A 115343-nucleotide genomic window follows, 5' to 3' on the forward strand; every position below is an offset into this window, starting at 1 on the left:
TTTCTTCGAGCAAGTTAGCATGGATTTCTTTGGTTTCGAGCATGTTGGTGCAGTAGCGCGCGGTCTCTCCGGTTTCTTCGGTGAGTTCGCGCACTTCATCGATGACATCACTGAGTTCGGCCCACTCATCTTGTGCGTTCTTACGAGCGACTATTTTTTTTGCAAAGTCACCGAGTAAACCAATCGCGTGGAGGTTTGCGCCGAGTTCATCGTGGAGATTGGCGGCAATGCGCTCACGTGTGCGGGAGATTGCCCGTTGACGAGCAAATTGCTCCAGCATGACGACGATGACGACGATGAATAAGAGTATGGCAGCGAGCCAACTGATCCGTCGCATGTTGGCTTTTTGCTGTGCATAGCGACGGAACAATTCTTGCGTGATGAAGGGACGCTCGCTTTCCAGATCGTGACGGCGGGCGAGTTGCTGCATCCATGTCCGGATGGGGAGGATCTCTCCGTAGAGATTACGCCCGTCGGTCAATGCTTCCAGGTCGCGAACAGGATTAATCTTTTTATTTAAACTGGTGGGTTTCCCCAGAGCGACATTTCGCCCGTCTGAAAACAGTTCGATTTCGGCAAAACCTATTCTAAAGTTATCAGGCGGATCGACTTCGGTCAGTCGGACGTAGCGGCAGAATGCTTCCGGAATATTCCACATCATAATGGGACCCATTTCGCTGAGGCTTTCCGCGTTGGTTTGTAGGATGGTCACCGCATCTGAAAAGTCGGCTTGATTGGCGCCCTCGACTTTGAGGTGTCGGGGGATGCCCAAATCACCGGGATGGGCTTGTGGCACGGTGTCACTTTGATCGACCGCATGGAGGTGAATACTCGTGATGCGGAGGCTCTCAAGTAAATCGACGGTGATTGTGGATGGGGCATTGAATTGATTAATATAGGCGATGCTTTTTTCGCCAGACGCCGCATCCATTAAGTAGGGCATGTGACCATCCACAAGGAAACGTGGGTGCCAAGGGATTTCCGTGCGTGGCTCCCTTGGGGCTAATGAAAGGTTGAGGGGGCGTCTGAGTGCGACGTTTGTAGTGCCACTAAAGACGAGAAGCTCTGCGAATTGGAGTCCGTATTTTTGATCGAATGATTTTATAGAGAGCTCCGATACCTCGATCACTATATGCGTGGCTGGAATGCCTGCGACGGGGATGACGAGTGGTGCAATCCGAGGCAGTATGCCAGAGTCCGGACCGAAGTTAGCAAGCACGGTGCCCTCTGGATGCTGTGTGCTTTTTGCGATGATGCGGAACGCGGCGGGGAATCCATCTGCCTGAAAGCCTTTCTCTGAGTCACGCCAAAGAGTTGGCACGAGCACGACTTCGTCGACGGGGACCTCGTGCTCCAATTCGACTTCCACCGATATTGGAGTGTGTGGACTGTCGTAGCCTCTGGAGCGATAGCCGATCGACCCGACGCCACTACGGAGGCTCATTTCCGCAAGTTGCGCGAGCTCCGCATCGATTTCTGTCAGTCGCTGCTCGAGTTGCGAGAGTTTCAGTTCGTTCAGCGCACCGGAGGGATTCGCGCCTCTGGCAGTAGGTGTGCCTGCCAGCAGGGCCACTGTGAGGGCGAATAAACGAAGATACATGAATCAGTGTTGTAGCAGTATTTTTTGAAGAATCCAGCTTTCTGGTGAATAAACACGCATGAGTGCGGTATTGGTCATATGGCCGATAGACGGACATATGTCTTTGGGGTAGAATTTATTCGATAACTTTAATTCACATCCAAATGAATCAATCCTTCTTTATGACTCTCACCCTCGGTTCGAGCTTACTTCTGAGCAGCGCGCAAGCAGCGGTCATAACCTGGGACACTGCCACGAATGTCTCCATTGTCTCGGAAGTCTCGAATATCGGAACAACGGTTGAGGCGATCAACGGATCCTCAACTTCCGTGACTAATGCTTTTTCGTTGAATGGAGTGACCTTCGTGAGCAATGTTGATCTTCTGAGCAACGATACTACAAATGATACCATCTCTGGGAAAGTTTGATCCTATGTGACTTGAAACGGTAGCGCAGGTCCGTCTCAGACCGTACCGAGCGTTCGCAACTGATCGCCAACACGCCGCAAATGCGCACCGGAACGGTGCTGCTCTACCGGATCAAACTTTTTTCGAAATGGTAATGACAAGCTCGAACGTCCCCCAAGGCTGAGATAGACTCAGCTTCCATTTTTACCAATAGCAAAGGACCCCAATGAAAAGTCTTACGAAATTACTGCTGCTATCATGTGTGATGGTGGTCATGTATCAATCTGCGAGTGCCGAAATGAAGGATGATTTCGCACACGAACCGAGCAGTGCCAAGGAGGTCCAGGCAAAGCGTGTTGCTGAGCCAGACTGGAATCAAGAAGTTGGATATCTGGCTGGGTGACGGCGACTGGGATTTGATCACGTTTAATTTTGGGATCCATGATCGTCGTGCTTCAGACGCGGCCTACGAGAAGCGGCTTGTGCAAATCGTTAAGCGGCTCAAGGCGACGGATGCCAAGTTGGTGTGGGTCAATACCACTCCGGTGCCAGAGGGAGCCAATGAGTATGTGGCAGGGGCTGTCGATCGCTTGAACAAAGTTGCGGCTGCAATCATGAAGGAACAAAACATTCCGGTTCTGGATATGAACCGGGCGATCACTCCCTTGCTTGCCCAATACCAATTGCCCGAGAATTGTCATTTTAAGGAAGAGGGCTATCAATTTATGGGCAAATTGTTGGCCGATAAGGTTTTGGCTGAACTACCATCGTCGACAGAGAATTCACAATGAATACGCAGATCACTGGGAGGATGGCCAAGATGAAACCTAGACCATTTGCCAGCATGTTGATTGGTGTTTTGCTGCTGGGGCCCATTGCATTGCGGGCTGAGAAACCTGAAACTGTGGATATCATTTTTGCAGGTGGGCAGTCGAATGCCACCCAGGAATGGGCGAGCGGGATTCATCAAGTGCTGCTGGACAGCGGGGCCTTTTCCAATCTGCGGATGGATGTCTGGCATCTACCCCGTGTCGAAAAGGAGAAGCTTGGGCAGAAAATGGCTAAGGCTTTCGTGCAGAAGTTATACTAGAGCGTTCCGAATAATGAAATCAATGAAACACGCTTTAACATCTCTTGCTTTTCTCTTATTCACATTCGCTGTCGACGCGGGTATTACTCCAGGCTCGAAAGATCTGGGTGCCATTTGGTTTATCGGGGATTCGATCACCCAAAGTAACGGCGATGGTGATAGTCAGGGTTCACCCCGCAAGTCACTTTATGATTTGCTGTTGGAAAACGGTTATTCGTTTAGCTACACGGGGCATCATGACAGGAACTGGGATGGGCTCCCCGAGACAGGTGCTAATGTAGCGGATAATCTGTATCATTACCATTCGGGAATATCCGGAATCCGGATCGGCGAGGTTGGCGGCGATACTGGCGTTGCGCCTCGATTAGGGAATTTCTGGAAACGTGGCCGCTTGGCTGTTGTTAAGCCGAACGTCATCTTAATCATGCTAGGGACGAATGACGTTAGTAACATGGCAGATGCGCCCAGTCGATTGAAGAAGTTAGTCGCTGGTATCTATCAATTACCTGAGGTGGGGGATCCGACCATTTTCCTTGCAACGATTCCACCAAATCGTCGAACCGCACCGGAGCGTGCCAATGATACAAAAAATGTTGCCCTCTTCAACGCGGCCGTTCCCGGAATTGTATCAGCATTTCAAGCACAAGGAAAAGACCTGTCAGCTGGCGACGATTTATGGTTACAAGCGGATACTTCAGGATTTGCTGCCCACCGAAGACTGGAAGAAGGCGGTCTGGAAGGATGGTGCGGCCAATATTGACGAGCATTCTAATGGGGTCGGATATGGCTTTGATAAGAGTGCGCTGGATTTTGTTCGTCATGGTGAAGTCATGAATGAAGTGCAGCGTTGGTTTCTCGAAGAGACCCGCCTGGGGATTCCCGTCGATTTTACCAACGAAGGGATTCGCGGCTTGGCGCATCCCTATGCGACTAATTTTCCCAGCCAGTTAGGCCTCGGAGCAGCCTTTGACCGTGATCTGGTGCGTCGGGTCGGTGAGATTACGGGCCAAGAGGGGCGTGCTTTGGGCTATACCAATATCTATTCTCCCATTTTGGACGTGGTGCGCGACCCACGCTGGGGCCGCACGGAAGAATGTTACGGGGAGGAGCCTTATTTGGTCGGAGAGCTCGGGGTGCAACAAGTGCTCGGCTTGCAGTCGCAGGGAGTCGCTGCGACGGTGAAACACTACGCCGCTTACAGCACACCGCATGGGGGGCGCGATGGGAATGCCCGAACGGATCCGCAGATCCCGTTTCGTGATATGCATGAGATTTTGATGGAGCCTTTTCGCAAGGCATTCATGGAAGCGCATGCCATGGGCACGATGAGCTCGTATAATTCTTATAACGGCGAACCGGTCACGGGCAGCTCGTATTTCCTGAACGATCTACTGCGAGGGGAGTATGGTTTTAAAGGTTATGTTGTCTCGGACAGTGGTGCGGTCACGCGTTTGCATAGACAGCATGATGTCGCCAAAGATTTTAATGCGGCCACTGCCATGGCGGTTAATGCGGGGCTCAATGTTCGCACCTCATTCAAGCCGATGAGCCAATACGTCAACGCGCTGCGTGTGGGGCTGCGCAGAGGCATGATTGAGGAAGCAGTTGTCGATGCGCGGGTGCGCGATGTCTTACGTGTGAAGTTTGCCCTTGGCCTGTTTGATGCGCCCTATGTCGATCCGCAAGCGGCGCCAGCGATTGTTCGGACGCAGGCGAGTCAAGCGGTCGCTCTGGAAGCCGCTCGCAAATCGATTGTCCTGCTCAAAAATGACAACCATACATTGCCGCTGGATTCCAAGCGCTTGAAGACAGTGTTGGTGACGGGGCCTGTGGCGGATGATTACCGCGCACTGGTGAATCGATATGGCCCGATGAAGAGTGATCTGGTGACTCCTTTGACAGGCCTGAAGGCTTATCTCAAAGACGATGCTGAAGTGCTCTACGCGAAGGGGGCCGACTTCACTGATGCGCGCTTTCCGGAATCGGATGTTTTCAAATTGAATCCCAATGCTGCCGAGAAAAAGATGTTGGATGAGGCCATTGCGCTTGCGCAGAAATCGGACGTTATTATCGCAGTCGTCGGCGATGATCATTCGACCGTGGGTGAAGCTAGATCCAGGACGACGCTAGACTTGCCGGGGCATCAGGAGCTCTTGGTGCGGGAAATGGTAAAGACAGGTAAGCCCGTGATCGTGGTCTTGATGGGCGGACGAGCCGCCTCGATTAACTGGATCGATCGTTATGTGCCCGGCATTCTTGCGGCTTGGCACGGTGGCGAAGCGTCTGGCACCGCGCTCGCGGAAGTGCTTTTCGGCGACTACAATCCCGGAGGCAAATTGCCGATAACCTTTCCACGTTCGGTCGGCCAGATTCCGATGGCAGTGCCGTATCGTAGTGGTGCATGGTCGGGGCAATCGAAGAAGGTGGATCCCAATGGTTTTGGCTCCACCCGTGCCGTGGACCCGCTGTATTCGTTTGGCTATGGCTTGAGCTATACACAATTCGAATATGGCGGTGTCAAAGTCGAGCCGGCCAAGCCACGTATCGAACAGAGCATTACAGTGAGCTGTCGTGTGAAGAATGTCGGTCAGCGCGCTGGAGATGAAGTGGTGCAACTCTATGTCAAAGATGTGCTGGCATCGATCGTTCCATTTGAGCAGGTATTGCGTGGTTTCGAACGCGTCAGTCTCAAGCCAGGCGAAAGCAAGACCGTGCAGTTCACCATCAATCCTATGCGCGATCTTAAAATGATGGATATCAACAATAAATGGGGCGTCGAGCCGGGCGACTTCGATGTGCGGATCGGAGCATCCTCAACGGATATCAAGCAACGCGCGCAGTTCACTTTAGTTAATTAATCGAATGAATACCTCTAAGAAAATGATGACAAAAAAAATACGCACCCTGGGTCTGTTACTCGCTCTATCAAGCCTGGCTCCTTTGGCCGAAGCCAATAAGCCGGACAGCATCGGCCCGCTTTTAAACGATCCCGCACGCGAGGCCGAATTTATGGATTGGGGGCTGGGCATGTTTGTGCACTGGTCGCACGACGCACAACTCGGCTCAGTGATCAGCCACTCCATGGTTGGGGCGTCGGACAAGTATCTGGATCGCATGATCGATGAGTTACCCAAGTCGTTTAACCCCCAAAAGTATCATCCCGAGGAATGGATGGAGGTCGCGAAGATCGCCGGTGCCAAATATATGGTTTTCACGACCAAGCACCATAATGGCTTCTGCATGTGGGACACCCAGACGACGGACTTTAACGTAATGAACACTCCCTATGGCAAAGACATCGTTAAGGACTATGTCGATGCCTGTCGGGCCGCAGGCCTCAAGGTCGGCTTGTATTTCTCGCCTGAAGATTTTCTCTATCTGCGTGGAGTGGGGGAGACCATTCGTCGCGTTGGCACGAGTGGCAAAGAGAAAGAGGGCTTGACCGCGTATAATATTCGTCAGCTCGACGAGCTATTCGAGAACTACGGCGAGATCGATATGATCTTCTTTGATGGGCGCGATCAGTCCCCGTTAGTGCAATACATCCACCAAAAATATCCTAAGACTATTGTGACACGCGGTGAGATGACGACCCCCGAGCAGCATCTGCCTAAAACACCTTTGCCCGGACCCTGGGAGTCCTGCTTCACGCTGGGCAGCCAATGGCAGTTCAAACCGACCAATGAACGCTACAAGTCCGGCACGCAGTTGATCAATATGCTGATCGAAACCCGCGCAAAAGGTGGCAATCTCTTGATCAATATGGGACCAGAACCGTCGGGCGCGATCCCCTTTGAACAGGAGCGCACCTTCCGCGAGCTGGGCTTGTGGATGTTTATCAACGATGAGGCGATCCACGACATCCGTCCCGGCACAGTAATCGGTGAAGAGGGCGTCTGGTATACACAGTCCAAAGACGGTAAATCAGTGTATGTGTTCTTAACCCAATTCACGGGCAAGAATGCATGGAAGTTTGGTCAGCGCAAAAACATCGTGCTCAAAGAGCTGAAAGCGACAGCCGACACGCAAATCTCGGTGATGGGGCAAAACGATAAGGTGGTGGAATACCAACCCAAGGCCGTGCCGACCTCGAGATTCAAGCAGTTGCCCGAAGGCCTGGAAATTTCCGTCGTGCGCGCACAGCGTATTTATAACGACAAGAAATGGCCCAACACGGTCGTGGTGAAACTCGAGAATGTTGAGTTTGTGAAATGATTCATTAACCGCCTGCCACTGGAGGTTCCGCCTTGTCGCTGAGTGCTGCTAGTTTTGTCCAAGATGGGTAGTGATCAAACGATCACTGGTAATATGGCCCATAGGCATCGGTGGCGACCTATGGCATAATGTTAATGCTATTAACTAATCCTACTCATCAATACGTAAGTAACCATTATTTTCCATATTTCGAAAACACTAATAAAATACACCTATGAAAAAAACAGCCCTACTCACTACCACAGCCGCACTTGCTTGTGCGAATTTCGCCTACTCAGTTTCCTTTGACAACGACGGCGGAGACAACTTATGGAGCACTGCGACCAACTGGAATCCTGATGGCGTGCCAGTATTAGCCACCGATATCACAAATTATACGACAAATGATGTCACTGTGAACATTTCCGGTGCAGTCGCTGACACATATTGGCTTCGCAATAACACCTTGACGGTCACCACTGGTGGTAATTTGGCGATTACCAATTCAGTCAGACTGGCGCATGGCGGTGGCGGCTCTAGTGCACAGACTTTGATTGTCGAGGGTAATGGCGTCTTCAGTGCGGGGACTATAGCTTTTGACACTGCTGGCAGCAACGACACGGTCTCAAGAATTACGGTTTCTGACACTGCCAGTTTCACTGTCAACGGGAACATTAACCAAACCGATGCTGAAGGTACTCTAAACTATAATCAAACGGGCGGCACGGTTGATATTGGTGCTAACTTTAATGTCGGCACCAAGGGCTCGAGCACTAACAAGAATTATGAAGTCAATGTATCCGGAACGAGTATCCTTGGATATGATACGGCTAATTTCGGAACGCTCGCGTCGGCGAACGCCGATACGCTGATCAATTTGAGTGGCAGCAATTATGCCATTACAGCCGACACGGCAACGAATCTGGGAGCCGATGGCCAGACCACATTTGAGTTCGATATTTCGGGTATCGGCACATGGGATGCCCAGGCATTAACGATCGCTGGCGGGCATCAATTCACGATTGATTTGACCAATGCGGATCAAAGCGACCTTGGCGCAACATTTGAGCTTATCGGATTTACAACAATTGTTGGTTTTGATGCCGACAACTTTACCTTTGTCGGCAACCTTGATGCGGGCGCATATGCGTTTGTTGATGGTGACAGTATAAATATCGCATTAGTCCCCGAGCCCGGCACTTACGCGCTGCTGGCAGGCCTCACTGGCCTAGTCTTCGTGATGCTTCGTCGCCGCTAGGTTTTGCCGCACAAGTAATTTTTATATTAGGGGAACGGTCACCTTATAGATAGGGGAGTGATCGTTTGAGTCCGGCATGCTGATCCAGTGTGCCGGACTTTTTTTTGTGCCAATACTCTGAATTTGGTTAAATGACCGATAGCGGAATGTTGGATATTGTGTGATAGTGTATCAGACTTCCCAAATAAATACCCTGTATGATAATTGTCCTTAAGAGTTTTAGGTCTGTGTTCGCTTGCTTCGCTATCGTCTGGAGCATGCTCGTTTTTAGCGATTCGCTGCTTACGAGGGCACATGCAGATAGTTCAGAGTTGCGACCGAATATTCTGTGGCTAACGAGCGAAGATAATAACATCGATTGGGTCGGATGCTATGGCAACCCGCAGGCCGATACGCCGCATATCGATGCCTTGGCTCGGGAGGGCTTTCGATACCAGCACGCCTATGCCAGCGCCCCGGTTTGTGCGCCATCGCGTGCCACTTGGATTACTGGTATTCATGCCCTCTCCATGGGCACACACCCGATGCGCAGTCGATATGATATTCCGCATGATCAAATCAGCTATTATCCCGACCTGCTCAAGGCGAACGGCTACACTGTCGGCAATTTTCAAAAGACCGACTATAACATAGGCGGGCGCAAGGATTCTGAGTGCTGGGATCGGCATGGCAGGGTTCAATGGAATCAGCTCAAAGCGAAACAGCCCTTTTTTCAGGTCATCAATTTCATGTCCTCACACGAAAGCCGTGCGCAAGGCTCGGTGGAGGGCACAAAACATGATCCGTCCGATGTTCACTTACGCGCCTATCATCCTGACTTGCCGGAAATTCGTAAAAACTACGCGAAGTATTACGATGCGGTCAAAAAAATGGATCGGGAAGTCGGCGCCGTCTTGAAGCAGCTCCAGGCGGCGGGACTCGCAGAGAATACGATCGTCATCTACAATTCCGATCACGGCGGCGTGCTTCCGCGCAGCAAGCGCTTCCTCTTTGATAGTGGCCTGCATTGTCCACTTGTGATCCGCATTCCGGAAAAGTTTAAATCACTCTGGCCGGCCGCACAACCAGGCATGCAAATCGACCGCCTCGTCAGCTTTGTCGATATGCCCAAAACATGGCTCAGCATCACTGGCTCCAAAGTCCCGGAAGTGATGCAAGGGTCTGTGTTTTTGGGTGCGGACACGGAGCCGGAGCCGGAATGCGTCTTTGCCTATCGTGGTCGCATGGGGGAGCGCTTTGATAATGCCCGTGCCGTTTGCGATAAACGCTATCTCTATATTCGAAACTACATGCCTTATGTGCCTTGGATGCAGTGCGCTGAGTATCCTTGGAAGATGAAAGCGTCGCAGGTATGGGAAGCACATGTTCAGGCGGGGGAGGCCAGTGAAGTGCAGTCGCGCTGGTTCGCGCCCAAGGGCTGTAAAGAAGAGTTGTATGATCTGCAAAACGATCCGGATAACGTCGAGAATCTCATCGCAGATCCAGCTCTGGGTGAGGTGGTCGATCGCATGCGAACCCGACTGCGCAGCTGGCAGGAAAGTATTCACGATGCCGCTCTACTGCCAGAAGCCGACATGGTGCAACGAGCCGCAAAACACGGCGTGACTATTTATGAGATGGTGCGCGATCCGCAGCTGTATGACCTGTCGGCTTTGCTCGACGCCGCGGACCTGGCATTGGAACAAAATGCTGACAATCTTCCACGTCTTCGGGCACTGCTCGATAGTGAGGATTCTGGGCTGCGCTATTGGGGTATTGTGGGTTGCTTCCTGCTCAATGATCAACAGGCCGGTCTCAAGTGCCTGAGGGATGAGTCGCGCGAAGTTCGTGCCATGGCGGCATGGATTTTGGTGAATACCGGCATGCCGGAACCGGGGCTCGAGTGTCTGCAAGGCATGCTCGTCGAGCAGAGCTATGCGACCCTCAAAATACTCAACGTCATCGATTGGATCGGAGAGGACGCGGCAGTGCTGCAATCGACCGTTCAGTCACTGAATGTGGAAGATTACGAAGCCCGCATCCGTAGCACCATTCCCGATAAACTTATTATAGAACATGAACATACCGATTAAAACCCTGGTCAGCATCAGTGCTGCCATTTTATTTAGCTCCCTTTCTACCTCGGCTGAAACGCCGACACTGCCTTACGATGGCAGTTGGGAGTCGTTACAACAAATGCCCGTGCCTGACTGGTTCGACGATGGTAAGATTGGCATCTTCATCCATTGGGGGCCGTATAGTGCGATCGGATATCGCAAAGGGGGGCGGGGCTATGCGGAGCATGTGCCGAAACTGATCTACGAAGATCCAAAGCATTATTACCCCTACTTGAAAGAACGTTGGGGCGCGACTCCGCCAGAGTTTGGCTACAAGGACATCATCCCCGAGTTTAAGGCGGAAAACTGGCAGCCGGAGCAATGGGCCGCCTTGTTTGAAGAAGTGGGCGCGAAATATGTCGTGTTGACCGCGGAGCACCATGATGGCTGGGCCAATTGGGACTCTGACCTGACACCGTGGAACGCGGTGGATAAGGGGCCCAAGCGTGACCTGGTGGGCGACCTGGGCAAAGCCCTTCGGGCGCGGGGATTGAAATATGCGCCTTCGTATCATCGCGAGCGTCATACGGGCTTCTTTGCGAAGGAGAAGTATGCCGTGCACAGTGAGCCGCGAGCGGATATCGTAGCGGAGATTCAGCGCGATCAGGAGGCCGCGATGCTCTACGGGCCTGAGTTTAGTTACAGCAAAGCCTATGTGGATGACTATGTGGCGCGTTGGAAAGAGATACAGACGAAGTATCAACCCGACATGCTCTGGGTGGATGATTTTCCGATTTACACCCGCGACGGTAATCGGGTTCGTCAGGGCAAGGCGAAGCCGGAGATCCAATATTTTGACGATCAGGTGCGTGGTATGATCACTGACTTTATGAATGATGGCGCGGTCCGTGGGCAGCCGGTCTATGTGAACAATAAGGGCGCGAATCGCAACTGGCCCGACGGCGTGGGTTGCCTGGAGAAGGATAACCTGAAGTTAGAGGTGATTGGTCCCAAGTGGCAGAGCTGCACGACCTTTGGCACTTCCTTCGGCTATCTGGAGGGGGATCGCTATAAAACCGTCGAAAGCGTCATTCACGAGATGATCGAAGTCATCAGCCGCAACGGAAATTTCTTGATTAACATCGGGCCCAAAGCGGACGGCACCATACCGGCCCCGCAAGTGGAGCGTCTGCAAGCGATGGGGGATTGGCTGCGGATCAATGCTGCGGCCATCTACGGTAGCCGTTACTGGAAAGTAAGTGATCAGGAGAACGAACACCTTGCGTTCACAACTAATGGCATGGCACTCTACGCCATCAAAATGGCTAAGCCCGAGCGCCCGTTTACTATCACTGCGACCGCGGGTTGGGACAAGGGCCAGGTGCAATCTGTTCGTCTGTTGGGCTCTCCGGCGGAGGTTAAATGGCAACTAACTCCGAAGGGGCTGGTGATCACGCCGCCAGCAAATCTTGGTCAGAGTCAACACGCATGGACCTTTGAGATTATGACGGATCGCGAGCAGCATGTGCCCAATGTGATCCAGCATGACGCCGACAAGGCATTCCAAGGCACAAAAGAGGTGGATCTGGACGGGCATGATTCAGTCCGTTCTCCGCGAGCCACAACACCCATGATCCAGGCACAGTCCGACGGCTCCTTCCACTTGGCGGCTTCTAAGAAACCCAACATCCTCTTCATCTTTTCGGATGATCAAATGTGGAACAGTCTTGGCTTTCTTGAAGATTGCCCGATCCAAACGCCGAATCTGGATCGCTTGAGGAATCAAGGCGCCTTGTTTTCGCATGCATATAACATGGGCTCCTTTACTCCGGCGGTTTGCGTTGCGAGTCGAACGATGCTCAACACCGGCAGTTTCGTCTGGCGAGCCGCTGCCTTTTCGCCTAAGGGCAACAATCATAAGGATCCCAATGCGCCGAAGAATGTGGCGAAGTATGTGGTTACTAAACGTAAACCCGAAGCACTTTGGTCCCAGTTCATGCAGCAGGCAGGTTACGAAACTTATTTTAGCGGGAAGTGGCATGTGGATGGATATCAGCCGCCATTTGACCATACCGCACATGTTCGCGGGGGCATGCCAAATCAATCCAAAGTGCGCTATGCGCGCACCTTTGCCGAGGGTGAGCCGGACACCTGGTCGCCCTATGATAAATCATTCGGCGGCTTCTGGAAGGGGGGCAAACACTGGAGTGAAGTGCTGGGCGATGACGGCGTGGCATTCCTGAGTCAGGCGAAGAAGAGTGATCAGCCGTTCTTCATGTATTTGGCCTTTAACGCGCCGCACGATCCACGTCAGGCGCCGAAGGAATTTGTTGATTTATATCCACTGGATTCGATTGAAGTGCCGGAAAACTTTATTCCAGAGTATCCATACAATGAATACGCAGGAGCCGGTCGTCGTTTGCGCGATGAGAGGCTGGCACCTTTCCCACGCACCGAGCGTTCGGTGAAAGTGAATCGTCAGGAATATTATGCGATCATCTCACACATGGATGCACAAATCGGGCGCATTCTTGATGCACTTGAAGCCAGTGGCAAAGCCGTCAATACCTACATCTTCTTTACCTCTGATCATGGTCTCGCGGTTGGTGATCACGGTTTCATCGGTAAGCAGAATATGTATGACAGCAGTATGCGCGTGCCGCTGCTGATGGCGGGGCCCGGAATCGAAGCGGGCAAGACGGTCGATGCGCCGGTCTATTTACAGGACGTTATGGCGACCTCACTCGAACTGGCTGGAGTTGCGAAGCCCGCGCAAGTCGATTTCAACAGCATGTTGCCCCTCGCTACCGGGAAAACCGATCAGAGCGCCTACGATGCGATCTACGGCGCATATTTCGGAACACAACGTATGTATCGCACGGATCGCTATAAAATGATCATTTATTCGACCGCGAATAGGGTGCGCTTATACGACATGCAAGCTGACTCTCTGGAGCAGCACGATCTGGCGCAAGGCAAGTCGCGTCCGGTCGAGTTGCTCAACGTGCTCTTCAGTCAATTTAAAGAGCTGCAAGCAGAGATGGACGATCCGATCGATGTCACTGAAGCCTTCAATAATTTTATGAACAATGTGCCACCTTCATCAGGTATATAATGGATACAGAGTTTTCGAATTCGTGCTAAGCTTCCTTTTTGATCTGAATGCACCTGTTTTGTCGTTAAAGTTCGTGCTCTGAAACCGGAGGATTATATTATGAAAATCTCGATTGCAATGACTGTAAAGGCCTGCGCGCTGCTTGCGCTGACGTCTTTAGTCTCCATAGCCGCCACTCAACCCAACATCGTGTTCATCTTTGCCGATGATATGGGCTACGGCGACGTGCAAGTGCTCAATCCTGAGCGCGGTAAGATCCCGACGCCGCATATAGATGCCTTGGCGCGCGATGGGATGATCTTTACCGACGCCCACACGAGCTCGTCGGTTTGCACGCCGAGTCGTTACAGTTTGATGACTGGGCGCTATAATTGGCGCACGACGCGTCAAGCCGGTGTCCTCGGAGGCTTCGGTAATCCGCTGATTCCGACCGGCCGTATGACCGTCGCCAGTTTGTTGAAAGCACAGGGCTATCGCACGGCGATGATCGGCAAATGGCACCTTGGTATGAACCTGCCTAAGGGGCAGGGTATGAACAATATCGATTGGTCTGGCACCATTACGGGCGGTCCCTTCGATCTCGGATTTGACTACTACTTTGGTATCTCGGCGTCGCTGGATATGCCTCCCTACATCTATATCGAGAACGACAAGTTTGTGGGTGAATGCACGACGACGAAAGCGTTCTTTCGCAAAGGGCCTGCGCATGAAGATTTCGAGGCGGTCAATGTGCTGGATGATCTAGCTGAGAAAGCGGTGGAGTTCATCGAAAAGCAGGAGGCATCAACGCCATTTTTTACTTACATTGCATTGCCGTCGCCGCATACACCGATTGTCCCGACGCCAGAATGGAAGGGCAAAAGTGAGCTTGGTGCCTATGGTGACTTCCAGATGCAAACGGATGCCTTTGTGGGGCAAATCGTGGCTGCCGTAGATGCGGGCGGATTCAGTCAGAATACGATCATCATCGTCTCCAGCGATAATGGTTGTTCCAAGGCTGCGGGGATCCCGGCACTTGAAGCGAAGGGGCATTTTCCCAGCGCGCAATTTCGAGGGTCGAAGTCTGACCTCTGGGATGGGGGGCACCGCGTGCCTTTTATCGTTCGCTGGCCTGCCATAGTCGAAGCGGGATCGCAGAGTGATGAGTTGATTTGCCTGACAGACTTTATGGCGACTTGCGCCGAACTAAGTGGCGGAGAACTGCCTGCCGATGCTGGCGAAGATAGCGTCAGTTTCTTGCCCGCACTCAAAGGAGACAGCATCGAATCAACACGTGCTGGCATTGTGCATCATTCCATCTCTGGTCATTTCGCGTATCGCATGGGGAAGTGGAAGCTCTTGCTGTCAAAAGGATCTGCGGGTTGGACGAGTCCGACTGAAAAGCAAATGCCCAAAGAGAGTCCCAACGCGCAGCTCTACGATCTAGGAGCTGATCCGGGTGAAACCACAAATCTGTATGAATCGCATCCCGAAGTCGCGGCAAGGCTACTCGCTCAGTTGGAGTCTGATGTGGCGCGCGGTCGTAGCACCGAGGGGCCTGCCGCTAAGAATGATACGAATCGGATTAATCTTTGGAAAATCACGAAATAGATACGATGAAAACACGAGTAAACCTTAACAGCTTTACTCGTGTTTTCTAAATAACTGATACAGATGAGACTACAGCTACTACGTTTTTTACTTATAAGCCTCTTGTGTGGCTCGATGCTGGATGCCGCGCCCACGCAGGTGGTGGATGAATCGCCGGTCGAGCTGCGTGAGCTGGAGGAGGGGGTGACTCTCGTTGATTTCGGGCGGGTTGCTTTTGGCAATTTACGCCTAGAGGCGAGGGCTAATGCCACAGTCACGGTTCATTTTGGCGAGGCAATCAAAGATGGTCGGGTGGATCGTCATCCACCGGGCACGGTGCGCTATCGAGCGGTCACGGTGGCTCTCGATGGTGGCAGCGCAAGTGTTGTGGCGCCGCCACGGGATCGGCGCAATACGCAGACCAATCATCCCAAAAATCCACCGGCGATTCTGACGCCTGCGGAATGGGGCGTGGTCTTGCCTTTTCGCTGGGTCGAGATCGACGGTTGGCCAGGTGAATTGCTGCCGCAGCAAATTGTGCGTCAAGCTGCGTTTGCGTCCACTTGGGATGATGCGGCCGCAGCATTCGAATCGTCCAATCCACTGCTGAATCAGGTCTGGGAATTATGCCGTTATTCCATCAAAGCGACGACCTTTGCGGGCGTGTATGTCGATGGCGACCGCGAGCGGATCCCCTACGAGGCGGATGCGTATCTAAATCAGCTCAGTCATTATTACACCGATAACGATATCCAGATGGCTCGCGACACCATTGACCATCTGTTGGAGCATGGAACCTGGCCCAGTGAGTGGGCGCCGCACATGGTCTTCATGGTCTACGCCGATTGGATGCACACGGGGGATACCCCATGGATGGCTGGGCGTTATGAAGCGTTGAAGTCGAAAACCTTGTCCGACCGGCGCGGGGAGGATGCATTGATCGCCAGTAATCGCGCGCAGATGACACGGACAGACATCGTAGACTGGCCGAAGGGGGAGCGTGATGGCTATGTCTTCACGGCTCGCAATACGGTGGTTAATGCCTTTCATTTGCAGGCGATCAAACGAATGGCCGAGCTGGCTCATGCGCTGAACAAGACGGCCGAGGCTCAAGCCTTTGAGGCCGACTTTGCCCGGGGCCGTGCCGCTTTTCAGCAGGTGTTTTTCGATGCGGACAAAGGCTTGTATCGTGACGGTATCCAGACGGATCATACGTCATTACACGCAAACTTATTTCCATTGGCCTTTGAGCTGGTTCCAGATGAAGCGCGCGAATCGCTGTCAGCGTGGTTGGCTGATCGCGGCATGCGATGCTCCGTATATGCGGCGCAGTATCTGATGGAGGGGCTGTTTGAAAATGGGGCGGGAGAGGCCGCGCTGGCTTTGATCTTGGCGGACAACGACCGCAGTTGGCGGCACATGCTTGAGAGTGGCACCACGATCACCTGGGAAGCCTGGGATCAAAAATACAAGCCCAATCAGGACTGGAACCATGCCTGGGGCGCGGCGCCCGCGAATCTATTGCCACGCTACATCCTCGGAGCCGAGCCCTTAACTCCTGGTTGGACGACGACTCGCATTCGTCCTCAGCTGGCAGGACTGACCGCGGCTAAAGGGAAGGTGCCGACTCCGCTGGGGCCGATCCTGATCGATTGGACCTATTCGGACAGCTTTACACTTTCGCTGACCATACCCGAAGGCATGCAGGCTCAGGTGGAACTGCCCCGACTCGGCAAGGCTTCGCGGGTCTTTCGCGATGGAGTGCGCATCAGAGCTGTGCCAAGCGAGGGGCCTTATCAATTCCATGTTCAGGGCCCGGCGCTGAGCACATTTAAAATCGAAACTACAAAATAACGATGAAACGGATTATTCAGTTCACATTTATTCAAGCAATCGCTCTCGGATTGAGCTCCTTTGGCGGGGACAGTGCCCTGTGCGCGGCACCGACAGGCGAGACTCAGTTAGAACTGTTCTACGAGCAACCAGCGGAGCAGTGGGTGGAGGCCTTACCGTTGGGCAATGGTCGGCTTGGTGCGATGGTGTTTGGTGGCACCGAGGAGGAGCGCATTCAGTTCAACGAAGCGACGCTCTATGCGGGCGGTCCTTACGATTATTCGCGGCCGGGGGCTTCGGATTATTTAGAGGAGATTCGCAGCTTACTTTTTGCCGGTGAGCAAAAGCAGGCCGAGCGCTTGGCGATGAAGGAGTTCATGAGCGATCCGATCAGCCAAGTGCCGTATCAGGCGTTTGCCGACCTGATCCTTCAGTTCCCGGGGCATGAGGCGGTGGAGGCCTATCGACGTGCGCTCGACATCCATGAAGCGGTGGCTACCACGCACTACACGGTGGATGGGGTGCGCTACACGCGCGAAGTTCTTGCGAGTTTCCCGGATCAAGTGATCGCCATTCGGATCACGGCCGACCACGCGGGCAAGGTCTCCTTTAACGCTGGATTCAAATCCGCACACCGTAACAGCACGGTCAATGGAGCGGGGGACCACGAGTTACGCTTGAGCGGTGTGTTGCCTGATACCTACGAAGATAAACGTAAGAAATTTATCATGGAGGTGGCGAATCCGTTGCGTTTTGAAGCACGTCTTCGAGTGCAAGCAGAGGGTGGCTCGGTTGCGGTGAAGGATGGCAGCTTATCGGTCAAAGCGGCCGATGCCGTGACGCTTCTGTTAACCGCGGCAACCAGTTTTAAGAACTTTGAGGACGTCAGCGGTGACCCTGCGGAAATTTGCGCTAACATCCTGTCGGCTGTCAGCGATCAGAATTGGGAGGCCTTGAAAGCCGCGCATGTTCAAGATTATCAGTCGCTCTTTGACCGCGTCTCGATCGACCTCGGGACGGGGGAGAACGAAGCGCTGCCTACAGAAGTTCGCTTGAAACGGGCACCTGAATCAGATGATCCGGGCTTAGTCGCCTTAGTCTTTCAATATGGGCGTTATCTGCTCATCGCCAGCAGTCGTCCGGGTGGCCAACCAGCGAACCTGCAAGGCATCTGGAATGATTCGAACAATCCGCCTTGGGGGAGTCGCTATACCGTGAATATCAATACCGAGATGAACTACTGGCCCGCCGAGATGGCGAACCTCGCGGAGTGTCACGAGCCGCTCTTGGACGCGATGCAGGAACTCGCGATTTCGGGCCAGCGAACCGCGAAGAATCTCTACAATGCGCGTGGTTGGGTGTTGCACCATAATTTCGATATTTGGCGCGGAACCGCTCCGATCAATGGCGCGAACCATGGGCTCTGGCCGACAGGGGGCGCGTGGCTGTGCCAACACCTGTGGTGGCATTATACCTTTAGCGAAGACCGTGCGTTTCTTGAGCGTGCCTATCCGGTGATGCGCGATGCGGCTTTGTTTTTTGTCGATTTTCTGGTCGAAGATCCACGCAATGACAAAGGCTGGCTGATCAGCACTCCGAGCCATTCGCCCGAAAACGGCGGGCTGGTTGCGGGGCCGACGATGGATCATCAAATCATTCGTAATCTGTTCAGCAACGTCATCGAGGCATCCGAGATCTTAGGTGAAGACACCGCCTTGCGCGCGCAACTCATCGAGATGCGCGCGCGCATTGTGCCGAACCAAATCGGTCGGCATGGGCAACTGCAGGAATGGCTGGAGGATAAGGATAATCCGAAGAGCAAACACCGTCACGTTTCCCATTTGTGGGGCCTGCATCCGGGCAACGAAATCAACTGGCGCGACACGCCGGAATTGTTCAATGCCGCCAAGCAGTCGCTCATTTTTCGTGGCGACGAGGCCACTGGTTGGAGCATGGGCTGGAAGGTTAATTTCTGGGCGCGCTTCCTTGATGGCGATCATGCCGTGCTGATCCTGCGTAATCTGATACGCCCCGCGCAGGGCAAAGGTATCAGTATGTCCAAAGGCGGCGGACTGTATCCCAACCTGTTTGACGCGCATCCTCCGTTCCAGATCGATGGCAATTTCGGCGCGACTGCGGGCATCATCGAAATGCTGCTGCAGAGTCATGTTAGAAACGAGGATGGCAGTTATCTGCTGCACTTACTACCGGCGTTGCCATCTGCATGGCCAGATGGATCGGTCACCGGTTTGCGGGCACGTGGTGGCTTCGAGGTCTCGTTGGAGTGGAAGGACGGACAGCTGGTTAAAGCCGAGATTCTTTCTCTGCTCGGTAATCCTGTCGTGGTCCAGAACGCAGACGGGAAGCAGACCGTTTTTGAACACACCACTGCCGGGCAAAACTATACTATTCAATCATTATAATCAGCATATGAAACGATCCTACCTTAAGTCGATTTGTCTATCTTGTTTCACGTTCGTGCTAGGCGTGTCGTCCGTATTTTCGACGACTATAAAACCGAACATTCTATTCATCATTATCGATGATATGGGCTGGAAAGATCTCAGTGTCGCCGGCAGCAGGTATTATGAGACGCCCCACATCGACGCTTTGGCGCGCGAGGGCCTGCGCTTCACCAATGCTCATTCCGCTGCGCCGACTTGCACGCCCTCCCGGGGCGCGATCTATTCGGGAAAATTTCCTGCCCGCACGAAGTTGACTGCTGTATTCAATGAGCACGAGGGGCCGGATGATCGTCTGTATGCGAAAAGTAAATACAGCGGCGAGCGCGATCAGACACTGGAAGCCTTGCATCGCCACGCGCTGCCTTCGGGGGAGTTTATCTTGCCGCAGGCACTTGCGGCCGGCGGCTACCGGACCGGCTTCTTTGGCAAATGGCATATCGGCGAATGCGCAAACTATCAGCCGGACGACCGTGGCTTCGATGTCGCGAAAGGCTACCGCACCTCTTACGTGCCCACCAGCAAGTCGGGGCATTGGATGAAGACTTTTCAGAAATATGGCGCGCAGCTTGAGGGGGTGGATCGCGATGCCTATGTGGCCGATGTGTTGACGGATGAGTGTATCGACTTCATTGCCTCCAATCAGGATCAGCCGTGGATGGCGGTGCTATCGCATTATCTCGTGCATACCCCCATTCAACCAAAGCCGGAGAAGTTGGCACATTATCATAACAAGGCCAAAACCGACCATGATAATCCCGGTTACGCTTCGATGGTTGAGTCGGTGGACGAGAGTGTCGGCCGCGTTCTGGATACACTGAAGCAGCTGAAGCTCGATGAGAATACGCTGGTGATTTTCACTTCGGACAATGGCGGCCTGACTTTGAAGAGCACTTCCAACTATCCCTTGATGGGCGGGAAGTCCTTTCCCTTTGAAGGCGCGACGAAGGTGCCCTTCATCGTGAAGTGGCCGGGGCACATTCAGCCCGGCATTTCGGACCAACGCATCGTGGGCACCGATATTTATCCGACGATGCTGAGCGCCGCGGGGCTGCCCTTGCGTCCGGAGCAACATGTGGACGGCGTTGATCTGATTCCCGTAATGACGGCGCATGCGAGCTTGGAGCCGCGGCCGATCATTGTGCACTATCCACATTATACGCACGCGACCGGACCGTTTTCTTCAATCACTTTGGGAGGCTGGAAGTTGATTCGCTTTTACAACGACGAGTTTGGCGCTTACTTGCTTTACGATCTGAACAACGATCCTTATGAGCGCGAGGACTTGGCGTCGACGCATCCTGAAAAGCTGGCGCAGCTGGCGGGGCAATTGGATCGTGCCTTGGTAGCGATGGAGGCCGAAATGCCGACGCCGAATCCGAACTATAAGCCGTCCAAGCGTGCCTTGAATCTAAAGACCACCCAAGCATTGGCCGATCGGGAATGGAAACGGTTTCAATCACGTGCCGATATGACGTCTGCCAGTGAATAAGCAGTCAGCTTTCAGTCTTATACTGGGGTGGGGTGCAATCAAATATGCGAGGTAAGCAAGCTGTTGGGAGTCCCGCCTTTAGGCGGTCGCGTATGGATAGCGTCTCTGATGCAGCCGCCTAAAGGCGGGACTCCGAACGTTAGAATAGTAAAAATTTTACCCTGTAGAAAAAATCCACCCAGTGGGGCGACTTGGCTAAATAACCGATAGCCAAAAACGCATCTTCCAGCACAATGCAGCTTTGCCCCGCGGAAAGTATGTGTTTTCTTCACAAGCTTAGTATTCACAACAGCTGCCTTGTCCTTGCAGGGGGCGGGGAGCAATTAAATATGCGAGTTAAGCAAGCGTTCGGAGTCCCGCCTTTAGGCGGTCGCGTATGGATAGCGTCTCTGACGCAGCCACCTAAAGGCGGGACTCCGAACATTAGAATAGTAAAAATTTTACCCTGTAGAAAAAATCCACCCAGTGGGGCGACTAGGTTAAATAACCGATAGCCAAAAACGCATCTTCCAATACAATGCACCTTTGCCCCGCGGAATGTATGTGTTTTCGCACAATTTAAAAGATCTGCCCAGAAATCATTTAATGAGAAAAATTCTCCTCTCAAGCTTAGTTTTCACAACAGCTGTCCTGTCCTTGCAGGGGACGGTGCGTTCAGATTCGCCCAACGCGCAGGTCCCTAAAGGGAGTTCGAAGACCGGCTTGGACTCGGCGCTGTTTAATTTTAACTTGATCGTGCCTCAACCGGAATCGGTCAATGAGATGTATTCCGCGGCTTGGGAGGTGATGTCCTCAAAACAGGATGCCACCTTCGTCGATTTGATGCAGGACGAGGTCTTCCAGCAGCATGTTGAAGCCAACGGTCTGGAGGTCTTGGGAGGGCCGATGCTGGGCAGCGTGACGGCGGATGGTGCGAAGGTCTGGCTTCGCACCCTGAAACCATCCCGAGTGGAGGTGCAGGTGGATGTCGGAGATCAGACAAAAGTTTACGGGCCCGTGCAGAGCACGGTGGAGTCAGACCTGACGGCCATTGTTCCGGTCGACGGCTTGCAGGCAGGCACGCGATATCCGTATCGGGTGCTGGTCGATGGTCAGGTGATTTCGATTCCGAAGCATGCGGCGATTGTCACGGCCCCGGAGGATAAGTCTACGGGGGAGGTCCGCATCGCCTTTGGGAGTTGTTTGCACCGATGGGGATTTGGAAACCAGATACATCTGGATTTAATTCGCAGTCGCAATCCGTCGGCGATGTTGCTTCTGGGTGATATCGCCGTTCAGGACCGTGAAAATCATCTCGGCTTACACCGTGCAGACTACTTTATGCGCGACCTATATCCAGCGTGGCAGGATTTTTCCGCAACGGTGCCCACCTACGCGACTTGGGATGATCATGACTATTTTGATAATGACAAAGCCGGGGTGTATGGTGCGTTCACGGTTGCCGACAAAGCGGCGGTCTGCGATGTCTTTCAGCAGGCTTGGAACAATCCATCCTATGGTTTCAATGACCAGCGACGCGGCGTTTTCCTACGCACACGCATCGGTCCTGCGGATGTGATCATGGTCGATAATCGTTACTTCAGGGAAAAGAAGAAGGGCGATGGGGCCTTTCTCGGTGATGAACAAATGGACTGGCTGGAAGCCCAACTGCTCGACTGTAAAGGACCATTCATCATTTTGTCCTGCGGTTCGATGTGGAGTGATTATGTCTCTGGTGGTAAAGATTCCTGGGGGAAGTTCGACCCCAAGGGGCGTGAGCGTATTTTTCAGCTGATCGAGAAGCACCAGATCCCTGGCGTGATTCTCATCTCGGGCGATCGCCATGGGGCGCGCGGGTTCACGATTCCACGTCCGTCCGGTTATGAATTCTACGAGTTTGAAGCGGCCAGTTTGGGTGGTCGTTGTGGTCCTCCGACCCAGCACTCCAGTTGGAAAACGCAGCTCTACGGGATTTGCGATCAGTATGCCTTTGGCGAGCTTTCGATCGATGCCAACCTCGCCGACCCTGAAATTACTTTTCGACTGGTTGAGGAAAGCGGCGACATCATTTATCAAACCACACTGACACGCAGTCAATTGACTCCGTAACGACTAAGAGAACAGGGAAATATTATGTTAAAAAGAGGAATTATATCGACGATTTCAGGCGGCTTGCTGGCAGCGCTGCTTTCTGGGGTTGCCGTTGCCGAAGTTAAGTCGCCGGCGATGAGTCGACCTAACATTGTCTTTGTTTTGTGCGATGATTTGGGTTATGGGGATGTGCAGTGCTTGAATCCCGAGCAGGGAAAAATCAAAACTCCGTGGGTCGATAAGCTGGCGAGTGAGGGCATGATCTTTACCGACGTGCATTCGGGCTCTTCGGTTTGCACACCGACGCGCTACGGCTTGATGACGGGGCGCTACAGCTGGCGCACGAAATTGCAGCGTGGTGTCGTGCAGGGCTTTAAGCCAAATCTGATCGCCGAAGACCGCCCGACGGTGGCGAGTTTTTTGAAAGCGCAGGGCTACCACACCGGGATTGTCGGCAAGTGGCATCTAAACTTTGATTACCTCGACCCTGAGACGGGCGTGGCGCTCAAGAAAAAGAATAAGAGCTCACTTGCACCAGTTGGTTCAACGATTCCAGATGGACCAGTGAATCGCGGCTTTGATTATTACCACGGCTTCCATCATGCCGGTGATATGCGGGGCGTGATCGAAAATAATAAGGTGATCGCGCACGATGATGTGATCAATATGTTGCCGCGCCTGACACGTAAGGCGGTAGAATATATTGACGCACGTGCGGCCGAAAAGGATGTGCCGTTCTTTCTCTATGTTCCGCTCGGTTCGCCACACACTCCGATTGTGCCGACAGAAGAGTGGCAGGGCAAAAGCGGCTTGGGTGACTACGGAGATTTTGTCATGCAGACCGATGCCAGCGTGGGGGCTATTCTGGAGGCACTGGACCGCAATGGTCTGAGTGATAACACGCTGGTTATTTTCAGCAGCGACAACGGCTGCTCGAAAGCGGCCAACATTCCTGCCCTTGCCAAGCAGGGGCATATTGTGAGCGCGGGGATGCGTGGCTCCAAAGCGGACCTTTGGGACGGCGGGCATCGTGTTCCGTTTATTGTCCGCTGGCCTGGGAAAGTCGCCGCGGGATCGAGCAGTGATCAGTTGATTTGCTTGACCGACTTCTTTGCCACTTTGTCCGAATTGACTGGAAAGCCACTGCCATCTGGGAGTGCTGAAGACAGCGTCAGCTTTTTGCCCGCGCTTTCAGGCAAGCCGATTGTTTCGACACGCAATGGGGTGATCCATCATTCTTATACTGGGCATTTTGCCTACCGTATGGGTAAGTGGAAGCTCCTGCTCGCCAAGGGCTCGGGCGGTTGGACCAGTCCTACGGAAAAGCAAATGCCGAAAGGGAGCCTGCCGGCGCAGTTGTATGATATGGAAGCGGATCCGGCTGAGACCACCAATCTATATACGACGCATCCTGAAGTGGCGGCCCAATTACTCGCTCAACTCGAGGCCGATGTCGCGCGCGGGCGTAGCACGGAGGGACCCGCCTCTCAGAACGATGTGAAACAGATCAATCTTTGGAAAAGCGGACAATAACACGCTTAAATTAAATGAACACACACACACTCATATTACCCCTGTTGGCATTCACCGCCTCACTCGTTAGCGCGAATGAGTCTTGGACTATTGATTCCCAATCCGAATGGGAGCAAGCGATCGGCTCACATAGTCAACTGGAACTGAAAGACGGCATGGCGGCCCCCACCGGAAAAGTGGCGAGCTTCCAAACTAAGCTGAAACGCTTCAGTGAAAAGCGATCGGCCGACTCGATCACGCTGGCGCAATCGTCGGTTTGGTTGAACTGGGAGCCAGTTAAAAATATAGGCACTAACAGCATGCAGGACGCGCCCGTGTTTCTGAGCTTAGGGCCGGACAATTATTGGATGTTTGCCCGCTACAGTCAGGGGCAGCCCGCCAAGAAAGGGAAGCAAGCTGCAGCATTGCCAGCGTTTACTCCGGCGGCCGTCACGCTGGAAGGCTTCGACATCCCGCTGCTCAGCACGCGCTATCCCAATGAATTTACGGCTCCGGGTGGTTTGAAGGAAAACCTCGGCGGCTATCATGCATGGCAGAGCCGCGACATGGAAAACTGGGTGCATCACGGGCCGATCACCGAGAAATTCTCGAAGTGGATGACCACGGCGGAGTTCGTCGACGGCAAAGCCTATTTCTATTACGATTTCCCCAATGATCAGGACCCGCATCTTTATATCGACGAAGATCTGACCGATGGCGTGCCTGGTCAAAACATGGGCATGGCTTTTAAAGATCCCTCGCATGGATCCGACTGCGCCTTCATCCGCGATTTGGACGGCAACTTTCATATCATTTATGAAGACTGGACGCCGATTAATGCGCGCACCCACGCCTGGGATTCCCCGCTGGCCGGACATGCCGTGAGCGCGGATGGGCTGAAGGACTTCCAGATTCTGGCGCCTGCTGTGGATCACCGCACAACAGCCACTGGAGAGATCGGCACTTACAATCATCCGCACTGGAAGGCAGAAGATCCTAAGAATTATCCCACCAGTATTGCGGAATATGAGATCCACGCGCCGGAGCAAAACGCCTATGGCGATTGGGCTTCGATTTGCATAGGTGGACAGTATTACCTCTTCAGCGACTTCGATCCTGCAGGGCATAGTGGGAGTGCTTCGATGAGTGTCGCGATGTTTACCTCCTCGAGCTTGGACCAGCCCTTCACTTTTTTCGGCAACATCGGTAAGGGCCACCCGGACCCCGATGTGTGCTTTGCGGAAGGCCGCTTTTATTTGGCGACCCAGCAGAACTCGGATTTCAGCAGCCCCGGTCCATGGGTGGAAAGTGTCGAGCTGCGCGTCGGCGTCGACACCGACAACGATGCCGAAGTGGACCAGTGGACCGATTGGCAAGTCGTGAAAGAAAGCTACGACTACACACCGGGTTTCGCGAAGCAGATCCAGAAAACAGCAGCGGCCATGGACCTCTCTGCTTTGCCCGCGGGCTACGGTTTTCAGTTTGAAGTCAAAATGACGGATACGACTGCCAACGATTCCAAGCCTATCTTAGATAAGGCCGTGTTGTCCTTTTCCAAGTAATTGCAACGAGTATGAATATTTTAAGACACAGTAAATGGATTGCACTTGGGCTGAGCTTCTTGGGCGCCGTAAGCGCTTCCGGTGAAGAGCGTCTCATTCTCGACATGGTGCATCATAACCCCGGCGATACTCCGTATGAGAGTGCTTACAACGATCCGTCGGTGATCAAAGAGATGGGCTACAATGGTAAGGTATATTTCCTCTTTGAGTCGCCCGCGCTGGCGATCAATTGGGAATCCGTGGACGCCGATATTCTGCCGAAAGGCTCAAAGGAGCGAGAATGGGTCGATGCCAAAGCTGCGGATATCCGTGCGATGCAAGCCGCCAGTAAAGCGCAGGATATCGATGTCTATGCCATGTCGGACTTGATCCTTTTCCCGAAACGTTTGATCGAGAAATTCGGGATCGAAAAAACATTCGGCGACCCGAAGCATCCCTTGACCGAAAAATTGCTACGCGCGCAAATCAATGAAATGTTCGAGCAGTTTCCGGACTTTGATGGTTTGGTGGTGCGTATCGGTGAGACCTATTTGAATGATGCGCCTTATCACAAGGGGCATATTAATGATAAATCAAATCCGGAAAAGACCATCATTCCGCTGATGCAAATACTGCGTGAGGAGATCTGCGTGAAGCGTGACAAGCAGCTGATCTTTCGCACCTGGCGTGCCTTTGATGACAATGCACAACGCTATCAAACGGTGAGCGATGCCGTGGAGCCGCATCCGAATCTCGTGATCAGTATCAAGCACAATGAAGGCGATTTCTTCCGCACCAAGCCATTTAGCCGCTGCATCGGTATGGGGCGTCATTCGCAGATCATTGAAGTGCAGTGCGCGCGTGAATACGAAGGCAAGGGCGCGTATCCGAACTACGTGGCTCACGGTGTGATCGAAGGCTTCCCTGAACATGCAGACATGCCGGAGGGAGCGATCCACAGCTTGCGCAGCTTTTATGAGAAGACCCCCGAATTGTTTGCCGGCGTGTGGACCTGGACACGTGGTGGTGGCTGGGATGGTCCGTATATCAAGAACGAGATGTGGCCCGATTTGAATGCCTGGGTGATGGCGCAGTGGGCGGCCGATCCTGCGCAGAGCGAGGCGTCGATTTTCAATCGCTACGCTAGCGAACGTTTACAGCTCAGTGGTGAGGATGTCGCCAGGTTCCGTAAGCTGTGCCTGCGCTCAGCGGATGCAGTGAAGCTCGGTCGCTATGCCGATCGCGGTGAATTGTCCTATGTCTGGACACGGGATCAGGGCATCGGTTGGCCGAAGACGGTTAAGAATCCTGCGAAGCAGAAGCTCAGTTTGCAAGGTAAGGACCAGTCGATCGCCATGTGGCAAGCGATCGTCGAGCTCGCTGAAAGCATTCAATGGGCCGACGCCGCGACACGGGAGCACGCGATCGGATCTGCCTATTACGGGCTGCGATTGTATGAAATCTACCGCAGCGTTCTTTACTTGGCCGACGCAGAAGCGAATCACGATACGACCGGTATTCAAAAATGGATTCAAGCGTATGACCAAGCATGGAAAACCTATTCACAGCTGCCCCAACAGTATCCTTCCATCGCAAGCTTGTATACCAAGGAATATGGGAAAACGGTGCGCGATCAGGCAGACAAGCACGTGAATCGCTTGCGCAAGTAGTGCGGCGTCTTGTCACTCCGTATCCTCGGTTCTTTGAACCGGGGGTTGCCGAGCAGACCGAGCGTCTCGCCCAATCTCGACGCGTCCCAAAACCGAGTTTTGAGTTTACAAGTCACCCTGTAGCCTCGGTTCTCTGAACCGGGGTTGCCGAGCAGCCGAGCGTCTCGCCCAATTCCGATGCGGCCCAAAACCGAATTTTGAGCTTACGAGTCACCCTGTAGCCTCGGTTCTCTGAACCGGGGTTGTCGAGTGGGGCGAACGGAGCACCCGCGCATCGCCGTCCCCATGTATACGCGTGATGGGCATTTTGGCATTGGTAGCTATAATCGCTCTCTTATAATACCGCATAAATATCATGAAATTCCTCTACAGAATCGTGCTGCTCGCCGGCCTTCTCCTGAATGGTTCTCTCCAAGCGTCGCTTGAACTGGGCTCCTTATTTACCGATCACATGGTGCTTCAGCGCGAGATGCCAATCCCCGTCTGGGGGTTGGCGGATCCGCAGGCGACGATCGAAGTCAGCTTTGGCGAGCAGATTCAGACCATCACCGCTGATGCAGAGGGCCAATGGATGCTCCATCTTGAGCCAGAGGCGGCGAGCTACGATCCGCGAACGATGACGGTGCGGGCACTGGCCTCCCAGAATGCGCCGATCGAACTGTCGGACGTCTTGGTGGGCGAAGTCTGGATTTGTTCGGGCCAGTCGAATATGCAGTTCGGTGTCAACGCCGTGCCGGAACTGAAGGCATTGACCGCGCAGTCGAAGCACATTCGCAGTTTTGAGGTGAAGCGCACTGTGGCTTTCACCGAGCAGGCGACTTGCGAGGGCGAATGGCTTGACAGCTACCCCAGCAGTGCGGTGGCCTTTGGCTTTGCATACTTTCTACAGGCACAGGCCGATGTACCGGTGGGGATCATTTTGACCGCTTGGGGGAGTTCCTCTCTGGAGGCGTGGATGCCGCGCGATATGGTCGAGACGGTGCCTCATTTTAAAACGCTCATGGAGGAGTTCGACGCAGATACCGCCACGCGTCGGAAAATCCAGTCGATTCTCGACGGTCCTCAGCCCTGGTCGAAGTCGGACGACGTTTTCCTACGGAGGCAGACGAATGTATTGTATAATGCCATGATGGCACCACTGGCGCCCTACGCTGCGCGGGGCTTGGTTTGGTATCAGGGCGAACGCAATACCCAGTCGATGTATGGTATGGTCGAGGCACCTTGGTTTGCGCGGAACTCTGGCATGCTCAAGTATGGCGATACGCTCAAAAAGTGGATGCTGCGCTACCGTCAGGAGTGGGGGCGGGATGATTTTCAATTTCTAGTGGTGATGCTGCCCGGCTATTATAATCCGCCCGAGACGAGCCCCCAAGGAGATGCTGAGAGTCCAATCACGCACTCTTGGGCATGGATACGTGAGTCCCAACTGAAAGCGCTTGAATTGCCGCATGTGGCCGTCGCCAATACCATCGACCTCGGATCTGAGAAGAACGTTCACCCGCGGGACAAGTTACCAGTGGCAGAGCGTCTGGCCCTGCTGGCCGCACGCGATATCCATGGTTTGGAGGTCGAGGCGGAAGGCCCTGTCATGCAACGCGTGGAGGCGGCCGGGGATTCGCTGGTCGTGCGTTTTGAACATGCCGCAGGACTGAAGACGACAGATGGCAAAGCGCCCAGTGCGTTTTGGATCGCCGACGAATCGGCTCACTGGGTGTCCGCCACCGCAGAGCTTCGGGGCGAGACCGTGGTGCTTCGTTCCACAGAGCTGAAGCGCCCGCTCTACGTGCGATATGCCTTTGCCGGGAAACCGGGCGTCAACCTCGTCAATGCCGCTGGCTTGCCCGCGTATCCCTTCCGGACGGACCGTTTCCAACCCTGATACTTATAGTCCCGTAAAATGAACCAGAACAAATCCTATCTTTCCCTGGGTGTATTCATTGGAGTGATACTCGCTTCATTGGCTTTTGCCTTTTTTAGCCCTAGTGGTGGAGGCACGACTATCGGGCGCGAGCTGAAGGTGTCGCACAATTCGCCCACGACACACCCGGTGCATGCCGGGTTGGAGCACATGGCGAAGCGGCTGGCAGAGCTGTCGGGTGGGCAGTTGCGGCTGCAGGTATTTCCCAATGGTCAGTTGGGCAGTGAGACGCAGACGATGGAGCAGTTGCAAGCAGGCACGCTCGACATTGCCAAGGGTAGTTCAGCGCCGATTAGTAACTTCGTCTCTGTCTGCAAGATCTTCAGTTTGCCCTATCTGTTTCGTGACCTCGCGTCACTTTGAGGTCTGTAAGGAATTTGCTTTCGACCATCATGCCCGCGTGCCGGACATAGTGCTGATCAGTTTGAAGACCTGGGCGAGCCTGAGCGAGCAAGAGCAGGCATGGCTGCTGCAAGCAGCCGGTGAGGCCAGCGAATTCCAGCGCGCAGCCTGGGCCGTGGGGGACAAAGAGGCGCTGGCCTTGATGGAAGCGCAGGGCGTGAATGTGACCTATCCGGACATTGAACCATTTATGGCAGCCACACAGTCCGTGCGTGATAAATATGCAACCGGGCAATTGAGTGAGCTCGTGCGCCGAATTAGTGAGGAGTGAGCCATGCTGAAACGGATCAATCAACAGGCCTCGCGCCTTCTTAATTTTTTACTGATCATCATCTTCATCGTGCTGGTGGTCGATGTGCTCTGGGGAGTCGCTTCGCGCTACCTGCTGGGGCATCAGGCCCGCTGGTCGGAGGAGTTGGCTCGGCTGTTGATGGTCTGGCTGGCCTTGTTAGGCGCTGCCTTAGCCAGCCGTGAGGGACAGCATCTCGGGCTGGATGTGGTGGTGCGCCAATGGACGGCCGACGTGCAACGCTGGGCTGGGGTAGTCGTGCAACTTTTCGTTTTGGTCTTCGCAGTGATCATCATGGCATGGGGCGGGGGACAGTTGGTGGCTGCACGCTTCGAGTCGGGACAGCTCTTGCCCGCGCTCGATATTTCCCGCGCTTGGTTTTACCTGGCCCTACCTGTCAGTGGGCTGTTGGTGTCCTGTTTCAGTTTGGAGCGTTTATTGGATGCCTTGCGATCAGCTCCGGAAGCACAGGAGGACGCATCATGACACAGGAACTCGCTATTTTGATGGCACTCTTCATGGCCTTGCTTTGCTTGCGAGTGCCGATCGCCTTTGTGCTGGGCATGGTCACTGTGGTGACTGCAGTGGCCTTGGATTACGACAACATCCCTTTATCCGTGGCCAGTGATTTAAGTAATGGAATCGACAGTTTTGCGCTCCTAGCGATTCCCTTTTTCATCCTCGCCGGCGAGTTGATGGGCAGTGGGGGACTGGCTCGTCGTTTGATCGACCTGGCCACCGCAGTGGTGGGGCGTTTGCCCGGCGGCTTGGCGGCAGTCAATACCATGACCTGCATGCTCTTTGGGGCCATCAGTGGCTCCTCCGTGGCGGCTGTGTCCAGTATCGGGGGCACCTTGATCCCTGAGATGAACCGCAAGGGCTACGACCGTGATTTCAATATTGCGATCACCGCCAGTGCGGCAACGACCGGACTCTTGATTCCTCCGAGTAACATCATGATCGTGTATGCATTGGTCGCGGGGAATGTATCTGTGGCCGCGCTTTTCATGGCGGGGATCGTTCCCGGAATTGTGGTGGGGCTGGGGATTATGGCCGTGGCACTGGTGCTCTGCCTCAAGCGGGGCTATGGCAAAGCAGTGGCTGGAGTCGCAGTGAGCTATCCACCGCTGATGGCTTCCTTATTGGGTGCAGTGCCCAGCTTACTCTTGGTCATCATCGTGTTGGGCGGCATCCTCGAGGGCATCTTCACTGCGACTGAAGCCTCGGCCATCGCCGTATTGTGGGCCTTGATACTCGGCGTTGTCTGCTACCGGGAAATCGCCTGGAGCGACCTGCCTGAGATTATTTTGAAAGCCGCACGCACGACCGCAGTGGTGCTCTTTCTGGTGGCCTGTAGTTATGCCATGAGTCGCTTACTGACTCAAGAGCAGGTGCCGCAGCAGGTCAGCGCGGGCTTACTTAGCCTGTCGGAAAACCCGATCGTTATTTTGCTGATGATGAATCTGATCCTGCTGATGGTGGGTGTGTTTATGGACATGACGCCCGCCGTGCTGATCTTTACGCCGATCTTTCTACCAATCGCGACTGCGTTGGGTTTGGATCCGGTGCACTTTGGAATCATCCTGATCGCGAACCTTTGCATCGGCCTTTTGACGCCACCTGTCGGCACCTGTCTCTTCGTCGGCGCCGGCGTTGGCAAGAGCGATATCATGAGTGTTTCAAGGGCCATGTTGCCCTTCTATGCGGTGATGGTGATCGCGCTGCTGGTGATTACCTACTGGGCGCCGCTCTCGATGTTTCTGCCACGCCTGATTGGTGTCTAGCTCAGCCTTCGAGGGCAGGCGAAGTTTGAGCGTGTGGGAGTGATCGGATCTTTGATCTTTATATTTTGGCGTGTATTCATGCCGCCAAGGTAGGGCTTCTAGTCCGCTCTGTCGCCTGCGAGCAGGGGGAGGGGCCCCCATTCCATCTGTCTGTCCCCCCTTAATGAGGGACAGACGAATCGTCGTATTATTAGTAATGTCACGACGTCTACTCGGCCTACTGAATGAGCAACAATGAACCCCGCCATACCACAGCCAAAGCTATCACGCGAATGACGGATGGCGACCTTAGCATTTTAGAGTAGAATATCACTCCACAGACGATCGTTCATCTCATCACCCCAACTCGGCCAGCACTGGACAACGAATCACAACCATTATGACACCACGCAAATCCATCCCCCGACGTTCATTCTTAAGACAATCCGCAGTCGCTGCGGGCGCAATCCTAGGCGCCCCGATGGTGCTCCGATCCGAGACTCTCGGAAACTCGCAGAAAGCCGCCGCCAATTCTCGCATGGGTATCGGCTTCATCGGAACAGGCCTGATCGCACAAGGGCACCTTGCGACCTTCGCTGGTATGCGTGAGCTGCAAGCCATTGCGGTCTGCGACCTCTGGCAACAGAAAATGAAAGATGCCAAAAAGCTTCTGGCCGGTAAAGGTGCCACATCCGTGACCAGCACCCCCGACTATGAGGAACTCTTGCAAAACCCCGATGTCGATCTCGTCTGTATTGCCACGCCCGACCACTGGCATGCCGCAGTGGCAATCGCAGCAATGAAAGCAGGTAAAGATGTCTATGTGGAGAAACCGATGACACTGACGATTGAGGAGGGCAAAGCCGTGCTTGCTGCCGAGCAGAAATATGGCCGCATTTTACAAGTCGGTTCACAACAACGCTCATCCGCTCATTTCCGTATCGCTGCGAATCTGGTTCGCAACGGATTCATCGGCGAGGTTAAAGAGGTCTATTGTAGACTAGGAGAGATGCCACTGCCTCCAGAGCAGGAGCCAGTGATCCCTGTTCCAGAAGGCTTTGACTATGATCGCTGGCTTGGACCGACTCCCTACTATGGGTATTCTGAAAATCGCTCAAAATCGAAATACGGCGGAGGCTGGCGCTGCTATTGGGACTACGGGAACCGCAAGTTCGGCGACTGGGGCGCACACCACTACGACATCGTGCAATGGGCACTCGGCCGTGACGACACAGGGCCTGTCGAATTCATCCCACTAGGTTACGAAGGTGCCACACATCACCATTACCGCTACGCGGACGGCATCACTGTCTGGCGCGACAAGGAGCCCGACCATGGCCACATGATTCGCTTTATTGGCAGCGAAGGTGAAGTCCATGTCAGCCGAGGTAAACTCGATACCATTCCAGTCGACTTGAAGCGTCATCGTTTCACCGACGACGATATTCAAGTCTACGAGTCAAAGAATCACCGCCAGAATTTTATCGACTCGGTCAAGTCCCGGGAACCAACGATTTGCCCCGCATCCGTCGGTCACCGAACCGGCACCATTTGCCAACTCGGAGCGATCGCAGAGCGCCTAGCCCGTCCCTTGCTATGGGATCCTGCCGCCCAACAAATCATCGGCGACACCAAAGCAGCCTCGATGCAAGATCGCCCGCGCCGCGCGGGCTACGAACTACCAACAGTTTAAAGCCAAGCATAATATGAGAAATACAAAATACTGGATGAGTTTACTGGTGGCATGCCTATTGACTGGCAGCGTATCATTCGCAGGCGAATGGATTGACCTTTTTAATGGTAAAGACCTCACACATTGGGAGAATCCATATGACTGGGGAAAGGCTGAAATCGTGGACGGAGAAATTCACCTCACCACGGAGAAATCAAAGTGGTTCCTCGCCACGAAAAAGGAATATTCTGATTTCATTTTCGAAGCGGAAGTGAAAATGCCAGAGGGCCCATCCAATTCAGGTTTCCTGTTCCGCAGTCACAAATCAAAGAACAAAATGTTCGGCTATCAGGCGGAAGTAGACCCCTCCAGTAGAAACTGGTCAGGCGGCCTGTACGATGAAGGACGCCGCAAATGGTTCATCTCACCGAACCGGGATCATGCCGCATCCAAGGAGGAACAGTTACAGTCTATCGCTGAATTTACCAAACGCGTGGGCACCAGTTTCAAACGTGATGATTGGAATAAATACCGTATTGAATGCCGCGGTGATCATATTAAGATCTCCGTCAATGGCGTCACCACAACAGATATCCATGATCAAGTAGATTCAAAGGGATACATCGCCCTTCAGCACCATGGCGAAGACGGGCAAATCTACCGATTCCGCAATATCAGAATTATGGATCTGGCCGACGAGTAACGGTAGACACCGCATGACAGTTCTTGGGCAGTTACCACTGGTGGTTCATTGGCAATTTCTAATGCACCGCAAAAACTCCAAGTGCCTATCGGTCATGTGTCCGATAGGCAGAGTCTGCTATTTATGGTATGATGTTTTCTTTTTAACAGTCAGCTCACCATTCGAAAACTGAATCCAGTGAGCCAGCATCAATTCATATGAAGAAATTACTTATACCCTGTCTGCTACTGTGTAGCTCATCTCTACTCTCAGCCATTGAGTTGAAAAGCCCCAATGGGGAACTCGTGATCAATGTAGAAGTCGAGGATAGCCAGTTGCTATACTCAGTGACTCACAGCAAAGGGGAGCTGTTACTCAACTCCCGAATGGGCGTCATCGTTGCTGATCGGGATTTGGGAAGTGGAGTTAGACTGGGCAAAGAAAGCACCTATACGGTAAACGAGTCCTACCCGTGGCGCGGTAACAAGTCTCTGGTCGAGAACCACTGTAACGGGAAGCTCGTAGAGGCAAAAAGCCAGGAGCGGGACTGGGTTCTAGAGCTACGTGCTTACAATGAAGGGATTGCATTTCGCTACCTTTTGAATCTGGATAAGCCCACTCGAATCAAAGGCGATTCACCCACTTGGCAGTTACCCAATAATACGACTGCATGGTATCAAACCAACACAAGAAACTACGAAGGCATCTATACCAATCATCGTATCGATCAGATTCCGCTTACGATGAAAGCCAGGGGTGATAAAATAGTGGATGCGACTCTTGGCGGGCCAATTACATTGGTTTACCCCAACGGCATGTATGGCGCTTTGACCGAGGCCAATGTCATGGGCTATAGCGGGATGACATTTAAGCCGACGCAAACGTATACGCTCGAGAGTGTCTTTGAAGACAACCGTGGTGGCTGGATGATGAATGGAGCGGTGAAAACGCCATGGCGCTTGCTGATGGTGGCGGAGGACCTGAATGAACTGGTCAATAATGATCTCGTTCACAATGTCTGCCCAGCTCCGGATCCTGAGTTATTTCCCAAAGGGATTGAGACAGACTGGATAAAGCCGGGGCGTTCGCTTTGGCAATGGTGGGCTTATGATGATCCCGGGACACACTGGAGCACTCAGAAGAAATTTGTGGATCAGGCGGTAGCGTTGAATTGCCAGTATTATCTCGTGGATGAAGGCTGGGAACACTCCCGTCAGGAGTGGTTCGAGCCCGGTGAAAGCCCTTGGGTGAAAATGAAAGAACTGTGTGATTACGCCGCCGAACGTAACATAGGCATTTGGGCATGGCGTTCATACTATGCCTCGGAGGATCGGCAGTTTAATGGTTTGGATACGGAAGCGAAGCGAGAGGAATTTTTCAAAAAGTGCGCTGAAGTGGGGATTAAGGGTGTGAAACTGGACTTTATTAACCGTGAAAGCCAAGACCTTCTGAATTTTTATGAAGACTGCCTGCGTATCGGAGCAAAATACAAAATCATGGTTAACTTCCATGGTGCCAATAAACCGGCAGGCGAAGCGCGCACCTGGCCCAATGAAATGACACGTGAGGCAATTTACGGGCTAGAACAAGCTAAGTGGAGAGCTATTCCGTTTAGCCACTATACGACACTTCCGTTCACTCGTATGTTGGCAGGACATGGCGACTTTACGCCGACTACCTTTCAGGAAAAGTATCAGAGAGGCACCTCCTCGGCCTTGCAGTTAGCGAGCGCCGTGCTTTATACCTCACCCATCCTGTGTTGGGCCGATAAGCCGGAGGAATATCTTCAAAGCTCAGCACTGGATTACATCAAAAGCGTGCCTGCCGTTTGGGATGAAACCCGCGTGCTCAAGGGAAGTACGATTGGCGGAATCGCCGCATTTGCCCGTCGCGCAGGTGACACATGGTATGTGGTTGTTCTCAATGGAACGGACGCGGAGAGTGATTATGTTTTAGATCTTTCGTTTTTGTCGGAAGGTCGCTGGGTTGGCAGCTTGGTCGAGGACGATATGTCCGACAAAGTTAAAATGAAGCACTCAAAGAAGATGCTCCAATCTAGTGACACAATTAATGTTACGATGCATTCAGGCGGCGGTTGCTTGCTTCGCTTGCAAGCAAAGTAATGCCGTTGTTATTCCAACTCGACTGTAACTTTGTAAAAGCCCGAGGGCTCTTCTGTGTGTTCCGTGTCAATAAACACGCCATCAGTAATATTGCTCCCGATCAGCGTGAATCCATCAAGCAAGTTGCTCGACCAATAAACCTTGTAAACGCGCCCGTGGACCGCATTCCATTCAATCGTAGTGCTGCCTCCTGCCGTGAAGTGAGATACGCCAAAGGTGTCGAAGACCTTGGGATTGGTGCCAGCGATATATTCTTCGAAGTTGTTTAAGTGATCACTATCCGGATTAGCGGTCTCTGTCGCGATGGTACCCGAGAGCCCATATCCTACAATCCAGCTTGCAAAACCCTCGTCGGCCGTTTCAGCGAACCGGAAAGCAGACAGTTTTGGATTTTCTACAGAGGCAGCAGTTTCGATAGAGAGAGTCCCGTCAGAAACCATCACATTTGGAACCACCACATCATAGGCAACATCATGACCTGCCTCAGCATAAATATCTAAATCAACCAAAACGGGCGTCCCCTCAATGAGAATATTAAACTGTCGTTTTCCAGGCTGCGTGTAATAAATTTCAGCAAACTGCAAGACCACATTATAGTTCCCATTGGCTACCGGAACTTGGTATGCGAAATCCCCATATCGCTCAGTTTGGTACAGAGGATCATCCAGTGTGTCGGCAATTGCATCCGTGGTCGTGTAGGCACTCCCACCAATAAAGCTGCGGTCGAGCGCATATTCTACGCCATTGGCATCTGTGTACGCATCGCCGCCACAATTTATTGCCGATATTTTATGCCATTCAACTTTAGCTTCTCCAGTTCCAGAGTTAAGCCAGACAGAAGCATGTTCGAACTGGCGGGTCCATTCATTTCCATTTTGGCCCGCAGCACCAAGCGGCGCACCTAAAGGATATTGAAATTCGGGAAAGGGCGGAACGATTTTAAATAGATCAGTTCCTCCATAATCACCAATAGGCGTCTCTTGATAACAAAAATAAGAATAATCATTTGCCGATAAAAGAAATATCGCGAGCTTGAACTCGAAATACGCATACAACTCCGCTAACTCGTCCTGTTCGGTTATGTCCAAAGAAGCGTAAAACTCGGGCATTGCATTGGATGCTTTTGTACGCATTGCTTCTATCGTCAACGTTGGGGCAGGAGTTGGTTTCCCGGTGCCGAGATTAAAAAAGATCATTTTCCCGTCTTCACTCACCCGCTGAACTTGATCAATTCCTATGTTTAAAATATCTGTATAGCTATCATCAAAGCGCTCTGAATTTTCAATATAGCAGCAGTGTAAATAGTCCCTCACGTACTCATAGTTTCCATCCGGGAGAAACCAAGGATTTAAGTAGTTACCCGTGACAATCATCTCATCGGCAAATTCATCCCGAATTTTAGCTAACAAGGGCTTTAAATAATTCTCTGTATAATCGTTATCATAATACGTTCCGTCCCCAATTGCATTCCCCCAATAGTCATAGTTTCCGCTCTGTCCCGCTCGCATCGCTCCGTTGAGTGAATCGATGAAAATAGTATTACCCGGAAGATTTGGATTAATGGTGTCCCTCATATCGGCGACCCACCACTCATGTAAATTCATGCCGGCATAGAGCGTGTTTGTATTGGTTAAATTAAGAGTCGGATAGTCGTCGGTCACGATATTAGGGGATCCACCTGCTTCATGCATAAACCACTGCGGAACATTTAAAAATATTGAATCCTGGCCGTCATAATGTTTCGTCAAATTCTTATAAGCAAACCGGTATATCCGCTTCGGGTAAGGAATTGTAAATTGCTCTCTTGAACTTTGTGTAACCTTATTTTGACCATGAATATACGTACAGCTCTCAGCAATAATCTGCACAGCTTCTTCAGGGTAGGCACCATCGCCTATATAACGAATAAAGCATCCTCGTTGAACTTTATCCCATCGATATGGTTCGAGGTGAGCCACGTGCTGAGGTAAATAGTCCATAAAATCATATGCATATAGCGCGATGTTATCCAAGCCATAGGCAGGACCTCCAACTCCGCTTCCCATCGTAATGGTTACGGTTAGCACCGAGCCCGAGCCTGTGATTTTCGGAGTGTAGGTTTGAAACCGATCGGTGAGCGGATTGGCTACCTCTCCGTTTGCCGTTACTGTTGCGCTGCGTCCATTAAGCACTTCCCGTCCATCTTCCATGGTTTCCGTCCAGTCCTCAGCGGAAGAGCCAACAGAAAAAATAGTAGTCGGATCCGCCCCGTCGATGGAATACGTAACACTGATCAACGGTTCGTGAATATAACCCGAGCAAGCCCAGTCCATGGATAAGCTCAGATAGGTGCTCCCGCTAATGTCAAAGGTATAGGTGAGTGTGCGAGCAGCACTGACTCCGCCGCGATACATTGCAAAAAAATGATCCGTCTTGGTCGACTCCAGAAAGCCGTCCACATCTCCCGTGTTGAGCCCAATAAGACCACCCGCTGAAACACTGGTATCAATCACCGCTTGCTCTGCCACGGTCGCTCGACTCACCGAGTCCCAAACTAAAGCCCCACGATTTGTGGGATTAGAATTAACTTTACTCAAAAACGTTTCCGTTCCGTCAAAATCATCCCGGCCAATCAACGCCGCCTGTAAGCCTGCTGATAGCAACAACCACACACCCAATATGAATCCACTTACTTGTATGTATCTCATTAATATCCTTTATTTCTTGGATTCATCTGCATCTATGATGGGGGATGGCTTGTTGGCAAATTTGTCATCCGTCGCGAAAAGTTTCGATAACAGGAATATTTATTGCCGGGGTAGCCTGCACTATACCATAGTGAAAAATTTTGGTATATCGGACGTTTGTCCGAAGGATAGAACGCTCAAATTTCGCTGAATTATTGATCTTTAAAAGAGTCATTTTGAGTTTTCGTGTATATAAAGCTAGCCAATGGACCCACGTATCAGTGTATCCCAGCCTCATCGCACCTTATAGTTGTGGGACAGCATCACAGCTTCTGGCAGTCGCGTCGGAAAGAAATGCTGACAGAACCGTTCCAAGAGCAAAAGCATCCGCTCAATGGCAACCGTGTGGTTCACTTATAACTAAGTTCAATCGAGGCGATTCCTCTGCCACCCATCAAACATTGAAAAGCGAATAATTATATAAGATAGATCCCCTAAGATGAAAATTACCCCCCCCCGTCCTTTTTCTGCTGTGTTTGTCTACTAAGTCTCATCGGTTTATGCACTACCGCGACTGCACTAGACAACCCGACTCTTCCCATCATCCCTCAACCTGCGATGGTCGTGGTGAACGAGGGCGAGTGGATTCCGACCGTCGAGAGCATGGAGCTAAAAATCTACCCTCGCCTTGCTGCCTATGCCGAAGTCGGTTGGACGCTAAAGGGGAATATGGAATTTGGCTCATTTCAGGAGCGTATGCGGACGCAGTTAAAGCGTTGGGGTATTCAAAAGATCGGCTACGCTAAAGACCTAGTTAAGAAGTTGTCCGCTCAGGATTTTTTCAACCATGTGGAAATCGATCATTGGGATCCTCGCACTACGCCGTTCGATTGGGAAGAGGTCACATATTCCACCAACGGAAGGATCACTACTGGTGGCGAGTATGAGGTGGTGTTTCTCTATCAAGGAGGTGCTCATGCATTGGACATCAGCGAAGTCGCCTTGTTTGAGGATGATCGGCAAGTCGCTATCGACAGACACACTGGGTTTAGCGGCAAAACGCTTAAGGGCATCGAGTATAAACTCATCTTGCCCGAGATAAACCCGAATGCGATCTATACCCTACGTGCCCGTATCAAAGGAAGTGAGGGCACCAATTCTCATGGTGTCGTGAAAATTCGCGCTGGTGGGTGAAAGTAAGCCAGAGCTGAACTGTTATGACTGTGAACCGGGCATTGCGTGAGCAAAGCGTATGTGACAGATGTATACAATCCGTTAAACTCGAAGCTCGGAGCGAAGGAGACTATTTGTATCAAAAAATAAAACTTCATATTGCGGTGTTTACGAAACGCACTTGCCGAAACTACATACGCTCATGCAACAACCGGGCACCATGCGCGTGAGCTGATTCTTGAAAGCGGCTGACTGGTCTGAAATTTTTTCTTTGGATCAGTCAGCGGAAAAAGTTCAAAAAAAACGATTAAAAGATAAATATAATGAGTAAGATGACCCCTCAGTGTAAAATGACCTCCCATACCTTTTTAAGCGATGTGCCGTGTGCCTTTTTCTGTCTTTGGCTGTTCTGTCTGATCGGCTTATTCGCTCCAGCGACTGCTCAGCAGACTGTCATCAAGCCCGGACAAATGTGGCTGGATACGAAGGGGGAGCATATCAATGCGCATGGAGGCGGCATTCTGTTCCATGAACGCACTTACTACTGGTATGGAGAGCATAAGGTCGGAGGAGCTCCCGGGAACAAAGCTCAAGTCGGGGTGCACGTTTACTCATCAAAAGATCTTTATAACTGGACGGATGAAGGAATTGCACTGGAGGTTTCCAGTAATCCGGACAGCGATATCGCAAAAGGTTGTGTCCTTGAACGGCCGAAAGTGATCTTTAATGCGAAGACAAAGAAGTTTGTCATGTGGTTCCACCTAGAACTGAAAGGTCGTGGTTATTCGTCGGCACGAAGCGGAATCGCCGTGGCCGATAACGTGACTGGCCCGTTTACTTTTGTGCGCAGTATTCGGCCCAACGCCGGTCACTGGCCCCAAAACGTCACGCCGGAGGAGAAAGACCCCAAGTCTATTGCGAGAACTAAGGCGGAAAAGGAGAAATTCAGTGGTGGTCCGTCTGATAAGCACAAACAGTTTAACATCCTGGGTTCTCACATGGAGGGCGGACAAATGGCACGCGATATGACCTTATTTGTGGATGATGACGGCAAGGCTTACCACCTCTATTCCTCTGAACATAACTCAACTCTTCACATATCCCTGCTGACGGACGATTACCTCGACCATGCGGGCTCCTATGTTCGCGTCTTTCCGTTCCGTTGGATGGAAGCGCCTGCCATTTGTAAACATGAAGGGAGGTATTACCTGATAGCATCCGGCTGCACCGGCTGGAGTCCGAATGCAGCAAGGTCAGCCGTTGCCGACAACATCTTCGGCCCATGGGAAGAGCTGGAGAATCCGTGCATGGGGGTAAATCCACAGAACCAACTCGGCCCCGAAAAAACCTTTGGCGGGCAGAGCACCTTTATCCTGCCAGTCGAAGGTAAGCCCGGTGCCTTTATTGCCATGTTCGACATCTGGCGCCCCAAAGATCCCATCACTGGCACCTACGTCTGGTTGCCTATCCAGTTCGAGGGGGATCGTTTCAAGATCGAGTGGATGGATGAGTGGGATCTATCGGTATTTCTGCACAGGTAGGTCTCAAAGCGCGGCATCGGACATCTGGCCGATAGACAGAGTCTGCTACTAATGGCATAATGCTCTGTTTCAAGCATTCGACGATAACTATAATATGAAAAATTACCCCTTATATTTGTTAGTTCACAGGCCACGGGAAGAAGGGTTTGCTCTAGTGCTTGCGCTGAGCTTGATGGCTTTTGTGCTGCTATTGATTTTGAGCATCAGCACGCTCGTTCAAGTTGAAATCGCGAGTGCAAATACAGGCGTCGCGAAACTGCAGGCGGAACAGGCCGCACTGCTGAGTCTCAATCTTGCCATTGGTAAGTTACAAGAGACCGCAGGGCCGGATCAACGTGTGACGGCAACCGCAGAGGTTTTAAACGATTCCAAAAATCTGTATACTGGTGGAACCAATCCATTGGAGGGGCAAGGCGCTTGGACCGGGATCTGGAAGTCCGATACCGTGTCCGCTGGAACACCGAGTTACAGCCCGAAAAATCCCAATACGCGCGAATTTGTGGCTTGGTTGGTTTCAAATCCGAGTGCCAGCGATGACACCGAGTTAGAACTGCCGAGTTCGCTGGATGCGGTGGAGACTGCTCCGGTTGACAGCATAGATCTGGCGACTGATTCGACTGGAACGTCATACGCCAAAGTCGGTAAAGTAAGAATTGAATCGAGTGCTTCCGGGAACACTTATTACGCCTTCATGGTGGAGGACGAAAGCGTGAAGGCTGACCTGTCCTGGAGTGAGCATTCATCGTCCAGCCTGAGCGCGGATCGCTATCAGGCAACTCGCCTAGCTGCGGCGCCTGGCCCGGATTATGGTGTTCTAAATGGCTCAGGTTCCACTGGCCCCTTTGATTCGGTGAGCTATCCTTTGAGCAGTGATGGCACTACTTTGATCTCGGATGGGATTTTGAAACTCAGTGGTGTTGCGGATATTACGAGTGTGATGAGCAGCGAAACGGATGCGGTGGATTGGTTAAAAGAAACACGTGGCGATGTCACTTGGGGTAGTCGAGGCATTATGGCAGATGTTAAGTTTGGCGGTTTACGTCGCGATCTTAGTCTGGCTTTTGAGATGGACGGGGATGCTGACATGGTGAATTCCTCGGTCGGGCAACCCACTAAATTCAATCAGCAGTTCGATGAATTTGTCTCCGATGCTCCGGATAAGGACCGATTAAGTGCCTCGGGCAAGCCCAACGGGATACCGGTCTATGAGCGATTTTTGTATCGTGACTACCAGAATGCTAGTCCAGCGACTCCATTTTCCAGCGACATTGTTAGTAATGACAGTGAGGTTAGAAAGCGCGGGCCGAATTGGTGGGCCCTCCGCGACTACGCCAATCTTTACAAGCGGCTTTCCGGAACGAACGGAGACTATACACTCCAAGCACGTCCACACTATCCAAATCTGAGAACAGAGGGCCGTAACTACAGTGAAATGTTTGATACCGCTGGTTCGTGGGGGGATCATTGGGATCACGAGCAACGCACCCAGCTTCAGGGGGACTTTTCTGGCTATATTTATCGTCCGGCGCAGCCCTCATATGCACCTGTGACTTTAGGAACCACCGCTTTACTGAGTCTAAAGGGCATACCGACGTCGACGCCGGATCAGGTTCAACTGGCCGTAGCGGTTGATCCGATTTTCTACATCTGGAACCCCTACAATCGAAAGCTGCAATTCGAAGGCTTGAAAATTGATCTTAAAAACTCATTCCCCGGGCAATACAACATTCAAGTTACTGGAGATGACGCGGTGGTCGTTTCGCAATACCTTCGCTCCCTTTTTCAGTATAACGTAAACGCAGGAACCGACCGGGAATATACTTTCGAGGTCCAGGATGCTAATGGCTCTACAACCATTACTATGGAGCCAGGCGAAGTGATGGCAGTCACTCCAAGCACTGCTAATTCCGGGATCGCAAGTCCAGGCTACTTTGAGAATGGCGATATCAATAACAGCGGTATCGTGATGACCGAGATTGATGGGAATGGTTCGAATATTGTAATCGATGCAAGCCTTGGTGCCAATGAAGTGAGCTTTGGCTATTCATCCTTAGGCGGAGCTGGCACAGAGCGTTTCTACATCAACACCAGTATTTCAAATCCCACGGATCCAAGCATATCTGAGGAGATACAACAGAGCCACTATCAAATTGGAACAGATGCCAGTGGCACTTATCGAACTCCCGATTCAAGTGCCGATGGTTTTATAATTCCCGGTTCTGAATTCGATGCCAATGTGTTGCTCAATGGGGAGAAGAAGTTTTTCGGTATGCTGATCCACCTGATGAAGCCGGCACTTTTCGGAGGCGCAACTGGAGGGCCTGTCGATGCATCTGCGAACCCCGTTGAAGTATTTTCACGTTTCAACCCGGCACCGATGCTCATGAACAAAGACTTCGGATTTACCGCCTGTGGCATCAATCAGTTCTACGCTCATATTGCGGACGATAATGCTAATAACTTGTTGAACAACTATGGTTTTAATCTTACTGGGTCCGGCAGAAATGCGTTCTGGGGATCTAGCTACCAGTTCGGCGGATCCACCTCGGTCCCGATGTCGAATATTCCCTCCGGCCCGCTGATCTCGCTTGCTGAATTTTCTCAGGCAAACCTAGTACTTTGGCATCCGAGCCTTTTCATGCGGTGGGTAATTCTTGGTCGAGTCCATTCGTCACTCCGACTTCTCCTTATCAAGCTGTGGTCACTAGTTCGAATGGCTCCGCCTCTAATTATACTGCGGGGGATCATTCCTGGTTGTTGAATAACGCACTTTTTGACCGTTATTATCTCTCTGGGATTGCCCCTGATTTTACCTTGACTGGGAGTGGCTATTCTAACGGTGGCAATACTCTTAAAGATACTCTGGATAAATTTTTCGATAATGACTCTGATCCGAGCACAGACTATCGCGATGCACAGGCGAATCCAGTTTTGAGGCCATACCTCCCTCCTGGCAAATCGGCCAACGATGTTGTCTCGGAACTCGATGCGGCCGATGGCTACAAGAAGTTGGGAGCCTACAGCTTGATCGATGGTGCGTTTAACGTGAATTCTACTTCCATTCCTGCGTGGGAGGCATTCCTTCGCTCCAATCGAAATCTAGCCGTAAGGTATGCGCAGGGATCCGCTACGGATTCCCCTTCAAATGATACCCCATTCCCCAGCAGTGCGTCACCGAGTGATCCGTCAGCACCTGCGTCGCTGACCACTCAGGCGCATTGGGCAGGTCTCGCCCGGCTGAATGATGCGCAGGTCAACGATTTGGCAACGCGTATCGTCGAGCAGGTCAAGCTGCGAGGACCCTTTATGAGCCTCTCCGATTTCGTCAATCATCGCATGGGCACACTCAACAATGAGACTTCGTATGCCGGTGCACTTCAGGCGGCTATCGATCTAACTTCGATCAACAATTCTGTGCACAGCAATGCAGGTGGCGCGAATCCAGATTATTCTAGCCCTTATATGCCTGGCAGACCACCCGCAAGCACTCTATCTGCGAGCACTACCAACATCCCTGGAGATCTCACCCAAGCAGATGTCCTGTTGCCCTTGGCTCCGCGGTTGACTGCTCGAAGCGACACCTTTCGCATTCGTTCTTATGGAGAGGTTCGCTCGCTCGATGGTAATAATATTGTGTCCACCGCGATCTGTGAGGCGATCGTGCAGAGAGTTCCAGAGTATGTAGACTCAGTTACTAATGCGAGCGATAATGAGCCGTGGGATGAAGCGATCAATCCCACTACGCTTGTCGAGTCCAGTAGCTTTAATGATATTAACAAGACCTTTGGGCGCCGATTTAAGATCGTTAAATTACGTTGGTTGTCTCCAGATGAGATTTAGGGCATAGCAGCAGCGCGTATTTATGAAAATTCGATTCCCCAATACATTCTTATCGACCGTTTGTTTTCTTTTGCTGGCGGCATCCTCGCTTATGCAGGCTCAAAGCCCAAATGAGCAAGGAACGGTGAGAGAATTCTCTCTCTATGCGTGGGATACGCTTCCTCACTCTCAGCTCTATTATCAATCTGGTAACACGATGTCTGAGTTGAAGGTCAATCCTGGTCGACGCTCTAAGTCATATCCTTTGTCTATGGGGAAGTTGCAGCTCTTTGTTTTGACAAAGGATCCGGAAGGTAAAGATGATTACAAGCTGGTCGGTGAGGCTTCGATGATGGAGGGGGCTAAGAAAATGCTTTTCGTTGTCGTTGCCAATAAGAGAGCCTCGGGCTTGCCGCTAACCATGTTCGGCATCAATGATTCGCTTGATGTGTTTCCTGCTGGCAGCTTCCGGTTTATGAATTTCACGTCAGTGCCCATGGAGGGGCATTTTAACGGAGAGACATTTCGTTTGAAACCTGGGAAAACGACGGTAGTCGAATCGAAAAAGGAATCGAGTGGAGGGTTTCTTCCATTCTACATTAGGACCATGGATGGAGTGATGCTCTATGAATCACGTCTCCTTGGTCAACCTGCTGGTCGGGAAATCGTGTTCATTACGCCTCCGACAAACGACTCGGGACGTGTGAACATTAGGTTCCTTCCTCAGTCTTTACCACGAGCACCATCAACGCCAACGATGTAGAATCTCGGATGACCTGTTAGAATCGCATCATTTCGCCGGTAGGTTGTTTGCAAACCATAGTTAAAAGGTATAGCTCATTATGACATTTAATAAAATCCTAGCCATCTCTAGTTTTGTTAATTATACATCGGATTCGCTTCAGGTTACTTTTGGTGAAGAAACAGTTGAGTTGCCTGCTGGATTATTCGTTGTCGTGAACTCGCAGGTTCCTGTGAATGGAGGCTTGGTGTCTTTCGACCTTAAAGATGACGAAGGTTTGTTAATCCATCAGAATAGGATGTTGGGACAGCCGACGGCGCGCCAAACTGTCTTTATCTATCCCGCAGTTTAGCAAATTATCGGCGACACCGAAGCAGTCTCGATGCAGGATCGTCCACGCTGGGTAGGCTATGAATTGCCGACTGTGCAACGTCATTATCGCTAGTAGAATAGGACTTCTCGTTCTCTTGTAAAACAATGCGAGATCGGAAGTGCTCCATCCAATCTTCGGAAAAACTCCAGCCTGACAGTTGGGCCAATGTTTCGAATCCAGAATTTATCGACATTCATATTGATCAATAAGACGACTGTAAGCGGTAATTTGAATACCTTACTGCGGGTCTTGCTTTTTCCAGAAGTTCGGGATTTTATTTCTGTATGTCAATGAGACCTAGCTGATAGGCTTTGCTAATTGCGGCGGGAGCGTTTTGCACCTGCAGTTTTTTATAGATGTGTTCCATGTGCGTGGCGACGGTTCGTTGGCTGACCCCGAGTTGATGGGCGACCTGTTTTTTGAGTAGCCCGTCTGCGACTAGTGCTAGCACTTCACTTTCTCGTTGAGAGAGTGTGATCGTGGTCGTGTTGGTGGGGAGCTTCTTTTGTAGTGTGTTGAGTATGACACGAGCGAGACCTGGGTCGATCGAAGCGCCACCGTTCATGACTTCGTGGATGCCAGTGATGAGGTCTTCGACTGAGGTGGATTTCAGTAGATAGCCATCGGCTCCGCGCTGAATCGCACATAGAAGATCCGCCTCCATATTCGACTGGGTGAGTATCAGTATTTTTGTGTTTGGTGAATACTGCTTGATCCATGTAATCGAATCGAGGCCCGACATGCTTGGCAGATTCAGGTCGAGCAGGATCAGGTCGGGCATATCGTTACCGGATGCATTTTGAAGAGTGCGTAGGGCAATTTCCGCCGTGCCGAACTGGTTCATCAGGCTGATGTCTGATTCATTATCCAACGCACAGGCGATTCCCTTGCGATACGCGGCGTTGTCCTCAATTAGCATGATGTGAATGTTATTTTGCATGGATATTGTAATTTGGGATGTATGAACTGTAGCAGATAGATTGCTTCGATTGAGATGTGTGGCGCATCCTCATTTGCGTAGCTGTAAAGTGATTCGAGTGCCGCCGATCTCAGGTTTTTCGATGGATAGTTTTGCTCTGAGTAGGCGTGCGCGTCGTTTGAGTGCCTTGGGTGTTTCGGTGAGTCCGCAACCGTTGTCGATGACGGTGAGTGTGATTCGATGGTTTTCAACTGTGATACGAGTATCGACTGTTGTGGCCCCGGAGTGGCGAATGATGTTGGTTAGGCACTCCTTGAAGAAAAGGAACAGATCGGTGCGTATTCGAGGCTTGAGTTGCTGTAGCACTGGTTCGCAGTTAATGATGAGGGTATACTCTAGGTCGATTAACAGATGCTCAGTCATATGCCTGAGCTCTCTAACGAAATCCTTATGGATTTCTTTGGCTTCGAGCATGTTGGTGCAATAGCGTGCGGTTTCACCAGTTTTTTTAGTGAGCGTGCGCACCTCGTCGACGTATGTATTGAGTTTGCTCCATTGAGCGCCTGCGCCGTGTTTCTTGGCTTCCTGTTTGGCCAGATCACCAAACAGGCCGATGGCATGTAGGTTCGCACCCAGCTCATCGTGTAAATTGGCGGCAATACGTTCGCGTGTGTGGAACACGGCTCGTTGGCGGATGATTTTGTGGATCAATAGAGTGATCATGGTGCTGGCGGCTAGTAGGGCGGCTAGCCAGCTCATGCGCCTGAGATTAGCTGTCTGACGAACGTAGCGCTGACCTAGCTCTGCGACAACCTGCGGGCGTTCGTTTTCGAGCGTCTGTCGGCGCGCCAATTGATTGAGCCATTCTCGGATCGGTAGAATATTTCCTGTGAGGTTTAGGCCATCGGTTAATGCAGACAAATTTCGAGTCTGCCCCTTTCCAGGATCTGGCGGGGGGCGTTTGTTCGGAGGGTCGACTTGAACCATTATACCTCGTGCGACGTTGTGATTGTTGGAGAATATTTCGATTTCGGCGAAGCCGATTCGGAATTGTGACAGGTCAGAGATATCTACGATGCGAACGTAGCGACAGGTCGTTTCGGGGAAGGGCCACATCAAGATGGGGCCTTGGTCGATGATACGTTCGGTATTCGTCTCTAGCAGCGTGACCGCGTCGGAGAAATCGGGTAGATTCGCACCCTCGATTCGCATCCTCGGGGGAGTGCCTAAATGGCTGGTGTCGGTCTGGGGAACGGTATCGGTGTTCTCTATCTGATGCAGATGAATGCGGGAGATCGGGTACTGCTGGCCCAGGTCGAGAATCATCGAGGTCGGTTGACCGAACAGGACTAGATAGGCGATACTGCTTTGTTCGCTGGGGGCATCCATCATGTAGGGCATATGTCCGTCTACCAGAAAGGTCTCGTTCCAGCTCGAATTGTTTCCGTTTATGTGTGCGCTCGAAACAGTGACTGGGCGTCGTAGGGCGACGTTCTCCGAATCGCTAAAAATCATGATTTCGGAAAGCTGGAGCAGATAGCGCTGATCAAAGGCGCGCGGAGCGAGCTGAGGGGCTTCGATCCGCACCCAGGAGGCGACGACCTTGTTTACGGAAATGATCCGTGGGGCGATGCCTTTGTTCTGTGGCGAGAAGTGGAAATCTCCCATTAGGGTGCCCGGGCGGTCATCGTTAGTGCCGTATGTGATGCGGAGCGTTTCGGGAAAAGCGTCTGATTGAAAACCGATTTTGGAATCACGCCAAAGGATCGGCACCAGGGCGATTTCATCAATGGGAACCTTACGCCCAAGATCGATCTCGATCCACTCGGGGTACTCGGCAGTCAGATGCCAGTTCGAGCGGAAGCCGATGGAACCGCTGCCGCTACGGAGCGTAAAGCGGGCAAGGGCTACCAACTCAGAATCGATGGATGCGAGTTCTTGCTCCAGTTCGGGTAACGATTGCTCGACCAACGGGGTTCCGGACATCGTTTGAACCACAAGTGTGGTGGCGGCGATAAGGGCTTTAAGTATACGGAGCATATCTGGTTGCGTGCCTAGCTGGTCAGGAATGAATCGAAATGAGCAGGAGGCGACTCAATATTCACGCTATGGATTGTCGTGCAATCCAAGCGTTATGTCCATCGGACAAACGTCCGATATACAAATTTTTTTACTATGGCATAATGAAAGTCCACTCAGCAAAGAATACCCCTGTTCTCGAAGATTTTCGCGACGTGTGTGAATTTGCTAACAAATCATGTTAATACTAAATACCTATGAAACTAAAAAACCCAAAAATACTTCTACTCGCTGCCGCTGCCTCGCTTACACTGGCTCAAACCTCGAATGCAAACACCGTGTCAGTCGCGGGTTGGGAGGCAGTTGATCTCGGGCAGAGCGGTGAGACTGGTCAATTCACGGTGTCAGTGGTTGCTGACGGCAACGATTGGCTTTACACATGGACTAAGACTGGCGATTTGGATGGGCTCGGCAATGCGAATGACACGTTGAGCTTTCAGCTCCGTTCCTCGGCTTTCGAGGGCTCGTCTTTTTCTGAGGGGGATGTGACCCTCGGCACGGCTTTTGATTATTCTGAAGGTGGCACATACACCACTCCAGAATACCAGCATTTTGGCCCTGTGGATGATATTGATGCGAACCAGTCGTTTCAGTTGAGTATCGAAAACATCAATTACACCTCGGGGGATGCCGGTGATGAAACCGCTGTTTTCAGTGGCTTTTCATCGATCAATGTATTTGCCAATCCAGACGGCCTTCAAACTTTTTACTTTGGCACAGTTGGCGCTCAAGTTTTGACGCCTGCCAGTTCAGCTGTAACATTTACGACTGTAGATGTGCTCACAGTAACATCGACAGCAGCCGCCAAACGCTTTCGTGATGTTGGTTTTTCTTTCGAGGTTGCCGTCATCCCCGAGCCTGGCACCTATGCCTTGCTGGCTGGTTGCTTCGGTTTGAGCGCCGTTGTGATGCGTCGTCGTCGGTCTTAGTGGTTCAATCATAGTTCGACCGATTTTCAAGAAGCCCTCGGTGCGCGTACCGAGGGCTTTTTTAAATTTTGCAGAGGGTGCGTTATCGAAGGAATCGTCTGGGTTTCGCATAACCTTAAAATAACTGAACCACTAGAGAGAATACTTACTTTATGAAACACCACGATCAGACAACTCGTCGTTTCTTCCTCAAACAGTCTGCAATTGCTGCGGGTGCGATACTCGGAGCTCCGATGATACTCAGAGCCGAAACGCTGGGCAATGGCTCATCAGCCGCCGCCAATTCCCGAATGGGTATCGGTTTCATTGGCACAGGCCTCATTGCGCAAGGGCATTTACGTTCCTTTGCTGGCATGAAAGAGCTACAGGCGGTCGCTGCATGTGATATTCGCCAATCCAAACTGCAGGATGCGCTCAAAACCTTATCGTCTAAAGGTGCGACGTCTGTCATGGGCACCAACGACTATCAGGAGCTCTTACAGAATCCAGATGTTGACATCGTATGTATTGCGACGCCCGATCACTGGCACGCCGCAATCGCGATTGCGGCGATGAAGGCGGGCAAGGATGTCTACTTGGAGAAGCCAATGACTCTGACGGTCGAAGAAGGTAAGGCAGTGGTCGCTGCGGAGCAGAAGTATGGTCGCATTTTGCAAGTCGGCTCTCAGCAACGCTCTTCGGCACACTTCCGTATCGCAGCGAACTTGGTGCGCAATGGACTGATCGGTGAGGTCAAAGAGGTTTATGTAAAACTCGGATCATTCCCTCCGCCACCGGAAAATGTGCAGATAAAACCCGTTCCGGATGGGTTCGATTATGACCGATGGCTCGGCCCCACGCCCTTCTACGAATATACCGATGAACGCGTTAAATCGATCTACGGTGGTGGTTGGCGCTGTTACTGGGATTATGGTAGCCGCAAGTTTGGCGACTGGGGAGCACACCACTTTGACATCATTCAATGGGCACTTGGTCGTGATAACACTGGCCCTGTCGAGTTTATACCTAAGGGATACAACGGTTCTGAATTCCATCACTATCGTTACGCCGATGGCATTACGGTTTGGCGCGATAAGGATCCGAAGCAAGAGCACATGATCCGCTTCATTGGAACTGTGGGGGAAGTTCATGTCAGTCGCGGCAAGATTGCCACGATGCCAAAGGAACTCGTCCGCCACCGCTTTACCGATAGCGACATCCAAGTTTACGAATCTAATAATCACCGTCAGAACTTTATCGATTGCGTCAAGTCCCGTGAGGCACCGATTTGTTCAGCATCTGTGGGACACCGTTCCGGCAGTATTTGTCAACTCGCCGCGATCGCCGAACGTCTTGGTCGTTCGATCGAATGGGATCCCGCGGCACAGCAAGTTCTAGGCGATAAGGAAGCCAGATCCATGCAGGATCGTCCACGTCGCAAGGGCTATGAACTGCCGAGCTAAGGTCCCTGTCGGGGCGATCCCAAGCGTGGATGAATCTATTTCAAACGATCGATTGAACTCACGTGTGTTTGTTAAAGAGAAGCTATTAATCAGAGAAAAATGAAATTTTTAATTGTAGTCATGTTGTTGCTCACGGGAGTGCTTTCCGTGGAAGCTAAATCGCAGTTTTCAGAGTCGTTGCGCTCCGAGGTTTGCCTCAACGGAACGTGGAAACTGCAGGTGGATGGCATTGAGCAGCCAGCCGATGTTCGGGTGCCGAGTTCGTATGCCGGACAGGATCAACTGTGGGGCCATGGTCATTGGGATGTCTGGGGTTATCCGACGGCGTGGTATGATCGAGCCGCGGTGTATCGCAAAACATTCCTGATTCCGGAGAATCTGGGCAATCAGCGGGTGCTGATTCATTTTGGCGGGGTGCGGCATGTCGTAACGGTCGAGGTGAACGGAAAAGAAGCCGGACGCTGGAGCGACTCCTATATTCCGTTTGCATTCGACATTACGGATCTGGTTCACGCTGGTGAAAACAGCATGCAGGTTCATATTGCAAAAGACAAAACCTGCGGATTGTTTGAGGACTACAACCAAAACCGTCGCGGCATCTATCAAGATGTCCACCTCCAGTTTGTGCCGGAAGTCCGTGTGACGCCCGACATATATATTCAAACATCGGTCATCAATCAGGAGATGACGTGTGAAGTTCCGGTGCGTAATGACAGCGAGGTTCCGCAAACCTTCGGCCTGCGATTCAAGGTGATTGATGCCAACGGAACGGTAGTAAAAAACTGGTCGGCTAAAGAAAGTATGACGGTGGCCCCTGGCGCAGTCGAAACGATGACAGTTTCCGAACCGTGGGAAAATCCGCACTTATGGTCGCTGGATGATCCGAATCTCTATCACCTCGAGACCGAAGTGGTAAACGCAGACAAGCACGTATTAGACCGATATAGTCTGCGCTTTGGCTTCCGTGAAATCACTTGGGAGGGGCCCCATCTGTTCTTGAACGGTAACGAGATTTTTCTGCGCGGGCACGGTGGACATGAGCTCGGTGATTTGCAGCACAGTAAGGAATATGCCGAATTGTGGATCAAGCAGTTGAAGGATCAGGGCATGGAGCTGATGCGCTTGCATGATTATCCACGCGATGACGCGTTGTATGATGCGGCGGATGAAATGGGCTTTTTGTTTCTCTCCGAAACGGCGCACCATTTCCGCCTGCCGCCGATGGAGTTGCAGATGGCGCACACGGAACGGATGGTTAAGCGCTTGCGCAACCGCCCGTCGGTCCTGATGTGGTCGGTGGCCAACGAGCTGCACTGGCGAAATTTTGAGGAGCCGGTTCATTTGATTGAGCTCTGCCGTAAACTGGATCCGACGCGTCCGGCGTTTAACAGCGACTTCAGCGCTTACAGCCTGCATGGCGATGTGATTGCCCATCATTATAAAGCCGAAGAAATTTGGAATGACTGGGAAAAATACGGCCCGGACAAAGTGATGGTCTGGGACGAGATCGGCAATGTCTGGCAGCACGACCGCCCGTTGAAAACCGGTCCAGCCGGATTCGAGATCAGTTCTCAGGATGTCGCGACTGGGATCTGGCGCGACGGTTGGGAGCAAATGCGTAGCGATATTGAAGTGTTTGCCAACGGCAAAGAAATGAACGGTGAATTGTATCGGGTGAACGCCTACATTCCTTGGGAATTCAGCTATGTGTTTTACCGGTTCCAGCCGTTGAACAACTTTCAGCGCTTCTATCCTGAATATGATGATATTGAAGGTGAAAAGGGCATGAAACCGCTCTTCATCAATCCGTGTTCAACCACTCATAATCTGTGGGACCCAACCCTGCCCGAGTTTCAGCCGAACGCCGCACTTTATTGCTTTAACGAATATCTGGCTCGTGTTCGTTTTCCTGATGATTCGAAGGAACGCACCTTCTTCTCCGGTCAGACACTGAAGCAGAATGGACGTCTGTTTTATGAAGATTATCGCCCAGCGGATCAGGTTGAATTCCGAGTCGAAACCCCTGAAGGCAAGGTGCTGAACGCTGTGACGCGAAATGTCTCGCTCGCGGCGGGGGAATACGTTCCGGAATTTGCATCGGCGTGGAAACTGCCCGTCGTGGATACGATGACTCCGCTTCGGTTAGTTCGTCAGTTCTCATACCAAGGGGAAGTCGGATATCGCAAAGTGAGCGAGGCAAAAGTTTTCCCGACATTTCAGTCGGTGGATCTGACCCTTCGTAAAATTGCCGTCGTTGGAACCGGCCTGCAGCGGATGTTCGGCGGTGCGGGCGTTCCGGTGGCGGACGCTGAAGTAATCATTGCCGAGTCGATGAATTCGGCTTGGGAGACGCTCGTTGCCAAGGGTGTGCGGGTGTTGGTACTGTCGGCGGGTGACATCGCCGCGGGGAAGCAACTCAGCCACCACAGCATGGTTCCGAAAGCGAAACAGCAAGGATTCACTGGTCCGGTTGAAAACGTCGCGCTCGCGGATGGATCGACCTTAGCGTTCGGAACGCCTGGAAAAGAGCGTTCCACCATAACCGGCCGAAGCTTTAACGTCGACCAGCCCGTTTCGGGGGCGTGGGCGACGTTCAATCTGGATGCTAGCTTCGATTTTTCTGAAACCGGATTAATTCAGTTGGACTATACCATATGGTTGCGTCCCGGAGAGGACGGATTAGCCAAATCGTTTGCCAGAGCCGGCGGTGCACCGTTCTTTCGTAAAACCATTCGGCCCATGCTGTCTGATTCCTCCGGCCGCTGGTTTGTCAGCGGGGAAAACGATGCGGGCGAACTGACGCGGGATTTTCCTGCGGCCTTTAGAGGCTCGGTGGCGTTTGACGCCTTGCGCCTTTCGTGGGAACCGGTTCGCTTGGAGTCCGGGGCCGTGGTGACGACCGGCGAAAAGATCGCTCCCGACTTTAGGACGGTTTCGGCCATCGGCTTTGTATTCGAAGAAACGAATCCGGGTGCTCCCGTGCAGTTTACTTCCATCAGCCTGCGGGGCGGAGCCAAAGCGGATGCAAGCATTCAACCGGGGTCGGTCACTCATCGTCTGGTCGCCGGACTTGGGCAGGAAGATTTTGCATTCTGGCGCGGAGGAAGCGCGACACGTAACATGACGGTTCCACCTGGCCGGAATGTCCGCCGGATTCTCTTTGGTAACAAAGATGGATCGGGATCCGCTCTGCAGGAGATCTTTATTGGTCGAGGCGTTGTGCTCGAGAGCGCGCTGAATACCGCCAACCTAGAGGAGCCAGTGGCCGGCTTTCTGCTCAATCGCATGGTTGATTATCTCGTCGATTATCAACCCGCCGGAACCGCCGCGAACTTAGTGGTGGTCGGTGAAGGTCCGTTTGAGACATGGGCTAAAACATTGGGTGCGAGTGTGCAGTCCGAGCTTTCTGCATCGACGATTGCCGCCGTGGATGCGCAAAACGCAACCGCACTTGCGGAGTCCAAGAGCGATCTGATCGCCCATCTCGAACAGGGCGGAACGGTTTGGTTCTCAGACGTTACCCCCGATACGATCGAGCTCGTTCGTGAAATTAGCGGCAAGCCATTGCGTTTAACTGATCCTTATTTCGGGCAACGCTTTTACTGCATTAAAGCGCCCGTTTCATGGGCGCGGGTTGGTTCACCGCACGAGTGGGTCGACTATTATGACGGTATTCTGGCCCCGTATCCGTTCGAACCGAACTTCAGCCCGCTGCTGGCGGGTATCGCTAACCTCGACCTCGACTGGAAAGGGACAGCTATGTTCCGTCAAGGCATTGAAATCGAAGGCATGAATCCGGTTTCGGCTTCCGCAGATCATCAGGTTTTGATCAGCAACTGGCATATCGGCTCCGAGCCAACGGACCACCTGTATGGTGAAAACCTTAATGGAGTCCGTGACCTGCGCCAGAGCAGCTGGTTTGTTAATCGTGACCCGGTTGTGATGGAATTGTCTTCCCGAGGCGGCCGCATCCTGATTTCTCAGCTCGACTTGCAAGCGGGTGGTAAAAAGGCGGCACGTCTCATGCAAACCTTGCTGACCAACCTGGGTGTCTCGTTTGCCGGGGCGGTTCCAGCTCCGGCGGATGCGGTATATGATTCCAACCCTCGGAGCGATCAGCTGGCTCGGTTTGCGGTTTACGACCAGCAGATCGATCCGGTTCAGCGTCAGTTTTATGGGGTGCCAAATCCTATGCCGGATTATTTGAAAGATACCCAGATTGGCGCAGTGTCGACCGAAAAGGTCGAACTGCCACTGATGGGCTTCTTCGGCGATTCGCTGACGTTGGGCCTTGCCAAGCCATTGGCGGAAAAGCTGGATGATGTTGTGCAGATGGATCAACCAGTTGTGCTGCATCGCAGTCGCTCCGCCGGCGGGATACTGAAAAAGAACATAGGCGATAAAAAGTATGCGCGTGTCGTGTTCTCGATCGGCGAAATCGATGCGGGGGTGGAAACCACGGATGCTGAATTTACCGCCCATCTAGAAGCGATTTTGAAGGTGCTCTCAGAACATTCGCAGAAGGTGTCCTGGGTGCCCGCTCCGTCTGCGTATGGAAAGGGTGAAAACGCTCCCCGCGCCCGCGAGCTCAATCAGATCGCCACCGAGTTTTTCGACGGGAAAGATGTTTACATGCTGCCCTTCGTGTATGCGGATCAAACGGATCTGCCTTCCGGTTACTTCTCCGGCTTCAGCACGAAGTTCCAGCCGGAAGAGGCAAAGGTTTTGGCGGATCGATTGGGCGAAGGCGTCATTTCCTTCGGAGCTCAGTAGTTGAATCGTATGGCTCAAGCAATCGAAAGTGGTGAAGACTTATTTGAAATTATGTTCAGGCAGACTGTCCCAATGGTGTTTTTTGCGAATAGACCGACATGCATCAATTTACCAAAAAAATAAAAAGAAAAGTATCCAAGTTGATATTAACTAAACGATTATACCCCAGAATGAAAAAACACAGCAGATTGCTCGCAACGGCTACCGCCTTGCTCGCGTTGACGCAAACTTCGCATGCTGCCACCAAGCACTGGGCTCACGGTGACGCTGCGCCTAATGAATGGAGCCAGCCGACTCGATGGACTGATAGTGAGCTTCCCGGCGCGACGACTGCCGACACCGCAATTTTTAGTGGCTCTGATGCCGCGGTCGTTACTGGGGCAGTCACTTTTAATGAAGCAGTCAATCTCATCGTGCGGAGTGTCTCAGGTGTGACTCCTGTAAGTGTTGCGATCTCGGCTGACATGGGGGCATTTGGAACGATCAGTATTTTTGATAATGGGAATGTAGATCAAGATGCAACGGTTACTCACGACGCAGGCACAGTCACGACTACTGGGAATGTAAGTATCGGTGGAATTGCTGCGCCTGCCGGCATTAATGGGCAGTATTTTCTTTCGGGCACTGGCGTGTTGAATGCAGGCGGCGCTTTGAATCTTGGTCAAAGTGGAATCCTTTCTATCGATGGTGAGAATGCTTCGGTTTCAGCTTCCAGTTTGACGATGACAACCACTGCGGAATTGGCGTTTGCTTTTGACGCGAATGGTGTGGGGGAGATTAGCACCACGGGCGCCTTTACGATCGATAGTGATGACTCCTTGTTGACCTTGGACATCTCCGCTTTCAATGGCACTGGAACCTTTGATCTGGTGACTTTCTCTTCTAAGTCAGGCGCTTTCAATCCGGATAATATCACAGGTCTTGGCGCGCTCTCGGGTAATCGCACCGCAACGCTCGGCTATGACGCTAACAGTATGTTTGTGACTATTTCCTCGTCTGAACCAAGTCCAATACAGTCGGCCTATTACGTGGACCCTGACTTCGGTTCGGATATCAATTCAGGCAGCCTCAGTGCTCCTTTTCAGTCGATTGAAAAGGCACGCGATATTGTCCGCACGGTTAACAATAGTATGTCGGGCAACATCGTGGTTTATCTGCGCGGCGGCGTGTATGCGTTAACGGATACACTTACGCTGGATGACCGGGATTCGGGGTCGAACGGGTATCGGGTGATCTATAGAAATTACCCGCATGAAGAACCGATCATCGATGGCGGCAAACAGATCACGGGCTGGACAGCCGTAGGTGGCGGCATCTATTCGGCCAACGCCGGTGGGATGATCTTTAATCAGAGGTTCGTCAATAACAGCACGGCCCAACGGGCGCGGCATCCAGAGTATGGTTCCGAGTATAATATTATCTCAAATGTGGGTTCGACTAAGACGATCCGGATCAATGCCACCGAGCTCGAGGAATGGACTAATCTCAATCGTGTGCAGATGGTGATTGGCACTTCCTTTACCTCATGTCGCCTGCGCATTGGTAGCTATGTAAGCGCTGGCACTGAAGCCACCGTGACTCCCATGGATCCGGAAAGGGAAGCTTATTGGGGCTGGCTGGCCGGGCCGCTTTCCGGATCCGCATCGTATTTCTTCGAGAACCATCTCAGCTTTCTGGATACCCCGGGCGAATGGTTTCTGGATATCGATACAGATACCGTCTATTATATGCCGAGAGAGGGTGAAGACTTGTCCTCGGCCACGGTCGTGGTCCCTCAGCTGGAACAGTTGCTGTTGGTCGAAGATGCAGAAGATCTGACTCTATTTGGAATCACCTTTCAGAATGCCAGTTGGCTAGAGCCCATGTCGAGAGGCATGGTCCAACGTCAGGCCAGCATGCGGGTTCTCGCGACCCAAGAGAACAATGGCACCTGGGACACGGATCAGTTTGAGGTCGTGCCGGTCGCTACCTATTTCAAAGGGATCCAAAACGTCCGCATCGAACGATGCATCTTTCGACAGATGGGCGCGGGTGGCATGGGCTTTGATACCGGAACGATGAACAACTCGGTAGTCGGCAACGTCTTTGCAGACATTGCCGAAACGGGGATTATCTACGACATGGATAACGACCGCACGGATTCCGGCTCGCAGCTCAGCTCTCTGGACACTTTTGATTCGAACTATTTCTTTCGGATGGGCACCTTGTATTATGGTGGAGCGGGCATGTTTGCCTTCTGGCCCGACCAGATCACGATCACTCATAATGAGTTTTCTCAGATCAATGGATTCGGCATGAACGTCGGTTGGGGCGCCACCTACGACGTGACCGCCCTGAATGCGCCAGTTGTTACGCACAACCGCATTCACGACTGCGCTATTCTCGTGAAGGATAGCGGCGGCATCCACACGAAAAGTAATCAACAGCAAGGCGCGCAGTATAGCTATAACTGGATTTATAACTGTAGTAAGCGAAGCTGGTGGTCTATCGGGCCGGACTCGATTCGCCATACCTATGGACTCTACCTCGATGATAATTCCCAGAATATCACGGCCCAATGGAACGTGTTCATGAATATTTTGGATGATGATATCAAAGTTAAAGGCAACGGTCATACCTTTGCGAATAACGATACGCAGGATCCCACGGTGAAAGCCGAGTCCGGTCTGCGTCCAGGCTATGCCGACATCAAGCAATTTTGGCGCGGCGGAGCCATCGGCCGGGACCTTGAGCCAAATGACTTTTACACGAGCGCAGTCTCAGATCTAGGGGTCTTGTTGGATGACGACTTTGACTCCCTGAGCGTGGGCGCGCAACCCGCAGGCTACACTTACAGCCTCAGTGGCAGCTCCTCGATCGAGGTTGTCGACGTTCCCGGAACTGGAAACCACAGCGTCCGCTTCACTGACGACGATGCCAGTCATAGTTTAGGTGCTTCAATGAGCCGCTCGATCGGCGAGCAGTCGGACGTGGTCGCTTGCAGCTTTCGCATGAAGGCCGGGCAAACGATCAACAGCATGTATGTCACACTCACGGACTCTGCCGGGAATAAGGCCTGCCAAGTTGGATTCTCCGGAAATGGCAACCTGCGGTATTATTACCAATCAGGAAGTTTCACAGACATCACCAGCTACACCAGCGACACCTGGTATACATTCCGCATCGAAGCCGATGTCAGTAAGCAGGCTTACAGTGTCTGGATTGATGATGCATTGGTTCTGGGGGAAAGCCTGTTTTTTGAGCCGACCAGTTCTCTCACCACGTTGGAACTCGCGAACACCTACGCTACCGGATTCTTCGACCTTGATTATCTAACCGTCGAAAGTGAGGCTGTTGCCTCGGGTTTGGTCACCGCGAAGGGCACGCCCTATAGCTGGATGGATCAACACTATGACACGACCGGTTGGTCTTCTGTCGATTACGAGTTGCAGGATGTCAGCGACGACGATCACGATGGGGTGATGGCATGGGAGGAATTCACTGCCGGCACGAATCCCAACGACAGCAGCAGTGTGCTGAAGGTCCTGTCATTGTCGTCAGAATCAAATAGCTTCTCGTTTGCTTGGAAAACCCAGCGGGATCGAAATTATTCCGTTCAATCTTCGACAACCCTTCTGCCTGAGAGTTGGTCGAACGTTTCGAATCCTGGATTTATCGACATGCCTGGCAGCGGAGAACTCAAGCAGTTTTCTGCAGAGATGGAGGACGGATCACTGTTTTACCGTATTTCGGTCGAGCAATAGCAGGATGAATAAAAAAACTATGTTAAATATAAAATTCACAGTACTTTGCAGCGTCGCTGCGCTTTTATTACATGGAATGTCAGCTGAAGTGCATGCTTCCCCTGAAAGCAAGCTGCCCAATATAGTCGTCATTCTAGCAGACGATCTCGGCTATGGAGATGTGTCATTCTTGAACCCTGATTCAAAAATCAAAACACCGGATATGGATGCGCTGGCGCAAGCAGGCGTGTGGGCGACGGATGCACATGCACCGAGTGCGATATGTAGTCCTAGTCGGTATGCGATGCTGACGGGGCGCTACCCGTGGCGTAAAATGAAATCGGGCCGTTTAAGTCCATGGGCCCCGTTGTCCATAGATATTAATCGGGTCACCATACCGTCTATGTTGCAAACAAAAGGCTACCACACGGCGTGTATTGGCAAGTGGCATCTGGGGTATAACTGGCCGTGGAAAGGTGGGCAACGGCCTTCCAAGGAAGTCATTGGTTCAAATACCAGCACCGCCAAAAATGATATGTTCGACTGGACCCAGCCCATCGAGGGACCCACATCGATCGGTTTCGATTACTACTTTGGCGTCGACTGTCCAAACTTCCCGCCCTTTGCATTTATTGAAAACACCAAGCTTACCTGTGATCCTATTGATTTTGAGGGGAAATCCTTAAAGTCCAAAGGCCCTAGAGGATACATCCATGGTGATGGCCCGGGAGAAGACGGGTGGGACTTGGAGGCCATTTTGCCAAAAATCACTGAGCAAGCGGTTCGTTATATCAACGAGAAAAGCCGCGAGTCAGAACCTTATTTTCTCTACTTCAGCCTGACGGCGCCCCACACCCCAGCTGCCGTCACAAAAGAGTTTAGTGGTACCAGCGAAGCGGGGAGCTACGGAGACTGGGTTGTGCAGACGGATGATGCGATCGGGCAGGTGATCGAAGCGATCAAGTCCTCCGGTGAGTTTGAAAATACCCTGATTATTGTTTCCAGCGACAACGGACCTGAAGCGTTTACACGTTTACTGATTCAGACTCACGGTCATCGCTCAAGCGCTCATTTGCGCGGATTAAAAGGTGATGCGTGGGAAGGCGGGCATCGAGTGCCTTTCATTGCTTCGTGGCCCAAAGGAGGCATTTCAGGTGGGCGTGAAATAGATGCTACCATCAGTTTAATGGATCTATTTGCGACCACTGCTAGCATTGTCGAATTTCAGCTGGAAGCAGGAGTCGCGGATGACAGTCTTAATATGCTGCCTTCATTGCTTCAGGATGCAGTCGTTCGGGATGAGATGATTTATCATTCCGGCAGAGCGGCCTATGGCCTACGCCAGGGAGACTGGGTTTACCTTCGGAAGGGGGGGAGCAAAGAGGAACCTGAGTGGTATTTACAAGCACAGCAAATAAAATCAGCAGCGGCCTCAGATGAGCTCTTTAATTTGGCAGATGATGAAGCACAGCAATACAATGTATCGTCTAACCATCCCGAGAGAGTTGCGATGATGAAAGCTAGGATTTTGGAAATCGAGCAATCTGCATCGACGCGATGAAAGCAACTGAACTGCTTCGGTGAAGTCGTTCCTCAGGCAAAATACTCCACGCATTATAAATCGTTATTTACCCTCAGCGCTAATAAAATGAATACCTCAGAAAATACACATAAGACTGGTTTTATTATTCTCATTTCCGTGGTGGCCACCATCGGCGGATTTCTTTTTGGATTCGATTCGGGGGTCATTAACGGCACCGTGGATGGACTCAAGACGGCGTTCGAATCCGATAGTGTGGCGACGGGGTTCAATGTCGCCTCGATGCTTCTGGGCTGTGCGGCCGGCGCCTTCCTCGCCGGCTCGCTGGCAGATAAGTTTGGGCGTCGTAGTATTTTAATTGTGGCCTCGGTTTTCTTCGCAGTTAGCGCGTGGGGGTCGGGCATCTCGATGTCGTCCGGCGAGTTTATTATCTATCGCGTCCTAGGCGGACTGGCCGTGGGGGCCGCTTCGGTGTTGGCGCCTGCATATATTAGTGAAGTGGCTCCCGCGAAATGGCGCGGTGCCTTGTCCTCCATTCAGCAAGTTGCGATCATTTCTGGGCTGTTCTTCGCCTTTCTGAGCAACTATCTCATCGCCAAGTCGGCGGGTAGTTCGTTGGAGGTATTTGCGATGGGCTATGAAGCATGGCGCTGGATGTTTTGGGTCGAGCTTGTGCCTGCGATTACGTTCTTAGTCGCCTTGTTGTTGATCCCCGAGAGTCCGCGTTATTTAGTGGCTAAGGGGGATCGCGAGAAGGCGGTGAAGGTGCTGCGCAAGCTGATGGGGGAACGTGCCGAGGCGAAGTATGATGAGATTCGCGATTCGCTGTCGGGGGATCACCATCGTCCCAGCCTCAAGGATTTAATCGGCCCGCAAGGGATTCGTCCGATCGTTTTGGTTGGCATCGGTTTGGCGGTATTTCAGCAATTGGTGGGGATTAACGTGGTGTTTTATTACGGTTCGGTGCTGTGGCAGTCGGCTGGCTTTAACGAGGGTGATGCGCTCTTAATCAACGTAATCAGCGGTGCCGTCAGTATCGGTGCCTGTGTGGCCGCGATGGTCGCGATCGATCGAGTCGGGAGGAAACCGATGCTGGTGATCGGTTCGGTCGGGATGTTTGTGACTTTGGCTATCATGGCCGCGATCTTCGGCATGGCAGGGGTCGACGAAGCGGGCAATCTCCAACTGGAGGGCAGCGCGGGCCCGTGCGCGCTTGGAGCAGCGCTGCTCTATGTGATCTTTTTTAACTTCTCATGGGGCCCCGTGATGTGGGTGATGCTTGGGGAAATGTTTCCCAACCAGATCCGCGGTGCTGGCTTGGCCGTCAGTGGATTTGCTCAATGGACTGCGAACTTCGGTATCACGATGACTTTCCCCATGATGCTGGCAGGTGTTGGCCTCGGTGGCGCTTATGCCGTCTATGCCGTTTGCGCATTCATCTCGATCTTCTTCATCCTGAAGTTCGTGCATGAAACCAAGGGTAAGGAGTTGGAACAAATGGAAGGCTAAATTGCGCGTTGCCGATGAAACGTCAGATTGATCACGTATGCAACGTGACACCGTCATCGCTGAGACTCCAGCTAGCTTGGCGACTTCTATAAGAGTAGTGTGACTTTGCATGGTAGAATGAAGATCAACTTTGAGTGGGTTGATTCATTGGCATTCTGACTCGCTGAGGCTTGACATCAAATTTTAATAATCAGATGAAGTGCTTTTTTATTAAGTTGAAACTCGGTCTTAATGAATTCGCCCACCAGCGAGTGCTATCGTCTTTATAGGCGAGCAATCCGTATAGCGCTAATGGGTTCCAGTTCGTTCCCAAGACGGCATCCAAAAGTTGAACAAGCCACCTCCGAGTGAGGAGTCAATTGAATTGACGAATATACTTGTTATTATAACAGTCAATTTTCATCATCATTTACTGTTATATGGCTAAACAACCACGCGCTCGAACCTTACAAGATATCGGTGACATCACCGGTGTCAGTGCCATGACGGTTTCACGTGTTTTACGTGGCTCTGGTCGTGTCAAGGCGGATACTCGCGATCGTATTTTGAAGATTGCCGCGGAGTTTGGCAAAGAACCGATAGGCCCTTTGAGTAATGGATCCAGTGGCATTGCGGAGACTAGCGATTTGCGTCTGCTGGTACTTGTTACAGCGGTTGAAAAAGCATCGATGGAAACGGGAGAGTCTTTTGGGGGCGAAGTTGCTGGTGCTTTAACAGGACGACTCGAGCAAAATGGAGGGCAATTGGATTACCTTTGTCCAAAGGATTTGAATGAGGTGGAAGAGTTTGTCGCGCGCCGTCGTGTGCATGGAGTCGTGCTGCGTACTTTAATCCCGAATCATTGGTTAGAATCGCTGGAAACTCGTTGTGCGGTGATTTATGCAGCCAGTCATGATTTTCAGTCAAAAGTCGATGCAGTTTACTCGAATGAGAACCGTTCCGCGGCTCAAATCTATCAAAAGCTGCAAAGTTTAGATCATCGGCACATCATGTGGTGCGGTTTGATTGATCGTCACCAACCGGGGGATCTTAGGTTGTTTGAATCATTAGATAGTGAGTATGCTACGGAGCGATTTGCCTCTTCAGTCCATGGGGTGCGGCATGCCGCTTGGGCAAATTTAGTTTACTGTCAGACTAAAGAGCAGGGGATGTGCCATAAATTTATTGTCCTGGAGCGTGACTGGAACAAGTGCTCCTTGGATGATATGGCCAATCAGTTTCTCGATAAGTTTTTTAAGTTGAAGCAAAGACCGACTGCGCTTGTTGTCGATTGCGATCCTCTGGCTGAGGCCATGGAGCGGCTGCTTAATGACAGGGGTGTATCAGTGCCTCAGGATGTTTCAATTGTTTCCTATGGGGGAAGCAAGGGGGCGTTGAGCGGGAAATTTGCTTCGATTGATTTACCGATGGCAGAGATTGCTGGATGTATTCCTGAGTTAATTCGTCGCCGTTTGAGCGCGCCGCACGCCCCCGCCGTGAGTATGCAGTTTGAAGCGGTTTTATTGGATGGGGCGTCTTTGGGCCCAGCGCCAAACTGATTGATAGGATGTCTCGTTATGGTGGCTTAAAGATCGAGTAATTCCACTTGATCGATATAGAGCACTGTGTCGGGTTTGACGATCGCTCCGTATCCTTTATTGGCAAAGCTAAACGAGTCGATTTGGTGCCAGCCGATAGGGGATCTCGCGGCGCTGAATTCGGGGTAAGACAGAGGAACTATGAAGTGCTTCCAGCCTGTCCAGTCGATGTCTATTCGTGTGTTGTAGTAGTCGCTACCAGTTGATGCGGTATTCTCAGAAGGAACAATTATCACTACTCTGGCGTTATTTGCGACTTCGGAATACATCCAGAAGCTCAAAGTGTTAAAGCTACTCCAGTCGTTTGTTGGTAATGTGCTTAGCTTAAAGAAATTGTAAGCATCTAAATGCGCGTTCTGCCACTTCGCGGCTACGTTTCCAATGACTGAGTAGGCGAGCACTGCTTCGGAGTTTGACCAGTTTGTGATGGTGTCGTTTTCATTCAGTAACTCAAGTTGTGTGGATTGAGTCAATCGAAGCTGATCTATGTAGAGCACTGTGTTACTCTTAATGACCGCTCCATAACCTTTGTTGGCAAAAAGAACGGAGTCGATTTTATACCATCCTAAGGGGGAGCGTGCTTTGCTGAATTCGGGATAGTTTAGCGGGAACTCAAACTTCTTCCATCCTGTCCAGTCGACTGTCACAAGTTTGTGGTAGTAGTCACCGCCCGTGGTTGCGGGATTTTCCGATGGAATGACGATTGCGAACTTCGCATCATTGGCTACGTCAGAATACATCCAGAAGCTGAGTGTGTCGTATCCAGACCAATCCGAAGGTGGCTCTGTTAGCTTGAAGTTATTATAGGCGTCCAGATTGGCACCCGCCCACTGTGCCGCAAAAGTGCCAGCTTGAGTGGGAGAGCTCACCTCGGTGGCATTGCTCCACTCGGCAATGGTAAAGCTTTCATCTAGCAATTCTATGTAACCCTGATCAGCGACTGTTAATTTATAGCTTGGTGTACTGGGTGCCCAGCTTGAAATCGATGCAGGGTCTCCGAATTCGGGGATGGATGCATAGGTGTCTAGCAGTGTTTGGTAGACCGCATCTCGTGATAGAAATTGCTCGTTTGTGCTGGTTGCGTAAAGGGCTTCATCACCAATTCGATCTCGAGCCTGAGCCATATAGAGTGAGCGTGGGTAAACCGGAACGTCCGTTGATTCAACAAAGCCAGGGGAACCATAGCCGTAATAGTTTTTGATGGCTGGGTCAGAATGGACTCCATTGATGATAGTGCCAACTACCCAGTTCGTGCCAAGGTCGGATGGAGGGCTGTTGAGCCAAATTTCAGGTTCCCACCAGCGTTTGTTTTCGGAAACACAATTCCAAAGTGCGTTGTTGGCAGAGGATTGTCCATGACTACCTAGCAAACCGTGTAGTTTAAACATGGAGTCGCTATAGACATTATCGAAAAGAATGCCACTGCTCCATCTTTGATGGGGTTCGGATGACAGATGACCGTTTTTAGAGTAGCTGTGTAGGAAGGTGTTATTGCTTTTCGGGCCGTTGGTTGAGTAAGCGTGACGAGCTCCGCGTGTGAAGCAACGTTGGACTAGCATATTACTGCCATCCATACAGAAGTAGTACTCTCGGCCACCAGAATGATGTGTCGGGGTGTCCCGTGATACGCCATCGAGCATCGCACAGTCTTGCACTGTGATTCGGTTGCAATTTGTCCAAGTATAAACGAATGAAAAACGATAAAAGAAGCCAATGCACCGTTGCACCCAGCAGTCTTTCGCTTGTGAGAAGCGAATGGCAATGTTGGCGTGATCTTCATGATTATAGTAGTCGTCATCATCTTGTTTGACATCCCTATTATAGTCTGAAACGAACATGATATTCTCGATGCCAATATTGCTAAGGCGTGCATCGGATCCGATAACTCTTACCTTTGCGGTTGCGAATCCGTTGCCATTATCCACAATTGAAGTCAGCGGCGAATCGAGCCCAATACTATTAGTAATTGTGTCGATCGACAGAACGATGCGCTCCCATTTTAATGTGAAATCTTCGGGATTCCAGTAGCTGTCGAGGCCTAGCTCATCGATCCAGTCTTGTGTGTGCTCCGCATAGATAAAGATTGTTTGCCCTACGCTTAATGCAGAGCTGTCTGCTACTGTGACGAAGTTTTCTCCGACTGGTACATAGCTGTCAGTTATGTCAGTTAAGTAGCTGCTCCCAATGCCGCCAGCAAGTGGCCCAATAGAGATCGTTGTGGATTGGGTTGTGCCTTGATGGAAGAAGATGGTTCCATCTTTGCCAGCTCCGGATCCACGTATGACGACTCCACTCTGATTGATACTGAGTTTGCTCGTGATGTCATAGGTGCCAGGTTCGAGCAATACGACACCGCGGAAGCCGTCACTGTCGAGTGGCATTGCCTCCACTGTATCAATTGCGTTTTGGATGTTTGCAGTATCGTCGCCCGCGATTGGCGAAACAGTAGCTTTAATCGGAATTACGTTGGGTATGGGGACCGTCCCTAGTTTGTAGCCAGCGTAGGAGTAATCGGGGAGACTATTTCCGTAGCTGTCGGCCGAGTAAGCTAGGTAACCGTCGGTATGGCGAGTGGTTAGACTGCTTGTCGCAGCCGTTGCCGCTTGAATGAAGATTGCTAGACTGAGTAGGCAAGAATGGAATTTCATTGGGGTATTTGTTAGGGGAGGAGGGCGGGCGAAATGGGGTGCGCTATTGCGCTTTGAGTCAGTGATTTTGAGCCATTTCATTGAAAGTGACTGGCTCAAACTCGAACCATGTCCATGCACCATCGGTGCTTATGGGGACTGTCAGCCGCTGAGTGGCTTTTTTGACGGAAGGGCTTACTTTGCCAGCATGAGTGCTTTGCCAATCGATTTTGACGCGACCTGTATCTGTAGTGAAAACTGCGGTGCTGGGGGCCATGAGCTTGATAGTGGCATCGGCTAGACGTGTGCTAAATGGCAGGTTTACGTAGCACTCTTCGATCGTTTGATCCGTTTTGAAGCTGACACCAATTCTGAGTGGGGATTGCGAATAGTCATACTTCCAGGTGATGGTGCCGCGCGGCGATTCCAATTCAGAGGTAATTGTGTGCACCTTGTTGGAATCATTACTCTCTCGCTTGGCTCGCTCTCTGCCGGAATGGAAGAAGTCGCCGCTCGCAGTCGTTCCATAGATGGATGCAAAGGTGAGCTCTTCGGGCTTTGCAAAGTTCCGTGCTGTAGGGTTTTCTGTCGAAATCACAGAGTTTAAGAACGTGCCCGTGCCAGCTGTCCACAGGGCTGATGGGGCTCCGCCAGTAATGCTTTTGTGTCGCTTTAATTTGGTTCCGGCTACATCGCTAAATACCATTCCGTAAATGCCGTTTTGATTCCATGTCAGCATCCCAGGGAGTGTCCAAGTTTTGCCATCAGCCTCATAGGGAAGTTCGGCAGGTTCTACGATTTTTGGAATTGAGAAGCATTTTACTAAATTGGCGACCCAGGTTCCGCTGCCCGATTCGTAGCCATCCGCTCCTTTCTTTAATCCATCTTCAATAGTTGCCCGAATCCAATCGTCGCGATTCGCAATAAATGAGAAGGTGCCAGCCCCTCCTATTCCGCGTGTGGGATTTTTAGTTAAAGCGAAGCGAGCGGCCGAGAATGGGAATTCGGACTTCGTCATAATATCACCGGGATAGCCGATTCCGCCCAAATAGGCAGACTTGCGGGCGTTCATATGGTTGGGCCCGAAGATACCGCCGTCGGGTTGTGGCAACCAGAAGAAGCTAGTGAATCGCAAGTTGCGTTGAATTGCATTTTTGATCAGTGCCACGAGTTCGGGATCGGCGTTTGCGAGCTCACGATAGGTGTAGTAAGCAGTCGCGACACAGAAAGAATTAAGTTTATCGTAGTTACCATCGGGGCCGTAATCTTCGAGGTAGTATCCGCTTGGGTGGATGCCAAACTTGGAACTGGGGCCGTAAGTGTTACCGTAGTAGGCTCTGGCTTGACGTTCAAAATAGCCGAGAAAGCGCTCTTCACCAGTAGCGAGATAGGTGTTGAGGTGCGCGAGCATCATGTGCGACCACTGGTTGGATTGGTAGGCTTGGAAATCTGCAAGCTTATCCCCGGCAGCCATTACGCCTTGTCGCCAGATTTCACGAGTCTCTGGGTCAAGATAAGATTGGAGTTCTAAGAACGGGTCAGCAAATGCGGAAGGAAATGCAAAGAATGCGTGAGTGATCGGGTAGACGCTTTTGAGTAGAGAGCCTTCACGCATTAAATCGTCCCCCTGTAGGTTGGAGATGTTGACCGTTGCGCCCAGTGTGGCGCGTTTTGTGAGCTCTTGACTTTGGTAGGCGGGGTTGAGCGGCGAGTCGAAGGTGATCGCGCCTGCGAACGCAGCAGGATCAAAGATGGCAGCTACGCCGAGCGGTCTAAAATCGTCTTCGGAGGTGGGGGCTGCTTTGGGACTCCTGCGGGTGCTACCAAAATTGAGATCCATAATATCGTCTAGATATTTGTTTTGTTGGCGGACCTTGTACGCAATCGAGTTGAGTGCACCATATTTGCTGAAGCCGAGCACATGGACCCCTAGGTTGTCCAAGTCGTCGGGGATTTCTTGTGGAAATTGGAAGCTGAGGTCGCGGTCAATGGAGGCAGCTGTTTGGATCGCTAATTCTCGTGCGCGTGCCTGAAGCGGGCCACCGACCCATTTGCCGTAGCTCTTAACCATACCACCTTTTAGTCTTTCAGCGGCTTCGGGAGTGGGGCAAAGGAGGCCTGGAACGCCTTCGACTGTGAGCACACCATCAAAGTCATTTCCGAGTGTCAGTTGCACGACCTCTCCCTGGGGTGTGGGGCGTGGGATCAGGCGGCCCGCGCGTTTGGCGGCATCGGGCTCGATTTCGGCTAGTGTCGTCTGTCCGGATCGATCTGATAATTTGATTGATGATGTATTCCCTTTATCGATACCAACCATCATCAGGAATGCAGAAGGAGGTGCCCATAAGTAGGCATTGCCTGTGACACCGGGTGTGCGGGGCGTGGTTCCTAAAGACATTTCACCCCGGACGCCCCAGATGTCGGTTTGAGGTAGACGAAATTCTATGATATCGTTGCTGCGTCCGCCGGAAAATGATAAGCGCCAAACGCCTGCTTGCGCATTTTCGACACTTAATTCGGCGACACTGGTTTCTGAGTTTTGGTCTGTAAATTCGAAATGTGCGGCTAATGTGCCATCTGGGGCGATTAGGCGTGCCAGTGCAATCGGTGTGTAAGGTTCCTTGTCGCGATTGCTTAGGCTAGTGCGTCGTGCGATGAGCACGCTGAGTTTACCGTCTGAATCGGGTTGTAGCTCTGCTAGCATACCGGCTCCTCGAACACTGCCCCCGATTACGTAGATGCGCGCTTGCTGCATTAGCGGGTAGGCGGCGGCTTGCTCGGCACTGGCGAGTGATCCCATCGGCGCATCTGGTGTGCCGTCGCTATAGACCGCACTGCCGCCGTCTTCTTTAGCGTTAAGGTGTGCATATGCGGATGAGGCAGAGAGTGTGGAGGCGAATGCGAGTGCGCATACGCCGCTAACTAAACGAAGTGAAATCATGCTAATTTGTTGTATTTGGGATCAATTGTACTGCTTGTTTATCAGGAGTTACGTGTTCATTAGGGGAATGACATGTATCCAGGACTTCGTGGCATCGGTAAAGTTGATGGTCCCGTTGGACACGGCTGCTGCGAGAAATTTTGACTGGCCGTTTTCTATATGGAGAAAGGGACGCTCCAAGCTGCCGACGTCTCGTGATGTGCCATCGTTATATTCGATTGTACGTTTATAGGCAGTTGTTGGATTAGAGAGTGTCCAGGATTGCGCATCAGGTGATTGTGCATGAATGCCCGCGCCTGCTTGACCACTGAGCTCTCCACTCATATCTTTAGCAATCATATGGAAACCGTCGCTTTCCATCCAAAGGAAGGGGTCTTCAATTTCACCAAAAAGGTCGGTGCTAAAAATTGGCGTATCTTTGACGACTTGGTACGTGCCTAAGGGACTGTCCGCCTTGGCGATCCCGATACTCATGGAGCCGTGAGTGTTGCCCTCATACTCTCTCGCTTTGAAGAGGAGAGTGACTTCTCCATTCGAGTGAATGTGTGGTGCGGGGTTGGATGTGAGAAAGCTGTAGAAACTGTTGGGTTGAGTCGTGAGAATAGGTTGATCCATACGAGTCCATGGTCCTTCGGGGCGATCGGCCCAAGCCACGCCGATTCGTTTCATCGAACGTGCGACGATGCACTGTGCGCTCTGCGTGGTGAGTGTGTGGTCTGCCTCCTCCAATGGATGCGTGCTGCCCATATAGTATAGATAATATTTGCCATCATGGCAGCGGATACTGGGGTTATGCGTAGAGCGACCATCCCAATATTGAGCACCGCGCTTTGCTAGCACGACTTCTGCAAATTCATAAGGACCTTCTGGTCGATCTGAGGTCGCACGGATGACTTCAGAGGCAACTAGCCATCCGGGGTGGAAGGGCAATGTCTTGGGCCATCGTGATACAAAGAGGTGCCAAGTTCCATCCGGGCCTTGTGTGATCGAAGGACACCAAAGCCAATAGTTATCATCATGATAACCATTGACCGGGGAGATTGGTGCAAACTGAAAAGTTGTTTCTGCCATCTTAGAAGTTATTTGGATTCGTTTCTATCTGGTGCTTAATGTTTTTTTACGCAGCGATGAACCGCTCTTTGTAGCTTTTGATGTGTGCCACGCTTTTCGAATCACCTTCGCCCTGTATCCAAAAGAGATCTTTAAAGATCGGGGTATCGCCTTCGGCTTTGACGGCATCAATCGCCTTCTGTAGCTTGTTCGAATCGTCGACGTAATTTCCCTTAGGAACTTCATTCCACCACAAAGGCATCCAATTTCCGGAATGGATCGAATTGACGACAAGATGCCTCGGACTTGGAGAGAGCTCGTTTAAGCGGCTTTCTATACTGTTTGACCAACTAGCGGTGGCATTGGACTGTCCCGCTGCCAAATAGATATGAACTGGCGCCGCTTGAGCAGTTAAGTAGCTGAAAGCTGCGGCAATTAAGAGAGATATTAATGGTTTCATATTTTAATTTATACGGGGTTACCACCCTGCTTGGCCTCGTGGCTGTTCGGGATTATGGTTGCAGCTTTTGAGTGCGAACAATCCACTGATCTTTTTGAGTGAGTGATTTATGAACTAGAACTACTTGTGTGCCGGATTTTCCTGGAAATAGGCGTGTGCCAGAGATTCGAGTCCAGGAGCCATCTTGTGGACGTGTTGCAAAGTCCATTCGTAATGTGATCACATCTTTTAGTTGATCGGAAGGGACTGCAGCTGTTTGTTTGGGGCCGAGAATCATTGGCGATTCGCTCGCATTGATTTGAACTGCGAGTGCGTAGTCACTGACATTGAGACTAAAACGTTTTGCGGTGTCGCATCCTCAATTCTGTCAGGCAAGGGGATCGACATAGCGCCTGTGAGTATCAGTTCATTGTTGGACTTGGGCAGTAAAAGTCCTAAATAGTTGCCTGACTGTGTAATTTGGCAGGCTGCTTCAGTCGCAACGCTTTCTTGCTCTAGGGCGATGCTCTTTTCTCCGAACTGAATTAGTCCGTTTCCAGTGTATTCAAATGGCCCATGAATCCGCCCTGATTCTAAGTTTGCAGTGGATATCTTATCGCGAGTCAACCAGGCAACTACTCGCTTGCTTTGTATCGCTGCCTCATTTGGCATTTCCACACGGGAAGAAGTCTCGCTTCGAAGTAATAGCAAATATAGATTAGCTTTGATGTCTGTAGTTTCTTCTTGAGCATGTATTATTGAGGAGCAGGCTATACTGATTGCAAAGTAGAGTGCCAGCGTGAGCTTCGTTGCGGAATGGGAGAATGTTTTATTCATCGGGATTCATTAAATTTCGTCTTCGTTGAGCCAGCGTAGTGATACGATTTTGAATCGTCGCCCCATGTCATTATTGTCCCCGTTTCCAGTATCTTGAATGGTTCCTGAAATACGTTCTGGCTGTCGTTGCACGGTGGCCTCTAACCATGCGCGACTTTGAATATTATTAGATGTTTTTTCAAGCGATTCACCATAGGCACGTATTACAAAGGTGTCGCTTCGTGCTGTGAGTGCGTGACCGATTCGAGACAGTACATCAGCTTGGGTGAGGTAACCGGGAATTGCCGCGTAGACAGAACCAGTAAAAGCTTCCGGATGTCCGAGGTCGGCGTAAAGGTTGGCAGAGGAACTTGTGCTCAGGTCCGAAGGCGACACGAGATCAGTGGCTTGCTGTAAGTTGCTGTTAATCGACGTGCTATCGATGGCCGCCTGCAAGGCGCCGATACGTTGGTGTTCTGGGGCGCTGGCATCTGGATTACGATTGACGAACTCGGCGAGTGAACGAAAAGGGCCCCGTGCTTTTACTTGCACGACGATTGCTTCTGCTAGTTCGATGATTTCATCTTGGGTTAAGCGACGGTAGCCCAGATTACTGGCAGGATCGCTTGGACTGCCTCCGCCTGAACCAGGGTCATCGCCATTCGCGTACCAATTCCGGATCATCGGAGCGCGATCAGTATTGTCAGCGATGCCTAGAACTTCTAAATTCCAAGTGGACGCGATGAGAGCTTCCCATGCGGCGATGGAGGTCGAATTTATATTGAAGGCACCGGCCTGTTGCATGATAGGGCCAGACTCATCGTAGCTGTCTAATCGTGTGTCTGTGTCTGCGATGCTTTGGAGTGGGCGAATTCGGTTGTAGTTGTTGTTGCTGATTTCTTGTCCAGTCAGGAAGTAGTGATCCCATAAGGCGTCATTGAGTAACCAAGATAGGTCGTAAGCGGCTTTGCCAGCATTGCCACTACTTCCGGTATCCATGATGTAATGCGTATCTTCTGGCGGAATTCGCAAATCAGCCCAACTGTTGCCTATTATATAACTTGGGCTCCAGCTATACACTCGTTTAGAACCTGTGCTAGGGATTCCACTCACGTTAGTTCTATAGTCGTTGTAAACGGCTATTGTATCGACTTCTGAGAGTGGCGCTTGGCTAAACTCACCGATAGAGAGCAGGGGGGTATCGTCTCGAGGCAGATCAAAGAGGATTTGTTCCGTGACGCCTAGGTAATCGCTATATCCTGTGTAGAAATTCCCCATACCGTCATCGTAGTTCATTGTATAGTGGGTCTTGGCATCGGCCAAATTTTGTAATGAGGCTGTGCGAGCAGTCATATTCTTCCAGCTGGGATGCTTGGAGGTATTCATTTGTTTCGGACCTCCTAGGTAGGAGGCGCGTGGATTAGAATGCACGAGCCATGGAAAACGATCGAGTGAAGCGTAGGAGCTGTGATCTGAGCTGATCGAACTGTTGGGAAAGAGCAGGCTTGTTTTATAGCCAAACGCGGGAAAGTCTCCACTTACATCCATGGCGACAGTTGTGTCGTGATCGATGATTTGAGGAGTGTAGAAGCTTGTCCATCGATTGTCATCTTGCCCTAATGTAATGTTGTAAGGAAAGAGAATCTCTTGAAGTCGTTCACCTGCAGGTGCGGTTACACTCAATGTGGAGCTGTCATCGCTCCATAAGGACCATAGTCCGTACTGCGGAGCACGATCAAAGGCAATTTGTATTTGGGTGGGGGATCCGTCATCTCCGGTTAGTGGTATGGTTTCCGCTGGCCAATTCTCAGACCAATCGCGATAGAAGCCATAGCCATAGTGGATCCCCTCGCTAAGTAAATTGGTCTGGTTACTGAACTCTTGATGTGCTTCGACAGAGAATGTTTTCGTTTCGCCAGGTTCCAATATCATGTTAGGCAGCTTCAAAATTGGTTTCATGAATGCGCTCCATTCTGGAGTCCATCCATTATCGGTCGTATCAGTCTGCATGCTGCCACCTTGTTGGTATTGCACTTGAAAGACGGGGAAATTGCCTGTCGTTCCCGTCACCCAATCGACGCGGCCGTGGTTGAATTCGAGTCGTACATTATAGGGGTTCCACAGCGTTATAATCGGCATCTGCATGAGGCGAATATAGCCACGGTCAGGTTCACTTTCTGAGCGAACCAGTGCCGCGTATACATACATCTGAGCTGATTGGAGCACCGGGTAGATGCCAGTTTGGTCATTCTCTTGTGGACGTATGGCGATTGATGCAAAGCTGCTATTGCTGACACGTGTTTGAAAGAAGGAGGCAAGTTGGCGCCAATTAGGGCCTCCAGGGTCTGGTTCGGCGGGGGATGCGGTTGCGACACCCGTGATTTGAGGCGGGAAAATTTGGGAGCCGCCTAGGTTCAATGGGTCATTTAATAATTTTAGGAATTCCGTTTCATCCGCCGTATTTGCCGCTTGGAGAGCCGCAGTTAGATTCTTTTTAAAGCCACCATTGCTCACATCAGTTAAAAGGTTTGCACTATGTATGGTGTAATCATGGAATTTTGCCTGAACCGCTAAACCTGTGTCCTCAGAGGCGATGTGTGACTGTTCACGCGTGTTCAGTTTGGAAAGAATGGAGTTTCCATTCTCGCTCACGGTGTAGAGCGCTTGCATGATCGAATTGGTTGCTTGTGGGGCAAACTGGTGTGGGTGTAACCATGCATCAGTGCTTTCGGCTACTTTGGTATGAAGACTCGCTTTAGCGCCTTCGTCGCCGACCCACCATGCGTAGCTGCCTGAATTCTCGGAGATGTCCATTTTCTCGACGGTGACGATCCGTTTGTCGTCGGTGAGTAATGTGCCTAAGCTGCCAGCCGCCACCAGATTGATTGCATTTGCTGGATCGACGATTGAGCTCGGGGCGGGGGCTGTTCCTGATACGAGATAATGCGGCCAACTCGTATCTGTGGGGGCAGCAGTCGAGCTCCAAACACCAGTCCACATTGGTTGAGTCAAGCCAGACTCCTGCAAATCTGTGGTGCTTGCGTCCTCGATGAAAATCGGGGCGGTGACACGTTGGTCTGCGCCTGCGTATCTTTGTAGTTCGCCCATTGCCACTTGTAGCCCGAGGAAGGCATTCATGCGTGCAGAAATGATCTGATTGTCTTTCTGGGCACGTTGAGTGTTGACGCGGGAGAGGATGGTTATGCTCAATATTAGCAGCAACACGAATGCCATAAGACTCAGGCTGATTACGAGCGCGAAGCCGTGCTGAGAGTTTGCTTTTGAACGTGGCATTGGGCTTTTTGTCTGCAGGAGGAGCTGAGTAGATAATGTGAATATAACATTTATTGGCTCCAAGTAGCTTTGGCAACAAGGAAATATTGCCAAAGGCTTTATTCTTAAACGAAGAAACAACTCGGAAACTGACTAGTTTCAATTTGATGCAAGTAGATCGCAACTGAAGCTGTTCAGGGGCGTATTTAAAGCTTAATGAACGTTAAGCGAGGGGCTTTATTGAGTTTGTAACTGAGTGGCGAGAGCGCTTGCGATGGCTTCATAGCCAGTGCGTTGTAAATGCGCATCGCTGGGGCGGCCTTTGTCGTAATATTTATTGGCACGCATCTCCTTGTAGGGCATCAGAATCGACAGATCGATCATTGAGGCATTGGGTAGTTTTTCTGCTAAGTCGCGAGCGGCTGCCCGATATTTACTCAGTTGCGCATCGTCGGGTTCGCTGAGTGCATGGCTTGGCATAAATGCGAAATGTAAGCTATGTGAATCGCCGCCGGCCAATTCCCATGCTTGACTGAGTAAATGAACCAGGCCCATGAGGTTATCTGCGTATCCCTCTGGACTATTGCTAGGGAAACCACCGATGGGGCCGATGCTGCCTTGCGTGCGATTTCTATCGTTGAGTCCTGAGTGAATGGTAATAATCGCTGTCTTATCACCGTTTAATATTCGGCGTACATCTTTAAAGTAAGTGCTTAGCTTTGAGGTGCCGCTTTTCCTGAGGGATGTCAGCATATTAGAGAGCGAATGTCCGCCGACGGCGTAGAGAGTATGATAAGCTAAACCATGGTCATTTCACGTTTGCGAGACAGTTGGAGGGGGCGACTCGTCGAGCTGATGAGAGAGGGTTTTATACTGAAAACTTTTTTTTTGCAGGCACCGGGAATGAGCGCTAAGCGGATTAGTCATATTATAAGTTCACGCAGTATCCAAGGAGTGGTCTTCATGGCACCGAGTCGAGGCATGGACTTATCAGGCTTTGATTGGCAGGTGCATAATTGCTCGGCTATTGCATACTGTACCTGTCGACATTTCAGTGGTTTGATGGTGCGACCTTATCTTCTCCCGCTGACCGCGCGGTGCATTAAGCTTGATTTATCCGCCTACTAATTATTTACCACGACGCACGGCAATCCAGCTGAGAGCAAGCAAACCTGATATTAACGTAAAGCTGTTAGGCTCAGGAATCGCAGAGACCGCAATATTATCAAATCGAAGTTGGCCAGCTGTTCCATCTATGTAGCCGTAGAAGCGGAATTCGACAGTGCTTGATGCCGTCCCAATGATTGTGTAGCGTTCGGCCATAAATTGATTAGGAACAGGGCTTGTATTCGCTTCCATAATACGTTGACCAGCCAGAGCAAAAATTCCCCCATCGATGCTGTATTCGACTCGATAGCCTCGCTCGGTGGTGTCACCACTGCGCCCCCCTCGGAACTCGATGCTTTCGAGTTGGACACTATTCTCGTCTTTCACGTTTAAAGTGAAAGAGAAATAACCACTGGTTGTGAAGTCGCTTCGATTATAGATACTCGTGCCAAAAAGGTTAAATCCCGCGTAATCGAAATCGGGGACTTCTGAGCTTTCAACAGTTCCATCAATGTTGGAAGGAGCGTCGGCAGACGAGACGAGATTTGCGAAATTTGTAGAGGGGCCTCCACTTACTGAACTAGCGCTATCCAATAGGTTACTATCGTATGAGGTTGCGCTGAAAGAAGGACTTCCAACGGTGCCACCTCCGTAGAATACCAGCTCTCCAGCACTAGTAAAGCTGCTGAGAGATAGGCCGATTGATAGTATAAGTGAATTACGCTTTAGAGGTATAGTTGTCATATTTTGCAGTTTTTTGAGGTTAGTATGGTTAGAAATTTTCTGTTTAGGCATTGTGTCTCTATTCGTTATAACAGCTATTCATACAGTTTAAGCTTTCAATGCAATTGAGTTTGTGTATTATCTGTAATACACGGAGATAATCCATCACTATGCTGCATTGTTCGCACTTGCTCAGTTATATAAGTGAGGTGGCGAGTGGGCTAACTAATCTCGGTTGCAAGGTGTTGCCTTCCAGCCATTTTCCGCGGAGGTTGAGGGTGAGGGGGCGCTCGGGAAGGCCCAGTTCATTGCGTTGCAATAGGCTGTCGAGTTTGTCGATTGCAGCCGCAGCGATTTCTGGTGAGTTGTATTCGATACCGGATTGATTGGTGGCTTGTTTTGTGGATTGAGTCGGTTCAATGTGGATGTAGGCATGGCCAATTTCTTGTGGCACTTTCCATCCGTAAGAGCGGAGTGTTGTGGGGAAAAGTGAACTAAGAGAGATCACGCAGTCTGGTTTATGTTTTAGGATCCAATTCTGTGCGGCTTTAGGTGTTTCTTCGATGGTGTCAGCGATGAGGGGAGTGATATGTGGATACTGACGTTGGACTTCGGAGAGAAAGGTATTACTATTGCGGCGCTCCGTAATTTCGTCGACACGTTTTGAGATGCCTAGTGCAATCCGACGATAGCCACGTGCATCAAGTTCACGTAGAATGCGGCGCATGCCCATATCGTAATCGTGCAGGCTGCGGTGGAGTCGTGGGTGGAGGAGCGTGGGACCGACTGCGACGGCGGCAAAGCGTGTCCAGTCTAGTTTTATTTCGCCCGGCCCGTTTTCCAGTGGTGCGAGACCAGTCCACGGATACCGCGATTATAGAGCACGTCGCTGGCACGTTTGTAGGATTTGTAAGCTTTCAGCCAAAATGGAACTAATGTGTAGCCGCATTGTGCCGCGCGCGAGACGGCTCCTTGATAGAAAAAATTAACGTAGCTTTTTCGCCAGCCAAACTCATCTTGCCAATTTGTGATAAAAGCGAGTGTCGCATTATTTGTCTTTAGCATACGGTCGCGACGGTGGTTATTGAGCGCAGCTAGGGCAGGGTTCGGTTTGTAGCCTAATTCGTTGGCTGCCATTTGCACTCGTTCGCGTGTGGCGATTGGTAGACGCGGGGAGTTCCGCAATGCTAGAGATATTGTCATTGGGCTCAGGCCTAGATGCTTGGCTAGATCGCGTTGTGAAATGCTCATATTACAGATAATACTACCAGGCTATTGAAGTGTGCAATCAGCAATTCATTCTTTGTATTTTGAGTATCCTGGATAGGATTCGCTGGATCCAATTTATAGCGCCGCGACTAAATTATATGAACAAAATCAGCATTATTGATACTGAAGAAGCAGTGAGTGACGCGGTGTCGTCCGTGACTCATGTGCCTGCAACTTCTGTGCTCGCGCCCACTGTCGAAGTTCCGAGTGGGAAACGTATTCCCTTTGCATGGCGTGATTTTTCAGTGGGCAAGGATTGTGAGGTGGGAACAACAATACTTCGTTGGGAGGAGGGCACTGTAGTCCCAGAGGGAACGTTTCGTTTACGATTGGCGGTCTCGCTTGATATTCGTCACACGATTCAAGTAGAAGCACGCGATTCCGAAACAGGTGTCGTCTTTGGTGTCTTTGATTTTACGCAAGCGCCTGTATTTCAAATTGCTGAGATACCGTTGACGCGCGAGTTTGGTAAACGTGTGCTTCAGGTCGGGGTTGAGCTGCGGCAGATCGATGGCAGTGTTGATTTACGTTTTTTTGCTCCTTCGGCGAATTCTCCTACGCTCCTACAGCCTCATCTGATGGTTGCAGGTGCTGCAGAGACGGCCGATGTCTGGGGCGAGTTTTTGGAACGATTTCGAGATTTGAGCACCGTACAAACGTTTAGCTGGATGGAAGGTTGCTTGCTCGAAGGTGGGTACGATCTGAATCAGAGGTATGCGCAGCTGGCATATGAAACAGATTTAAAACGTCGTTTGAGGCTCTATTTAAATGAGCATGATTTAATTTATGAAAACCCGCGCAGTGAACCTGTGGATAACAGCATCTATGGTATCGAGGGAACATTGCCGTTTGCAGTGATTGGACGCTTATATCCAGAGCACGCGAGTGTGCAGCGAGCAGTTGATTTTTGGCTGAGCCGCAAGCAGCCTGATGGGCACTTTGCGTCAGGAGCAATTATGGATGGAAGTATGCTGAGCGCGGAGGGTAGTCTCTGTGTTGCTTATCCGCTGGTGGTGATTGCTCGACGGCGTGGTGATGTGATCTTGGAGGAGCTTGCTTTGGATCAGTTTCGTATTCGAAGAGACTTACTCGTGAGTGAGGATGGAAGTATCTATTTACGTAATCGCCTGGGAGATCTTAGTTTTCGAAATTGGGCGCGCGGGATTACATGGTATTATCTCGGTTTAGTGCGTGGAATCATTGAGCTAAACGACCGTAAGGATATCGAAGATTTACGTAGAGAAGCGCATCGAGTGATGCATTACCTGCTCTCGTATCAATTAGAGAATGGGTTGTGGACAAATTTTATCCATCAGCCTTCTAGTGGAATGGATACATCTGGCTCTGCTGGTATTGCAGCGGCACTTGCACTCGCTTATCAGCACGGGATTCTGCCAATTGAAGCTAGGCAAGCTGCTGCGCGCACTAAGGATGGGCTAGTTGCATATTTGACCGCTGATGGTTTGCTTGAGGGAGGAACGCCCTCTAATCGGGCTGGGGAAGGTTCTGGGCAACGTCGAGTGATTTTTCCCGTTGGTATGGGGCTTGCCGCTCAGTTGTTGGTGGCATTGGACCCTGTTGATGACTCATCTTCGTGTGTCAAGGAATCGTAGACTAAATTTTCAATTATCGACTGCGTAGTCATTTGTACGTGTCTAGCTGATTTGTCGGAATATGTCGTCTAAGGCTTGTCTCCGCTTATACCTCTTGGTGTTGTTACTTTTTTATAATTTTGTATGTTTATGAATGAAGCTATACTCGCTGACAGCAATATTACGAAGTAACGACTGACTGACTAACTGACTGGTTGTCGGTCATCGTGGACGCCGCTTCTGTGTCTAATGAATTTGATGGTGAGATGGCATGGCATTCGGTCTCGGTTCCACACAATTGAAGAGTCTGCGTTTGTTCAATCGCTGGTTCCATGGCCATTCATCCTACCTTCGAATGAGTATTCCTGGACCTGGGGTATGGCGCCTATCTATGACGAATCCGGGCGTGTGCATATTTTTAATTCTGTGATCCCAAACGATGGGACTTGGGTCGAAGATAGTAAAATCGTTCATTGGGTCGCGGATCAAGCGGAGGGACCTTACACTTTGCTGGGCGATGTTTTCGCGAGTGATGAAGCTGGCTATCATAATCCACAGGTGTCAAAAGTCGGGGATACCTATGTGCTGGCCTTTCTACTCAATCGCCACCGCGCAATCTTTGATGGGGCCATGGACAGAAAGTCCGCACAATCCCATTTAAACGCAAACGAAAGCAATGGTCAGCATGCCTCCAATCCTACTTTTGTGGCCACACCGGATGGTTCGTTTCGCATCTACTACAAAACCATGACCAAGGCAGCTAAGAAGGGGCAGGTGCTATGGGAAATATCCATGGCCAGTAGTGCTAAGATCGAAGGGCCTTATGCCGTCTATGAGCAGAATCCGGTGCTTTCCTATGCAGATCATGGAATCGACTGGGGCATTCCTAAGGTGGGCTATCAAACCAACGAGCTTTATTATGGTCATGAGTTGGCTCGTAGTGAACGCCCTGGTATTTTGTGGAAAGACGGCGAACCTGAATACCTTTTTCTCGCCTGTCATGACGAAGACGCCACTGCGGGCTACATCCTTAAGATTGATGGATGGGCTGGGGAGTGAGTGTGACCACGGCGCATCGGTGATCTTTCCGCGGCAGCGCTGATTACTATAGAAACACAGCGTAGCCTAGATGGCTGTTGTCAATAGTTTCATTGTATAGCTTGTTCTTATTAACGAAATTTTTGCTATGCTCACGTATAAGAGGGATACCGGGATCCGCTTAGCTGTGCTATTTTCCTATTTCCTGTTAACCACCCCCTAATATTACGAAGGAATATGCCCATTAAGAAATTTCATTATGCGCTTAGCACGTCGTGTACTTCCTTTCTCTGTGCTTCGTAAAAGATCTGAACATGAGATTTTTGGAAAATAATGTTATGCTAAATATGTTCAGAAAGCACCGCGTCACTAGCTTGCTGGCAACGCTGGCATTTTCAGCCCTGCCTAGCAACTTGTTGGCGCTGGATGTGTTCGTCGCTCCCGAGGGATCGGATACCGCTGAGGGCACTCATTCGTCACCTTTAGCAACTCTGTCCGCCGCACGTGATTTGCTGCGTGCGAGTGGCCAGATCGGGGAGGAGGCTTGTTCGGTCATTTTGACTGCAGGGACTTACCGTGTGTCGGAGCCTTTCACCTTGTCCCCGCTCGATAGCGGGACGGCGGCCTATCCCGTGGTTTATCGTGCAGAGTCGGGAGCCGAAGTGGTGTTGACCGGAGCCCAGGCCCTCAAACAGGACTGGGAAGCCTGGGAGCGTGGGATTTATCGCACTCAGCTCGGCAGTTTGCCAGCCATTGATCAATTGATCGTGAACGGTCGGCGTCAAACTCTGGCGCGCTATCCGAATTTGGGTGCCGGCTATGTGCTGGCTGCGGATCAAAAGCATCAAGGCAGTAAAGCGGGGAACGCACCCTATGATGGTTGCACGCCGGATGCCTGGGATGCGAGCAAAGCGCAGGAGTGGGCAGACCCGACGGGCGCATTTATGCATGGCATGCATCGCGGTCTTTGGGGGAGTCAGCATTATCGTGTGCTCGGCAAGCAAGCCAACGGAGAGCTGCAGTATGAAGGTGGCTGGCAAAATAACCGTTACCAAGGCGCGCATCTTTCTTACAGAATGATCGAGAATGTCTTTGAAGAGCTCGATGCGCCCGGGGAGTGGTATCACGACATAAAGCATGGATGGCTGTATTATATGCCAGCGGCCGATGTCGATATGAGCACGGCGGCCTTTGAAGCGGTGTTACAGACCAAACATCTCGTTAACATTTACGGTGATTTTCAGCAACCGGTCGCCGTCATGGACATTCCGAACAGCGGCAACGGTCTCAAACTGACACAGGTGCAAACTCATGTGACAACGCAGCCTGTTCAGCACATTCATTTTGAGGGCATACAGTTCAAAGGCACCGCGCGCACTTTCATGGAAACTAAGGAGCCGCTCTTGCGTAGTGATTGGAGCATTTATCGAGGAGGAGCCGTCCATCTGCGAGGCACTGAGGGCATCGTGATCGAAGGCTGCACCTTCGAAGAGCTGGGCGGTAATGCGGTTTTTGTGGATGGCTACAATCGCGGAAGCATTATACGTGGCAATCGCTTTCGTGACAATGGCGCCTCGGATGTTAATTTCGTGGGCTCACCTGCCGCGGTGCGTGACCCGGCCTTTAGTTATGGTGCTCCGGCGCGTCCGGTCGATACCATCGATACCGAGATTGGTCCCAAGTCCGACGAGTATCCGGCGGATTGCTTGGTCGAGGACAATTTGATGACGCGTTGTGGACGCTTTGAGAAGCAGGTGGCCGGGGTCAATCTATCGATGTCCTCCCGCATCACTGTGCGCCACAATACCATCAGTCACACACCCCGCGCGGCGATCAATGTCTGCGATGGCACCTGGGGTGGTCATTTGATCGAGTGGAACGATTGTTTTGAGACCGTATTAGAGACGCACGACCACGGCGCGTTTAATGGCTGGGGACGTGATCGCATCTGGCACAGCACTTCGCCCTCAGGGCCGACGGCGCGAGATGCCAATGGCAAGCCACTGATCAGTTATTACGTTGAAGAATATCCGGACTCACCCCGTTGGGATGCGTATCAGACCAGCATCCTGCGTAACAATCGTATGCACTGTGAACATGGCTGGGATATTGATCTGGACGATGGCTGCACCAATTACGAAATTTATAACAACCTATGTCTGTATGGAGGGCTCAAGACACGCGAAGGTTATCATCGAATCGTGACGAATAACATCATCGTCGGGCGACTCGGCTATACATGTAACGTGCCGTATCCAAAACCCACCTACGATGTGTTTGAAAGAAACATCATTTGGTCACCCAAGGTTTATAGTTCCTCCAATCCCGGGCTCTGGGGCGGCACGCGTAATTACAATTTCGTGCACAACCCGCAGGCGACGAAGACGGTGCCCGCGGTGGCTTTGCAAAAAGAGACCTTCGACGATGCCGGGAGTCTTTATGGCAATGCCGAATTCGTGGCCCCTGAGGCGGGGAATTTTCAAGTGCAGGACAGTTCCCCCGCATTGGAAACTGGGTTTGAAAATTTCCCGATGGGCGGGTTTGGGGTGATCTCGCCTGAACTGAAGCAATTGGCAGGTTCACCACCGATCACATTGCCTGCAAAGGCGGCCTCGAATACGTATCGACCTAAAGTCGCCAAGAAGTTCATGGGCGGCATGGTCAAGGCCCTGGATACGGAGGCCGAATTGACGGCGACAGGCATGCATGAGACAATCGGCGTTCTGCTAGTGGAGGTGCCGAACGAGAGTGCTTTGGCTAAGTATGGCTTTCGCAGCGATGACGTCGTACTATTGATCAATCGAACCGCCACCCCCGGCTTAAATGACTTTGTGCGCACGATGGGGCGCTTGAATCCTGGCTCGCACACCGCTCAGGTCTGGCGCGCGCAAAAAATGGAAACACTTACCTTTGAGAAATAAGTTTATGATCCTATTTAAATCACATAAGAGGCATTTGATTGCTGTGTTCATGCTGCTGGGAACGACGCTGCTGGCAGCTGTGGAGCGTCCCAATATTATCGTCATCTACACCGACGATCAGGGCTACGGCGATGTGAGTGCGCTGAATCCAAATGCAAAATTTCAGACGCCGAACCTGGATCGTTTGGTTCAGGAGGGGATTGCTTTTACCAACGGGCATAGTGCCGACTCCGTGTGCACGCCTGCGCGCTATGGTTTATTGACGGGACGCTACCCTTGGCGAACCGAGCGCAAGCAAGGCGTTTTGGGGGCCGAAGCGAAGTGTATGATTGTGGATGGGCGCATGACGCTGGCATCGTTCTTGAAGGAGCAAGGCTACAACACCGGCATGGTGGGCAAGTGGCACCTCGGTATGGATTTTCCCGGCACACCTAAAAACCGCGATTGGTCGCAACCGATCACAGATATGCCATTGGATAAGGGCTTCGACTATTTCTATGGTGTGCCCGCGTCTTTGAACTTCGGTGTTCTGGCATGGTTTGAGGGGCGCTATGCGAAAGTGCCGCCGACCTTGTATACCAATAAGAAGAAGAATCCGCGTTATGTTGATTATCGGATCATGCCTCCTTACGAAACCGAGCCCGGCGTTTCAAAAGATCCGAGTCGCATCGTTAAGAAGAACTTTGAGGTGGCCGAAGACTTTATCGATAATCAGTGCCTCACACGATTTACCGATAAGGCAATCGAATGGATGAGCGATCAGGCGGCTGAGGCCAAAGAGGGCAAGCCATTCTTTCTCTATCTGCCTTATACGTCACCCCATTATCCCGTGTGTCCCTTGCCGGAGTTTCAAGGGCAAGGCGAGGCGGGCGCTTACGGTGAGTTCGTGATCGAAACCGACTATCATGTCGGGCGCATTTTGGATTTCCTGCAAGCGCAGGGGCTGGACGAGAATACGCTGATTGTTTACTCCAGCGACAATGGCCCCGAAAAATCCTGGGCGACGCGGCTCAAAGAGACCGGCCATGACAGTCGCGGTGGCCTGCGTGAGGGCAAGCGCTCTGTGTATGAAGGCGGACAACGGGTGCCCTTTATGCTGCGCTGGCCGGCAGGTATTGAGGCGCCGGGGCGGGCTTGGAACAAAACGGTCAGTCAGACGGATTTGTTGGCGACCTTCGCTGAATTACTAGGAACGACACTGCCTGATAATGCGGGTGAGGATAGCCATAGCTTTGCTTCGGTGTTGATCGATCCCGCTGCGGACTACGAGCGCGTGCCCTTTATCAGTCATGATAGCAGTGACATGCGCTACGGCATAACTGAGGGCTCGTGGAAACTGATCCTGCCCAGCCGTAAGAAGCCGGCAGAACTTTACGAGCTCTCGACCGATCGTGCGGAGAGCAACAACCTCGCGGCCAGTCACCCGGAAAAAGTGGCATCTTTGACTGCGAAGATAAATGCCTTGATCGTAAACGGTCGCAGCACGCCCGGTGCACCGCAAGCCAACGATACCGACTATTGGAAAGATCTTAGCTGGATGCGTCCTGAGGATTTTCAGCGATAGACCGAAACGCAATTTTTACGAACAAAATACCTCAAGTTATGATAAAACCCCTGACAAGCTTACTACTGATCTCAGTTGCCATCTGCCACTTCGCGGCGGCAGCTGATATACGACCCGATCGCGAACTTCTGTATAAGGAGATCGATGGTGTGCCGCTGAAACTCCATTTGTTTGAGCCTGCCGATCTAAAGCCTACGGATCAACGCCCCGCCATTGTGTTCTTTTTTGGCGGTGGTTGGTCGGGGGGCACTCCCAAGCAATTCTATCAGCAAGCCAGAGATATGGCAGAGCTAGGGCTGGTCGCATTTTCTGCGGAGTATCGAGTGCGCAGCAGGAATAAGACGACACCTTTTGAGTGCGTCAATGATGGCAAGTCGGCCATTCGTTGGGTGCGCGCGCATGCCGGCGAACTGGGAATCGCCCCCGATCGGATTGTCGCCTCCGGTGGTTCCGCTGGCGGTCATGTGGCAGGGGCGACTGGTGTGCTCTCCGGATATGAAGAAGAGGGGGAGGATTTAGCCATCAGCTCGCAGCCCAATCTGATGATTTTGTTTAATCCCGTCCTCGATACCACGGAGGCGGGCTTTGGCGCTGAGCGTTTTAAGCCAGAACAACAGACCGACTTGTCGCTCTGCCACCAAGTGCACCCCGACATTGTTCCGACGATCGTCTTTCATGGCACTGCAGACACGACGGTCCCCCTTGAAAATGCCGAGCGCTTCACCCGCTTGATGCAGGAGGCGGGCAACGAGTGCGTGCTGGTCCCTGCCGAAGGGAAGGGGCATGGCTTTTTTAACGGCTCATTTTTCCGCCGTAGAAGTGATGATGTGGATTACCGCCTGATCTTCGATCGTAGCGTAGATTTTCTGCGTCAGCATAGGTATCTGAGTGCGCTGTGATCGCAGCTGTGCGATTAAAAGGAAATGGAACGATCCGCCTTTGTTCACCATTCATCAAGTAAGTTAGAATTGCTACGAGGCTTGTGGTCTCATTGTATTGTCCTTGGATGAGATTTTGCCGATTCATTATTTTTCTATGCTATGCTATGACTCTGTTCTGTAGTCATGGCGCGAATCTGCTGCGAGAGGTATCACTTGCGGATTTGGAAGCGCGTTTAGCTGAAATCGATGGCGAACTGGAATCCTTGGCTCGTTTCAGCTTAAATACTGGAGTCGGACCGATTGGCTACCGTTCAATGAACTATGATGAGTCTGCGCATTACGAGTGGGTGAGCGTTGATTTGGAGCAGAGTTGCAGGATCGATCAAATCGTATTAGTTCCCACTGTGTGGCGCGATATGGCTAAAGGCTATGTGGCGGATGCATTCCCACTTGAATTTCGTATACGAGTGGGGCTCGAGGGCGATCCGGAGGGGCAAGTCGTGGCAGAACTTGATTTTGGTGATGCTCCATTGGAGAGTATTGCACCAGTGATCGTGCCAATCGATGCGGTTGAAGCTTCGTGGGTTCGTTTGGAAGCGACGCGTCTATCAAGTCGTGCACGTGATGGGAAATTTATCATGCAATTGGCTGAAATGATGGTCTTTGCCGGGCCTTATAATCAAGCGCTGGGCAAGCCTGTTAGTTATTCACGTAACATTTATCGTTCAAATGCATGGAAGAGTTCTTTTTTAGTGGATGGGATTTTGCCTTATGTCATGAATGCCGCACGTGGAGAACAGAGCTTGCCGATGATCAGTCGTGTAAACATCGGAGAGCAGGCCACGATTATGATCGATTTGGGGCAGAGCTACGCCCTCTCTCGCTTACGTTTGCATGCGGTCGATCAGGGGGATACGATGCCGCGTGCCTTTCAAGGGGATTTCGGTATTCCTGAGCAGTTTATTCTGGAAGGCGCCAATCAGGCGGACTTTTCGGATGCGACGGTGCTGCTCGATGTGCATATTTCGAGCGTCTATGAGATCGGACCAATTATGGAGTGGGCCTTTCCCACAACAGATTGTCGCTATGTGCGTTTTGTCGCAACCAAGCCTTATTTGTACAAATCGGATCGTGTGAGTGGCTCACGTATTGGCTTTGCGGAGCTAGAATTACTTGATGATGTGTCGAATGTGGCGCTGGGGAAAAATGTACTGCTGGACTTTCGCCTGAGCTCTGAATTAGAGACTCGAGAAGCTCTCACCGATGGGCATAACCTAAATGGCTTGATCTTGCCGATGCGTGATTGGATGCAGCAACTTGCATTGCGCAGAGATTTGGAAGCTGAGCGGCCGATTGTTTTGGCCGAGATTTCGCTTCGTTATGCGAAGCAAAGCCGTCAACTCAAATGGCTGGCCTGGTTGGTTGGCATTCTTGTGCTGTTGGGGGTTATTGCCATGATTTATCTGAGAACGGCGCGTCAACGTCAGGAGTCCTTAATTCGAGAACGTATTGCAGCCAATTTACATGATGAGCTCGGGGCTAATTTACATGCGATTGGTCTATTGGGTGATTTGGCTAAAGATGCCGTGGATCAGCGAGAAGAACTGCTGGACACTGTGGATCGGATACGTGCGCTGACTGAGCGCACAGGCAAGGCCGCCAGCAACTGCGCCAATCTATTGGAAACACAGGGTTTTTGCGATGATTTGGTATTTGAAATTAAGCAAGACAATGAGCGTCTGCTGGGGGATTTGGAGCATCATCTGCAAATTGAAGGGGAAGGCTTTTTGCAGCAAATCCCGCGTCGCACGCGTTTGGATGTCTATTTATTTTATAAAGAAGCACTCACAAATATTATCAGACATTCTGGGGCCACTGAAGTGTGGACTCGATTGGTGGCCGATGCTGAAAAGATTCAACTGACGGTGACTGACAATGGGGATGGCATCGCCGACCTGGTGCCCAAGGCGCTGGAACGCCGTGCACGCTTGATGCGAGCAGACTTACGTATCCGTCAGCCGGATGCGGGACCAGGCACTCAAGTTCGTTTAATTGTTAAAACTCGAAAATACAGATTCTTATAATGAAAAGACCGATACAAATTATGCTGGTTGAAGATAATCGCGAGTATCGCGACGTGATCGACTTAGCCTTGTCGCGCGATGACGATCTTGAACTGATGAGTGAGTTTGTGACGGCGGAAATTGCCTTACGGAAGGTGCAGGGAAATGCACCCAAACTCCCGGATGTGTTGTTACTGGATCTACGGCTGCCAGGTATGAGTGGTTTGGATGCCTTGCCGCACTTTAATCAGGCGATGCCAAATGCTAAAGTAATCATCCTGACGCAATCGGATGATCAGGCGGACGTATTACAGGCGATCTCCTTGGGGGCATCCGGTTACTTGTTGAAATCTTCAACTTTAACAGAAATTAAAGATGGCATTCGTTTAGTCGCCAATGGGGGGGCTAGTTTGGAGCCTTCGGTGGCTAAATTCGTGCTTCAGACTTTACAAAATAAGTTGCCCACCGACCAGTTGGATGCTGCTTTGAGCGAACGCGAACAGCAGGTGCTGGAGCTTATTAGCGAAGGACTGTTAAAGAAGGAGATTTGTGGTCAGCTAGGCATCGGATATGCGACAGTGGATACACATGTACGGCATATTTATGAAAAGCTGAATGTCAAAAATGCCCCTGCTGCGGTCTCTAAAGCCTTTCGCCTAGGACTCTTCGATAAGTAGCGTCTTCTATCCCGTAAACGGGTGATATTTTCCCCACTTCAAGCATGTTAGATTAGCTGTATACTAGGCTGTGCACGGATTATTTCGTGCTTGGCCCTAAGATTCTGTCAGAGAGTAATTTTATATGAGGAAAATACACAAAACGATCGTATCCATATCATGCTTACTGGTGGCGACTGGTTACGCCCTAGAGCCATTAAAGGATTCTTCTGAACACTATGAAGGACGCATCGCTCAGCGGATGTTTTCGAAATTGGATACCAATCGTGATGGCGTCTTCACTGCCGACGAAGATCCGGCCCAGTGGAAAAAGAATCAAAAGTTGGATGCCAACGCTGATGGCGCAATTACACTCGAAGAATTGAAGGCCAATTCGCTCAAGTATATTGACAGTCCAGGCCGCCAAATTCGCAACGTCTTGTTTAAACGCACTCCAACAGGCGATGTGTATCTGGATTTGTATTTCCCGGATGTGGATGACAGCGATAAAAAGCCAGTGGTTTTATATACCCATGGTGGTGGATGGGCGGCCGGGAGTAAGCAAGGGGCGGGGCATGCCTCTTTTGGAGTGGTGCATCAGGCGCTCTTAAAAGAGGGCTTCTGTGTCGTATCCGTGGGCTATCGTTTGTGGTCGAAGGATGGTCAGACCTCAATGCGTGATTGTGTGATCGATTCCAAGGATGCACTTCGTTTTATTTCAGCCTACAGTAAAGAGCTGGGGATTGATCCGATGAAGATGTATACATTCGGCGATTCCGCAGGTGGGCATATCGCTCAAATGGTATTACTGTCATCGCCTGAGACTTTGAGCGGTGACCCTGAATTGGCCCAATATACTTATCAAACGGTCGGTGGTGTTTCTTGGTATGGTCCCTGCGACTTTCAAGATGAACAGTTGTTTAATCACGATGACCGCGAGAATTTTCGTGATCGCTTTGGTCCACGCATCATGGGAGCGAATTCCAAGCCGGAGGATAAGGAGGCGCGTTATCGTGAGATGAGCCCCGTGAGCTATCTCACCTCAGACAGCCCACCCTTGTTGATGCTGCAAGGTGATCAGGATACCACCATCCCCGTGAAGCAGGCCTATCGCATGCAAGAAGCTCTGGAGACGATTCCTGCGCCCGTTGAAATCGTGATTGTTAAAAATGCCGGACACAATTGGCGCAGCGTGGGCGCGCCGATCGACCCCAGTCGTGATGAGATCATTCAACAAACAATTAATTTTTTCCTTAATCACCGCTAAATGAATACATCATTACGCATCTTTTTACTAGCTGCCTTAGGTGGCGCTGCGACACTGCAGCTTACTTTAACCGCCAAAGACGATTTGGCGGAAGACCCCTTTGAATTGGCACTCTCGCAAAAACATGCGGGGGATGGTCAAAAGCACTGGGAGGGAAAAAGCCCAGAGGAATTACGTGCGTGGGCGAAGAAAAATTTACATCTCAAGTTGACTGCCAAACGGACGATCGACGCCGAAGCGCACCCTGAGTGGGCTTGGTTCCGCAAAGCAGGACTAGGGCTCTTTCTGCACTGGGGACCGACCAGTGCCAACCCTGCGACCGGCGATGCCTGGGCAATGGTATGGTCGCAGCGCAAGGCGGATTCGGGGCGCTTTATGCAACTCCCCGAAGAGATGTTTGCGGTGGCTGAGACCTGGAACCCAGAGAATTATCAACCCGACCGATGGCTGGCAGCGGCCAGTAAGGCGGGCTTTGGTTATTCGGTGCTAACGACACGTCATCACGACGGCTATGCGTTGTGGCCGAGCGACCACGGCACCTGGGATACAGGCGATCTAATGGAAGGACGTGATCTGGTGCGAGACTACGTGGACGCCTCACGCAAAAACGACATGAAGATCGGTTTTTACTACTCAGGCCCGAATTGGCATTATGACTATAAGAACCGCGAATTCATGCATCCTGCCCAACAGGACTTTCAGCTGAATTATAAGCATGAGCGGGTGGGGAAGACGCCAAAGCTCACCCCCTTGATGGCGCTCTCAGGGCCAGAGGAGAAGGCTGAGTCCATTGGCCAGGTACGTGAACTGATGTCCAACTACGGTCAGATCGATGTGATTTGGTGGGATGGCTCTGTCTCCGTCAGCGAGGAGGATCTTAAAGTATTACAGCCAAATATATTTGTAGCGCGTGGAAATATCGCGACGCCGGAAGGCGGGCATCAGGGTGCCAGCCACAATGTGAAAGTGACCAACGAGGCCGGCTGGTGGTGGGAGTCTTGTCAAAAGTCAGAAAATAGTTTTACGCCGAATTGGCATTACGGGGTCGAGTGTGAAACGAACCACTGGGACACCAATACCTTACTCACAGAGTTGATACGTTGTCGTTCGCTGGGAGGGAATTTACTGGTCAATGTGCCACCACGCGGGAACGGCGAAATGATGGATTGGTTTTATGAGCTTTGCGACGAGATGGCTGCCTGGATGGCGCACTCCCGCGAGGCGACTTATGATGTGGATCTCGATGCGCCCTTGCCGACCTTGGACAAGACGCAGAACTACACCACTAAGCGAGCGAATGTTTACTACTCCTTACCCGATGCGGAGGGTGCGGTCTTTATCCGCGACGTGTCGCACCCCCTCCAAGTGAGCCTATTACGCACGGGGGAGCCATTGAACTTTACTTACCGCGACTCTGCTTTGCATGTGGTCGTGCCTGCTGCGATGCGAACTGATTTACCCGATATGGTGAAAATCGTATTTAAACTGAAAAGATAGAAGGCTATTTATGATTTGTAAGAAACTATTTTGTTTGTTGGGGCTAGGGGCTGCCGTGCTACTGACTGGCGAACTCGCCGCCCAGACTTTGGCGGGCAGCCGTCCGAATATCATCTTAGTGATGACCGACGACCAAGGCATGGGGGACTTGTCCTGCATGGGGAACGAGATTGTGCGCACCCCGCATATTGATCGCTTCTACAAACAGTCGACCCGCTTTACCGACTTTCAAGTCAGCCCAACTTGTGCGCCGACCCGTGCGGCCATCATGAGCGGTCGTTTTCCGTTTAAGGTGGGGGTGACGCACACGATCTTACAACGCGAGCGCATGGCCCTGGATGTGCATACGCTGCCACAAGCCCTAAAGAGTGCGGGCTATGCTACAGGCCTGTTTGGTAAGTGGCATTTGGGGGACGAATCCGAATATCGCCCGCAAAGCCGGGGCTTCGATGAAGTGCTGATGCATGGAGCGGGCGGCATCGGCCAGACTAGCTTGGGAGATTTTGCTGCCAATAAAGAGAATCCATATTTCGATAATGTCTTATTGTACAACGATACAGTGGTGCAGACCCAAGGCTTTTGCACCGACGTGTTCTTTGATGCAGCCGAAGGCTGGATTCAGAAGCAACATGAGGCAGGTCAGCCATACTTTGCCTATCTTTCACTGAATGCGCCCCATGGTCCCATGTATGCGCCTGATGAATACAAACAGCACTTCCTTTCAGAAGGCTATGATGAAGATACCGCAGCTCGTTATGGTATGATTGAGAATGTCGACGACAACTTTGGGCAACTCATGGCCTTACTCAAAAAATGGAAGGCCTTGGATAACACCTTAATCATTTTTATGACTGATAACGGCATGTCGATGAAGACCATCCTACGAGATGGCGAAAAAATTTCCCCGTTTAATGCCAACATGCGTGGCCGTAAAAACTCGCCGAATGAAGGCGGCACACATGTTCCAGCTTTCTGGCAATGGAAGGGTGTTCTGAAGCGTGGTGTGGACATCGATGCCTTGGTGGCGCACATCGATTTATATCAAACTTTCGCCGAGTTAGCGGGAGCACAACTGCCCGCTGATATGCAAAGTCTCGATGGACGCTCTTTGTTGCCGTTGCTGGAAGACCCTCAAGCTGATTGGGCTGATCGTGAGCTGTTCTTCCATTGTGGCCGTTGGAAGACCGGAGAGCGCGATGCCTATAAATATCGTAATAACGCCGTGCGCACCGAGCGCTGGCGCTTTGTGAATAATCAGCAGCTCTACGATCTCCAGCAAGATCCAGGTGAGACCAAGGATGTGTCGCAGCAGTTTCCCGAAGTCGTGTCGCAACTTCGCAAGTCATACGATCAGTGGTGGGACTCCGCGCTGCCCTTGATGGTCAACGAAGGGCTCCCTCGCATTAAAGGAGATCATCCCTTGCAAAAGCTTTACGAAGCCCAGCAAAAATCTGGGGAAATCGTGAACTGGACGCCCGAGAAGCTTTAGCTATAAAAAAAGATTGCCTCATTTTCTAGGTAGTTTGAGGGCATTGTAAGCACGACTGAAAATCTGCTTGTTATTTATTAACATTACGATCAAATGTTAATTAACATGGGTAAACAGTCATCAGTAAGTATGAAGCAAATTGCCGAGGAAGCGGGCGTGTCGATGATGACCGTATCCCGCGTGCTTCGCAATGAGTCCAATGTCTCTGCAAAAACAGAAGAGCGCATCCGCGAAATCGCCAATCGACTGGGATATAAATCAAATCGCTTAGTGCGTGGCATGCAAAGTGGCCGCAGTGGCATTGTGAGTGTGGTGATGCCGGCGGGGCATGCGATTGCGCCCACGATGTTAGAGGGGATCTACGACTTTTTTCACGAAAAGGATATGATTATGGCCCTGGATTTAGTGCATGGAAACCTCGGAGAGAAGGCTTTTGTGGAGCAGGGGAAGATTATCAACCGCCTGCTCGAGAGCCGGGTCGACGGCATTTTGCTACTGCCAGTGAATGAAGAAGCGAGCCCCTTGTATTTCAAGGAAGTCGTGGATCGCAAGATTCCGTTGGTCTTGATTGATCGAAATACGACCCACTTTTCGACTGACTTTGTGGGGACAGATGATTTGGCCGGAGGTCGCGAAGCCGCACGTATATTGGCGCAGAATGGCTGCAAGAATGTAGTGTTAATTTCCACTGGCGAATTCGTCAGCACGAGTCGTTTACGTGCGAAGGGCTTCCTGGATGGCTTGTCTGAATTTGGTGTTGGGCTAACGACGCATGTCATTGCGCCCAATTTTACACATAATGCTGAACTGATTGACCATGAACTGAAGAAGTATAGAGATCAGTTTGACGGTATTTTTGCGATTGCAGACCGTCTAGCGATCAGCGCATGGCATAGTTGTCAGAATCTAAACCTATCCATTCCAGACCAGGTTAAAGTGATTGGTTTTGGTGCGCTGAACTTGCGTGACCCAAGGGTGGCGCTGTCGACTTTTGATCAAGAGCCTTATTTAATTGGGCGGGATGCTGCTCAGTTATTGTACGAACGTATTGAGAAGGGCCCCTCTGCAAGCCGATCGAAGCCCAAAAGCTTATTCCATCGCCCAAAGTTTGTGGCAGGCACTTCTTGTCCCCTCGGGGAGAAGAAGTGGACGGAGTCAGTCTAGATTGTATGCGTCGTTCTTTTGACTCAAAACTGACATGAGAGATTTGAGTTTGTGGCCTCTGTTTCCATAGTCGGGGGGGACCATTCCTCAGAGCGCAATCGCACGATGACTACAGCACATAAAGGATCCTGCCTCTGTGGAGAGGTTGTGTTTGAAATTGAGGGAGAATTTGAGCATTTCTTCCTCTGTCACTGTGATCGCTGCCGCAAAGACACTGGTTCGGCTCATGCTGCGAATTTGTTTAGCAATGATTTTAACTTACGCTGGTTATCTGGCGAAAATCAGGTTCGCAGTTATCAATTGCCGGGAAGCCGCCATGCGAAGAGCTTCTGTTTGAACTGTGGCTCGGCTCTACCTCATCGACTTTCCACGGGCTCGGTTTTGATGGTGCCGGCTGGCAGTCTCGATAGCGAACTCTCCATCAAGCCTCAGGCTCATCTTTTTTGTTCGGAAAGAGCTTCATGGGATGATGGCCTGGAACGCGTCCCATCTTGCGAAGAATTACCTGAGAAGAATGCGTCCGGCTAAATTCGGCAATGCCTGTAGTATGGTTTTGACTCTTTTGCGAAGAAGCTGGGCTACATAGAAATGTAGCCATGTGATTATGGCACAGACTTAAAGATGAACCTGAACCCCATCGCGACGCTTTAGTTCTCCGTCTCAAATCTGGGGCGCGTTGCCTCCATTGGCGCGTTGCGGCTACGAGAGAGCTGACTGGCTAGGGAAGGTATGCTTTAGCTTTGTTAAGGCGGCGATCACCTCGTCTGGTTCGGCACGGGTGCGGTAGTCGACATCGATGGAATTCCAGATGACCTGCCCGTCGTGGTCCAGAATGAAGGTAGCGGGGATCGGCAGTCGGCTACCGTTGCCTTGGTTGATCTCTACCAGATCGAGTCCACGGTCTTTGCGCATATGGTCCAGGAAGAGTGTGGGGACTTTCCAAGCCACGCCAAATTGTGTGGCGACATGACAGTCCTGGTCGGAGAGCACTGTAAATTCGAGTGCATCACGTTCGAGCTGTGACAATGAGTTATCAGGCTTTTGCGGGCTGATCGCAACCAACTGCGCGCCTAGCTTTTGGATTTCGGCCAAGCGCGACTGCAAGGCATGGAGCTGTAAATTGCAGTAGGGGCACCAACTTCCACGATAGAAAACCAGCACGACGGAGCCACTTTGCAGGAGCTTGCTCAGCGACACGGGGGCACCATGTGCGTCGGGTAAACTAAATTCAGGTGCCCGTTGGCCGACAGCCAAGGCGTGGGCACCTTCACCCGACTCACGTGCAGATGCAATGAGTGCGTCCACTTTTTGCATGAATTCCGGTTTCATTTGGCGTGTTTTCGCCGCTTGTGCTGCGAGCTGGTCGTATAGATTGTTCATGTATCTTCTATAGATGACTCAACTGTGAGAATTATTCCAACAAGGAAGGCTATTCGCGCAGTAACGCCCCCTATCTGCTGTGAAGCTTCATTCTTCGCCGAACGCTGGCAATGCTTCTTGCGGGACAAGAGTGTCCCGTCTCCTGTTAAGTGACCTTGTTCTTATGGAAATTAAGTTTCACATTTTGCCCTCGGCAATATTCGCTCCAGAATCAATCGACGAAACTCCAAGGAAACCTATTTCGCCAAAACAGGAGCATGGACACTCTTGTCCATGTTTCTTAGTTCGGCTTTTGCGTGGTTCCTTTGATCAAGAGTTGCGGTTTGATTAAAATGCTTTGCGTGTCTGTGTGTTCTGTTTCTTGGGTGCGCTCTAGGTACAGTTTGGCTGCGGTTTGACCGATTTGGATGGGGTGTTGGTCAAAGGTCGTGAGGTCGTGGCGAACGTGACCTAGGCGTTCGTCCCCGAAGCCGATGATCGAAAGGTCCTCGGGGATCGAGAGTCCACAGGCTTCGGCGATTGAGATCACTCTGCCGGCTACGGAATCGTTGATACAGAAGACGGCGGTGGGGCGGCTTTTCTTCTTTTTCAGAATTTTAGAGAGTTCGTTTTCGAAGTCGTCATCCTCGGAATTCATGACCTCGGCCTGCTTGCCTGTTGTGGCCTCCCATTTTTTTTGGAATCCACGCTGGCGGTGGTGAGAGGTGCTGACCTTGTCCGCGCCCACGTAGAGCGCCCGTTTGTGCCCGAGGGAAAGCAGGTGCTTCGCGGCTTGCTGGCCGCCATATGTGTCGTCCGTTCCAACGTAATCTGTCTTTAGCTCCGCGAGTTCGCGATCGACCAGAATGAGCGGGATGTTGCGCTCCAGAATCTCCTCAAAGTAGGATTTTTGAAAGCCTTCGAAGCTGGGGCGCAGTAGAATGCCTTCAACCCGGCGCTCGATCATTTGGTGAATGATCGAGCGTTCTAGATTGAGGTCTTCGTCGGTGAAACATTTGTAGTTCCAGTTTAGCAGCATGAGCGTTGAGCTCTTGGAAAAGATGTCGTGAATCCCACTGTTGATTTGACTGTAAAACCAGGTGTTGTTGGGGATCATCACGCCAGCCATGCCGCTCTTGCCCGTTTGCATGCCGTGAATCAAGGCGTTGGGGCGGTATTTGAGTCGCTCTGCGATGGCATAAATTCGATCTTTAGTCGCGGCCGAGTACTTGAGGTTTTTCTTGTTCAGAATACAAGAAACAGTGGTCAGGGAGACGCCTGCCTCCTCGGCAATGGCTTTCATGGTCGCGTTTTTCATAGCTATGTAGTTGACGGAATGTGTCTACTTATATCAACTCAATATAACTACTTATATATTTTATTTGCCAATCTGCGCGCCTTGTGTTTGGGTGCGTTAATAATAACATGAAGAACCTTTCCCCATTATTTCGTCTCTTTCTCGTGATCAGTCTACTTGTCCCTAGTTTGCTCAAGGCCGAATCCACCGTCGATTATGCCACATTTTTGGCGCGGCATGATATGATCTGGGACCGGATTCCCACACGCTGGGAGGTGGCACCTTACACGGGTAACGGCAATGTGGGCTTCCTTTTTTATCAAGCCGCAGGGGACGCGAAGAATGTGATCTCGATTCACGTGGGGCGTCATGATTATTACGATCACCGCTTGCCACATGAGGGCAATGAAATGCTGTGGATTTACCGCAGTCGTTTGCCCTTGGGGCATTTTGAGCTGGAGTCGCGAGGGGAGATTCTCGACGTAGACCTGCGCTTGAATTTGTGGAATGCGCAGATGGTGGGCACGATTCATACCACGCAGGGCTCTTATTACGTGCGGGGGCTCAGTCATGCGGAAACGGACGTGATCTACTTTGAAACCGTCGCGGCGGGGGATGAATCGATTCAAATTTCATGGCATCCGGACGCACCGATTGCGCCGGTGCGCCAAACATTGGAAGCGGGCGGTGGCCCCAAAGGTGGTAGTTGGGATCGTATGCGGACCGCACCCTACGAAATGCCGCCTGCGGCGACTGTGAGTGAGTCGGATGGTATGCAGTTTTGTTTTCAGCCGCTCTATCAGAATCGTGGTGAGACCACCACTGGTTGGGAGATTCAGGGAGCCGCGGATGGCAAGCAAGTAATGCTCGCGAGTGTGCATCACAGTTTTCCTGAAAACAATAGCATGGAGGTGGTGCGGCAGAATCTCTTGGGCGCGCGAGATTTGCTGAGTGAGGGCAAATTCTTTGAGACGCATGCGCAATGGTGGCATGCGTATTATCCGCAAAGTTTCCTGACGCTCAATGATGCCGAGAAGGAATCCTTTTATTGGATACAAATGTATAAGCTGGGCTCTGCCATGCGGGAGAACGGACCGATTCTGGATTTGATGGGGCCATGGTATCACAAGACCTTTTGGCCGATGGTGTGGGGTGACTTGAATGTGCAGCTCCAGTATTGGACGCATTTGACGGCGAACCGGATGTCGATCGGAGAATCGCTGGCTAATAACTTGGACAAGTATGCGGCAAATCTCACCAAGAATGTGCCTGAGCGCTGGGAAGACAGCGCAGCCATCGCGGCATGTTTTCCGCAGGATTTACAGGCCTATGATAATGGCAAGGTGCCGGACATGTTGGCCTGGGTGCTGCATAACTATTGGCTGCACTGCGAGTATGCGGGCGACCGCGAGCGGATGCGTGACGGCTTGTTTCCATTGCTGCGGCAGACGGTGAATAGCTACCGCAACTTCATCCGAGAGCGTCCCGTTGAGAGTGACGACGGCAAGATTCATATCTCGCTCAGTTGGTCGCCGGAGTATCCGGGCGGACACGGGCAGGATATCAATTTCACCATCGCGCTCTTGCGTTGGAGTTGTGAGACCCTGCTGGCGATCAATGAGGAGCATAATTTGAATGATCCGCTGGCGGCCGAGTGGCAACATATCGTCGATCATCTCGTCGGCTGGCAGATCGACGAAAATGGCCTGCGCATAGGCAAGGACATCGCCTTTGAAAAGCCGCATCGTCACTATTCGCACTTATTGGGCTTTTATCCGCTGGCTCTGATTACTCCTGAGAATGAAGCCGACGCAAAGATGCTGCGCACGACACTGGATCACTGGTTGGATGTCAGCATCAATGGTGTGCAAAAAGATCATGCCATGCCAGTGACGGGCTACACGGCCACGGGTGCTGCTTCGATGTATGCCACCTTGGGCGATGCCGAGCAGGCCTACCACTATCTCAACTTTTTGATTCATCATCAGAATGTTTCCTCCACGACCATGTATGCGGAAGGCAATCCTGTGATCGAGAGTCCCTTGTCCTTTGCCACGGCCTTGCACGATATGCTGCTGCAAAGTTGGGGCGGTAAGATCCGGGTCTTCCCGGGCACGCCCGAGCGCTGGGCCGATGTGGCATTTGAAGATTTTCGCACGCAAGGCGCCTTTCTGGTGAGTGCCAAAAAGAAGGCCGGCGAGACCCAGTTTGTCCGGGTTAAAAGTTTAATCGGCGCGCCCTGTGTCCTACACGTCGATTTTCCGAATCCACAGTTCGCCATCAATGGTCGTATCGCCGATCCTTCCAAAGTGCAGGCACTGGAAGGGGGCTTTTACGCGATCGATTTGAAGCAGGGCGAAGTCGCGACTTTGACCCCCGTTGCTTTATCGCAGGCTGATCTGACGATTGAGCCGATCCCTGTCAGTCAGGCGGATGAAAACCTGTTTGGCTTGAGTGAGAAAACCCTGCGCCTTCCCGGACACCAGTTTTATTATCCAGAGAAACGCGCGACTGCTTCGGCACCTAAGGCTGCATCGGTCGCGGCGCCAGTCCAGTCGGATCGGAAATCGTATAGTTTCGCGCCCACCCGTGGACGCTATGTGCGTATCGAGCTACCAGGTGAGCAGCGCATCTTGTCGTTGACCGAAGTCGAGGTCGTCAATGGAGAAACAAATCTGGCGCTCAATCGCAGCACTCAGCAGTCGAGCAATCTGTATGGTGGGGTATCCGCACGCGCTGTGGATGGCAATTTCGATGGTGACTTTGGCAAAGGATCGGTGACGCATACTGAAGAGTCGGCCAATCCATGGTGGGAAGTGGATCTCGGAAAAATGGAGTATATCGAAAAGATTCGAATCACCAATCGCAAGGCCTTGGGCGAGCGCTTGGATGGCTTCACTTTGAAAATCTTAGATGATCGCAAACAGCCTGTTTACACGCTGGAGGACATCTCCGCTAAGCCTGTCATCTCCTTTGAATAGTCCAACCGTTTTTATAATCATGCATAAATCATTGTCACTTATTCTATTGAGCTTGTTGCCCCTGACTGGCCACATTTGCGCTCAAGCAAGCAAGCCCAGCCAACCCAATGTCATTTTCATACTGGCCGACGACCAACGCTTTGATTCGCTTGGAGTGACGGGCAACACGGTGACAGACACGGCGAACTTGGATCGCCTGGCGGGGGAGGGTGTGTTGTTTCGCAACGCCTTTGTGACGAGTCCCATTTGTGGCCCCAGTCGCGCCAATCTATTTACTTCACAATGGGAACGTCGCAATCGTATCGGCTTCAGCAGTGTATCCGGAAACAAGATACCTCAGGAACTCTTTGAAAATAGCTTCCTGATGCAGTTTAAACAGGCAGGCTATTCGACTGCCTTTATCGGCAAGCACCATACCAAGATTGTCGATCGGGGAAATACGCCTCTGCGCGAGAATGTTGACTTCTGCTATTTCGGGGAAGGGCACTTGGGCTTTTATCCCGGGGATCACGATAAGACATTTCGGAACTTAAAAAACAAGTCGCAGATCGAAGGACTCTTTGAGGCCTTTCAAGCCTACATCAAGCCCGGTTCGGAATACGATTATTTTTATGAGAATGCGGATGCCTCAGTTAAGGATTCGCTTCAGCAACGCGAGGCCGACAAGCCGTTTTGCGCTTGGATCAATTTCAACTTGCCGCACCAAGCCAGTCTGGGCGGCATGGGATCGCGCCCGGAGGATCCTGACTTTTACAGATCACTCTACCGTCAGAATCAATTTGAGGTGCCGGCAGGCTATCCCAATAATCTGACACTGCCTGAAAACGTGATCACACGCGAAGAGCAGCCGGGCTATTACAAATTTTCCGAGCAATCACTGCGCACTTCTTTGCTGCTGACTGCTCGTGGTGTGTATGGCATCGATCAGTTTGTCGGAGACTTGCGCAACTTGTTGGCCGAGCTGGATCTGGCTGAGAATACCATCATCGTATTCTTTTCTGACAACGGGCTCATGTATGGCGAGCACGGACTGGGGGGAAGACCATGCTCTACGAGGAATCCGTGCATGTGCCACTCATTGTTTATTCACCCTTCCTGGATGAAAGTCAGCGCGGCGGTGAACGTTCCGAGCTTGTGATCGGCCAAGACATACCCGCAACTTTGCTGGAGATGTGCGGGCTTGAAGTGCCCTCAACCTACCAAGGTGCGAGCATGCTGCCCTTAATGGAGGGGAAGTCCGTCGACTGGCGTCAGGAGATTTTCCTCGAAAACCTCTTCACTGACCAAGGCTATGCGCGTCAGGACGGCGTGCGCGGCGAGCGCTATAAATACATTCGTTATTATAGTAAAGATGACGATCGCAAGGCCTACTTGCCCGATGGTATCCCCGGTGAACAGCCCATCTACGAAGAACTCTTCGATCTTAAGTCCGACCCAAAGGAACAACGTAATTTAGTTAGTAACCCGGAGTATGCATCAGTCTTGAATGCCTATCGTCAGCGTTGTCTGGAACTGGATGCAGAGTTGTCGCCACGCTAAGGGCGCTGAGCCCCAAATTTACAGAATTATCAACCCCTGCGCAATCATTCTGTAAAACTCTGTAAATAATATAATTACTTAGATTATTTACATTGATTTTTTTACGACAAATGTATAACTACTTATATTTACTCTTAGGAAATTTTACTTCCTATACGTATAACCCTCAAAAGCAATAACCCTCAAAAACAATAGTTATGAAAAAATATACCTTACCTCTCTTTGGATTAATCATCAGTTCTGTATCTCAAGCAGACGTTACCTTTATCGATGGTACGACAGGCGGCGGCGATTTCGGAGCTGGCACGACAATTGGAACTACGGGAAATAATTTGAATTCTGGAGCGAGACCGATTGGAGCTACGCGAGTACGGAGCTAGACTGGGAAATTTCGGGAGGGCAAGCAGTGGCTGATTCGGTAGCGGGCACTGGTCTTGGGCAATTGTTTTTAAAGAGTGACTACTCCGTTGATGAGTGGTCTGGACTGACTCAGATCGAAGTTAGTTTTGATTGGAGTACATTGGTCGCTGGAGACACGATTGAGTATGCTTTAGCTGGTTGGGTGAATGATGGATCAGGCGTGAATACATTTGGATTGGCCAATGGTACTATCATTTCTGCAAGCACTCATTACGGCACTGGCACTTCTTTATTGGCATCAAGTTTAGTCGAGGTTGGCAGCGGTGCTTCTGAAGGCGATACGTTTTCGGCGACGATCGATTTTGCAACGATTGCAGGGGTTACGGAGTTGGCAGATTTTGATGCCTTCGGTATCATGTTTTTTAGCACAGTCGGCAGCGGTGGTCAGGTCACCGTTGATAATGTTACTCTGACTGCGATTCCAGAGCCTGGCAGCTATGCATTGCTCGCAGGTTTAACTTGTTTGGCATCTGTGTTGATCCGTCGTCGTCACTAAACTCTGCGCATACGTCGACTCTGCTCATTCTTGATATTAGGGTTATGGATCTGCTTTAGGATGTAGATCTGTTGAGTCCGGCATGCTTTAGGGAGTGTGCCGGACTTTTTTTTCGAATCAGAAATACTCTGATCTTTAGAACTGAATTGCTGGTGTCCGACGCGTATGTTTCACCCGTGAATTTGATGATTTATCCAAAGTTTTTATGAGATTAAAACAAATTTCCATGGTGCCTAGTTGCCTCCGCAAAGGGACAGCCGCATTTACATTAATTGAGCTACTTGCGGTGCTTGCTGTCATTGGTATTCTTGCCGCAATCTTGATCCCCGCCATTGGAAATGTGCGTGAGCGGGCGCAGGAAACGAAATGTTCGAGTAATTTACGGCAGTTGGCGCTGGCTTCTGTTGCCTACGCGTCGGATCACAAAGGAAACTTTCCTAGTCTTTATTCCGATGTTCCTGGTGAAATTGTTTGGATTGATCAAATTGCGCCTTATGTCGGTGGGGAAGATCAGAAGCGAATCATTGAGGTCATTAATTGCCCGTCAGCAGATTATTTCATGGAGTTTAATGGGGCACGTGCCGCGACGTATTCCTATGGATGGAACCCTCTATTGATTCCCGATAGCCGCGCAGATGATGAGGGCAATGTCGCTCCGCCGACTAAATTATTAAATGTTCAGCGTCCCAATGAGACCATTCTGCTGGCAGAGACGACGCAGCCAGATAATAGAAAGGGATGGGGGAAGGATTATTTTATTTCGGTTGGAGAAGGAATCTATAACCCAACAACTGCGGAAACTCTATTGTCAGATTCAGCCTATACTGGCTTTAGCGCCAGGCATGGGGATCGTGGAAACGCGGCTTTTGTAGATGGGCACGTGGAGTCATTCGCGATCGGTGAGATGAAGCAAAAACACGTCTATTTGGAGGATTAATGAAATTTATATCTATAATCACAATTCTTGGTTTAAGCGCAGTTTTACCTGTCATCGCCGCAGCTGATGAATCGCATCTTTTTATTCTCTCGGGGCAGTCGAATATGGCGAGGCTGGATCCACAGTTGTCCTTTGCCCCGACATTGGAAACTGCGTTTGGAGCCGACAATGTGACAATTGTAAAAGCTGCCTGGGGAGGTCAGCCCATTCGGCGTTGGTATAAGCAGTTGCAAGCGCAGGATAACTATGCAGAACAGGTCAGTGACGGAGCGGAAAGGAAAGAGCCGTCTAATGGGGATCTTTACAAGATACTTATGTCAAAGCTCCCGAAGGCGACTTAGGGGAAGGACTTTGCCAGTGTGACCTTTGTCTGGATGCAAGGGGAACGCGATGCAAAGGAGGCGCATGGCGATGTTTATGCTCAGAGCCTACGCGGACTGCTGCAACAGCTGGCGAACGATTTAGGCCGGCAGGATATTCATGTCGTGATTGGGCGTTTGAGTGACTATGATCTAACAAATGAGAAGTTTCCACACTGGACGATGGTACGAGAAGCTTTGATTGAGGTTGCTGAATCAGTAGCGCATGGCACTTGGGTCGATACCGACGATCTCAATGACGGGGTGAATCAGGATGGGCAAATAATTGAGAATGACCTGCATTACTCCGTCGAGGGCTATGAAGTCTTCGGACGACGTCTTGCCGAAGCAGCCATCCGCTTGATTCGGACAGCTAATTAACTTCAGAAGAGTCGTCGAATGTCAGAGGCCAGATATGAATCTCAATACGCAATGCTCGGTGAGTTGCTGCTGCCTGCAGGGGCTAATTGTTACTTACGCACTGTGGATTGCGTTGCCACCTACTGCGAGACCAGCTTCTTTCAGCGCTTCACTCATGGTGGGGTGGGCGTGAATTGTGCGGCCTAGATCTTCGGCGCTGCCGCCGTATTCCATGTGGGTGACTGCGGCGGCGATCAGTTCAGAGGCACCTTTACCAATAATTTGCACGCCCAGAATGCGATCTGTCTTCTTGCAAGCAGTTACTTTCACGAAGCCGTCGGTGCCGTCGCTGGCGATGGCTCGACCGTTGCCGGCGAAGTTGAACTTACCGGATTTGAACTCTACGCCTTTCTCTTTGGCTGCCGCTTCTGTTAGGCCGACACTCGCGAGCTCAGGTTCGGTGTAGATGACATTGGGGATGACGTCGTAATTGACGTGTCCTGCTTGTCCTGCAATACGCTCGACGCATGCCACCGCTTCTTCTTCGGCTTTGTGTGCAAGCATTGGCCCTGTGATGACGTCGCCAATGGCATAAATGCCGTCGGCCGAGGTCTTGAAGTGTTCACCGACAGGAATGCGACCTTTCTCATCGGTTTCGATGCCGAGAGTTTCGAGTCCGAGGCGCTCTGTGTAGGGTTGGCGACCGACGGCGACCAGGACTTTGTCCGCTTCGAATTCAATCGCTTTGCCGTCCTTTTCAGCGGTCAGGAATTGCTTGCCCTTGGATTTCTTGAGGCCGGTGACCTTGGTGTTTAAATTGAAGTTCAGGCCTTGCTTCTTGAACAGGCGTTCGGCCATTTTGGAAACGTCCTTGTCGAAGGTGGGCGCGATGGTCGGCAAAAACTCGATCACTTCCACTTGCGCGCCGAGGCGTGCCCACACAGAGCCTAGTTCCAGGCCGATGGCGCCGGCGCCGACGACTGCCAGTTTTTCAGGCACCTTGTCGAATGCAATCGCTTGGTCGCTGCTGACTACGGTCTCGCCATCAAACTTCAAGAAGGGCAGCTCAATCGTGGAAGAACCAGTTGCGATCAGGATGTGCTTGCCGCTTAGCTCGGTCTCATCTTTGGCGCCCTTCACACGCACTTTATTTTCGCCCGCCAACATGCCGAAGCCGTTAAACACTTTGATTTTGTTGGACTTCATCAAGAACTGCACGCCATTGCACAATTGGGCGACTGTCTTGTCTTTCTTCGCCATCAACTGCTCGATGCTGATCGAGAGATTCGTCAGGTCGATTCCATGCTCTGCTGCGCCATGTCCTGCGAAGTGATACATTTCGGTCGAGTGGAGCAGGGCCTTGCTAGGGATGCAGCCTACATTCAGGCAGGTGCCGCCAAGCGTCTTATCTTTTTCAATGATCGCAGTTTTGAGGCCGAGCTGTGCGCCGCGAATTGCAGCGACATAGCCGCCGGGGCCGGAACCGATAACGATCAAATCGAATGTATTTTCTGAGGACATGGAGAGTGAGTGAACCAGCTTTCTATTGACTGGCTTCCTGTTTAATTATATTAGAATTAAATAACTGGTGAAGGGGATGCCTGCTCGTTGGTAGGAGCGAGTAATTAAATTCCGAAGAGCAAACGGCTTGGATCTTCGATGGCTTCTTTAACTTTGACTAAGAAAGTAACGGCTTCTTTGCCGTCGATGAGACGGTGGTCGTAGCTCAGGGCTAGATATCATCGGGCGTGCGACGATCTCACCGTTAATAACGACTGCGCGCTCAGTGATGTTATGTAGGCCGAGAATTGCTGGTTGTGGGTGATTGACGATCGGTGTGCTGAGCATCGATCCGTAGATACCACCATTCGAGATGGTGAATACGCCGCCTTCGAGGTCGCTCATTTGGATTTTGCCTGCGCGTGCCGCTTTGGCGTAGTCCATGATATCACCTTCGATTTCTGCAAAGCCCTTTTTATCGCAATCACGTAGCACGGGCACCATGAGTCCCTTGTCTGTGCCGACGGCGACTCCAATGTCGTAGTAGTGTTGGGTGACGATTTCGTTGCCCTCAATGCGCGCGTTGACTTGAGGCACAGCTTGCAGTGCGTGCGTGACTGCCTTCGTGAAAAATGACATAAAGCCAAGCTTGAGGCCATGGCGTTCGACAAATTTTTCCTGATGCTGCTTGCGCAGTTTCATGACCGCACTCATGTCGACTTCGTTGAAAGTCGTCAGCATGGCAGCCTCTTGTGTCGCAGCTACCAGCCGTTCAGCGATCTTGCGACGTAGTGGCGACATCTTTTTGCGAGTTTCGTTGCGTTCTCCTGCGGGACTTGCTGCTGGGGTGGGGGCAGTCGGTTTGGGAGCTTCTTTTACCGGCGCAGGCGCGCTGGCAGCTTCGAGAATGTCGCTCTTGGTGACGCGCCCATCTTTGCCAGAGCCCGCAATTTTAGAGGTGTCGACGCCCGTTTCCTCGGCTGCTTTGCGAGCCGCGGGTGAGAGTGGCTTTGGCTCGGCTGCTGGGGTGGCTGGTGCCGTCTCACTGCTGGAGGCTGGCGCAGCGCTGCTGGGCTCGCTTTTACTTTCAGCGGGAGTCGCTGCCGGAGCGGCTGCAGCACTCTCCGGTGACGCGGCACTTTCATCGATCGTGGCGACCACCTGGCCGATGTCGACTTCGTCTTCGACTTCGACTTTGAGGGAGATGATACCCGCGACTTCGGCGTTCGCTTCAGAGGTGATTTTGTCGGTTTCCAGTTCGTAGAGAACTTGGTCTTTTTCGACGTAGTCGCCGTCTTTAACATGCCATGCAGCCAGGATGCCTGAGCTGATGGATTCGCCCATTGCGGGGATTTTTACTTCGGTAGCCATGATATTGAATTAAGTATTAAGATTATAGAAATCTGAGATCACGTTCGGATGCTTAAAGTGAGAAGGCTTTCTCGATGAGTTTCTTTTGTTCGTGACGGTGCATCGCCAGTGAGCCGACGGCGGGGCTGGCGGACTCCTTACGGCCTGCGTAGATCGGCAGCTGGCCGATGCTTTCCATCAGTCGAGGTGCAATGAAGCTCCAGGCTCCCATGTTCTTCGGCTCTTCCTGGCACCAAACGAAGCTCTTTGCTTTAGGATAATTGGCGGCGATTCGCTCGAGTAGATCCGTGTTGAGTGGATAGAGTTGTTCGATACGAATGATGGCTGTGTCCTTGATCTTGTGTTCCTGACGGTGCGAGGTCAGATCGTAGGACACTTTACCGGAGCAGAATATGATGCGTTTGGCTGTTTTACGGCTGACTGTTTCGTCGTCGAGTATGGACCAAAATTCGTTGTCGGTGAAATTCTCTACCCGTGAGACACAGTCTTTGTGACGTAGTAAGCTCTTAGGCGACATGATGATCAGTGGCTTTTTGAACTCACGTTTCATTTGTCGACGCAGCAGGTGGAAATACTGTGCAGGCGTGGTCACATTGCAGACTTGAATATTGTTTTCCGCACAAGCTTGCAGGAAGCGTTCGAGGCGTGCCGAAGAGTGCTCGGGGCCTTGCCCTTCGTAGCCGTGGGGGAGTAGCATGACCAGACCACTTAAGCGTCCCCACTTGGACTCGCTGCAAGTTATAAATTGGTCGATGATCACCTGAGCGCCATTCACAAAGTCGCCGAACTGAGCTTCCCAGATGCAGAGCATTTGAGGGTAATCGAGCGAGTAGCCATAATCGAAGCCGAGCACGGCCGCTTCGGAAAGCAGCGAATTGTGCACGCAAAATTGCGCTTGGCCTTCCTGTAGGTCAAGTAGCGGCACGTATCTTTCACGTGTCTGATTGTCGTAAAGGACCGAGTGTCGGTGGCTAAAGGTGCCACGCTCGCAGTCTTGCCCGCTCAGTCGAACGGGCGTGCCGTCGATGAGCAAACTACCAAAGGCCAAGGCTTCGCCCATGCCCCAGTCGATACCGGTATTTTCTTTGAACGCTTTGAGTTTCGTATTGAGTTGGCGGACGATTTTCTTGTTCGCATGAAAGCCTTCGGGCACATTTGCGAGTTGTTCCGCGATCATTTCCAGTTGCTCCTTGGGCACGCGGGTGTCGAAGCCCTTGAAGTTGTAAGGGGGCTGCTTTTTCGCATTGGATTCCGCAAAAGGATCGATCGATTCATCTTCACGGGCCTTGGCGGTTTCGAAGGCGACTTCAAGCTTCTTGTGGTAATCCGTCTCGATTGCCTTGACCTCTTCTTCGGTAAATTCGCCGCTGGCAATCAGGCGCTGCGCAAAGGCGCGACCGATGAGAGGCATTTCCGAAATGGTCTTATACAAAATTGGCTGCGTGAAGGCGGGTTCGTCGGCCTCGTTGTGGCCGTGTTTGCGCCAGCAATACATGTCGATCACTACATCACAGCCAAAGGTCTGTCGGTAGTCGAAGGCGGCCTCCACTGCTGCGACGACGGCCAGCGGATCGTTGCCATTGACGTGGAAGATGGGGGCTTCCACGATTTTGGCCACGTCAGTGCAGTAGCGGCTGGAGCGCGCCTCTGAAGGATCGGTGGTGAAGCCGATCTGATTGTTGATTACAAAGTGAATCGTGCCGCCCGTGCGGTAGCCCTTCAGCTGTGAGAAGTTAAAGACTTCGGCTACGATGCCTTGACCTGCGATGGCCGCGTCACCGTGAATGAGAATAGGCAATACACGCTTGCGATCGAGGTCCTCGCGAATGCGTTGACGCGCCCGTGCTTTACCTTCGACGACGGGATTGACCGCCTCCAAGTGGCTGGGGTTGGCTGCCAAGCGTATCTCGACCTCATGGCCATCCGTTGTCTTACGACTGGTTTCAAAGCCCAAGTGATATTTGACATCACCGTCGCCGTAAATGGTGTCGGGCACATAGTTCTCTGAGAACTCGCGAAAGATGTAGTCGAAGGATTTGCCCAGGAAATTGGCCAATACATTGAGACGGCCGCGGTGGGCCATGCCCATGACGATTTCGTCGACACCGTTCTTGCTGCAGCGCTCAAGCACGCTTTCCAGGCAGGCTATCAGTGTTTCGCCGCCTTCAAGTGAGAATCGCTTCTGACCGACATAGCGTGTCTGCAGAAAGTTCTCGAAGTCCTCGGCCTGCATGATGGTACTCAGGATCCGGTGCTTCTCTTCTTTTGTGAAGCGGGGGATGAAACACTCGGGCTCGATACGAGCCTGAATCCAACGGCGCTTGGGCGTCTCTTGAATGTGAATATACTCCGCGCCGATGGTGTGACAGTAAGTCTTTTCCAATCGTTCGATGAGCTCGCGCAGCGTCATCTCTGTGCCGCCTAGGTAGTTGCCCGTGTGGAATACACGCTCCAAGTCGGACTCTTCAAAACCGAGCCGCTCTAAAGTCAGACGCGGATTGGTGGGAGCTTCCTTCGTCAGCGGATTGAAGGCTGCGATGGTGTGGCCGATGGAGCGGTACGCGTAAATTAGGCCAATCGCGCGTGCTTGCCGTGTGGCATCACTGTCCGCTTGTGTGGGACTGACATTGGCAATGTCAGTGCCGGTTGAGGTGGCGGATGGATCGGATAGTTCCTCACTGGCGAGCTCGAAACCTTCAAAAAAGGCACGCCATTCAGCGTCGAGTTTTTCAGGGCTCGTGCGCCAAAGGTCGTAGTTTTCGTCGATCAAATCGGCATTCCAGCGATTCGCGATAGTTGAGTGATTCATGGAGATTTCTGGTGGGCAGTTGTGTGATCTCACGATTACTTCACACTTATTAGCAACACAAATCTTTATGCGAAGAATTGCTCGTTATTCGAAACTCTAATTTCAGGATTCCTTTTTAATTGCTGCCTGAATAGCGTTTGCCTTGATGTCAAGCTTATTTAGCTTCCGAAAGTATAGCTTTTTTCGTGGGTTTCTTCGTTGATCGCAAGGCGATCTTTGACGATTGGAAGGGTGAATACCACCGTTGGTTTATCCTCTTCACGTCCGGTGTAGGTGATCTGTCCTAGCCAGGGGCTATTTTTCTCGGTGAATGTATAGCCCTTAGTTTGTAGGTCTTTTCCGAGCGCATTCATTTTGGAGCGACTCATGCCGCTGCCTGCGAAGTCAAGCACGACATGGCCGTGTTGGCCTTTGTCTTGGTTGATCAGGCAGTCAACTTCCGGCGTGTGCTTGTGAACGGTAACTAGCAGCTTGGCGATTTTTTCGAGTCGGTGGCGTAGGCTTCGTGGTTTCATGGGGTGTATGATGGGACGCTTTTTCCTTAAATCAAGCTTCGCCCGCTTGCTGCGAATGTATTGGCGGCTTGGCCCATTTATGATGTGCTGGATAAAAACATAAAAATGTTGAAATAAAAGAAGGGTGCTAGGCTCGTAGCCTGTCTATGCGAATACCAAAAACCTTATCGATCGTTGCAGCTGCTATTTTACTCGGCGCTGCTGGCAGTTTTGCTCAAATTAAATCACCGGCAGCCAGTCCTTACTCGGAATTGAAGCAAATGGTCGGTGTGACCGAATTCACGGTGAAATATTCCAGGCCTGGAGTGAAGGGTCGTGAAGTGTATGGCCAGCTGGTGCCTTATGGCGAAATTTGGCGCACCGGAGCGAATGCACCGACAAAGATCGCCTTCGACTCAGAGGTGAATTTTGCGGGCAGCCCCATTCCGGCAGGGGAGTATGTGCTGTTCACCATTCCAGCGGAGGACGTATGGACTGTGATCGTTTATGCGGATACCGAGGTGCCGAGTGCAGGCGCCTACGATTCTAAGCAGGATGTTGCACGTGTGAAGGTCGAAGCCATCGAGCGTCCGAACTCGGTTGAAAACTTTACTATTGGCTTTGATGCGTTGCGAGATGAGTCGGCGACGCTCTTTCTTGATTGGGACAATGTGCGCGTGCCGGTGCAAATTACTGTGGATACGACGGCTCTAACAGCTGCCTCGATTGAAGCATCGCTCGCTAACATAAATGATTGGGGCGCGCGCGATTATGCCGATGCGGCTGAGTTTTATCATTCGAACGGCAAGGATTCCGAATTAGCCCTGGAGTGGATGCATAAAGCAGTTTCGATGAGTCCGAATGCATTCTGGTTGCAATATGGTTACGCCAAGATGCTGGCAGAGCAGGGGAATACGCAGCAAGCCTTGATGATGGCTAAGAAGTCTTTGAAAGGTGCTCAAGCAGCTGGCAATGCTGCCTACATTTCACGCAACGAAGCGCTCTTGGCTAAGATCCGTTAATTCTCTTTTTTTCTTTAATGAGCACCCGCCCCGATTGATCGGGGCGGGTATTCTTATATAGCGTCATGCGGATCCTCCATTCATTTCTCGTCTCTCTTATGCTGAGTCCATTTACAATAGCCGAATCTCGACCAATAGAACCGCTTGCGAGTGGTGCCTTGCAATTGAGTCTGCAAAAACTGGATACGCTCGGCAGCGTGCTGTACGTGGCCGCTCATCCGGATGATGAAAACACCAAGTTGATCGCCTATTTGGCCAACGGTGAACGGGTCGATACGACTTATTTGTCACTGACACGGGGAGACGGCGGGCAAAATTTAATTGGCGGTGATCTGGGGGAGAAGCTGGGAATGATTCGCACCCAAGAGTTACTGGCAGCGCGCCGCATCGATGGCGGGCAGCAGCGTTTTAGCCGCGCGATTGATTTTGGGTATTCCAAGACGCCCGAGGAGACGCTCGCAATTTGGGATCAAGATGCGGCGCTGGCAGATGTCGTTTGGGCAATACGTTCGCTGCGCCCGGATGTGATTATCACTCGCTTTTCTTTGGAAGCTGGCTATACGCATGGTCACCATACGGCATCGGCCCGTCTAGCTAAAGAAGCCTTTACCGCTGCGGCAGATCCGGCACGTTTTCCTGAGCAATTGGAATTTGTGGAGCCGTGGGCAGCCCAACGCTTGCTATGGAATACCTCTAAATGGTTTTACCAACGACGAGGGATTGAATTTGATACGAAGGATGTCTTTTTCGTCGAAACTGGTGGCTACAATCACTTACTCGGCGAAGCCTACAGTGAGATTGCGGCCCATAGCCGCACTTGCCACATGAGCCAGGGCTTTGGTGCCACTCCTGAGCTGGGAGAGTCCAAAGAATATTTCAAAACGCTCGCGGGCACGGAGCCTGAGGGCAGTTTATTTGCCGGTATTGACACCACTTGGGGGCGCGTAGCTAATTCCGAACCCGTGGCTGCCGCCATTCAAATGGCAATTGAACGCTTTAATCCCAGCAAGCCGGAAGCTGTGCTGCCGCAACTCCTTCAAGCGCATCGCGCTTTGAGTGCACTGCCAGCGAGCTTCTGGCAAAGTAAGAAATTACAAGAGCTTGAAGTTGTGATTGCGGCATGCCTCGCTCTCGATGTCGAGAGCATTGCTGCGTCGGCTTCTGCGGTGCCGGGGGCGGAAGTCGCGTTGGATTTGCGTGCGATTCAGCGTGCCTCGCTACCGGTGAGCATTGCTTTTGCCACGCGTCGAGCCGACTTGGCTCGCGCCAAAGTGTATGCCTTGCCCCGTAACCATTTGGTACATGTTTCCGAGACGGCTCAGATCGCCGCCAATGCATCTATTTCTCAGCCTTACTGGTTGCGTCAGCCAGCAGAGCGGGGGAGTTACATGGTGGATGAGCTGAGTCAAATTGGTGCTCCCGAGAATCCGGCTGCGATCCCCATCTATGTGCGGCTCATTGTTGATGGTGAATCGATTATTTTTACCATTCCGAGCACTTACAATTTTAACGATCCGATTCATGGAGAGAGCAAGCAGCCCTTTACGGTAACGCCGCCTGTGATGGTGAATCTTGAAGAAGGCACCCACATTTTGGGGCAAAATGAACCGCGCCAGTTTACGGCGAGGGTGATTGCAGCTAGCGAAATTGCAGCAGCCTCCGTTCACTTTGACGCGGGCGACGGCTGGCGTGTGGAGCCTGCGAGTATTCCATTTTCTTTGGAGGCGGGCAAAGAGTTGCAAGTCACTGCCAAGTTAATTCCACCTACAGCTGCGAGTCGAACGAGCTTGCGCGCATCTGTTGAGTTTGAGGGGCAGCTCTATACCCGCGGTTACGAGGCCTTGGATTACCAGCATATCCCCCAGCAGACCTTATTCCCTACCGCGACCGCAGCTGCAGTCTTACTTGACGTCAAGATCGCTGGTGAGCGGATCGGCTACATCCCCGGTGCCGGCGATACCATTCCGGAGGCGCTACGGCGTATTGGCTACGCGGTCGATACTCTAACTGAGGCAGATATGAATCCTGAGACACTGGCGGCTTACGACACAGTTGTATTTGGTATCCGTGCTTTGAATACTAATGATCGCATCGCGTTTTACATGCCTGCGCTGTTTGAATATGCACAGCAGGGCGGGGTCGTGGTGATGCAGTATAATACAAATCGTGGTTTGAAGACTATGGAGTATGCCCCCTTCCCATTCACTATTACACGCGATCGTGTGACCGATGAAACGGCGAGCATGCGCTTTCTCGCGCCAGATCACCGAGTGCTGCAGTTTCCCAATACGATTACCACGGCCGACTTCGAGGGCTGGGTGCAAGAGCGTGGCCTCTACTTCGCCGGTGACTGGGACGAGGCTTATACGCCTATTTTTGCTGCCAACGATCCCGGTGAATCTCCGCTCGCGGGCAGCCTGCTGATCGCCCCCATCGGCGAGGGATACTACGTGTATAGTGGCTTGTCCTGGTTCCGTCAGTTGCCAGCTGGTGTGCCAGGGGCTTATCGCCTATTTGCAAATTTAATGTCGCTGGGGCAGC

General features: G+C 51.5%; 78 protein-coding genes and 3 pseudogenes (2 of these 81 only partly in view). 60 read left to right on the forward strand and 21 right to left on the reverse strand.

The window, feature by feature from the left end; all coding sequences use genetic code 11:
- Positions 1–1600: the 5' portion of a sensor histidine kinase gene (locus SH580_RS00835; protein WP_319833109.1), read on the reverse strand. It extends 386 nt beyond the left edge of the window; 1600 of the gene's 1986 nt are visible here — the first part of the coding sequence; it begins with the start codon at positions 1598–1600; the stop codon falls past the left edge of the window.
- A 143-nt stretch (positions 1601–1743) separates the two neighbouring features.
- Here SH580_RS00835 and SH580_RS00840 point away from each other — a divergent pair, with 143 nt between their 5' ends.
- The 26 genes and pseudogenes from SH580_RS00840 to SH580_RS00965 all read left to right on the forward strand — a co-directional run bounded on the left by SH580_RS00840 (position 1744) and on the right by SH580_RS00965 (position 36677).
- Positions 1744–2007, forward strand: a complete 264-nt coding sequence (locus SH580_RS00840; RefSeq protein WP_319833110.1) for a hypothetical protein — start codon at positions 1744–1746, stop codon at positions 2005–2007.
- 205 nt (positions 2008–2212) lie between these two features.
- Positions 2213–2389, forward strand: a complete 177-nt coding sequence (locus tag SH580_RS00845; RefSeq protein ID WP_319833111.1) for a hypothetical protein — start codon at positions 2213–2215, stop codon at positions 2387–2389.
- On the forward strand, positions 2370–2777 hold the full coding sequence (locus SH580_RS00850; protein ID WP_319833112.1) for an SGNH/GDSL hydrolase family protein: 408 nt from the start codon (positions 2370–2372) through the stop codon (positions 2775–2777). Before SH580_RS00845 ends, SH580_RS00850 begins: the two co-directional genes overlap by 20 nt.
- A 29-nt stretch (positions 2778–2806) precedes the next feature.
- Complete coding sequence (locus SH580_RS00855; protein ID WP_319833113.1) at positions 2807–3076, forward strand: hypothetical protein; 270 nt, start codon at positions 2807–2809, stop codon at positions 3074–3076.
- A gap of 22 nt (positions 3077–3098) precedes the next feature.
- Positions 3099–3692, forward strand: a pseudogene (locus tag SH580_RS00860) (GDSL-type esterase/lipase family protein); the annotation flags it as partial.
- Positions 3667–5934, forward strand: a complete 2268-nt coding sequence (locus tag SH580_RS00865; protein WP_345786211.1) for a glycoside hydrolase family 3 N-terminal domain-containing protein — start codon at positions 3667–3669, stop codon at positions 5932–5934. The pseudogene SH580_RS00860 and the gene SH580_RS00865, both read left to right, overlap by 26 nt.
- A gap of 22 nt (positions 5935–5956) precedes the next feature.
- Positions 5957–7291, forward strand: a complete 1335-nt coding sequence (locus SH580_RS00870) for an alpha-L-fucosidase (RefSeq protein WP_319833115.1) — start codon at positions 5957–5959, stop codon at positions 7289–7291.
- A gap of 214 nt (positions 7292–7505) precedes the next feature.
- Complete coding sequence (locus SH580_RS00875) at positions 7506–8528, forward strand: PEP-CTERM sorting domain-containing protein (protein ID WP_319833116.1); 1023 nt, start codon at positions 7506–7508, stop codon at positions 8526–8528.
- 257 nt (positions 8529–8785) lie between these two features.
- Positions 8786–10600 (forward strand): sulfatase-like hydrolase/transferase, encoded by a 1815-nt coding sequence (locus SH580_RS00880; RefSeq protein ID WP_319833117.1) that lies wholly within the window; start codon positions 8786–8788, stop codon positions 10598–10600.
- Positions 10584–13679, forward strand: coding sequence for an alpha-L-fucosidase (locus tag SH580_RS00885; protein ID WP_319833118.1), 3096 nt, complete (start codon positions 10584–10586; stop codon positions 13677–13679). Before SH580_RS00880 ends, SH580_RS00885 begins: the two co-directional genes overlap by 17 nt.
- A 99-nt stretch (positions 13680–13778) precedes the next feature.
- Complete coding sequence (locus tag SH580_RS00890) at positions 13779–15269, forward strand: sulfatase family protein (protein WP_319833119.1); 1491 nt, start codon at positions 13779–13781, stop codon at positions 15267–15269.
- Positions 15270–15332: 63 nt separating this feature from the next.
- Positions 15333–17102, forward strand: coding sequence for a family 78 glycoside hydrolase catalytic domain (locus tag SH580_RS00895; protein WP_319833120.1), 1770 nt, complete (start codon positions 15333–15335; stop codon positions 17100–17102).
- A gap of 2 nt (positions 17103–17104) precedes the next feature.
- Complete coding sequence (locus SH580_RS00900; RefSeq protein ID WP_319833121.1) at positions 17105–19504, forward strand: glycoside hydrolase family 95 protein; 2400 nt, start codon at positions 17105–17107, stop codon at positions 19502–19504.
- Positions 19505–19511: 7 nt separating this feature from the next.
- Positions 19512–21035: a sulfatase gene (locus SH580_RS00905; RefSeq protein WP_319833122.1), complete on the forward strand. Its 1524-nt coding sequence runs from the start codon at positions 19512–19514 to the stop codon at positions 21033–21035.
- Between the two features lie 585 nt (positions 21036–21620).
- A complete protein-coding gene (locus tag SH580_RS00910) occupies positions 21621–23123 on the forward strand; it encodes an alkaline phosphatase D family protein (protein ID WP_319833123.1) in 1503 nt (500 codons plus the stop codon).
- 24 nt (positions 23124–23147) lie between these two features.
- Positions 23148–24638 (forward strand): sulfatase family protein, encoded by a 1491-nt coding sequence (locus SH580_RS00915; protein WP_319833124.1) that lies wholly within the window; start codon positions 23148–23150, stop codon positions 24636–24638.
- A 14-nt stretch (positions 24639–24652) separates the two neighbouring features.
- Complete coding sequence (locus tag SH580_RS00920; RefSeq protein WP_319833125.1) at positions 24653–26179, forward strand: hypothetical protein; 1527 nt, start codon at positions 24653–24655, stop codon at positions 26177–26179.
- An 11-nt stretch (positions 26180–26190) separates the two neighbouring features.
- Positions 26191–27828: a hypothetical protein gene (locus SH580_RS00925; protein ID WP_319833126.1), complete on the forward strand. Its 1638-nt coding sequence runs from the start codon at positions 26191–26193 to the stop codon at positions 27826–27828.
- A 355-nt stretch (positions 27829–28183) separates the two neighbouring features.
- On the forward strand, positions 28184–29707 hold the full coding sequence (locus SH580_RS00930) for a sialate O-acetylesterase (RefSeq protein ID WP_319833127.1): 1524 nt from the start codon (positions 28184–28186) through the stop codon (positions 29705–29707).
- Positions 29708–29725: 18 nt separating this feature from the next.
- Positions 29726–30109 (forward strand): TRAP transporter substrate-binding protein DctP, encoded by a 384-nt coding sequence (gene dctP / locus SH580_RS00935; RefSeq protein WP_319833128.1) that lies wholly within the window; start codon positions 29726–29728, stop codon positions 30107–30109.
- Entirely contained in the window at positions 30090–30419 is a 330-nt protein-coding gene (dctP, locus tag SH580_RS00940) for a TRAP transporter substrate-binding protein DctP (RefSeq protein ID WP_319833129.1), read from the forward strand. Before dctP (SH580_RS00935) ends, dctP (SH580_RS00940) begins: the two co-directional genes overlap by 20 nt.
- 3 nt (positions 30420–30422) lie before the next feature.
- Complete coding sequence (locus SH580_RS00945; RefSeq protein ID WP_319833130.1) at positions 30423–30923, forward strand: TRAP transporter small permease; 501 nt, start codon at positions 30423–30425, stop codon at positions 30921–30923.
- Positions 30920–32221 carry a TRAP transporter large permease gene (locus SH580_RS00950; protein ID WP_319833131.1) on the forward strand — a complete coding sequence of 434 codons (1302 nt, stop codon included), beginning with the start codon at positions 30920–30922 and terminating at the stop codon, positions 32219–32221. Before SH580_RS00945 ends, SH580_RS00950 begins: the two co-directional genes overlap by 4 nt.
- 379 nt (positions 32222–32600) lie before the next feature.
- The gene (locus SH580_RS00955; protein WP_319833132.1) at positions 32601–33893 is read left to right on the forward strand and encodes a Gfo/Idh/MocA family protein; all 1293 of its coding nucleotides are present in this window, start codon (positions 32601–32603) and stop codon (positions 33891–33893) included.
- Between the two features lie 13 nt (positions 33894–33906).
- Positions 33907–34575 (forward strand): 3-keto-disaccharide hydrolase, encoded by a 669-nt coding sequence (locus SH580_RS00960; RefSeq protein WP_319833133.1) that lies wholly within the window; start codon positions 33907–33909, stop codon positions 34573–34575.
- Between the two features lie 197 nt (positions 34576–34772).
- The gene (locus SH580_RS00965; RefSeq protein ID WP_319833134.1) at positions 34773–36677 is read left to right on the forward strand and encodes a glycoside hydrolase family 97 protein; all 1905 of its coding nucleotides are present in this window, start codon (positions 34773–34775) and stop codon (positions 36675–36677) included.
- Positions 36678–36685: 8 nt separating this feature from the next.
- Here SH580_RS00965 and SH580_RS00970 read toward each other — a convergent pair whose 3' ends face one another.
- Positions 36686–39364 (reverse strand): malectin domain-containing carbohydrate-binding protein, encoded by a 2679-nt coding sequence (locus SH580_RS00970; protein WP_319833135.1) that lies wholly within the window; start codon positions 39362–39364, stop codon positions 36686–36688.
- 597 nt (positions 39365–39961) lie between these two features.
- On the opposite strand from SH580_RS00970, the gene SH580_RS00975 reads away from it, so the two are divergent.
- From SH580_RS00975 to SH580_RS01000, 6 genes are all read left to right on the forward strand, one after another.
- Positions 39962–40537, forward strand: coding sequence for a hypothetical protein (locus tag SH580_RS00975; RefSeq protein WP_319833136.1), 576 nt, complete (start codon positions 39962–39964; stop codon positions 40535–40537).
- Positions 40538–40866: 329 nt separating this feature from the next.
- A complete protein-coding gene (locus SH580_RS00980; RefSeq protein WP_345786241.1) occupies positions 40867–42057 on the forward strand; it encodes a glycoside hydrolase family 43 protein in 1191 nt (396 codons plus the stop codon).
- Between the two features lie 94 nt (positions 42058–42151).
- On the forward strand, positions 42152–44818 hold the full coding sequence (locus SH580_RS00985) for a hypothetical protein (protein ID WP_319833138.1): 2667 nt from the start codon (positions 42152–42154) through the stop codon (positions 44816–44818).
- Complete coding sequence (locus tag SH580_RS00990; RefSeq protein WP_319833139.1) at positions 44815–45897, forward strand: hypothetical protein; 1083 nt, start codon at positions 44815–44817, stop codon at positions 45895–45897. Before SH580_RS00985 ends, SH580_RS00990 begins: the two co-directional genes overlap by 4 nt.
- A gap of 22 nt (positions 45898–45919) precedes the next feature.
- Entirely contained in the window at positions 45920–46639 is a 720-nt protein-coding gene (locus SH580_RS00995; protein WP_319833140.1) for a hypothetical protein, read from the forward strand.
- Between the two features lie 79 nt (positions 46640–46718).
- Positions 46719–46970, forward strand: a complete 252-nt coding sequence (locus SH580_RS01000; protein WP_319833141.1) for a hypothetical protein — start codon at positions 46719–46721, stop codon at positions 46968–46970.
- A 295-nt stretch (positions 46971–47265) separates the two neighbouring features.
- Here SH580_RS01000 and SH580_RS01005 read toward each other — a convergent pair whose 3' ends face one another.
- Positions 47266–47931: a response regulator gene (locus tag SH580_RS01005; RefSeq protein ID WP_319833142.1), complete on the reverse strand. Its 666-nt coding sequence runs from the start codon at positions 47929–47931 to the stop codon at positions 47266–47268.
- A gap of 69 nt (positions 47932–48000) precedes the next feature.
- On the reverse strand, positions 48001–49950 hold the full coding sequence (locus SH580_RS01010; protein WP_319833143.1) for an ATP-binding protein: 1950 nt from the start codon (positions 49948–49950) through the stop codon (positions 48001–48003).
- Between the two features lie 236 nt (positions 49951–50186).
- Between SH580_RS01010 and SH580_RS01015 the strand changes: the two genes are divergently transcribed.
- From SH580_RS01015 to SH580_RS01040, 6 genes are all read left to right on the forward strand, one after another.
- Positions 50187–50918: a PEP-CTERM sorting domain-containing protein gene (locus tag SH580_RS01015; RefSeq protein WP_319833144.1), complete on the forward strand. Its 732-nt coding sequence runs from the start codon at positions 50187–50189 to the stop codon at positions 50916–50918.
- A 152-nt stretch (positions 50919–51070) separates the two neighbouring features.
- Complete coding sequence (locus tag SH580_RS01020) at positions 51071–52360, forward strand: Gfo/Idh/MocA family protein (RefSeq protein WP_319833145.1); 1290 nt, start codon at positions 51071–51073, stop codon at positions 52358–52360.
- A gap of 99 nt (positions 52361–52459) precedes the next feature.
- Positions 52460–57133, forward strand: coding sequence for a sugar-binding domain-containing protein (locus tag SH580_RS01025; RefSeq protein WP_319833146.1), 4674 nt, complete (start codon positions 52460–52462; stop codon positions 57131–57133).
- 170 nt (positions 57134–57303) lie between these two features.
- Entirely contained in the window at positions 57304–60876 is a 3573-nt protein-coding gene (locus SH580_RS01030; RefSeq protein WP_319833147.1) for a hypothetical protein, read from the forward strand.
- A gap of 76 nt (positions 60877–60952) precedes the next feature.
- The gene (locus SH580_RS01035; protein WP_319833148.1) at positions 60953–62416 is read left to right on the forward strand and encodes a sulfatase family protein; all 1464 of its coding nucleotides are present in this window, start codon (positions 60953–60955) and stop codon (positions 62414–62416) included.
- Between the two features lie 87 nt (positions 62417–62503).
- Entirely contained in the window at positions 62504–63904 is a 1401-nt protein-coding gene (locus tag SH580_RS01040) for a sugar porter family MFS transporter (RefSeq protein ID WP_319833149.1), read from the forward strand.
- 12 nt (positions 63905–63916) lie between these two features.
- On the opposite strand, the pseudogene SH580_RS21940 reads toward SH580_RS01040, so the two are convergent.
- A pseudogene (locus tag SH580_RS21940) lies at positions 63917–64015 on the reverse strand (LacI family DNA-binding transcriptional regulator); the annotation flags it as partial.
- A gap of 308 nt (positions 64016–64323) precedes the next feature.
- Here SH580_RS21940 and SH580_RS01045 point away from each other — a divergent pair.
- On the forward strand, positions 64324–65442 hold the full coding sequence (locus SH580_RS01045) for a LacI family DNA-binding transcriptional regulator (protein ID WP_319833150.1): 1119 nt from the start codon (positions 64324–64326) through the stop codon (positions 65440–65442).
- 26 nt (positions 65443–65468) lie between these two features.
- Here SH580_RS01045 and SH580_RS01050 read toward each other — a convergent pair whose 3' ends face one another.
- The 10 genes from SH580_RS01050 to SH580_RS01095 all read right to left on the reverse strand — a co-directional run bounded on the left by SH580_RS01050 (position 65469) and on the right by SH580_RS01095 (position 79708).
- Positions 65469–68129, reverse strand: coding sequence for a carbohydrate binding domain-containing protein (locus tag SH580_RS01050; protein ID WP_319833151.1), 2661 nt, complete (start codon positions 68127–68129; stop codon positions 65469–65471).
- A 58-nt stretch (positions 68130–68187) separates the two neighbouring features.
- The gene (locus SH580_RS01055; protein WP_319833152.1) at positions 68188–71049 is read right to left on the reverse strand and encodes a hypothetical protein; all 2862 of its coding nucleotides are present in this window, start codon (positions 71047–71049) and stop codon (positions 68188–68190) included.
- Between the two features lie 48 nt (positions 71050–71097).
- Complete coding sequence (locus SH580_RS01060; RefSeq protein WP_319833153.1) at positions 71098–72120, reverse strand: glycoside hydrolase family protein; 1023 nt, start codon at positions 72118–72120, stop codon at positions 71098–71100.
- A 46-nt stretch (positions 72121–72166) separates the two neighbouring features.
- Positions 72167–72559, reverse strand: a complete 393-nt coding sequence (locus tag SH580_RS01065) for a hypothetical protein (RefSeq protein WP_319833154.1) — start codon at positions 72557–72559, stop codon at positions 72167–72169.
- A gap of 273 nt (positions 72560–72832) precedes the next feature.
- Positions 72833–73375: a hypothetical protein gene (locus tag SH580_RS01070; protein WP_319833155.1), complete on the reverse strand. Its 543-nt coding sequence runs from the start codon at positions 73373–73375 to the stop codon at positions 72833–72835.
- A gap of 9 nt (positions 73376–73384) precedes the next feature.
- Positions 73385–76648, reverse strand: coding sequence for a hypothetical protein (locus SH580_RS01075; RefSeq protein WP_319833156.1), 3264 nt, complete (start codon positions 76646–76648; stop codon positions 73385–73387).
- A 216-nt stretch (positions 76649–76864) separates the two neighbouring features.
- The gene (locus SH580_RS01080; RefSeq protein WP_319833157.1) at positions 76865–77380 is read right to left on the reverse strand and encodes an SGNH/GDSL hydrolase family protein; all 516 of its coding nucleotides are present in this window, start codon (positions 77378–77380) and stop codon (positions 76865–76867) included.
- A 375-nt stretch (positions 77381–77755) separates the two neighbouring features.
- Positions 77756–78529, reverse strand: a complete 774-nt coding sequence (locus SH580_RS01085; RefSeq protein WP_319833158.1) for a hypothetical protein — start codon at positions 78527–78529, stop codon at positions 77756–77758.
- A gap of 124 nt (positions 78530–78653) precedes the next feature.
- Positions 78654–79184 (reverse strand): type 1 periplasmic-binding domain-containing protein, encoded by a 531-nt coding sequence (locus tag SH580_RS01090; protein ID WP_319833159.1) that lies wholly within the window; start codon positions 79182–79184, stop codon positions 78654–78656.
- A 92-nt stretch (positions 79185–79276) separates the two neighbouring features.
- A complete protein-coding gene (locus SH580_RS01095; protein WP_319833160.1) occupies positions 79277–79708 on the reverse strand; it encodes a LacI family DNA-binding transcriptional regulator in 432 nt (143 codons plus the stop codon).
- A 116-nt stretch (positions 79709–79824) separates the two neighbouring features.
- Between SH580_RS01095 and SH580_RS01100 the strand changes: the two genes are divergently transcribed.
- The 12 genes from SH580_RS01100 (at position 79825) to SH580_RS01155 (ending at position 96386) form a co-directional block, all read left to right on the forward strand.
- On the forward strand, positions 79825–81339 hold the full coding sequence (locus tag SH580_RS01100) for a glycoside hydrolase family 88 protein (protein WP_319833161.1): 1515 nt from the start codon (positions 79825–79827) through the stop codon (positions 81337–81339).
- 357 nt (positions 81340–81696) lie between these two features.
- Positions 81697–82377: a glycoside hydrolase family protein gene (locus SH580_RS01105; RefSeq protein WP_319833162.1), complete on the forward strand. Its 681-nt coding sequence runs from the start codon at positions 81697–81699 to the stop codon at positions 82375–82377.
- 326 nt (positions 82378–82703) lie between these two features.
- Positions 82704–85277: a right-handed parallel beta-helix repeat-containing protein gene (locus SH580_RS01110; RefSeq protein WP_319833163.1), complete on the forward strand. Its 2574-nt coding sequence runs from the start codon at positions 82704–82706 to the stop codon at positions 85275–85277.
- Between the two features lie 4 nt (positions 85278–85281).
- Complete coding sequence (locus SH580_RS01115) at positions 85282–86841, forward strand: sulfatase family protein (RefSeq protein ID WP_319833164.1); 1560 nt, start codon at positions 85282–85284, stop codon at positions 86839–86841.
- Positions 86842–86879: 38 nt separating this feature from the next.
- A complete protein-coding gene (locus tag SH580_RS01120; RefSeq protein WP_319833165.1) occupies positions 86880–87740 on the forward strand; it encodes an alpha/beta hydrolase in 861 nt (286 codons plus the stop codon).
- Positions 87741–87886: 146 nt separating this feature from the next.
- Positions 87887–89806: an ATP-binding protein gene (locus SH580_RS01125; protein ID WP_319833166.1), complete on the forward strand. Its 1920-nt coding sequence runs from the start codon at positions 87887–87889 to the stop codon at positions 89804–89806.
- Positions 89806–90462, forward strand: a complete 657-nt coding sequence (locus tag SH580_RS01130; RefSeq protein WP_319833167.1) for a response regulator — start codon at positions 89806–89808, stop codon at positions 90460–90462. The genes SH580_RS01125 and SH580_RS01130 overlap by 1 nt, the downstream gene beginning before the upstream one ends.
- Before the next feature lie 124 nt (positions 90463–90586).
- Positions 90587–91708, forward strand: a complete 1122-nt coding sequence (locus SH580_RS01135) for an alpha/beta hydrolase fold domain-containing protein (protein WP_319833168.1) — start codon at positions 90587–90589, stop codon at positions 91706–91708.
- Entirely contained in the window at positions 91709–93205 is a 1497-nt protein-coding gene (locus SH580_RS01140; RefSeq protein ID WP_319833169.1) for an alpha-L-fucosidase, read from the forward strand.
- Positions 93206–93215: 10 nt separating this feature from the next.
- Positions 93216–94694 carry an arylsulfatase gene (locus tag SH580_RS01145; RefSeq protein ID WP_319833170.1) on the forward strand — a complete coding sequence of 493 codons (1479 nt, stop codon included), beginning with the start codon at positions 93216–93218 and terminating at the stop codon, positions 94692–94694.
- Positions 94695–94823: 129 nt separating this feature from the next.
- Positions 94824–95858 carry a LacI family DNA-binding transcriptional regulator gene (locus SH580_RS01150; protein ID WP_319833171.1) on the forward strand — a complete coding sequence of 345 codons (1035 nt, stop codon included), beginning with the start codon at positions 94824–94826 and terminating at the stop codon, positions 95856–95858.
- A gap of 105 nt (positions 95859–95963) precedes the next feature.
- Positions 95964–96386: a GFA family protein gene (locus tag SH580_RS01155; RefSeq protein ID WP_319833172.1), complete on the forward strand. Its 423-nt coding sequence runs from the start codon at positions 95964–95966 to the stop codon at positions 96384–96386.
- Positions 96387–96557: 171 nt separating this feature from the next.
- Here the strand turns inward: SH580_RS01155 and SH580_RS01160 are convergent, their stop codons facing one another.
- Positions 96558–97238, reverse strand: coding sequence for a peroxiredoxin-like family protein (locus tag SH580_RS01160; protein WP_319833173.1), 681 nt, complete (start codon positions 97236–97238; stop codon positions 96558–96560).
- Positions 97239–97518: 280 nt separating this feature from the next.
- Positions 97519–98535: a LacI family DNA-binding transcriptional regulator gene (locus SH580_RS01165; RefSeq protein ID WP_319833174.1), complete on the reverse strand. Its 1017-nt coding sequence runs from the start codon at positions 98533–98535 to the stop codon at positions 97519–97521.
- Between the two features lie 107 nt (positions 98536–98642).
- Between SH580_RS01165 and SH580_RS01170 the strand changes: the two genes are divergently transcribed.
- From SH580_RS01170 to SH580_RS01200, 7 genes are all read left to right on the forward strand, one after another.
- Positions 98643–101495 (forward strand): glycosyl hydrolase family 95 catalytic domain-containing protein, encoded by a 2853-nt coding sequence (locus tag SH580_RS01170; RefSeq protein ID WP_319833175.1) that lies wholly within the window; start codon positions 98643–98645, stop codon positions 101493–101495.
- A gap of 19 nt (positions 101496–101514) precedes the next feature.
- On the forward strand, positions 101515–102633 hold the full coding sequence (locus tag SH580_RS01175) for a sulfatase-like hydrolase/transferase (protein WP_319833176.1): 1119 nt from the start codon (positions 101515–101517) through the stop codon (positions 102631–102633).
- A complete protein-coding gene (locus SH580_RS01180; protein WP_319833177.1) occupies positions 102564–103034 on the forward strand; it encodes a sulfatase/phosphatase domain-containing protein in 471 nt (156 codons plus the stop codon). The genes SH580_RS01175 and SH580_RS01180 overlap by 70 nt, the downstream gene beginning before the upstream one ends.
- Before the next feature lie 406 nt (positions 103035–103440).
- Complete coding sequence (locus SH580_RS01185; protein WP_319833178.1) at positions 103441–103950, forward strand: PEP-CTERM sorting domain-containing protein; 510 nt, start codon at positions 103441–103443, stop codon at positions 103948–103950.
- A gap of 205 nt (positions 103951–104155) precedes the next feature.
- A complete protein-coding gene (locus tag SH580_RS01190; protein WP_319833179.1) occupies positions 104156–104887 on the forward strand; it encodes a prepilin-type N-terminal cleavage/methylation domain-containing protein in 732 nt (243 codons plus the stop codon).
- Positions 104887–105228, forward strand: a complete 342-nt coding sequence (locus SH580_RS01195) for a sialate O-acetylesterase family protein (protein ID WP_319833180.1) — start codon at positions 104887–104889, stop codon at positions 105226–105228. Before SH580_RS01190 ends, SH580_RS01195 begins: the two co-directional genes overlap by 1 nt.
- Positions 105229–105246: 18 nt before the next feature.
- A complete protein-coding gene (locus tag SH580_RS01200) occupies positions 105247–105627 on the forward strand; it encodes a sialate O-acetylesterase (protein WP_319833181.1) in 381 nt (126 codons plus the stop codon).
- A 93-nt stretch (positions 105628–105720) separates the two neighbouring features.
- Here SH580_RS01200 and lpdA read toward each other — a convergent pair whose 3' ends face one another.
- From lpdA to SH580_RS01220, 4 genes and pseudogenes are all read right to left on the reverse strand, one after another.
- Entirely contained in the window at positions 105721–107127 is a 1407-nt protein-coding gene (lpdA, locus tag SH580_RS01205) for a dihydrolipoyl dehydrogenase (RefSeq protein WP_319833182.1), read from the reverse strand.
- Positions 107128–107231: 104 nt separating this feature from the next.
- Positions 107232–108477, reverse strand: a pseudogene (gene odhB, locus SH580_RS01210) (2-oxoglutarate dehydrogenase complex dihydrolipoyllysine-residue succinyltransferase).
- Positions 108478–108529: 52 nt separating this feature from the next.
- Positions 108530–111286, reverse strand: coding sequence for a 2-oxoglutarate dehydrogenase E1 component (locus SH580_RS01215; protein WP_319833183.1), 2757 nt, complete (start codon positions 111284–111286; stop codon positions 108530–108532).
- A 158-nt stretch (positions 111287–111444) separates the two neighbouring features.
- Positions 111445–111801, reverse strand: a complete 357-nt coding sequence (locus SH580_RS01220) for a hypothetical protein (protein WP_308948586.1) — start codon at positions 111799–111801, stop codon at positions 111445–111447.
- 146 nt (positions 111802–111947) lie between these two features.
- Here SH580_RS01220 and SH580_RS01225 point away from each other — a divergent pair, with 146 nt between their 5' ends.
- Complete coding sequence (locus SH580_RS01225) at positions 111948–112802, forward strand: DUF2911 domain-containing protein (RefSeq protein WP_319833184.1); 855 nt, start codon at positions 111948–111950, stop codon at positions 112800–112802.
- A 98-nt stretch (positions 112803–112900) separates the two neighbouring features.
- Positions 112901–115343 carry the 5' portion of a PIG-L family deacetylase gene (locus SH580_RS01230; protein ID WP_319833185.1) on the forward strand. Its footprint extends 11 nt past the window's final position, so only the first 2443 of its 2454 coding nucleotides appear in the window; it begins with the start codon at positions 112901–112903; its stop codon lies off the right edge, out of view.

Source organism: Coraliomargarita algicola (genome assembly GCF_033878955.1).
In the GTDB taxonomy this organism is placed as follows: Bacteria; Verrucomicrobiota; Verrucomicrobiia; order Opitutales; family Coraliomargaritaceae; genus Thalassobacterium; species Thalassobacterium algicola.

What these genes read in the sequence shown, in the direction of transcription:
- dctP (WP_319833128.1), top strand. Translation starts at nt 29,726, where the DNA reads ATGAACCAGAACAAATCCTATCTTTCCCTGGGTGTATTCATTGGAGTG.
- SH580_RS00875 (WP_319833116.1), top strand. Translation starts at nt 7,506, where the DNA reads ATGAAAAAAACAGCCCTACTCACTACCACAGCCGCACTTGCTTGTGCG.
- SH580_RS01065 (WP_319833154.1), bottom strand. Translation starts at nt 72,559, where the DNA reads ATGAAACCATTAATATCTCTCTTAATTGCCGCAGCTTTCAGCTACTTA.
- SH580_RS01220 (WP_308948586.1), bottom strand. Translation starts at nt 111,801, where the DNA reads ATGAAACCACGAAGCCTACGCCACCGACTCGAAAAAATCGCCAAGCTG.
- SH580_RS01160 (WP_319833173.1), bottom strand. Translation starts at nt 97,238, where the DNA reads ATGAACAATCTATACGACCAGCTCGCAGCACAAGCGGCGAAAACACGC.
- lpdA (WP_319833182.1), bottom strand. Translation starts at nt 107,127, where the DNA reads ATGTCCTCAGAAAATACATTCGATTTGATCGTTATCGGTTCCGGCCCC.
- SH580_RS01225 (WP_319833184.1), top strand. Translation starts at nt 111,948, where the DNA reads ATGCGAATACCAAAAACCTTATCGATCGTTGCAGCTGCTATTTTACTC.
- SH580_RS00925 (WP_319833126.1), top strand. Translation starts at nt 26,191, where the DNA reads ATGAATATTTTAAGACACAGTAAATGGATTGCACTTGGGCTGAGCTTC.
- SH580_RS01005 (WP_319833142.1), bottom strand. Translation starts at nt 47,931, where the DNA reads ATGCAAAATAACATTCACATCATGCTAATTGAGGACAACGCCGCGTAT.
- SH580_RS01010 (WP_319833143.1), bottom strand. Translation starts at nt 49,950, where the DNA reads ATGCTCCGTATACTTAAAGCCCTTATCGCCGCCACCACACTTGTGGTT.
- SH580_RS01195 (WP_319833180.1), top strand. Translation starts at nt 104,887, where the DNA reads ATGAAATTTATATCTATAATCACAATTCTTGGTTTAAGCGCAGTTTTA.
- SH580_RS00890 (WP_319833119.1), top strand. Translation starts at nt 13,779, where the DNA reads ATGAAAATCTCGATTGCAATGACTGTAAAGGCCTGCGCGCTGCTTGCG.
- SH580_RS01060 (WP_319833153.1), bottom strand. Translation starts at nt 72,120, where the DNA reads ATGGCAGAAACAACTTTTCAGTTTGCACCAATCTCCCCGGTCAATGGT.
- SH580_RS01050 (WP_319833151.1), bottom strand. Translation starts at nt 68,129, where the DNA reads ATGAAATTCCATTCTTGCCTACTCAGTCTAGCAATCTTCATTCAAGCG.
- SH580_RS00915 (WP_319833124.1), top strand. Translation starts at nt 23,148, where the DNA reads ATGTTAAAAAGAGGAATTATATCGACGATTTCAGGCGGCTTGCTGGCA.
- SH580_RS01175 (WP_319833176.1), top strand. Translation starts at nt 101,515, where the DNA reads ATGCATAAATCATTGTCACTTATTCTATTGAGCTTGTTGCCCCTGACT.
- SH580_RS00905 (WP_319833122.1), top strand. Translation starts at nt 19,512, where the DNA reads ATGAAACGATCCTACCTTAAGTCGATTTGTCTATCTTGTTTCACGTTC.
- SH580_RS00865 (WP_345786211.1), top strand. Translation starts at nt 3,667, where the DNA reads ATGTTGCCCTCTTCAACGCGGCCGTTCCCGGAATTGTATCAGCATTTC.
- SH580_RS00900 (WP_319833121.1), top strand. Translation starts at nt 17,105, where the DNA reads ATGAAACGGATTATTCAGTTCACATTTATTCAAGCAATCGCTCTCGGA.
- SH580_RS01125 (WP_319833166.1), top strand. Translation starts at nt 87,887, where the DNA reads ATGACTCTGTTCTGTAGTCATGGCGCGAATCTGCTGCGAGAGGTATCA.
- SH580_RS01135 (WP_319833168.1), top strand. Translation starts at nt 90,587, where the DNA reads ATGAGGAAAATACACAAAACGATCGTATCCATATCATGCTTACTGGTG.
- SH580_RS01035 (WP_319833148.1), top strand. Translation starts at nt 60,953, where the DNA reads ATGTCAGCTGAAGTGCATGCTTCCCCTGAAAGCAAGCTGCCCAATATA.
- SH580_RS01015 (WP_319833144.1), top strand. Translation starts at nt 50,187, where the DNA reads ATGAAACTAAAAAACCCAAAAATACTTCTACTCGCTGCCGCTGCCTCG.
- SH580_RS01070 (WP_319833155.1), bottom strand. Translation starts at nt 73,375, where the DNA reads ATGAATAAAACATTCTCCCATTCCGCAACGAAGCTCACGCTGGCACTC.
- SH580_RS01115 (WP_319833164.1), top strand. Translation starts at nt 85,282, where the DNA reads ATGATCCTATTTAAATCACATAAGAGGCATTTGATTGCTGTGTTCATG.
- SH580_RS00980 (WP_345786241.1), top strand. Translation starts at nt 40,867, where the DNA reads ATGACCTCCCATACCTTTTTAAGCGATGTGCCGTGTGCCTTTTTCTGT.
- SH580_RS01165 (WP_319833174.1), bottom strand. Translation starts at nt 98,535, where the DNA reads ATGAAAAACGCGACCATGAAAGCCATTGCCGAGGAGGCAGGCGTCTCC.
- SH580_RS00885 (WP_319833118.1), top strand. Translation starts at nt 10,584, where the DNA reads ATGAACATACCGATTAAAACCCTGGTCAGCATCAGTGCTGCCATTTTA.
- SH580_RS01020 (WP_319833145.1), top strand. Translation starts at nt 51,071, where the DNA reads ATGAAACACCACGATCAGACAACTCGTCGTTTCTTCCTCAAACAGTCT.
- SH580_RS01215 (WP_319833183.1), bottom strand. Translation starts at nt 111,286, where the DNA reads ATGAATCACTCAACTATCGCGAATCGCTGGAATGCCGATTTGATCGAC.
- SH580_RS00855 (WP_319833113.1), top strand. Translation starts at nt 2,807, where the DNA reads ATGAAACCTAGACCATTTGCCAGCATGTTGATTGGTGTTTTGCTGCTG.
- SH580_RS01000 (WP_319833141.1), top strand. Translation starts at nt 46,719, where the DNA reads ATGACATTTAATAAAATCCTAGCCATCTCTAGTTTTGTTAATTATACA.
- SH580_RS00965 (WP_319833134.1), top strand. Translation starts at nt 34,773, where the DNA reads ATGAAGAAATTACTTATACCCTGTCTGCTACTGTGTAGCTCATCTCTA.
- SH580_RS00870 (WP_319833115.1), top strand. Translation starts at nt 5,957, where the DNA reads ATGATGACAAAAAAAATACGCACCCTGGGTCTGTTACTCGCTCTATCA.
- SH580_RS00985 (WP_319833138.1), top strand. Translation starts at nt 42,152, where the DNA reads ATGAAAAATTACCCCTTATATTTGTTAGTTCACAGGCCACGGGAAGAA.
- SH580_RS00895 (WP_319833120.1), top strand. Translation starts at nt 15,333, where the DNA reads ATGAGACTACAGCTACTACGTTTTTTACTTATAAGCCTCTTGTGTGGC.
- SH580_RS00880 (WP_319833117.1), top strand. Translation starts at nt 8,786, where the DNA reads ATGCTCGTTTTTAGCGATTCGCTGCTTACGAGGGCACATGCAGATAGT.
- SH580_RS00995 (WP_319833140.1), top strand. Translation starts at nt 45,920, where the DNA reads ATGAAAATTCGATTCCCCAATACATTCTTATCGACCGTTTGTTTTCTT.
- SH580_RS00975 (WP_319833136.1), top strand. Translation starts at nt 39,962, where the DNA reads ATGGTCGTGGTGAACGAGGGCGAGTGGATTCCGACCGTCGAGAGCATG.
- SH580_RS01150 (WP_319833171.1), top strand. Translation starts at nt 94,824, where the DNA reads ATGAAGCAAATTGCCGAGGAAGCGGGCGTGTCGATGATGACCGTATCC.
- SH580_RS01045 (WP_319833150.1), top strand. Translation starts at nt 64,324, where the DNA reads ATGGCTAAACAACCACGCGCTCGAACCTTACAAGATATCGGTGACATC.
- SH580_RS00930 (WP_319833127.1), top strand. Translation starts at nt 28,184, where the DNA reads ATGAAATTCCTCTACAGAATCGTGCTGCTCGCCGGCCTTCTCCTGAAT.
- SH580_RS01105 (WP_319833162.1), top strand. Translation starts at nt 81,697, where the DNA reads ATGGCGCCTATCTATGACGAATCCGGGCGTGTGCATATTTTTAATTCT.
- SH580_RS01110 (WP_319833163.1), top strand. Translation starts at nt 82,704, where the DNA reads ATGTTCAGAAAGCACCGCGTCACTAGCTTGCTGGCAACGCTGGCATTT.
- SH580_RS01025 (WP_319833146.1), top strand. Translation starts at nt 52,460, where the DNA reads ATGAAATTTTTAATTGTAGTCATGTTGTTGCTCACGGGAGTGCTTTCC.
- SH580_RS00970 (WP_319833135.1), bottom strand. Translation starts at nt 39,364, where the DNA reads ATGAGATACATACAAGTAAGTGGATTCATATTGGGTGTGTGGTTGTTG.
- SH580_RS01055 (WP_319833152.1), bottom strand. Translation starts at nt 71,049, where the DNA reads ATGATTTCACTTCGTTTAGTTAGCGGCGTATGCGCACTCGCATTCGCC.
- SH580_RS01090 (WP_319833159.1), bottom strand. Translation starts at nt 79,184, where the DNA reads ATGCGCCGCATTCTACGTGAACTTGATGCACGTGGCTATCGTCGGATT.
- SH580_RS00910 (WP_319833123.1), top strand. Translation starts at nt 21,621, where the DNA reads ATGAGAAAAATTCTCCTCTCAAGCTTAGTTTTCACAACAGCTGTCCTG.
- SH580_RS00840 (WP_319833110.1), top strand. Translation starts at nt 1,744, where the DNA reads ATGAATCAATCCTTCTTTATGACTCTCACCCTCGGTTCGAGCTTACTT.
- SH580_RS00960 (WP_319833133.1), top strand. Translation starts at nt 33,907, where the DNA reads ATGAGAAATACAAAATACTGGATGAGTTTACTGGTGGCATGCCTATTG.
- SH580_RS00945 (WP_319833130.1), top strand. Translation starts at nt 30,423, where the DNA reads ATGCTGAAACGGATCAATCAACAGGCCTCGCGCCTTCTTAATTTTTTA.
- SH580_RS01030 (WP_319833147.1), top strand. Translation starts at nt 57,304, where the DNA reads ATGAAAAAACACAGCAGATTGCTCGCAACGGCTACCGCCTTGCTCGCG.
- SH580_RS01140 (WP_319833169.1), top strand. Translation starts at nt 91,709, where the DNA reads ATGAATACATCATTACGCATCTTTTTACTAGCTGCCTTAGGTGGCGCT.
- SH580_RS01120 (WP_319833165.1), top strand. Translation starts at nt 86,880, where the DNA reads ATGATAAAACCCCTGACAAGCTTACTACTGATCTCAGTTGCCATCTGC.
- SH580_RS01085 (WP_319833158.1), bottom strand. Translation starts at nt 78,529, where the DNA reads ATGCCTAAACAGAAAATTTCTAACCATACTAACCTCAAAAAACTGCAA.
- SH580_RS01080 (WP_319833157.1), bottom strand. Translation starts at nt 77,380, where the DNA reads ATGCTGACATCCCTCAGGAAAAGCGGCACCTCAAAGCTAAGCACTTAC.
- SH580_RS01040 (WP_319833149.1), top strand. Translation starts at nt 62,504, where the DNA reads ATGAATACCTCAGAAAATACACATAAGACTGGTTTTATTATTCTCATT.
- SH580_RS01100 (WP_319833161.1), top strand. Translation starts at nt 79,825, where the DNA reads ATGAACAAAATCAGCATTATTGATACTGAAGAAGCAGTGAGTGACGCG.
- SH580_RS01190 (WP_319833179.1), top strand. Translation starts at nt 104,156, where the DNA reads ATGAGATTAAAACAAATTTCCATGGTGCCTAGTTGCCTCCGCAAAGGG.
- SH580_RS01155 (WP_319833172.1), top strand. Translation starts at nt 95,964, where the DNA reads ATGACTACAGCACATAAAGGATCCTGCCTCTGTGGAGAGGTTGTGTTT.
- SH580_RS01075 (WP_319833156.1), bottom strand. Translation starts at nt 76,648, where the DNA reads ATGCCACGTTCAAAAGCAAACTCTCAGCACGGCTTCGCGCTCGTAATC.
- SH580_RS00955 (WP_319833132.1), top strand. Translation starts at nt 32,601, where the DNA reads ATGACACCACGCAAATCCATCCCCCGACGTTCATTCTTAAGACAATCC.
- SH580_RS01130 (WP_319833167.1), top strand. Translation starts at nt 89,806, where the DNA reads ATGAAAAGACCGATACAAATTATGCTGGTTGAAGATAATCGCGAGTAT.
- SH580_RS00950 (WP_319833131.1), top strand. Translation starts at nt 30,920, where the DNA reads ATGACACAGGAACTCGCTATTTTGATGGCACTCTTCATGGCCTTGCTT.
- SH580_RS01095 (WP_319833160.1), bottom strand. Translation starts at nt 79,708, where the DNA reads ATGAGCATTTCACAACGCGATCTAGCCAAGCATCTAGGCCTGAGCCCA.
- SH580_RS01170 (WP_319833175.1), top strand. Translation starts at nt 98,643, where the DNA reads ATGAAGAACCTTTCCCCATTATTTCGTCTCTTTCTCGTGATCAGTCTA.
- SH580_RS00920 (WP_319833125.1), top strand. Translation starts at nt 24,653, where the DNA reads ATGAACACACACACACTCATATTACCCCTGTTGGCATTCACCGCCTCA.
- SH580_RS00845 (WP_319833111.1), top strand. Translation starts at nt 2,213, where the DNA reads ATGAAAAGTCTTACGAAATTACTGCTGCTATCATGTGTGATGGTGGTC.
- SH580_RS01145 (WP_319833170.1), top strand. Translation starts at nt 93,216, where the DNA reads ATGATTTGTAAGAAACTATTTTGTTTGTTGGGGCTAGGGGCTGCCGTG.